Annotated in this window: 110 protein-coding genes and 2 pseudogenes (2 of these 112 running past the window's edge); 51 read left to right on the forward strand and 61 right to left on the reverse strand. The window is 67.5% G+C overall.

The window, feature by feature from the left end:
* Positions 1–302, forward strand: the 3' portion of a protein-coding gene (locus tag WS45_RS17350; RefSeq protein WP_059452515.1) for a CBS domain-containing protein. It extends 148 nt beyond the left edge of the window; only the last 302 of its 450 coding nucleotides appear in the window; its start codon lies beyond the left edge, outside the window; it ends in the stop codon at positions 300–302.
* A 61-nt stretch (positions 303–363) separates the two neighbouring features.
* Here the strand turns inward: WS45_RS17350 and WS45_RS17355 are convergent, their stop codons facing one another.
* The gene (locus WS45_RS17355) at positions 364–1,968 is read right to left on the reverse strand and encodes a bifunctional aminoglycoside phosphotransferase/ATP-binding protein (RefSeq protein WP_059700865.1); all 1,605 of its coding nucleotides are present in this window, start codon (positions 1,966–1,968) and stop codon (positions 364–366) included.
* Positions 1,969–2,308: 340 nt separating this feature from the next.
* Here WS45_RS17355 and WS45_RS17360 point away from each other — a divergent pair, with 340 nt between their 5' ends.
* The 4 genes from WS45_RS17360 to WS45_RS17375 all read left to right on the forward strand — a co-directional run bounded on the left by WS45_RS17360 (position 2,309) and on the right by WS45_RS17375 (position 4,334).
* On the forward strand, positions 2,309–2,728 hold the full coding sequence (locus tag WS45_RS17360) for a hypothetical protein (RefSeq protein ID WP_257140531.1): 420 nt from the start codon (positions 2,309–2,311) through the stop codon (positions 2,726–2,728).
* 203 nt (positions 2,729–2,931) lie between these two features.
* Positions 2,932–3,405: a universal stress protein gene (locus WS45_RS17365; protein ID WP_059700866.1), complete on the forward strand. Its 474-nt coding sequence runs from the start codon at positions 2,932–2,934 to the stop codon at positions 3,403–3,405.
* Between the two features lie 41 nt (positions 3,406–3,446).
* Positions 3,447–3,722, forward strand: a complete 276-nt coding sequence (locus tag WS45_RS17370) for a DUF1488 domain-containing protein (RefSeq protein WP_059452516.1) — start codon at positions 3,447–3,449, stop codon at positions 3,720–3,722.
* A 177-nt stretch (positions 3,723–3,899) separates the two neighbouring features.
* Positions 3,900–4,334 carry an Hsp20/alpha crystallin family protein gene (locus tag WS45_RS17375; protein WP_059452431.1) on the forward strand — a complete coding sequence of 145 codons (435 nt, stop codon included), beginning with the start codon at positions 3,900–3,902 and terminating at the stop codon, positions 4,332–4,334.
* Between the two features lie 105 nt (positions 4,335–4,439).
* On the opposite strand, the gene WS45_RS17380 is transcribed toward WS45_RS17375, so the two are convergent.
* A complete protein-coding gene (locus tag WS45_RS17380; protein WP_059700867.1) occupies positions 4,440–5,105 on the reverse strand; it encodes a nitroreductase family protein in 666 nt (221 codons plus the stop codon).
* Positions 5,106–5,335: 230 nt separating this feature from the next.
* On the opposite strand from WS45_RS17380, the gene WS45_RS17385 reads away from it, so the two are divergent.
* Together WS45_RS17385 and WS45_RS17390 are read left to right on the forward strand one after the other, a co-directional pair.
* Positions 5,336–5,986, forward strand: coding sequence for a BON domain-containing protein (locus WS45_RS17385; RefSeq protein ID WP_059452433.1), 651 nt, complete (start codon positions 5,336–5,338; stop codon positions 5,984–5,986).
* Between the two features lie 48 nt (positions 5,987–6,034).
* Complete coding sequence (locus WS45_RS17390) at positions 6,035–6,274, forward strand: hypothetical protein (protein ID WP_059536661.1); 240 nt, start codon at positions 6,035–6,037, stop codon at positions 6,272–6,274.
* Between the two features lie 90 nt (positions 6,275–6,364).
* On the opposite strand, the gene WS45_RS17395 is transcribed toward WS45_RS17390, so the two are convergent.
* The 5 genes from WS45_RS17395 to WS45_RS17415 all read right to left on the reverse strand — a co-directional run bounded on the left by WS45_RS17395 (position 6,365) and on the right by WS45_RS17415 (position 11,074).
* A complete protein-coding gene (locus tag WS45_RS17395) occupies positions 6,365–8,122 on the reverse strand; it encodes a SulP family inorganic anion transporter (RefSeq protein ID WP_059700868.1) in 1,758 nt (585 codons plus the stop codon).
* Positions 8,123–8,286: 164 nt separating this feature from the next.
* Positions 8,287–8,520 carry a hypothetical protein gene (locus WS45_RS17400; protein WP_059536654.1) on the reverse strand — a complete coding sequence of 78 codons (234 nt, stop codon included), beginning with the start codon at positions 8,518–8,520 and terminating at the stop codon, positions 8,287–8,289.
* A gap of 140 nt (positions 8,521–8,660) precedes the next feature.
* Positions 8,661–9,689, reverse strand: a complete 1,029-nt coding sequence (locus WS45_RS17405; protein ID WP_059700869.1) for an LOG family protein — start codon at positions 9,687–9,689, stop codon at positions 8,661–8,663.
* Between the two features lie 22 nt (positions 9,690–9,711).
* Positions 9,712–10,047 (reverse strand): c-type cytochrome, encoded by a 336-nt coding sequence (locus tag WS45_RS17410; RefSeq protein WP_059700870.1) that lies wholly within the window; start codon positions 10,045–10,047, stop codon positions 9,712–9,714.
* Between the two features lie 19 nt (positions 10,048–10,066).
* On the reverse strand, positions 10,067–11,074 hold the full coding sequence (locus tag WS45_RS17415; protein WP_059700871.1) for an Acg family FMN-binding oxidoreductase: 1,008 nt from the start codon (positions 11,072–11,074) through the stop codon (positions 10,067–10,069).
* A 172-nt stretch (positions 11,075–11,246) separates the two neighbouring features.
* Between WS45_RS17415 and WS45_RS17420 the strand changes: the two genes are divergently transcribed.
* Complete coding sequence (locus WS45_RS17420; RefSeq protein WP_059693075.1) at positions 11,247–12,236, forward strand: zinc-dependent alcohol dehydrogenase family protein; 990 nt, start codon at positions 11,247–11,249, stop codon at positions 12,234–12,236.
* A 25-nt stretch (positions 12,237–12,261) separates the two neighbouring features.
* Here WS45_RS17420 and fnr read toward each other — a convergent pair whose 3' ends face one another.
* The 3 genes from fnr to WS45_RS17435 form a co-directional block, all read right to left on the reverse strand.
* On the reverse strand, positions 12,262–13,035 hold the full coding sequence (fnr, locus tag WS45_RS17425) for a fumarate/nitrate reduction transcriptional regulator Fnr (RefSeq protein WP_059693077.1): 774 nt from the start codon (positions 13,033–13,035) through the stop codon (positions 12,262–12,264).
* Between the two features lie 424 nt (positions 13,036–13,459).
* On the reverse strand, positions 13,460–14,107 hold the full coding sequence (locus tag WS45_RS17430; RefSeq protein ID WP_059700872.1) for a response regulator: 648 nt from the start codon (positions 14,105–14,107) through the stop codon (positions 13,460–13,462).
* A complete protein-coding gene (locus tag WS45_RS17435) occupies positions 14,104–16,098 on the reverse strand; it encodes a PAS domain S-box protein (RefSeq protein ID WP_059700873.1) in 1,995 nt (664 codons plus the stop codon). Before WS45_RS17435 ends, WS45_RS17430 begins: the two co-directional genes overlap by 4 nt.
* 247 nt (positions 16,099–16,345) lie before the next feature.
* Here WS45_RS17435 and WS45_RS17440 point away from each other — a divergent pair, with 247 nt between their 5' ends.
* Positions 16,346–16,816: a universal stress protein gene (locus WS45_RS17440; RefSeq protein WP_059452444.1), complete on the forward strand. Its 471-nt coding sequence runs from the start codon at positions 16,346–16,348 to the stop codon at positions 16,814–16,816.
* Between the two features lie 49 nt (positions 16,817–16,865).
* Here WS45_RS17440 and WS45_RS17445 read toward each other — a convergent pair whose 3' ends face one another.
* The 4 genes from WS45_RS17445 to WS45_RS17460 all read right to left on the reverse strand — a co-directional run bounded on the left by WS45_RS17445 (position 16,866) and on the right by WS45_RS17460 (position 20,319).
* Positions 16,866–17,699, reverse strand: coding sequence for a universal stress protein (locus tag WS45_RS17445; RefSeq protein WP_059452445.1), 834 nt, complete (start codon positions 17,697–17,699; stop codon positions 16,866–16,868).
* A complete protein-coding gene (locus tag WS45_RS17450; protein ID WP_059452517.1) occupies positions 17,696–18,199 on the reverse strand; it encodes a universal stress protein in 504 nt (167 codons plus the stop codon). The genes WS45_RS17445 and WS45_RS17450 overlap by 4 nt, the downstream gene beginning before the upstream one ends.
* A 69-nt stretch (positions 18,200–18,268) precedes the next feature.
* Entirely contained in the window at positions 18,269–19,471 is a 1,203-nt protein-coding gene (locus WS45_RS17455) for an acetate/propionate family kinase (RefSeq protein WP_059700874.1), read from the reverse strand.
* Between the two features lie 8 nt (positions 19,472–19,479).
* The gene (locus WS45_RS17460) at positions 19,480–20,319 is read right to left on the reverse strand and encodes a universal stress protein (RefSeq protein ID WP_059536613.1); all 840 of its coding nucleotides are present in this window, start codon (positions 20,317–20,319) and stop codon (positions 19,480–19,482) included.
* A gap of 190 nt (positions 20,320–20,509) precedes the next feature.
* Here WS45_RS17460 and WS45_RS17465 point away from each other — a divergent pair, with 190 nt between their 5' ends.
* Genes WS45_RS17465 through WS45_RS17485 form a run of 5 tightly spaced genes read left to right on the forward strand, consistent with a single transcriptional unit; the run spans position 20,510 to position 25,664 of the window.
* The gene (locus tag WS45_RS17465; RefSeq protein ID WP_059700875.1) at positions 20,510–21,040 is read left to right on the forward strand and encodes a hypothetical protein; all 531 of its coding nucleotides are present in this window, start codon (positions 20,510–20,512) and stop codon (positions 21,038–21,040) included.
* Positions 21,030–21,776 (forward strand): beta-ketoacyl-ACP reductase, encoded by a 747-nt coding sequence (locus tag WS45_RS17470; protein ID WP_059693087.1) that lies wholly within the window; start codon positions 21,030–21,032, stop codon positions 21,774–21,776. Before WS45_RS17465 ends, WS45_RS17470 begins: the two co-directional genes overlap by 11 nt.
* Entirely contained in the window at positions 21,773–23,599 is a 1,827-nt protein-coding gene (locus WS45_RS17475) for a PHA/PHB synthase family protein (RefSeq protein WP_059700876.1), read from the forward strand. The genes WS45_RS17470 and WS45_RS17475 overlap by 4 nt, the downstream gene beginning before the upstream one ends.
* Complete coding sequence (locus WS45_RS17480; protein ID WP_059700877.1) at positions 23,596–24,627, forward strand: bifunctional enoyl-CoA hydratase/phosphate acetyltransferase; 1,032 nt, start codon at positions 23,596–23,598, stop codon at positions 24,625–24,627. The genes WS45_RS17475 and WS45_RS17480 overlap by 4 nt, the downstream gene beginning before the upstream one ends.
* Positions 24,624–25,664, forward strand: a complete 1,041-nt coding sequence (locus WS45_RS17485) for a zinc-dependent alcohol dehydrogenase family protein (protein WP_059700878.1) — start codon at positions 24,624–24,626, stop codon at positions 25,662–25,664. Before WS45_RS17480 ends, WS45_RS17485 begins: the two co-directional genes overlap by 4 nt.
* Before the next feature lie 83 nt (positions 25,665–25,747).
* Here WS45_RS17485 and WS45_RS17490 read toward each other — a convergent pair whose 3' ends face one another.
* Entirely contained in the window at positions 25,748–27,151 is a 1,404-nt protein-coding gene (locus WS45_RS17490; protein ID WP_059700879.1) for an MBL fold metallo-hydrolase RNA specificity domain-containing protein, read from the reverse strand.
* 269 nt (positions 27,152–27,420) lie between these two features.
* On the opposite strand from WS45_RS17490, the gene WS45_RS17495 reads away from it, so the two are divergent.
* A complete protein-coding gene (locus WS45_RS17495; protein WP_059536589.1) occupies positions 27,421–27,870 on the forward strand; it encodes a hypothetical protein in 450 nt (149 codons plus the stop codon).
* A 40-nt stretch (positions 27,871–27,910) separates the two neighbouring features.
* Here the strand turns inward: WS45_RS17495 and WS45_RS17500 are convergent, their stop codons facing one another.
* From WS45_RS17500 to WS45_RS17545, 10 genes are all read right to left on the reverse strand, one after another.
* Complete coding sequence (locus WS45_RS17500; RefSeq protein WP_059700880.1) at positions 27,911–29,401, reverse strand: efflux transporter outer membrane subunit; 1,491 nt, start codon at positions 29,399–29,401, stop codon at positions 27,911–27,913.
* The gene (locus tag WS45_RS17505) at positions 29,379–30,464 is read right to left on the reverse strand and encodes an HlyD family secretion protein (RefSeq protein WP_059700881.1); all 1,086 of its coding nucleotides are present in this window, start codon (positions 30,462–30,464) and stop codon (positions 29,379–29,381) included. Before WS45_RS17505 ends, WS45_RS17500 begins: the two co-directional genes overlap by 23 nt.
* Entirely contained in the window at positions 30,461–31,165 is a 705-nt protein-coding gene (locus tag WS45_RS17510) for an ABC transporter ATP-binding protein (protein ID WP_179949240.1), read from the reverse strand. The genes WS45_RS17505 and WS45_RS17510 overlap by 4 nt, the downstream gene beginning before the upstream one ends.
* Positions 31,162–32,298, reverse strand: coding sequence for an ABC transporter permease (locus WS45_RS17515; protein ID WP_059700882.1), 1,137 nt, complete (start codon positions 32,296–32,298; stop codon positions 31,162–31,164). Before WS45_RS17515 ends, WS45_RS17510 begins: the two co-directional genes overlap by 4 nt.
* Positions 32,299–32,330: 32 nt before the next feature.
* Positions 32,331–32,516: a DUF2964 family protein gene (locus tag WS45_RS17520; RefSeq protein WP_059700883.1), complete on the reverse strand. Its 186-nt coding sequence runs from the start codon at positions 32,514–32,516 to the stop codon at positions 32,331–32,333.
* Positions 32,517–32,672: 156 nt separating this feature from the next.
* A complete protein-coding gene (locus WS45_RS17525; RefSeq protein WP_059536576.1) occupies positions 32,673–33,797 on the reverse strand; it encodes an ABC transporter permease in 1,125 nt (374 codons plus the stop codon).
* Positions 33,798–33,799: 2 nt separating this feature from the next.
* A complete protein-coding gene (gene rbbA, locus WS45_RS17530; protein ID WP_059700884.1) occupies positions 33,800–36,622 on the reverse strand; it encodes a ribosome-associated ATPase/putative transporter RbbA in 2,823 nt (940 codons plus the stop codon).
* Positions 36,619–37,692, reverse strand: coding sequence for an HlyD family secretion protein (locus tag WS45_RS17535; protein ID WP_059693100.1), 1,074 nt, complete (start codon positions 37,690–37,692; stop codon positions 36,619–36,621). The genes rbbA and WS45_RS17535 overlap by 4 nt, the downstream gene beginning before the upstream one ends.
* The gene (locus WS45_RS17540; protein ID WP_059536566.1) at positions 37,689–39,182 is read right to left on the reverse strand and encodes an efflux transporter outer membrane subunit; all 1,494 of its coding nucleotides are present in this window, start codon (positions 39,180–39,182) and stop codon (positions 37,689–37,691) included. Before WS45_RS17540 ends, WS45_RS17535 begins: the two co-directional genes overlap by 4 nt.
* A gap of 222 nt (positions 39,183–39,404) precedes the next feature.
* Entirely contained in the window at positions 39,405–39,593 is a 189-nt protein-coding gene (locus tag WS45_RS17545) for a DUF2964 family protein (protein WP_012464867.1), read from the reverse strand.
* Positions 39,594–39,882: 289 nt separating this feature from the next.
* On the opposite strand from WS45_RS17545, the gene WS45_RS17550 reads away from it, so the two are divergent.
* Genes WS45_RS17550 through ftsH form a run of 3 tightly spaced genes read left to right on the forward strand, consistent with a single transcriptional unit; the run spans position 39,883 to position 43,019 of the window.
* Positions 39,883–40,530, forward strand: coding sequence for a BON domain-containing protein (locus tag WS45_RS17550; protein ID WP_059537371.1), 648 nt, complete (start codon positions 39,883–39,885; stop codon positions 40,528–40,530).
* A gap of 39 nt (positions 40,531–40,569) precedes the next feature.
* Positions 40,570–41,079 (forward strand): BCAM0308 family protein, encoded by a 510-nt coding sequence (locus tag WS45_RS17555; RefSeq protein WP_059700885.1) that lies wholly within the window; start codon positions 40,570–40,572, stop codon positions 41,077–41,079.
* A 32-nt stretch (positions 41,080–41,111) separates the two neighbouring features.
* Positions 41,112–43,019: an ATP-dependent zinc metalloprotease FtsH gene (gene ftsH / locus WS45_RS17560; RefSeq protein ID WP_059700886.1), complete on the forward strand. Its 1,908-nt coding sequence runs from the start codon at positions 41,112–41,114 to the stop codon at positions 43,017–43,019.
* A 52-nt stretch (positions 43,020–43,071) separates the two neighbouring features.
* Here ftsH and WS45_RS17565 read toward each other — a convergent pair whose 3' ends face one another.
* Positions 43,072–44,868, reverse strand: a complete 1,797-nt coding sequence (locus WS45_RS17565; protein ID WP_059700887.1) for an adenosylcobalamin-dependent ribonucleoside-diphosphate reductase — start codon at positions 44,866–44,868, stop codon at positions 43,072–43,074.
* 214 nt (positions 44,869–45,082) lie between these two features.
* Here WS45_RS17565 and WS45_RS17570 point away from each other — a divergent pair, with 214 nt between their 5' ends.
* The 4 genes from WS45_RS17570 to WS45_RS17585 all read left to right on the forward strand — a co-directional run bounded on the left by WS45_RS17570 (position 45,083) and on the right by WS45_RS17585 (position 48,424).
* The gene (locus WS45_RS17570; protein WP_059542047.1) at positions 45,083–46,018 is read left to right on the forward strand and encodes a 1-phosphofructokinase family hexose kinase; all 936 of its coding nucleotides are present in this window, start codon (positions 45,083–45,085) and stop codon (positions 46,016–46,018) included.
* Between the two features lie 118 nt (positions 46,019–46,136).
* Complete coding sequence (locus tag WS45_RS17575; RefSeq protein WP_059700888.1) at positions 46,137–46,928, forward strand: polysaccharide deacetylase family protein; 792 nt, start codon at positions 46,137–46,139, stop codon at positions 46,926–46,928.
* Entirely contained in the window at positions 46,925–48,190 is a 1,266-nt protein-coding gene (locus tag WS45_RS17580; RefSeq protein WP_059700889.1) for a putative glycoside hydrolase, read from the forward strand. The genes WS45_RS17575 and WS45_RS17580 overlap by 4 nt, the downstream gene beginning before the upstream one ends.
* Positions 48,191–48,235: 45 nt before the next feature.
* A complete protein-coding gene (locus WS45_RS17585) occupies positions 48,236–48,424 on the forward strand; it encodes a hypothetical protein (RefSeq protein ID WP_059700890.1) in 189 nt (62 codons plus the stop codon).
* Between the two features lie 44 nt (positions 48,425–48,468).
* Here WS45_RS17585 and WS45_RS17590 read toward each other — a convergent pair whose 3' ends face one another.
* On the reverse strand, positions 48,469–48,966 hold the full coding sequence (locus WS45_RS17590; RefSeq protein WP_059700891.1) for a lecithin retinol acyltransferase family protein: 498 nt from the start codon (positions 48,964–48,966) through the stop codon (positions 48,469–48,471).
* Between the two features lie 469 nt (positions 48,967–49,435).
* Here WS45_RS17590 and WS45_RS17595 point away from each other — a divergent pair, with 469 nt between their 5' ends.
* A complete protein-coding gene (locus WS45_RS17595; protein WP_059700892.1) occupies positions 49,436–49,897 on the forward strand; it encodes a hypothetical protein in 462 nt (153 codons plus the stop codon).
* Between the two features lie 119 nt (positions 49,898–50,016).
* Positions 50,017–52,395, forward strand: a complete 2,379-nt coding sequence (locus WS45_RS17600; RefSeq protein ID WP_156437205.1) for an exo-beta-N-acetylmuramidase NamZ domain-containing protein — start codon at positions 50,017–50,019, stop codon at positions 52,393–52,395.
* Between the two features lie 197 nt (positions 52,396–52,592).
* Here the strand turns inward: WS45_RS17600 and WS45_RS17605 are convergent, their stop codons facing one another.
* The 3 genes from WS45_RS17605 to groL form a co-directional block, all read right to left on the reverse strand.
* Complete coding sequence (locus WS45_RS17605; RefSeq protein WP_059536522.1) at positions 52,593–52,964, reverse strand: HPF/RaiA family ribosome-associated protein; 372 nt, start codon at positions 52,962–52,964, stop codon at positions 52,593–52,595.
* Between the two features lie 69 nt (positions 52,965–53,033).
* Positions 53,034–53,384 (reverse strand): hypothetical protein, encoded by a 351-nt coding sequence (locus tag WS45_RS17610; protein WP_059536517.1) that lies wholly within the window; start codon positions 53,382–53,384, stop codon positions 53,034–53,036.
* 401 nt (positions 53,385–53,785) lie between these two features.
* A complete protein-coding gene (gene groL, locus WS45_RS17615) occupies positions 53,786–55,420 on the reverse strand; it encodes a chaperonin GroEL (RefSeq protein ID WP_059542033.1) in 1,635 nt (544 codons plus the stop codon).
* Between the two features lie 242 nt (positions 55,421–55,662).
* Here groL and WS45_RS17620 point away from each other — a divergent pair, with 242 nt between their 5' ends.
* Positions 55,663–56,208 (forward strand): Hsp20/alpha crystallin family protein, encoded by a 546-nt coding sequence (locus WS45_RS17620; protein ID WP_059693118.1) that lies wholly within the window; start codon positions 55,663–55,665, stop codon positions 56,206–56,208.
* Positions 56,209–56,520: 312 nt separating this feature from the next.
* Positions 56,521–57,036, forward strand: coding sequence for a flavodoxin family protein (locus WS45_RS17625; protein ID WP_059701029.1), 516 nt, complete (start codon positions 56,521–56,523; stop codon positions 57,034–57,036).
* Positions 57,037–57,144: 108 nt separating this feature from the next.
* Here WS45_RS17625 and WS45_RS17630 read toward each other — a convergent pair whose 3' ends face one another.
* From WS45_RS17630 to acsA, 5 genes are read right to left on the reverse strand one after another with little or no spacing between them, the layout of a single operon-like run.
* On the reverse strand, positions 57,145–57,405 hold the full coding sequence (locus WS45_RS17630; protein ID WP_059542030.1) for an acyl carrier protein: 261 nt from the start codon (positions 57,403–57,405) through the stop codon (positions 57,145–57,147).
* The gene (locus tag WS45_RS17635) at positions 57,402–58,538 is read right to left on the reverse strand and encodes a dihydrolipoamide acetyltransferase family protein (RefSeq protein WP_059700893.1); all 1,137 of its coding nucleotides are present in this window, start codon (positions 58,536–58,538) and stop codon (positions 57,402–57,404) included. Before WS45_RS17635 ends, WS45_RS17630 begins: the two co-directional genes overlap by 4 nt.
* 27 nt (positions 58,539–58,565) lie before the next feature.
* Entirely contained in the window at positions 58,566–59,540 is a 975-nt protein-coding gene (locus WS45_RS17640; RefSeq protein ID WP_059700894.1) for an alpha-ketoacid dehydrogenase subunit beta, read from the reverse strand.
* Entirely contained in the window at positions 59,537–60,559 is a 1,023-nt protein-coding gene (gene pdhA, locus WS45_RS17645) for a pyruvate dehydrogenase (acetyl-transferring) E1 component subunit alpha (RefSeq protein WP_059700895.1), read from the reverse strand. The genes WS45_RS17640 and pdhA overlap by 4 nt, the downstream gene beginning before the upstream one ends.
* The gene (gene acsA / locus WS45_RS17650; protein WP_059700896.1) at positions 60,556–62,325 is read right to left on the reverse strand and encodes an acetate--CoA ligase; all 1,770 of its coding nucleotides are present in this window, start codon (positions 62,323–62,325) and stop codon (positions 60,556–60,558) included. The genes pdhA and acsA overlap by 4 nt, the downstream gene beginning before the upstream one ends.
* Positions 62,326–62,678: 353 nt before the next feature.
* Between acsA and WS45_RS17655 the strand changes: the two genes are divergently transcribed.
* Positions 62,679–63,371, forward strand: coding sequence for a CBS domain-containing protein (locus WS45_RS17655; protein ID WP_059700897.1), 693 nt, complete (start codon positions 62,679–62,681; stop codon positions 63,369–63,371).
* A gap of 89 nt (positions 63,372–63,460) precedes the next feature.
* A pseudogene (locus tag WS45_RS36175) lies at positions 63,461–63,670 on the forward strand (ATP-binding protein); the annotation flags it as partial.
* Positions 63,671–63,787: 117 nt separating this feature from the next.
* Here WS45_RS36175 and WS45_RS17660 read toward each other — a convergent pair.
* Positions 63,788–64,180, reverse strand: a complete 393-nt coding sequence (locus WS45_RS17660; protein WP_059700898.1) for a hypothetical protein — start codon at positions 64,178–64,180, stop codon at positions 63,788–63,790.
* 258 nt (positions 64,181–64,438) lie between these two features.
* Between WS45_RS17660 and WS45_RS17665 the strand changes: the two genes are divergently transcribed.
* A complete protein-coding gene (locus WS45_RS17665; RefSeq protein ID WP_373558373.1) occupies positions 64,439–65,395 on the forward strand; it encodes a cation diffusion facilitator family transporter in 957 nt (318 codons plus the stop codon).
* A gap of 50 nt (positions 65,396–65,445) precedes the next feature.
* Here WS45_RS17665 and WS45_RS17670 read toward each other — a convergent pair whose 3' ends face one another.
* Positions 65,446–66,063, reverse strand: a complete 618-nt coding sequence (locus WS45_RS17670) for a VTT domain-containing protein (RefSeq protein ID WP_059536446.1) — start codon at positions 66,061–66,063, stop codon at positions 65,446–65,448.
* A gap of 228 nt (positions 66,064–66,291) precedes the next feature.
* Between WS45_RS17670 and WS45_RS17680 the strand changes: the two genes are divergently transcribed.
* Positions 66,292–68,583 carry a heavy metal translocating P-type ATPase gene (locus WS45_RS17680; protein ID WP_059700900.1) on the forward strand — a complete coding sequence of 764 codons (2,292 nt, stop codon included), beginning with the start codon at positions 66,292–66,294 and terminating at the stop codon, positions 68,581–68,583.
* A gap of 12 nt (positions 68,584–68,595) precedes the next feature.
* On the opposite strand, the gene WS45_RS17685 is transcribed toward WS45_RS17680, so the two are convergent.
* Positions 68,596–69,549, reverse strand: a complete 954-nt coding sequence (locus WS45_RS17685; RefSeq protein ID WP_059700901.1) for a universal stress protein — start codon at positions 69,547–69,549, stop codon at positions 68,596–68,598.
* 325 nt (positions 69,550–69,874) lie between these two features.
* Here WS45_RS17685 and WS45_RS17690 point away from each other — a divergent pair, with 325 nt between their 5' ends.
* Positions 69,875–70,195, forward strand: coding sequence for a DUF4148 domain-containing protein (locus WS45_RS17690; protein ID WP_059693144.1), 321 nt, complete (start codon positions 69,875–69,877; stop codon positions 70,193–70,195).
* Between the two features lie 32 nt (positions 70,196–70,227).
* Here the strand turns inward: WS45_RS17690 and WS45_RS17695 are convergent, their stop codons facing one another.
* The 3 genes from WS45_RS17695 to WS45_RS17705 form a co-directional block, all read right to left on the reverse strand.
* Complete coding sequence (locus tag WS45_RS17695; RefSeq protein WP_257140507.1) at positions 70,228–70,983, reverse strand: hypothetical protein; 756 nt, start codon at positions 70,981–70,983, stop codon at positions 70,228–70,230.
* Positions 70,984–71,135: 152 nt separating this feature from the next.
* Complete coding sequence (locus WS45_RS17700; RefSeq protein WP_059693146.1) at positions 71,136–71,963, reverse strand: hypothetical protein; 828 nt, start codon at positions 71,961–71,963, stop codon at positions 71,136–71,138.
* A 120-nt stretch (positions 71,964–72,083) separates the two neighbouring features.
* The gene (locus tag WS45_RS17705; protein WP_059693148.1) at positions 72,084–72,668 is read right to left on the reverse strand and encodes a tetratricopeptide repeat protein; all 585 of its coding nucleotides are present in this window, start codon (positions 72,666–72,668) and stop codon (positions 72,084–72,086) included.
* Between the two features lie 499 nt (positions 72,669–73,167).
* On the opposite strand from WS45_RS17705, the gene WS45_RS17710 reads away from it, so the two are divergent.
* Positions 73,168–73,779: a TetR/AcrR family transcriptional regulator gene (locus WS45_RS17710; RefSeq protein ID WP_059700902.1), complete on the forward strand. Its 612-nt coding sequence runs from the start codon at positions 73,168–73,170 to the stop codon at positions 73,777–73,779.
* Between the two features lie 92 nt (positions 73,780–73,871).
* On the opposite strand, the gene ansP is transcribed toward WS45_RS17710, so the two are convergent.
* Complete coding sequence (gene ansP / locus WS45_RS17715) at positions 73,872–75,362, reverse strand: L-asparagine permease (RefSeq protein WP_059693150.1); 1,491 nt, start codon at positions 75,360–75,362, stop codon at positions 73,872–73,874.
* Positions 75,363–75,860: 498 nt separating this feature from the next.
* On the opposite strand from ansP, the gene WS45_RS17720 reads away from it, so the two are divergent.
* The 5 genes from WS45_RS17720 (at position 75,861) to WS45_RS17740 (ending at position 79,457) form a co-directional block, all read left to right on the forward strand.
* Positions 75,861–76,667, forward strand: a complete 807-nt coding sequence (locus WS45_RS17720; RefSeq protein WP_059536415.1) for a transporter substrate-binding domain-containing protein — start codon at positions 75,861–75,863, stop codon at positions 76,665–76,667.
* Positions 76,668–76,756: 89 nt separating this feature from the next.
* Positions 76,757–77,443: an amino acid ABC transporter permease gene (locus WS45_RS17725; protein ID WP_059700903.1), complete on the forward strand. Its 687-nt coding sequence runs from the start codon at positions 76,757–76,759 to the stop codon at positions 77,441–77,443.
* On the forward strand, positions 77,440–78,090 hold the full coding sequence (locus tag WS45_RS17730; protein ID WP_059700904.1) for an amino acid ABC transporter permease: 651 nt from the start codon (positions 77,440–77,442) through the stop codon (positions 78,088–78,090). The genes WS45_RS17725 and WS45_RS17730 overlap by 4 nt, the downstream gene beginning before the upstream one ends.
* Positions 78,077–78,826: an amino acid ABC transporter ATP-binding protein gene (locus tag WS45_RS17735; RefSeq protein WP_059700905.1), complete on the forward strand. Its 750-nt coding sequence runs from the start codon at positions 78,077–78,079 to the stop codon at positions 78,824–78,826. Before WS45_RS17730 ends, WS45_RS17735 begins: the two co-directional genes overlap by 14 nt.
* Before the next feature lie 100 nt (positions 78,827–78,926).
* Positions 78,927–79,457 carry a GNAT family N-acetyltransferase gene (locus tag WS45_RS17740; protein ID WP_059700906.1) on the forward strand — a complete coding sequence of 177 codons (531 nt, stop codon included), beginning with the start codon at positions 78,927–78,929 and terminating at the stop codon, positions 79,455–79,457.
* Positions 79,458–79,470: 13 nt separating this feature from the next.
* Here WS45_RS17740 and WS45_RS17745 read toward each other — a convergent pair whose 3' ends face one another.
* Positions 79,471–80,349, reverse strand: coding sequence for a LysR substrate-binding domain-containing protein (locus tag WS45_RS17745; protein ID WP_059693158.1), 879 nt, complete (start codon positions 80,347–80,349; stop codon positions 79,471–79,473).
* Positions 80,350–80,475: 126 nt separating this feature from the next.
* Here WS45_RS17745 and argH point away from each other — a divergent pair, with 126 nt between their 5' ends.
* The 9 genes from argH (at position 80,476) to WS45_RS17790 (ending at position 90,512) form a co-directional block, all read left to right on the forward strand.
* A complete protein-coding gene (gene argH, locus WS45_RS17750; protein WP_059693160.1) occupies positions 80,476–81,909 on the forward strand; it encodes an argininosuccinate lyase in 1,434 nt (477 codons plus the stop codon).
* Complete coding sequence (locus WS45_RS17755; RefSeq protein ID WP_059693208.1) at positions 81,903–82,793, forward strand: amino acid ABC transporter permease; 891 nt, start codon at positions 81,903–81,905, stop codon at positions 82,791–82,793. Before argH ends, WS45_RS17755 begins: the two co-directional genes overlap by 7 nt.
* Before the next feature lie 32 nt (positions 82,794–82,825).
* The gene (locus WS45_RS17760; RefSeq protein WP_059536387.1) at positions 82,826–83,593 is read left to right on the forward strand and encodes an amino acid ABC transporter ATP-binding protein; all 768 of its coding nucleotides are present in this window, start codon (positions 82,826–82,828) and stop codon (positions 83,591–83,593) included.
* A gap of 77 nt (positions 83,594–83,670) precedes the next feature.
* The gene (locus WS45_RS17765; protein WP_059700907.1) at positions 83,671–84,504 is read left to right on the forward strand and encodes an ABC transporter substrate-binding protein; all 834 of its coding nucleotides are present in this window, start codon (positions 83,671–83,673) and stop codon (positions 84,502–84,504) included.
* A gap of 7 nt (positions 84,505–84,511) precedes the next feature.
* Positions 84,512–85,384, forward strand: a complete 873-nt coding sequence (locus tag WS45_RS17770; RefSeq protein WP_059700908.1) for a polysaccharide deacetylase family protein — start codon at positions 84,512–84,514, stop codon at positions 85,382–85,384.
* The gene (locus WS45_RS17775; RefSeq protein WP_059700909.1) at positions 85,381–86,289 is read left to right on the forward strand and encodes a polysaccharide deacetylase family protein; all 909 of its coding nucleotides are present in this window, start codon (positions 85,381–85,383) and stop codon (positions 86,287–86,289) included. Before WS45_RS17770 ends, WS45_RS17775 begins: the two co-directional genes overlap by 4 nt.
* Positions 86,286–87,692 carry an MmgE/PrpD family protein gene (locus WS45_RS17780; protein ID WP_059700910.1) on the forward strand — a complete coding sequence of 469 codons (1,407 nt, stop codon included), beginning with the start codon at positions 86,286–86,288 and terminating at the stop codon, positions 87,690–87,692. Before WS45_RS17775 ends, WS45_RS17780 begins: the two co-directional genes overlap by 4 nt.
* 154 nt (positions 87,693–87,846) lie before the next feature.
* A complete protein-coding gene (locus WS45_RS17785) occupies positions 87,847–89,412 on the forward strand; it encodes a methyl-accepting chemotaxis protein (protein ID WP_059700911.1) in 1,566 nt (521 codons plus the stop codon).
* Between the two features lie 86 nt (positions 89,413–89,498).
* Positions 89,499–90,512: a hypothetical protein gene (locus WS45_RS17790; protein ID WP_059700912.1), complete on the forward strand. Its 1,014-nt coding sequence runs from the start codon at positions 89,499–89,501 to the stop codon at positions 90,510–90,512.
* 215 nt (positions 90,513–90,727) lie between these two features.
* On the opposite strand, the gene WS45_RS17795 is transcribed toward WS45_RS17790, so the two are convergent.
* The 3 genes from WS45_RS17795 to WS45_RS35075 all read right to left on the reverse strand — a co-directional run bounded on the left by WS45_RS17795 (position 90,728) and on the right by WS45_RS35075 (position 92,622).
* A complete protein-coding gene (locus WS45_RS17795) occupies positions 90,728–91,726 on the reverse strand; it encodes an ABC transporter substrate-binding protein (protein ID WP_059700913.1) in 999 nt (332 codons plus the stop codon).
* 66 nt (positions 91,727–91,792) lie between these two features.
* Positions 91,793–92,137 carry a DUF3088 domain-containing protein gene (locus WS45_RS17800; protein ID WP_059700914.1) on the reverse strand — a complete coding sequence of 115 codons (345 nt, stop codon included), beginning with the start codon at positions 92,135–92,137 and terminating at the stop codon, positions 91,793–91,795.
* A gap of 95 nt (positions 92,138–92,232) precedes the next feature.
* Positions 92,233–92,622, reverse strand: a complete 390-nt coding sequence (locus WS45_RS35075; RefSeq protein ID WP_156437207.1) for a hypothetical protein — start codon at positions 92,620–92,622, stop codon at positions 92,233–92,235.
* On the opposite strand from WS45_RS35075, the gene WS45_RS17810 reads away from it, so the two are divergent.
* The 4 genes from WS45_RS17810 (at position 92,621) to WS45_RS17825 (ending at position 97,047) form a co-directional block, all read left to right on the forward strand.
* Positions 92,621–93,805: a porin gene (locus tag WS45_RS17810; protein ID WP_059700915.1), complete on the forward strand. Its 1,185-nt coding sequence runs from the start codon at positions 92,621–92,623 to the stop codon at positions 93,803–93,805. The two genes, WS45_RS35075 and WS45_RS17810, sit on opposite strands and share 2 nt — an antisense overlap.
* A gap of 132 nt (positions 93,806–93,937) precedes the next feature.
* Positions 93,938–95,197, forward strand: coding sequence for a sulfite dehydrogenase (gene soxC / locus WS45_RS17815; protein WP_059701032.1), 1,260 nt, complete (start codon positions 93,938–93,940; stop codon positions 95,195–95,197).
* A complete protein-coding gene (locus tag WS45_RS17820; RefSeq protein WP_059701031.1) occupies positions 95,190–95,738 on the forward strand; it encodes a c-type cytochrome in 549 nt (182 codons plus the stop codon). Before soxC ends, WS45_RS17820 begins: the two co-directional genes overlap by 8 nt.
* Before the next feature lie 97 nt (positions 95,739–95,835).
* Positions 95,836–97,047 carry an LLM class flavin-dependent oxidoreductase gene (locus tag WS45_RS17825; protein ID WP_059690560.1) on the forward strand — a complete coding sequence of 404 codons (1,212 nt, stop codon included), beginning with the start codon at positions 95,836–95,838 and terminating at the stop codon, positions 97,045–97,047.
* A gap of 2 nt (positions 97,048–97,049) precedes the next feature.
* On the opposite strand, the gene WS45_RS17830 is transcribed toward WS45_RS17825, so the two are convergent.
* From WS45_RS17830 to WS45_RS17875, 10 genes are all read right to left on the reverse strand, one after another.
* Positions 97,050–98,438, reverse strand: a complete 1,389-nt coding sequence (locus WS45_RS17830; protein WP_059700916.1) for an LLM class flavin-dependent oxidoreductase — start codon at positions 98,436–98,438, stop codon at positions 97,050–97,052.
* A 39-nt stretch (positions 98,439–98,477) separates the two neighbouring features.
* Positions 98,478–99,695 carry an acyl-CoA dehydrogenase family protein gene (locus WS45_RS17835; protein WP_059700917.1) on the reverse strand — a complete coding sequence of 406 codons (1,218 nt, stop codon included), beginning with the start codon at positions 99,693–99,695 and terminating at the stop codon, positions 98,478–98,480.
* Positions 99,696–99,870: 175 nt separating this feature from the next.
* The gene (locus WS45_RS17840; RefSeq protein ID WP_059700918.1) at positions 99,871–100,758 is read right to left on the reverse strand and encodes an ABC transporter permease; all 888 of its coding nucleotides are present in this window, start codon (positions 100,756–100,758) and stop codon (positions 99,871–99,873) included.
* The gene (locus tag WS45_RS17845) at positions 100,755–101,744 is read right to left on the reverse strand and encodes an ABC transporter ATP-binding protein (RefSeq protein ID WP_059700919.1); all 990 of its coding nucleotides are present in this window, start codon (positions 101,742–101,744) and stop codon (positions 100,755–100,757) included. Before WS45_RS17845 ends, WS45_RS17840 begins: the two co-directional genes overlap by 4 nt.
* Positions 101,745–101,811: 67 nt before the next feature.
* Positions 101,812–102,843, reverse strand: coding sequence for an ABC transporter substrate-binding protein (locus WS45_RS17850; RefSeq protein WP_059700920.1), 1,032 nt, complete (start codon positions 102,841–102,843; stop codon positions 101,812–101,814).
* Between the two features lie 47 nt (positions 102,844–102,890).
* Positions 102,891–103,817 (reverse strand): TauD/TfdA dioxygenase family protein, encoded by a 927-nt coding sequence (locus tag WS45_RS17855; protein WP_059536331.1) that lies wholly within the window; start codon positions 103,815–103,817, stop codon positions 102,891–102,893.
* A gap of 150 nt (positions 103,818–103,967) precedes the next feature.
* Positions 103,968–105,350, reverse strand: coding sequence for an LLM class flavin-dependent oxidoreductase (locus WS45_RS17860; RefSeq protein ID WP_059700921.1), 1,383 nt, complete (start codon positions 105,348–105,350; stop codon positions 103,968–103,970).
* A 26-nt stretch (positions 105,351–105,376) separates the two neighbouring features.
* Positions 105,377–106,144 carry an ABC transporter permease subunit gene (locus WS45_RS17865; protein ID WP_059690539.1) on the reverse strand — a complete coding sequence of 256 codons (768 nt, stop codon included), beginning with the start codon at positions 106,142–106,144 and terminating at the stop codon, positions 105,377–105,379.
* Positions 106,141–106,875, reverse strand: coding sequence for an ABC transporter permease (locus tag WS45_RS17870; RefSeq protein WP_059690538.1), 735 nt, complete (start codon positions 106,873–106,875; stop codon positions 106,141–106,143). Before WS45_RS17870 ends, WS45_RS17865 begins: the two co-directional genes overlap by 4 nt.
* A gap of 4 nt (positions 106,876–106,879) precedes the next feature.
* Positions 106,880–107,683, reverse strand: coding sequence for a transporter substrate-binding domain-containing protein (locus WS45_RS17875; protein WP_059700922.1), 804 nt, complete (start codon positions 107,681–107,683; stop codon positions 106,880–106,882).
* Between the two features lie 249 nt (positions 107,684–107,932).
* Here WS45_RS17875 and WS45_RS36180 point away from each other — a divergent pair.
* Positions 107,933–108,088, forward strand: a pseudogene (locus tag WS45_RS36180) (ISNCY family transposase); the annotation flags it as partial.
* A gap of 229 nt (positions 108,089–108,317) precedes the next feature.
* Here the strand turns inward: WS45_RS36180 and WS45_RS17880 are convergent.
* The 5 genes from WS45_RS17880 to WS45_RS17895 all read right to left on the reverse strand — a co-directional run.
* A complete protein-coding gene (locus tag WS45_RS17880) occupies positions 108,318–111,260 on the reverse strand; it encodes a sensor histidine kinase (RefSeq protein ID WP_082721952.1) in 2,943 nt (980 codons plus the stop codon).
* An 83-nt stretch (positions 111,261–111,343) separates the two neighbouring features.
* On the reverse strand, positions 111,344–112,006 hold the full coding sequence (locus WS45_RS17885; protein ID WP_059536302.1) for a response regulator: 663 nt from the start codon (positions 112,004–112,006) through the stop codon (positions 111,344–111,346).
* A 143-nt stretch (positions 112,007–112,149) separates the two neighbouring features.
* Positions 112,150–112,440, reverse strand: a complete 291-nt coding sequence (locus tag WS45_RS17890; protein ID WP_059700924.1) for a FimD/PapC N-terminal domain-containing protein — start codon at positions 112,438–112,440, stop codon at positions 112,150–112,152.
* Between the two features lie 161 nt (positions 112,441–112,601).
* Positions 112,602–112,706 (reverse strand): FimD/PapC N-terminal domain-containing protein, encoded by a 105-nt coding sequence (locus WS45_RS33685; RefSeq protein ID WP_082721954.1) that lies wholly within the window; start codon positions 112,704–112,706, stop codon positions 112,602–112,604.
* Between the two features lie 116 nt (positions 112,707–112,822).
* Positions 112,823–113,258: the 3' portion of a response regulator transcription factor gene (locus tag WS45_RS17895; RefSeq protein ID WP_059536295.1), read on the reverse strand. Its footprint extends 242 nt past the window's final position; 436 of the gene's 678 nt are visible here — the last part of the coding sequence; its start codon lies beyond the right edge, outside the window; it ends in the stop codon at positions 112,823–112,825.

Raw genomic sequence — 113,258 nt, forward strand, 5'->3', positions numbered from 1 at the left:
TGGTGACCGACCGCGACCTGGTGATCGAGGTGATGGCCCGCGGCGACGATCCGGGCGACGTGACGGCCGGCCAGATCATGTCGAGGGGCCTCGTCGTCGTGTCAGACACGGACGAGATCGGCGTCGCGCTCGAGGAAATGCGCCGCTCGGGCATCCGGAGACTGCCGGTCGTCGACGATGCAGGCCGCCTCGCCGGCATCGTGACGCTCGACGATATCGTCGAGCATCTCGCGGGGTTGCTCGGCGGCGTCGTGGAAGTCGGCAAGCTGCAGCAGGTCGAGGAGCAGCGTTTCCGCGCGTGACGTCGCGGGGCCGGCGCCCGGCGCGGCCGGCCCGCTTGCCCGAGGCATGCGCCCCGCGCGCTTACGTGCGCAGCGTGGCGAGCAACGGCGCCCAGAACGCGCGGCTTTCGTATGCCGAGGCATCGCAATCGGTGTCGAAACGAATCGCGATCGCCATTTCGGCTTCGGTCAGCGGGTCGGCATGCTCGATCTGTCGGGCCAGTACGGCGGTGTCGGCATCGGAGGCATCGCGTCCGTGTGCCGCGCGGGCCGCGACACGTGCGGCGAGCGTCGCCGGACTCGCGGTGAAATCGAGCATCGCGACACGCACGCCGAGCCGCGCGGCGAGGGCGATGAACGCCGTCCGGTTGTGCTGGCGCAGGAACGTCGCGTCGACGATCGCCGTGTAGCCGCTGCCGAGAACCACGCGAGCCTCCGAAAGCAGCGTTGCGTAGATCTCGTCGATCGCGGTGTCCGAATAGGCGCCGGGGGACAGGCGGGTGTCGGTCGATGCGCCGGCCAGGCGCTTGCGCTCGACGTCGCTGGACAACCGGATCGCGCCGAGTTGCGCGGCCAGCGCACGGCTGGCCACCGATTTGCCCGACCCGGACACCCCGTGACACAGGAGCAACGCCGGCGGCGCATCGCGTCGTGCATCGGCCATCGCCGACGCAACGCGCAGATAGCCGGCGCGCGCCGCTTCGTCGCCGCGCAGCCGGGCGGTCAGCGCGCGCACCAGCGCACGGTAGACGAAGTAGCACGGCAGCACGCCCAGTGCCGCATGGTCGCCCGTGCGTGCCAGCCAGCCGGAAAGGAGGCGGTGGGCGCAATCCGCGCGTCCGTGAGCGGAGAAATCCATCAGCGCGAACGCGAGATCGCTCGCCACGTCGATCCAGCGCAGCGCGTCGTCGAATTCGATGCAGTCGAACATCAGGATCCGGTTCCGCCAGCGCACGATGTTCTCGAGATGCAGGTCGCCGTGACACGCGCGCACGAAACCGCGCGCATGCCGATCGGCGAACAGCGGTGCGACGCGGGTCAGTTCGGCGTCGTACCACGCGCGCAGCGCGGCTTCGTCCGGCACCGTGACGTCGAGCGTGTCGAGCAACGGCCCGCACTGGGCCGCGACGCTCGCCGCGCTGCCGGGATGGCCGCGCGGCGCCCGGCGCGGCGCGTGCAGATGATGGCGGGCCAGCGTATCGGCGAGGGCATCGGCATCCGCCAGACCGTCGTCGCGCGATGCGCTGCGCACCGACAACATCGCCCGCGCGTCGAACCGGCGCATGCGCACCACGTACTCGCCCGGCGCGGTCTGCTGCCGGCGCCGGCGCCCGCCGGTCGGCACCGGTGCGGCGAACGCGCATCGCCGGCCGTGCGCGACGAGCGGCCAGACACCCAGGTACAGCGGGCCGGCGAACGGCCGATTGAGCGTGCATTCCGCGAGCGCGCAGCGCCGCCGCTCTTCAGGCCGCATCAGATCGACGAAGGCGAAGTGCACCGGCTTGATGCGCTTGTACGCATAGCGCCCGGCCAGATAAACGACGGACAGATGGGTTTCGATCCGCTCGATCCGGCCCGCGGGGTGGGGATAGGTGGCGGGTCGGCGCATTGCGCGATCGAATTGCGTCGACTTTCGTCGTGCATTTCCGCGATGCAGCGCGAACGGGACATGCGGCGCTCGGGACATGATGAACGGATCGGTTATACGGGGCGCGCATACGAAAGCGTTGCCGCACCCGGCGGGTTGGATTCGAGACGAGCGTGCACGTTCTCGTCTGCCCGATGTTGCCTGATCCGGCTGGCAGGCCGGGAATGGCCGACTCGACGGATCTTATTCCAACCGACCACGGCGCTTTCCGAGTTGATGCCAGTCAAGCGCGCCGCGCGAGAGGGCGCTTGACGCAGGTCAACCGCATTCGCCGGGGCGGCCATACAGTCGATTGCAGCGTCGGCGCGAAGCGGCGCGTAACCATGTGCGGCATTCACGGCCTGGCGAGGCATTGACGATGAAACAACGGGCGTTGGCGATGAGCGTGCTCCTCGCGCTGGGCGCATGTGCCGGGGCAGAGCGAACCGAGACCTTCAGGGCGATGGAAACACGCCTGCTTGCGATGCGTCAGGCCGCAACGTTGCAGTGTTCGACGCCGTCCGACTGCGACCGGGCGTGGAGCCGCACGCGGCGCTACGTCCAGGATCATTCGTCGACCCGAATCACGCGACTCGGTACGGACCGGATCGAAACGGCGCAGCCGTATCTGGCCGGAGAAGTCTATCTCTGGGCGTCACGCGCGGAATCGGGCGGCGGCGGCTCGGTGATCCGGCTCAAGGCGATGTGCAAGGGCATGTATGACAGCAACGGCGGCCCGGGATGGCAATACGACGTGTGCGCCCGGAAGATCCTCGATATCGAGCAAGGTTTCCGGTCGGACGAGAACCCGCCGAGCTAGCGGCGAATGCCGTCAGTTCTTGGCAATGCGGCGTCTCGTTTCCCGGTCGGCCGGATGCCGGCCAACGGCCGCCGGTTTCTTCTCGCGCCGGTTTCGTAGCGGCCCCGAACCGTTGACCTCCGTCAACGCCTGCTCGCGGCAAGCACCGATGATGGAAGCGAATCCGAACGCCGCCGGCGCGTCGGTTCATCAGCGAGGTTCGCATGTACACGAATATCATGGTTGCCACGGACGGCAGTCCTTCGGCCAATCGGGCGCTCGACGAAGGTCTCAGGATGGCCCGGTTATGCGGCGCCCGCCTGTTTGCCGTGTACGTCGTCGACAAATCCACGTTGTTCGTCTACGGCGGCCGCATGGAGCCGGAAGCCTTGCTCGACGAGATCCGGCGCCATGGCGCCGCGATCCTGCGAGACGCCGACCGGACGATCTCGCGCGCGGCCGTCAACGGCGAGACGGAAGTCATCGAGACCGAATTCGGCCAGGACGTCGCGGAGCGCCTGCAGCGCTACGTCGTCGATCATGCGATCGATCTGGCCGTGATCGGCACGCACGGTCGGCGCGGTGTCCGGCGGCTGGTGCTCGGCAGCGTCGCCGAACGCTTCCTTCGCGCATCGAGTTGCCCGGTCCTGCTCGTGCGCGGCGAGGATACCTCACCCGCCACGGTCGCGGTGGCCTAGTGTCGCTGCCGGCCAGTGCGCCATCCGCCCAGGTGATCATCATGCAGATATCGTTTCCTTCCGAACATCCGACGTATTGCGACCTCGATTCCGCGCTGAGCTTTCCGGCGCTCGTCGAAGGGCGCCGCGTGCGCTGCGCGATCACCTCGGCGGCGCTGGAAGATCACTTCCGCGCGGCGTCGCCTCGCGAGCAGGATCTCGTCGACGCCTTCGCGCGCCATCGTCCCGCCATCGAGCGCGCGGCCCGCTCCCTGCTCGAGGAAATCGGCGGACGGCCGATCCTGCTGCACAGCGGCCATTTCCGGTTCTGTACGTGATCGGCCGCCGCCCTTGACGCGCATCAAGCGCGTGCAGGGGCGTGCGGGTACGCTGGATTCCTAAAGATCATTCGTCCCATGCGCGGCATGTGGTGCCGCGCCATCCGATCTTCATTGCGGCCGATGCTGTCGGGACGAAAGCGCCGGTCGTCTGTCACCGTATGAGGAGTACGAACCATGAGCAACATGACGCGTTACGATCCGTTTTCGATCGAACCCGTATCCGACCTGTTCCAGGGGCTGTTCAGGCCGCTGCGCGGCATGGCGCTGGCAGACGAGCCAGATCTTGCGTCGATGAAGATCGACGTCACCGAAAACGACAAGGCGTACACCGTCAACGCGGAACTGCCGGGCGTCGCAAAGGACGACATCGACGTCCAGGTGACGGGGAACACCGTATCGATCAACGCGAAGATCGAGCGCAAAAGCGAACAGAAGGACGGCGAGCGCGTGATCCGGCGCGAGCGCTACAGCGGTGCGATCAGCCGCTCGTTCTCGCTGTCCGGCGACATCGACGATGCCAACGCGACGGCGACGTATCAGGATGGCGTGCTGTCGCTGACGCTGCCCAAGAAGGCGCCGGTCGGCCAGAAGAAACTCACGATCAGCTGATCGGACGGCGGGCAACGGGCGATGCAGGCACGCATCGCCCATCGGGAGGATCCGGCGCGCGGAGCGATCCGCGCGCCATGTCGTTGGCGCGATCGAATCTGCGCGTCACGCATGCGATGGCGTACTGCCGGGCCGATAGCCGACCGTCTGCGCGAGGATCGGCAGCTCGTCCTCGTTCAGTCGCAACGCGTCGGCGAGCGTGCGGTGATTGATCCAGCCGCGCACGACCGTTCCGAGGCCGGCCGCCGCGCAATACAGCGAGACGTTCTGCGCGATGGCGCCCGCCGCGATCGCCGAGAACACGTCGCGCTGCTGCGGCGGCATGTCGAGTGTCGCGGCCGTCCGGACGACGTAGACGAGATCCAGCGGCGCGCGGCCGACGAAATCCTGATAGCCCGTGAGGTTGCGCGCATCGACCGCGTGTTTCAGCACGAGCCGGTGCGCGGGCGCATCGTAGCGATAGACGCCGTAGGGCAGCGCGACGTAGATGTCGATTTCGTTGAATGCGTGCGCGGACGGCGCCGTCCGGCCGCCGCTCGCCGGGCGGTTGATGCCGTCGGCCGCCCACAGCATCGTGCCGAGCGTCATCGGCGGGAGCGGTGTGGCGGCGAATTCGCGGGAGCTCATTCGGGTCGCGAGCGCCGCCATCAGCGGCACGTCGTTGTCGAGCATCGGGCGCGGCAGGTCGACGATCGCCGGCGACTCGCCCTCGGGCGACGCCGGCTGCGTCACGGGCGCCGGCGAATAGGTCAACAGCTGCTGTTCGGTCATTCGAGTCTCCTTGAAGCGTGATTGCGCGTGCCGGGAGCGTCGCGCATTGGCGATTTCACGATAAGACGGCCGGTCCGTCGCGGCTTGACTTCCGTCAAGCGGCGCACCGGCCGGCCACGACGTGCGGCGCGCGGCATCCGTTGACCTGCATCAGCGCCTGGGCGCCGCGCGTGTGCAAATCTGGCTATGTGCGGCGGACAGGCACGCCGCGGCTCACAGGAGAGCAGACGATGAAAACCGACAAGCAGTTGAAGCAGGATGTCCAGGACGAACTGGAGTCCGACCCGTCGATCGATTCGACGCGCATCGGCGTCGAGGTGACCGACCGGATCGTGACGCTTTCGGGGCACCCGCCGAGCTACGCGGAGAAACTGGCGATCGAGCGCGCGGCGAACCGCGTGGCCGGTGTCAAGGCGCTCGTCGTGGACATGACCGTGCATCTGCCGGACGACGACGTGCGCACCGACGAGGACATCGCCAAAGCGGTGCGCTCGGTGCTGCACTGGACGGTCGGGCTGCATGACGACGCGGTCAAGGTGCAGGTCGAACGCGGCTGGATCACGTTGTCCGGCAAGGTCGACTGGGCGTACCAGAGTCACCTGGCCGTGCGCGCGATCTCGCAGATGCGCAGCGTGACGGGCGTGACCGACCACATCGCGGTGCAGGGGACGGTCGGTGCGGACGACATCGGCGGGAACATCAAGCGCGCGATCATGCGTCACGCGGAGCGCGAGGCGAAGCACATCGCGATCGACGTGCACGACGGCACCGTGCGGCTGTCCGGCAAGGTCGGCTCGTTCTCCGAGCGCAAGGCCGTGCGCGGTGCCGCGTGGTCCGCGCGCGGTGTGCGTGCCGTCGTCGACGACCTGGTGGTCGAGTAAGTCCGGCAGCCGGATGGGCAGTCCACGGCGATTCAGGAGGGCAGTCGGATGACACTTTCGGGCGAACTTCACGAAGCGGACTGGTCGGTCGCGATCGAGACGATCGCGGCCGAATCCGGCGGCTTCCACTGCCGGATCCACGTCACGCTCAAATCGCCGGACGGCATTTGCGAGCGGACGTTTTCGCACTGCAGGACACATGCAACCGAGCGCGAAGCCGCGATCGACGCGCTGCGCGCCGGGATGACGTGGATCGAGATGAAGAAGTCGAATACCTTCACGGTCTGAACCGGTTGACGGGGGAGACCGGCGAAGGCACCGGTCCCGTCGCGCGATGCGCGGTACGGCGATCCCCGCGCCGATGCGTGCCGCGGTCGTCTACCGCGTCTTGTGCGAGACGCGCCAACGCCGCGCACGCTTTTTCTTGCACGCACGCGCATGTTGTTCCGGCCGCCGAACGTGACGGGCAACCGCGTCGGTCACGGTCGGAAAAAAGCTGGCCGCGCCGAACACGTCGAACAAACCGTAGGCGCGCAGGCGATCCTTCACCGGCCCCTTCATCTCCGCGAAATTCATCGCAATGCCGCGCTCCCCGAGTTCCTCGTGCAGCGCCACGAGCCGATCCGCGGCGCTGACGTCGATGTCGGTGACGGGCTCGGCGGCGACCACGACGCGTGTGACCGGACCCGCCGCCCGTGCGATCGCGGCGTCCAGATGCTCGCAGAAGATCTCGACGTTCGCATAGAAGAGCGGCGCATCCCAGCGAAACAGCACGAGCCCCGGTGTTTGCTCGGCTTCAGGATGCCGCGCGACGTCGTGATAGCCGCGCACGCCCGTCAGCCGGCCCAGCACCGCGTCGTACGGATGCCAGGCCCGCCAGACGAACGACAGCAGCGACAGCGCGCTGGCCAGCAGGATGCCGGGCACGACGCCCATGGCGATCACGCCGGCGAAACACAGCATCGAAATCAGGCATTCGCCGCGGCGCATCCGATACAGCCGCACGACGCCGCGCACGTCGGCGATGCCGAACGCCGCATAGATCACGACAGCGGCCAGTGCCGTGCGCGGGACGAACGTGAGCAGCATCGGCGCGGCAACGAGCAGAATCGCGATGCACGCGGCCGCGACGACATTCGTGACCTGGCTTTGCGCGCCCGCGGAGATCGCGACCGGCGTGCGGGACGCGCTGCTGCTGACCGCGCAGCCCTGCGTCACGCCGGCGAGCAGATTGGCCGCGCCCAGTGCGATCAGTTCCTGGTTGCGGTCCGGCGCGTCGCCCGCCCGTGCGGAAAGCGCGCGCGACAGCATGCTGATGTCGGCGAACGACACCAGCGCCACTGCGATCGCGCCGGATGCGAGTGCGCCCACGTCGGCCAGCGAGACGGCCGGCAGGCGCGGGACAGGCAAGCCGGCCGGCAACGCGCCGACCGTCGCGACGCCGTGCAACGGCGACAGGCGAGCGACGAGCGTGGCCGCCAGCACGGCGATCAATATCGCGGGCCAGCGCGGCGTCACGCGTTTGATCAGGAATATGGACGCCAGCACCGCGACGCCGAGCAGACCGGCCGCGAGGGAAAAACGGCCGTCGACGAAGGCATGCGCGATGCGCGTCACGCTGGAAAACACGTCGTTGCCCGACACCGGCATGCCGAACAGTTCGGGCAGCCGACCGACCACGAGCGCGATGGCGATGCCGTTCAGGTAACCGTACTGGATCGGGCGCGACAGCAAATCGGTGACGAAGCCGAGGCCAAGCGCGCCGAGCAGGATGCAGATCGCGCCGGCGGACAGCGCCAGCGCGCCGGAAAGCGCGATCGCGCGTTGCGGATCATGGGCGGCGAGCGGGGCGATGGCGCCCGCGATCAGGGCCGCCAGCGCGGAATCCGGGCCGAGAACGAGGATCCGGCTCGGGCCGAGCAGCGCATAGGCGAGCAATGCTGCGATCGACGCATAGAGGCCCGTGATGGCGGGCAGTCCGGCTGCCTGGGCATAACTCATGCCGACCGGCACCAGGACGGCGGAAAGCGCGAGCCCCGCGTAGAGGTCGCGAGAAAGCCACGCGTGCCGATAGTGCGTGAGCAGCGCGACGCCCGGGAGCATGCGGACGATCCGTCCGGATAGCGGGCGGTTCATCGCGGCTTCATCGCTGAAAGGTCGGGACGAAAGGGTTGCCGTGCCCCGACAGGCAGGCGCTCATCGGAATGTGGCCACCCCCGCATGGATGCGCGAAACCGCGCAGCGACAGGGGCCGTCGCGCCGGCGACGGCTACCGAGGCTCGACGCCACGACGCCAGGCATCACGCGACCTTGACCGTGGAAAGCTGCAACGCCTGCGCGAAGCGGGCCAGCGTGGCGATCGATCCGGTCACGCTTTCGTACCGCTCGCGCCCGATCTGCCCGTCGAGTATCACCAGCATGCCGGCGTCTCGGGCGAGCGCGACGAGTGCCACCGTGTCGAGCGCGGCGGGGTCGGACGTGTCGGATGTGGCGGCCCGCATCCCCGAATCGGAACGATAGTCGGCGTGTGACATGACGTCTCTCCTGGTTGTTGTGCGATCGGTGTGCCGGTGGGCCGGTATCCGTGATTCCAGTATCGTTGCCGCGCGCCCCCGATTCAATCAGCCGGCCCCGAAGTCGCGGTAGGAATCGCGCCCGCTTCGTCGGCGGATTCCTACACCGTGCGTGGCTTTGCCGGCGCCTTGCAGCGCGCCGGCGCGCGTTCCCGGCGCCGCGCGTACCAGCTTCCGATCGCGTGCCAGATCGCCGCGGCCGATTCGCAATACGTGAACAGTTCCAGATCGCGGCGGTCGATCATCCCTTCGTCCGCGAGAAACGCCAGGTCGACCGCGCGGCGCCAGTACGCCTCGCCGACGAGGATGACCGGCAGCGGCGCGATCTTGCGCGTTTGCAGCAGGGTCAGCACCTCGAACAACTCGTCGAACGTGCCGTAGCCGCCGGGGAAGAAGACGGCCGCTTTCGCGCGTTCGAGCAGATGCAGCTTGCGGATCGCGAAATAGTGGAACCGGAAGTGGAGATCCGGCGTGATGTACGGATTCGGCGCCTGTTCGCGCGGCAGTTCGATATTGAAGCCGATGCTCGGGGCGCCGCGCTCGTAGGCGCCGCGGTTGGCGGCTTCCATGATGCCGGGGCCGCCGCCGGTGACGATGGCGAGCCGCGCGGTGCGCGTGCACCGGTCGGCATGGGCGACGATGCGGCCGAACTCGCGCGCGACGCGGTAATACACGCTGTATTCGACGAGCCGGCTGGCGATCGTGACGGCGCGCCGCCGGCTCGGGTCGTACGGACGCTCCGCGAGCAGGCGATTGGCCTCATCCAGCCGCGCGTTGGCAACCGATGGCGCGACGATACGCGTGCTGCCGTAGATCACGACCGCATGGCCGATCCGCTCGTTCTGCAGGCGCTCCTCGGCTTTCCAGTAATCGAATTGCAGCCGGATGCCGCGCATGCCGGAACCCCGCAGAAGGGCCGCATCGTCGTCGGCCGGGGGGCGGTTCGGGCTTTGGGTGACGCGCCGCGCGCGGCGCGGGACGGCCTTGACGCCGTCCTGGCGGACGATGGCATCGGGCCGCGCGCGCAGCCGTTTGCCGCGCGCCTTCGCGATCGTCGCGACGGGGGCGGGACGGCGGCGTGCGGTGCCTTTTGCCGTGCCGGCGGAAGCGCGTTTGACGGGTGTCGACATCAATGAAAGCGCCGCGCGACGGTCACTGGCTCAACACCCATTGCACGAGCAGATGCGCGTCGTCGCGAGACAGCGGCCCGCCGCGATCGATGGCCGACGGCATCGGCGTGTTGCCCCAGTGCACGCGGCCGCCGACGCGCAGCTTGCGCTCCAGCTCCGCGGCGGCATGCGGATCGCCGCGATAGCGCTCGGCGATCTCGTGAAACGACGGCCCGAGGAACGTCATGTCCGGCGTATGACAGAACATGCAGTGCTGCGCGTTGACGAGTTCGGTCGGCTCGGGCACTGTCGTCTGCGCGGCGGCCGTGCCGGCTGTCAGCGCAATCGCGCAGAGGGCGGCGCAACGCATGATGCTCATGTTCGTTTCCTTATCGAGATCAGGAGAAGGACACCACTTCGTCGAGCGGGCGACGCGGCGAATGCGGCGTATGCGGACCGCGCCCGACGCGCAGCAGCAACTGCGGCTCGCCGCGCAGCCCGATCATGTGGCGCAAATGCGCACGCAACCCGGCCGTCTCGATCGGCTGGTTCAGGTACGACGCGGTATAGCCCGCGCGCGTCGCGACGAGCAGGATGCGCTCCAGCGCCTGGCCGGCGGCGAGCCACGCTTCGCGATCGTCGCGCACGGTCGCGATGCACACGATCAACGGCGATGCGCCGACGAGCTGGTGATGCAGCGCGGCCAGCCCGTTGCCCAGATCGAAGGTCCGTACCGCCATCGTCACGACGGGCGCGGCGAAGTCCAGCAAGGTCGGCACGCCGGCCGCGAAGGCGGGCATGCCATCGACATGCCGGCGCGGATCGATCCAGCTCGCCAGCTCGCGCCGGAAGCGCGGGTCCGAGAACTGCTGGCGGTCGGCTTCGGCGACCAGCTCCGCGACACGTGCGCGATGCGCGATCGAGTCGACGCACGCGACGTCGGCGCCTTCCGCGACGCCGGCCGCGATCAGTTCATGCTGGATTTCCTCGGGCACGGCCGTCGATTCGAACGGGGCGCGCGTCGTGACGCGGTCCGGAATCGCATCGAACAGCGCGCCGAGCGACGCATCGGAATAGCCGTCGTCGCAGACCCGGACCGTCGCAAGGAGATCGGGGTCGACTTCGGAAGGAAACGTGCTGATCGTGTGCGCGAGCCCGGCGTGATCGAGCGCGACGCGCAGGTTGAGCAACGCCGCGCCGCAGCTGATGATCAGCTCGCGATCGAACGGATCGACGACGGGCAACGCGCGAACGCGGTCCGCGCACACGGAAATCGTGGCGCCGTTGACCAGGAAGCGCCACGGCTGGGAATTGTGGCTGGACGGAGCCAGCACCGCGTAGCCCAGCAACTCCCTCAACTGCTGGTCGGGATGGGCGCTTGCGGCAAGCGGGGGAACGGATATCATCGATCATCTCCAGGTTGCCGCGCGGGCGGCGTCTCGCCACTTCATCGTGTCAGCAACCGTCCGGCGGCCGTTGACGCACGTCAAGCGCCCGTCATCGGACCAACCGCGGGCGGGGCCGGGCGACTAGCCTTGGAAGCGAAGCGCGCGACCCCCGTCGCGCAGGGAGACGAGCATGCTTGCGATGATGTTTGACGGCACGACACCGCAATTGCGCGAAGCGCGCGTGCCGGATCCGTCGCCCGCGGCGGGCCAGCTGCTGATCGACGTACACGCATGCGGCGTATGCCGGACCGATCTGCACGTCGTCGACGGCGAACTCGCACACCCGAAGCTGCCGCTGATTCCAGGGCACGAAATCGTCGGAACGGTGCGCCGGCTGGGTGAAGGCGTGACGGGTTTCGCCGTGGGCGATCGGGTGGGCGTGCCCTGGCTGGGCTCGACGTGCGGGCATTGCGCGTACTGCGCGTCCGGCCGCGAGAATCTGTGCGACAGCCCCGGATTCACCGGCTATACGATCGACGGCGGCTACGCCGAGTGCGCGGTCGCCGATCACCGCTATTGCGTGCATCTGCCGCAACGCTATTCCGATCTGGAGGCAGCGCCGCTCCTGTGCGCCGGCCTGATCGGTTATCGAACCTTGCGCATGGCGGGCGACGCGCGTCGCATCGGCATCTACGGTTTCGGAGCGGCGGCCCATCTCGTCGCGCAGGTCGCGCATGTCGAAGGACGCAAGGTGTTCGCGCTGACGAAGCCCGGCGACACGGCGGCGCAGCAGCTCGCGCTGTCGCTGGGCGCCGCGTGGGCCGGCGGCAGCGACGAAGCACCGCCGGAGCCGCTCGATGCCGCGCTGATTTTCGCGCCGGTGGGCGCACTGGTGCCGGCCGCGCTGCGCGCGGTCGACAAAGGCGGGATCGTCGTGTGCGGCGGCATTCACATGAGCGACATCCCGGGCTTTCCGTACGCGTGGCTGTGGGGCGAGCGCCGCATCGCGTCGGTGGCCAACCTGACGCGTGCGGACGCGGTCGAATTCATGCGGATCGCCGCCGCGACGCCGCTGCGGGTCGAGGCGGTGCGCTACGCGCTGACCGATGCGAACCGCGCACTCGACGACCTGCGCGGCGGGCGCATATCGGGCGCCGCCGTGCTGGGCATGCGCGGTTGATCCGCTCGACGGCTTCGCGGCGCGCTCAGATCTGCCGCAGGCCGTCCGAATCGACGATCCGGATCTGCTTGCCTTGCGCCGCGACGAGCCCCTTGTGCTGGAACTTCGACAGCATGCGGCTGACCGTTTCGAGCTTCATGCCGAGATATTCGCCGATCTCGTCGCGCGTCATCCGCAGCACGAATTCTGCGGCCGAGTAGCCGCGCGCCTTGAAGCGCGCGGAAAGATTCAGCAGGAACGCGGCCACGCGCTGCTCGGCGCTCATCGTGCCGAGCAGCAGCATCTGGGACGATTCGCGCACGATCTCGCCGCTCATCATCTGATACACGTGATGCTGCATCGGCCGCACTTCGCGGCACATCTGCTCGAGCTGGCCGAACGGGATGATGCAGACCGTGCTGTCCTCGAGCGCGATCGCGTCGCCGTTGTGGTGCCCGGTGTGCACGCCATCGAGCCCGAGCGATTCGCCGACGATCTGGAAGCCGGTGATCTGCTCGTCGCCGTCGCGATGCATCACGATGGTCTTGAACGATCCGGTTCTCACTGCATAAATGCTGTTGAACATGTCGCCCGCGCGAAACAGCGTTTCACCGCGCCGGACGTGACGCGTCGTGCAGATCATCGCGTCGACGCGTGCGAAATCGTCGGGCGAAAGATCGGGCGGCAGGCAGACGGTACGCAATGCACACGTCGAACAGCGGGACGCGGCGCGCTTGGGCTGATCCGTCGGTTCGACGGGATGCAGCGGGATGAACGTGCGCAACGGCATGGTCGTCGAGACTTCGGCACTGCTGTGCATGATCGGCTCCAGTTCGGGGGCAGCTGCGGTTCGCCGTCGGGCGCGGGCGCGCTGACCGTTGTACCGGCGGCCTTGGTGTCTGCCGCCTTCCTGTCGGGAAAGCCCCATCGGACGCGCCGGGAGACCGATACACCGGTCTCGTCGATGATGCTGCCTTGGCTCCGGGAGGCGCGTTTGTTCGTTTTTCTTGATGTGCAGTATGGATGTTGCGCAACGTCAAGAAAATCAGCCGGAATTGAAGTTGGAGTAGGTGTGAGGGAAGTCTTGTAGGAGGTTTCCTACAGAGGCGCGGCACCTTGTCGCGAGCGTCGCCGGCTTACGCCTGCCGCCGAGGGCGGGCGCCGCGTCGCCGCGCCCGCCTGGCCGTCGTCAGCGATACTGTCGGGACATCAAGTCCGGGACGCGACGCTGCCCGATGCCGCCGTCAAAGCTCGTCCGGGTCCTCGAACAGCTTGTGGCGCATCGCGTAGCGCACGAGTGCCGTGTCGTTCGGCAACTGCATCTTCTCGAGGATCCGCGTCTTGTACGTGCTGACGGTCTTGACGCTGACGCAGAGCGCCTGCGCGATTTCGGAGATCGACTCGCCGGTGGTGACGCGCCGGAAGACTTCGAATTCGCGGTCGGACAGGCGCTGGTGCGGGAGAAGATCGGTCGGCTCGTTCAGACTCTGCGCGAACTGCTCGGCCATGGTCAGGCTGACGTAGACGCCGCCGGCCGCGATCTTGGTCAATGCGGCGACCAGTTCGGCGCTGGCACTTTCCTTGGTCATGTAGCCCGACGCGCCCGCGCGGAATGCGCGCACCGCGTACTGCTGCTCGGCATGCATCGTCAGCACGAGGATATGCAATCCCGGCTTCTCGTCCTTGATCTGCTTGATGAGTTCGACACCGTTGCGGCCGGGCATCGACAGATCGAGCACCAGCAGGTTGGCGTCGGTGTCGCGTATGAGCGCGATCGTCGAGGCGCTGTCCTGCGCTTCCCCGACGACCTCGAAACCGCTCGCGCTCTTCAGGATGTGTCGAAGACCGTCCCTGACGAGTGCGTGATCGTCGGCGATGAGTACCTTGATCATGAAAGCACATCTCCTTGCTGGATGGCGTGAAGCGGCAGCGCCACGGTGATCGTGAATCCCGTGCCCGGCCGGTTGTCGATCGTCACCGTACCTTCGAGCATGTGCGCGCGCTCGCGGATGCCGATCAGGCCGAACGACGGGCGGTCCTGCACATTGTCGGCGTGCTCGGGCGCGCCGTGACCGTTGTCCGCGATGCGCAGCATGCAATATCCGTCTTCCACTTTCAATGCCAGCGTCACGTTCGTCGCGTCCGAGTGTCGCGCGACGTTGGTCAGCGCCTCTTGCACGATGCGGAACAGCGTGGTCGCGCCGGTGCCGGTGAACGCGGTGTCAACGGGGGCGATGTCCCGGTCGACCGTGATCCGGTAGCGGCGCGTGAAATCGTTTGCAAGCCATTCGATCGCCGGGACGAGGCCCAGGTCGTCGAGCATCACCGGCCGCAGATCGGCCGCGATGCGCCGGACGGACGCGACGATCGAATCGATCAGGCGATGCATGCCGCCCAGCTGCTCGCGCACGCCGGTGTTGGGGACGACGACACCACGGAGCCCCAGCTCGACGGCGGAGAGATCCATCTTGAGCGCGGTGAGTTGCTGGCCGAGGTCGTCGTGCAACTCGCGGGCGATGCGCGTCTTCTCTTCCTCGCGCACGTTCTGCAGGTTGGCGGACAGGTCGCGCAGTTCCTCGCGCGACTGCTTGAGGGCGTTTTCCGCGCGCATCCGCTCGGTCACGTCGCGCAGCATGACGGTGTACAGCTTGCCGGTGCCGTCGCGAATCTGCGAGATCGACGCCTCGATCGGAAATTCGGTGCCGTCGCCGCGCAAGCCGAACAGCACGCGTTGCCGCCCCATCTGGCGCTCCGACACGCCCGTCACGCCGAACTGCTCGACGTGTCGCGCATGCGCGGCGCGGAAGCGCTCGGGGATGAAGCGGGACAGCGGCGCGCCGACCGCCTCCATCGCGGAGACGCCGAACACGTGCTCGGCGGCCGGGTTGAAGATCACGATCGTCTGGCTTTCGTCGACGGTGATGATGGCCTCCATCGACGACCGGATGATGCCCATCATCCGCGCCTCGGTGGGCTGGCTGTCGCCGGCGGGCGTATCGGCGAGCCCGCGTTTCGCGACGGCCTGCCGCACGAGTGCGGCCAGCATCAGCGAAAGCACGGTGCCGGCCAGCAGGACGGCCAGCATGACGCCGGAGGTGTCGGCGCGCGGCGCGCTGTAGCGCAGCGAGAGCGGCGTGCCGCCGAACGTCAGCGAATCGGTGCGCTGGAGCATGTCGCCGGCTGCGCTCGAGTCGCTGGCGCGCAAGCCGCCGGAATACACCGGCGCGGCCGGATTGTCGGCCGTGATTTCCAGGTGCAACCGATCGAGAACGGACGCATCGACGAGGCGGTCCGGATTCAGCGCGGCATATACGTACCCGGTGGCCGTCGCGTGCCGCGACCCGGACGAAGCAATGTCTTCAGCGTTCGCATAAATCGGCAGGTACAGCGTCAGCTCGGTCCGGGCAATTGCCGCATCGGTGCTGTCCTGGAACGCGTTCGCGGCGAGCGTGACCTTGCCGGTTTCCGCCGCGCGCTGAAGTGCCTGCCGGGTCGCTTGATTGTCCTCCGCCGCGCTCGGCTCGATTCTCCCGAGACTGCGGACCGGTGACTGCAATCCGTCCAGATTGAGACTGGCGAGATAGCGGCGCCACGCAGCCCCGGATTGCGGCGCGGGCAGCGTCGACGCGAAGCCGTGCGCGCCGCGCAATACGGCAGCCGCGCCGAGGAGCGTGCGCCGAAGGTCGGCCGTCGCGAGTGTCGCGGTTTGCTCGAACCTCGCCTGCGCGGCGCGCTGTGCCCCGTTCTGCAGTGCCCGGGACGCCGCAAACGTTGCAGTCAGGCCAAGCGCCAGCGTCAGCAGCGCGGCCATGGCTGCATATCGCGCGGGCCGGATCCGGTGCGACGCCGGCCCGGCCCTGGAGGGGGGCGAATTCGTTGTCATTGCCGTTCATCCTGACGGACTTCGTCGGTGGCTGGCTGGCGGCGGGCCGGACGCGAGGCACGAACAGCGGGGCGGGCCGCAACTGCAATATCGCCCTGATTGTGCGCGGTTTACCGACGTTCGCCAATCGGGACCGACGCGCACGGGCGGCGCCGTGCGTGTTTGACCCGTATCAACGGAAAGGCGCCCGCCGGGATCAGACTGGTTTCACGAACCGATCGAACCGGGACGACGGCAGGGAGGCGCCATGTACCAAAGGATCTTTGCGGCACTCGACGGCAGCCGCGGTGCGCGGCTCGCGCTCGACGAGGCGATTTCGCTCGCCCGCGAGTCGGGCAGCCTGGTCATCGCCATGTGCGTGGTATCGGATGCGCCGCGGCTGGCCGACGTCGACAGCGGCTATATCGACCAGCGCGACCCGGCAGGCCTGGACGCGGACAAGGCCGCGATCGCGGTCTCGGACGCGGAAACCGCGTTCCAGCTGTCCGGCGTACGCGGCGTCGCGCAAACGATCGACGCATGCGGAGAGGACATCTCGGACGTGCTCGCGCGAGCCGCCGCCGAATGCGATGCGGACCTGATCGTGATGGGCACGCATGGCCGGCGCGGCGTGCGCCGTGCGTTGCTCGGCAGCGTCGCCGAATCGCTGGTGCGTATCGCGGACCGGCCGGTGCTGGTCGTACGCGAAGGGCCGGGCGCGTGTGCCGGCGTGCTGTGAGGGGGTGACGAAAACGGGCAGCCGCAAGCGGCTGCCCGTTTTCGCTCGCTCAGTGAGACAGCAGGACCGGCACCGTCATCGTTTCGAGGATCGTGCGCGTGGCACCGCCGAGCACGCGTTCGTGCATGCGCGCATGGCTGTACAGGCCCATCACAAGCAGATCCGCGTGCAGGTCGGTCACCCGGTTCAGCAGCGTCGCGCCCACGCTCACCGACCGTTGGCGCGGCGTGGTCGAGAACGACGCGCGAATGCCGTGCCGTTCGAGATACGCGGCGACGTCGACGCCCGCCGGCGTCTTGTCCGGATCGGGTTGCCCGCGGCTGACCGTCTCGACGTTGACGAAGCGTGCGCGGGCGAGCAGCGGCAGGGCGTCGGCCATCACGCGGGCGGCTTCGCGACCGCCGTCCCAGCCGATCAGCACGTTCTCGCCGAGCGTTCGCACGTCGCCCGCGTAGGGTACGACGAGCGCCGGGCGCCCGCTGCCCATCACGACGTCCTCGACGAAATGACGTGCGACGTAGGTCAGGCGGTCGTCGGGATTTTCCTGGCCGAGCACCAGCAGATCGGCGTGGCGCGCGTGCAGTACCGCGGCCTCGGTCGCGTTGCCGGTCGGCGCCTGCCATTCGACGCTGCGCCCGGCGCGCTCGGCGGCGATCAGGAATCTTTCTTCCGCTTCCTTGCGCCGCTGGTCGCACAGGCGTTCGTAGACGGCCAGCTTCAGCGGTTCGTCGGGCCGACGCAACGGCTCGAAGAGGTCCTGGCACACCACGTAGAGGCCGATCAGATGGGCGTTCCAGCGTCCCGCGAGTTCGAGCGCGAGGTCGACGCGCGTCGCACAGCGCTCGCTGTCGTCGAGATGGACGAGCAGGGTCTTGTAGCTCATGACGGCTCCTTTTCGGTTGATGCCGCGGTGGTCTCGGCGGCCGCCTTCGCGGCGCAGCTCGCCGGAATCATCAGGACCGGGCACGTGGCCTGACGCAGCACGCGCTCGGCCACGCTGCCGAGGAAGAGGCGCTGGAAGCCGCGCCGGCCGTGCGTGCCCATTACGATCAGGTCGGCGTTGATCTCGCCAGCGAGACCGACGATGCGCTGGGGGACGTCTTCGCGCGACGGCGCGACATTGGAGATCTGCGGCGTGCCGGACACGCCCCGCGCCTTCATGCGTTTCGCCGCGTCCTCCGTGACGCGCAACCCTTCCTCGCGGAATGCATCGATCAGGATCGACGGGTCGTATCCGTACGTGTCGTAGGCCGGCACCAGGAAATCGACGACATAGACGGGCGTCAGCCGTGCACCCGTCTCCGACGCGAGATTCAGCGCGGCGTCGAGTGCGCGGGACGACGTATCGCTGCCGTCGAGCGCAACCAGAATGTTCGAGTACATGACGATTCCCTTGAACGGATGTTGATGCAATCATCATCGGCGCGCGCACGCCGAGTGCGCTGATCTGGATCAACCGTCGCGGTTGCCGCGCAGCACGCGCACCGCGGCGCGCGCCGCGACCCACGCTTCGTTGGTCGGCTCGACGACCACCGTGACCGCGCTCGACGCGCACGACACCACATGCGCATGGGCCGCATTCGCGCGCGCGTCGAGCGCGACGCCGAGCCAGCCGAGCGACGCGCAGATCCGCTCGCGCAATTCCGCCGAGTGTTCGCCGATGCCGGCGGTGAAGACGAGCATGTCGAGGCCGCCGAGCAGCGCGGTCAGCGCGCCGGTCTCGCGCACGATGCGATGGACGTACAGCGCCAGCGCGTCGCGGGCCGGCGCGTCGCCGGCCGCTTCGCGCGCGAGCAGCACGCGCGGATCGCCGGATGCCCCCGACACGCCCTTGAGACCGGACTCGTGATACAGCATGTGTCCCAGTGCGTCGCCGGACAGCTTGTCGACGTCGAGCAGGTGCAGGACGACGCCGGGGTCGAGCGTTCCGCAGCGGGTGCTCATCATCAATCCGTCGAGCGCGGAGAAGCCCATGGTCGTCGCGACGCTGCGGCAGTCGCGCAGCGCGCACAGGCTCGCGCCGCTGCCGAGATGGGCGGCGATCACGCGGCCATGCGCACGCTCGCCGAACGATTCGGCGAGGGCGACGGACAGGTATTCGTACGACAGGCCATGGAACCCGTAGCGGCGCACGCCCTGGTCGAACCACGCGTGCGGCAACGGCAGCAGCTGCTCGACGCGCGGCAGCGTGCGATGAAACGCCGTGTCGAACACGGCGATCTGCGGGACGTCCGGAAACGCGTCGCGCAGCGCGTCGATCGCATCCAGGCTGTGCGGCTGATGCAACGGCGCGAGCGGCGTCAGCGTGCGCAGCGCGTCCAGCACGTCGTCGTCGACGACCACCGGCTCCACGTATCGCGCGCCGCCGTGCACGACGCGGTGCGCGATCGCGCCCAGCGCGACATGCGGCAACTTCACGCGGATCCATGTCGCGATCCGCGCGAGCACGGCGCGGTAGGGATCGTCGTCCGTGCCGAGCGGCAGCGAAGCGTCCGGCTCGGCGTCGAAGCGGATCGACACGCTGTTGCCGGCCGCGACCGCTTCGCCGTCGTGCAACGGCCGCCGCACGGGATCGCCGTGCGGCGGATACGCGAAGATCGAGAACTTGACGCTCGATGAACCGGCATTGACGACGAGCAGTGCGAGCGTACGCATCGGCCGGCTCAGTGCGACATCAGCACGGGCAGCGTCATCGACGCCAGCACCGTGCGCGTGGCGCCGCCCATCACCAGCTCGCGCCAGCGCGGATGGCCGTAGGCGCCCATCACGAGCAGATCGGAACCCGTTTCATACGCGCGCGACAGCAACGTGTCGCCGATCGCCGAGCCGGCGCCGGCGTCGATGTCGAGCACGTTCACGTCGCGTGCATGGCGCGCCAGCATCAGCGCGGCATCGGCGGCCGGAATGCGCGTGGTTGCCGCTTCCGAATCGCCGTCGATCACGGCGGCGACCGTCGTGCGCTTCGCGTGTTCGAGGAAGGGGATCGCGTCGTGCGCGGCGCGCGCCGCTTCCCGGCTGCCGTCCCACGCGACGAACACCCGTTCGCCGATCGACGGGAATTCGCCGGTGTACGGCATGAACAGCACCGGGCGACCGGCGGACAGCACGAGGTTTTCCGGAAACTGGTCGTCGATGAAGGTCTCGGGATCGTTCGGGTCGCTCTGGCCCGCGATCACGAGGTCCGCCAGGCGGGCGGCGCGCGGCACGGCCAGGTTCGCGCGGTCGTCGGCACACACCCATGCGGCCTGCACTTTCGCGCGGGCCGTCTCCGCATGGAACAGGCGCTCCAGGGCCGCGAGCCGTTCGTCGCGCTGTTCGCGGTGCTCACGGAAGTAATCGGCGGATCCGGCCATCACGTAGAACGAATGCGGTTCCGGCGTGTAGACCGCGTACAGGCCGGTCAGATGCGCACCGAAGCGCCGGGCGAGACGCAACGCGAATTCGAGCCGCGAATGCGCGCGGGCGCTCGAATCGAGGTGCACGACTATGCTCTTGTAGCTCATCGGAATCGCTCCATCGACGGGGGAACCGCCAGTGCAATCCAGTCTACGGAGCAGGGTTTCCGCGTACTTGACTCAGATCAACGGCTCCCTTGCGCGATGCCCGCACAGTGAAGCGGTCGCGATGCCGATCCCGGGCAGGCGGCATGAGGCGGAATGCCAACCCATTGACCGGATCGAAAGAGGAAAGCCGATGAGTACGTACGCTTTGACGACACCGAACGACGTCTGCCGCGCGGGCTGCGATCTCGCGTTGCGCATGGCCGCGCTGAACCGCGACTGGCAGCACGAATGGCATGCGCTGGCGGGGCGGCGCATCGAGCGCGACCGCGACGCGGTCCGTCACCTGCAGCAGGCGCTCGCGGATACGAAGGAGTGGACGGCCTTCGGCGAGGCGACCCGGCAGGTGATGCGCGACTACGCGATGGCGAGCGTCGCGATCTGGCAGGATGCGACCGAGCTGTGCATGCGTGCGCAATACGAGAGCGCCGGCGCATGGCGCACCTGGGCGCGCGAATACGGCGCAGGCGCGCTGTCGCGTTATCAGACCGACTGGCTGCCCGATCTGGAGCGACTGGCCGTGGTCAACGAAGCCAGCATGCCGTGGGCGGAATGGATGACGGCACTGGAGCACGGGATCGAGGACGCGGGCGAAGGGGCGCCGGTTTCCCCCCGCCGCCTGAATGGCACGACCGGCGCACGGGAGAACGACCATGTGCGCTGATCGCGTCGCGTTCGTCACGGGCGGAATGGGTGGCCTTGGCGCCGCGATCAGCCGGCGCCTGCACGATGCCGGCATGACGGTGGCGGTGTCGCACACGGAAGGCAACGACCACGTCGCGACGTGGCTCACCCACGAGCGCGAGGCGGGCAGGACGTTCCACGCGTTCGAGGTCGACGTCGCCGATTACGATTCGTGCCAGCACTGCGCGGCGCGCGTGCTGGCCGAATTCGGGCATGTCGACGTGCTCGTCAACAACGCCGGGATCACGCACGACGCCACCTTCGTGAAGATGACCAAGAGCATGTGGGATGCGGTGCTGCGCACCAACCTCGACGGCATGTTCAACATGACGAAGCCGTTCGTGCCCGGCATGATCGCGGCCGGCTTCGGGCGGATCGTGAACGTCGGCTCGGTGAACGGTACGCGCGGCGCCTACGGGCAGGCGAATTACGCGGCCGCGAAGGCCGGCATCCATGGCTTCACGAAGACGCTGGCGCTCGAACTCGCGCGCCACGGCATCACGGTCAACACCGTTGCGCCCGGCTACCTGGCGACCGCGATGCTCGAGACGGTGCCGAAGGAAGTGCTCGACACGAAGATCCTGCCGCAGATTCCGGTCGGCCGCCTCGGCAATCCCGGCGAAATCGCCGAGCTCGTCGCCTTCCTGTGTTCCGACGCGGGGGCGTTTGCGACCGGCGCGGAATTCGACGTCAACGGCGGCATGCACATGCGATGAAAGCATCCGTCATGCGCTTGCCGATCGGGCACGAAACGATGCGGCCAACGAGTACGAGCGAACCGGCGTCGCGCGCGGCCGAATGCACGCCGGCCCGTACGTCGCCCGCCGAACAATGGAACCGCGCCGCGCATGCGAACGTGGCCGCGATGACCTTCGGGCTGTCGCCCGTGTCGATGGCGCTGGCCGTGCTCGACTGGGGCGCGCACCTGGCCGTGTCGCCGGGAAAATGCTTCGAGCTCGCGACGCAGGCGTGGCTGGCTGCCGTCGCACCGGCCGCCAGCCAGGGCGAGAGCGAGGGTGGGGCCAACGCGGCCGACACGAGCGGCCTGGCCGTACACGCGGGGCAGGCCGATCCGCGCTTCGCCGCGCCCGCGTGGTCCGGCTGGCCGTTTCGCGCGTATCGCGACGGCTTCCTGTCGATCCAGCGCTGGTGGCACGACGCGACGCGCGACGTGCCGGGCGTCGAACGGCACCACGAGGAGCTGGTCGGATTCATCGCGCGACAGTGGCTCGACGCGTGCTCGCCGGGCAATTTCCTGGCGACCAACCCGGTCGTGCTCGACGCGACGATGCGCAGCGGCGGCGCGAATCTCGCGGCAGGCTTCCGGAACTGGCTGGACGACGCGAGCGCATTGCTCGATCGCACGAGCGGCACGCGCGCCCGCGACACGCACGGCTATCTGCCGGGGCGCGACGTGGCGATCACGCCGGGCCGCGTCGTATGGCGCAACGCGTTGTGCGAGCTGCTGCAATACGACCCGACGACGCCCGCCGTGGCACGCGAGCCGATCCTGATCGTGCCGTCGTGGATCATGAAGTACTACATCCTCGACCTGCAGCCGCACGATTCGCTGATCCGCTTCCTGGTCGATGCCGGCTACACGGTGTTTGCCGTGTCGTGGCGAAATCCGGGCGCGGAGGCGCGCGAGCTCGGGCTCGACGATTACCTGCGCGACGGGTGCATGGCGGCGCTCGACGCCGTCCGGTCGATCTGCGGCGAAGCCGTCCACGCGGTCGGCTACTGCCTCGGCGGCACGCTGCTGGCGATCGGCGCGGCGGCGCTCGCGCGCGACGGGCGGCAGCACGACGCATTGCGGTCCGTCACGTTGCTGGCGGCCCAGACCGATTTCAGCGAACCCGGCGAACTCGGCCTCTTCATCGACGCGAGCGAACTGTCCGCGCTCGACGCGCTGATGTGGCGGCAGGGCTACCTGGACGGCGCGCAGATGTCCGCCGCGTTCCAGCTGCTGAACGCGCGCGACCTGATCTGGTCGCGCATGATGAGCGAATACCTGCTCGGCACGCGCACCAAGCCGAACGACCTGATGTCGTGGAACGAGGACACCACGCGCATGCCGTACCGGATGCATACGGAATACCTGACGCGGCTTTTCCTCGACAACGATCTCGCGGCCGGCCGCTACTGCGTCGACGGGCGACCGGTCGCGCTGTCGGATATCGACGTGCCGACGTTCGTGGTCGGAACCGAACGCGATCACGTGTCGCCCTGGCGTTCCGTCTACAAGCTGCATCTGCTCACGCACCATGCGCTGACGTTCGTGCTGACCTCCGGCGGCCACAATGCCGGCATCGTGTCCGAGCCCGGGCATCCGGGGCGCCACTATCGCTGCGCGACGCGCGAGCATGGCGCGCCTTACCGGAGCCGGCACGACTTCGTGAGCGAAACGCCCGCGGTCGACGGATCGTGGTGGACGTGCTGGCTCGACTGGTTGCGCGCGCATTCGTCGGGCGAGGTGCCGGCACGCGTGCCGGCCGCCGGTTTCGGCGCGGCACCCGGCACCTACGTGCTCGAGACATGAACATGAACCTGCATCCGGATGTGTCCGTCGGCGCGCGCCTGCCCGGCCTGTTGCCGCGCGCGGACGGCGAACTGCCCGAGCTGATCGCGCGTGCGCGCCATGCGTCGCCGCTGACGATGGCCGTCGTGCATCCGTGCGACGCGGCCAGTCTCGTCGCGCTTGCCGCGCTCGATGCGTCGCCGCTGGGCGCGTCGATCGAGCCGCTGATCGTCGCGCCGCGCGCGACGGTGTCGCGAGTGGCGGACGAGGCGGGCGTCGATCTGGCGAAATGGACGATCGAGGACGTGCCGCACAGCCACGCGGCGGCGGCCCGGGCGGTGGAGCTCGCGGCGTCGGGCCGCGCCGGCGCGCTGATGAAGGGCAGCCTGCATACCGACGAGCTGATGGGGGCGGTCGTCGCCGCGGAATCGGGCCTGCGCACGGACAAGCGCATGTCTCACTGTTTCCTGATCGAGGCGCCCGCCTATCCGCGCCCGTTTCTGCTGACCGACGCGGCCGTCAATATCGCGCCGGATCTCGCGCAGAAGGCGGCCATCACGCAGAACGCGATCGACGTCGCGCATGCGCTGGGCGTTGCGTGCCCGCGCGTGGCCGTGCTGTGCGCGGTCGAGACCGTCAATCCGGCGATGCGTTCGACGCTCGACGCGGCGGCCCTGGCGAAGATGGCCGAGCGCGGGCAGATCACGGGGGCGGTCGTCGACGGCCCGCTCGCGTTCGACAACGCGATATCGCAGCGGGCCGCGCGCGAGAAGGGGATCGATTCGCCGGTCGCCGGCCGTGCCGACATCCTGGTCGTGCCCGATATCGAAGTGGGCAACATGCTCGCAAAGCAGCTCGAATACCTGGGCGGTGCCGCGAACGCGGGCGTCGTCGTGGGCGCGCGCGTGCCGATCGTGCTGACGAGCCGCGCCGACGGCGTCGCCGTCCGCGTCGCCTCCTGTGCGCTCGCGGTGCTGCTGGCGCAGGTCCGGCACGACACCGCCCCGATGCCTGAACAGGCCCCCCTTTCGATGGAGGAATCGCGATGAAAGCACTCGTTTACCACGGCCCCGGGCGCAAGGCGCTCGAACGGCGACCCAAACCGGAATTGCAGTCGCCCACCGACGCGATCGTCCGCGTGACGCGCACGACGATCTGCGGCACCGATCTGCACATCCTCAAGGGCGACGTGCCGACGTGCGAACCGGGCCGCATTCTCGGCCATGAAGGCGTGGGGATCGTCGAGCAGGTCGGCGCCGCGGTCGATTCGCTGAAGCCGGGCGATCACGTGCTGATTTCGTGCATCTCGTCGTGCGGCCGCTGCGAATACTGCCGCCGCGGAATCTATTCGCATTGCACGACGGGCGGCTGGATCCTCGGCAACCGGATCGACGGCACGCAGGCCGAGTTCGTGCGCATCCCGCATGCGCCGACCAGCCTGTACCGGATTCCGGCCGGCGCGGACGAGGACGCGCTCGTGATGCTGTCCGACATCCTGCCGACCGGATTCGAATGCGGCGTGCTGAACGGCAAGGTGCAGCCGGGCTGCTCGGTCGCGATCGTCGGCGCCGGCCCGATCGGGCTGGCCGCGTTGCTGACCGCGCAGTTCTATTCGCCCGCGCGGATCATCATGATCGATCCGGACAGCAACCGGCTTGAGGTCGCTCGGCGCTTCGGCGCGACCGACTGCTTCGACGGTCGCGATGGCGACCCGGTGGCGGAAGTCATGAAGCTGACCGACGGCGTGGGCGTGGATTGCGCGATCGAAGCGGTCGGCATTCCGGCGACGTTCGAAATGTGCACGTCGCTCGTGGCGCCCGGCGGGGTCGTCGCGAACGTCGGCGTGCACGGCGTCAAGGCCGACCTGCACCTCGAGAAGCTGTGGGATCGCAACATCTCGATCACGACGCGGCTCGTCGACACGGTCAGCACGCCGATGCTGCTGAAAACCGTGGGCGCCGGGCGCCTCGATCCGGCGCGCCTGATCACGCACCGGTTCTCGCTCGACGACGTGGAACGCGCGTACGACACGTTCGGGCGCGCCGCGCAAACCAACGCGTTGAAGGTCATCATCGAAGTCGGCTGATCGCCGGGCCGCGCGTGACGGGAATCGGGCGCCGCCGCCTCCCGTCACGCGCGGCGGGCGTTTCGCCCGCGATTCGCCTGCAGTCAGGATGACAGCGCGGCGGGTTCCGGCGTGTCGTTCGATTCAACCTCGTCCAGATCGACGCACTGCTCGTAGGTCGGCACCTCGCACCGCCAGTGCAGGCGCTCGGCGATGCGCCGGCGCATCGCATCCGCGGCAGCGGGTTCGCCATGCGTGACGAACGTCCGCACGGGCGGGCACTGCATCGTGCCGAGCCACTTCAGAATCTCTTCGTAGTCGCCATGGGCCGACAGCGTCGTGATCATCTCGACCTGAGCGCGCACGCGGACGTACTCGCCGTGAATCTTCACCGTCGGTTCGTGCGCGGCCAGTGCCGCCCCGCGCGTGCCGGCGGCCTGGTAGCCGACCAGCGCGATCGTGTTGCGCGCATCGGGCGCGTAGCGGGTCAGGTGATGCAGCACGCGCCCGCCCGTCGCCATGCCGCTGCCGGCGATGATGACCATCGGGCCGTGGTGGTCGGCGATCGCCTTCGACTGGTCCACCGACCGGATCATCGTCGCCGCGTGGCCGAGCGCGTTCGCCTCCGAGACGGTCAGGCGGTGCTCGAGGATATGGTGACGATAGATCTCGGTCACGTCGGTCGCCATCGGGCTGTCGAGGAACACCGGGACGCGCGCCATGCGGCCGGACGCCTTCAGCCGCGCGATGTAATGCAGGATTTCCTGCGCGCGGCCGACGGTGAAGCACGGCATCACGACGACGCCGCCGCGCGCGAAGGTCTTGTCGAACATTGCGGCCAGTTCGGCTTCGGGATCCGACGTCGGATGCAGCCGGTCGCCGTATGTCGATTCCACGACCAGATAGTCCGCATGCGCGGGCGGGCGCGGCGGCTGCATGATCGGGTCATGATACCGGCCGAGGTCGCCCGAGAACGCGAGCACCTTGTGATCCCAGTGCATCACGACGCTCGCCGCGCCGAGGATGTGCCCGGCCGGCAGCAGGCGGAACGACAGGTTGCCGCCCAGCGCCGTGCATTCGTCGAAGGCGACCGGCTTCAGCAGGCGCAGCGCGCGCTGGGCGTCGTCCAGCGTGTAGAGCGGTTGCGCCGGATGATGCTTCGAGTAACCGTGCCGGTTCGCGAAATCGGCTTCCTCCTCCTGCAGCCGCGCGCTGTCGCGCAGCATGATGTCGCAGAGTTCGGCCGTGGCCGCCGTGCAGTACACCGGCCCGCGATAGCCTTCGCGCACCAGCACCGGAAGATAGCCGGTGTGATCGACATGCGCGTGCGTGAGCACGACCGCGTCCAGCGTGTCGGGCGCGAACGGCAGCGCTCGCCAGTTGCGCAGCCGCAGGTTCTTGGTCCCCTGGAACAGACCGCAATCGACCAGGACGCGCCGGCTGCCGTGCTCGATCAGATACTTCGAGCCGGTCACCGTTTCGGTCGCGCCGAGAAATGTCAGTTTCATGAATTGCCTCATCGGGAGTCGACGGAACAGTAGGTCGATTACATCCCGAACGCGCAAGCGGCGGTTGACCGAAATCAGGGATTGCAGGATCGCCATGCCGGCCGGGCGAGATTCCCGGACGGCGTGCGGTTTGACGACGATCAACCTCGGGCCACGGCGGCGGCGGGATAGTGATTTCGTGCGCGCTTGCGGCGTCGTGATCCCGTCATCCGCGCATGCCGTGCGCGCCACGCGTAGCGGCATCACGAGTCTTTCGGGATGAACCCATCATGACGTTGATCGCCAATCTGGATGGTGCCGGGCACCTTTACCGGCTGTGCTTCGTCCGCTCGCCCTGGGCGTGGTTTACCTGCTTGCCGCTCGACGAGCAATGCGGCGAGCGCTGGGCGGACGTGCCGTACCAGAATGCCGCGAAACCGCCGTACAGCGATTCGCGCGCGCAATTGCTGCGGGTCGCGTTCGACGCGCCGGGTCTGTTGCCGCCCGAGGCCGGGCGGCACGGGCACGCATGGAGCGTCCAGCAGATCAACCACGGCGCGGCGCCATGGCTGCGCAGCGAGGATTTCGTCGACGCGCTGACGCTGACCGTGCCCGCCGGGGCCACGCTCGCCACGTTCGTCGAACGGATCGAGGCCGCTGGCGGCACCGTCTACGGGCCGCTCGGCTGGGCGGAATTGCCGCCGTGGCAGCGGCCCGACGTTGCGGCACAGACGGGCTGAATGGGGCTCAACGGCGCTGAATGCCCGTGCCGCGCGCGTGTCAGCCCGCGTCGCCCCAGCCGCCGCCGAGCGCGACGTAGAACGCGACCGTGTCCTGCAGCCGCTGCGCGACCGTCTGCAGCCATGCAATCCGCGCCTGATGGTATTGCACGTCGGCGACCAGCAACTGGACGTAGCCGGCGATACCCGCGTCGTAGCCGGCCTGCGTGAGCGTCAGCGCGTCACGCGCCGCGGCCATCGCGCGCGCCTGCGCATCGAGCGCCGCCGCGTCGTTGGCGAGCGCGCGCAACGTGTCGGCCACCTGCGAGAACGCCGACAGGACGACCTGGCGATAGGTCGCATCGGCTTCGTCGTACGCATCCTGCGCGGCGCGCCGCTGGTTCAGCAGCGTGCCGCCGTGAAAGATCGGCGCGGCGAGCCCCGCGCCGACACTCCATGCGCGGCCGGCCGGCGCGAACAGCTTGCCGGCGACGACGCTTTCGAACCCGCCCGACGCGGACAGCGTGAGGTTCGGATAGAGCGCGGCCGTCGCGACGCCGACCCGCGCGCTGGCCACGTGCAGTTGAGCCTCGGCCTGCAGAATGTCGGGGCGGCGGCGCACCAGCGACGACGGCGCCGTGTCGGGCAGGCTGGCGGGCAATTCGATCCCGTCGAGCGACAGGTCCGGCGTGCGCCAGTCGACCGGGTAGCGGCCGGCCAGCAGCGCGAGCAGATCGTCGGCCTGCGCGCGTTTCTGGTCGAGCGCGGGCAGCGTCGCCTCGAACGACGCCCGCTGTGCTTCCAGCGTCAGCACCGCGACGTAGGCCGCCGCGCCGGCCGTCACCTGCGCGCGCGTCAGGCGAATCTGCTCGTCGAGCAGGCCGATCGTTTCGCGGGTCGCCGCGGCTTCGTCGCGATAGGCCGCGCGCGCGACCATCGTATTGACGACGTTCGCGGTCAGCATCAGATAGGCGCCCGCCAGCGCCTGCCGCTGCGCATCGACGTCGGCCGCGAGCGCTTCGACCTGGCGCCGTTCGCCACCCCACAGGTCGAGCGTGTAGCTGACCGTCGCCGACAGCGTGAACAGGTTGAAGATCGACGCCGGCAACGCCTGGCCGGTGCGCAGCGGCGTGGCGCGCTGGCGCGACGCGCCGGCCTGCGCATCCACCTGCGGAAAGAAGATCCCCTGGCCGGCCCGCAGCGCGTGCTCGCTGCGCCGCAGCGTCGCTTCGGCGAGATCGAGCGTCGGGCTGCCGGTCAGCGCTTCGGCGACGGTCGAGTCGATCGCGCGGCTGCCGAAGCGCGTCCACCAGTCGCGCGTGAGTGCCGCATCCGCCGACAACGCCTGTGTCCTGCCACCGCCGCGCCAGGAGCCGGACGCCGCGCCCGGATCGTCGGGCGGCACGAAGTGCGCGACGCGCGGCGTGGGCGGCGGGACGAAATTCGGCCCGACCGTGCATCCGGCGAGCAGTCCGGCGACGGCCAGCGCGCCGGTTCCGCGGCGCAGCGCGTGCACGCAACGGGCGCCGTTATTTGCCTGCGACGTAGACATCGACGATCTGCCCGGGAAACAGCCGCACATTCCTGTTCGGCACGATACGGAAAATGACCGGCAGCACGCGCACGTCGACGCGCTCGGTGCGCTGGTCGGACAGCTCGATCTTCGGCGTGACGTACGGCTGCACGCGCACGAACTGAAGATCGGCCTCGACCGACGTGCCGCGCACGAACATGTGCGCCTTCAACGCATGCAGATCGGGGAGCTGATGGATCAGGATTTCGTCGATGTAGCAGCGCACCTGCAGCCGGTCGACCGGTGTGCCGAGCACCACGACCGGCGTGCTGCCGCGCGTATAGGTGTCGTACAGCCCCTGCGAGGTCAGGTAGGCCCCGACGGCCGCGTTCATCGCCAGAACGGTGCCGTCGGCCGGCGCGCGCAGCGTGTAGCGGGCGAGCAGGGCGGCCGCCGCATCGGCCGCGCGCCGCAGCGCGATGGCCTGTGCTTCCTGGTTGCGTATGTCGTAGCTCCATGCGCCGGCCTTGGTCAGACGATACTGCCGCGTCACGACGTCCAGGTTGGCCGCCGCGACGCGCACCGCGTTCGCGGCCGTGTCGAGCGCGTCGCGGCTGACGGCTTTCGGATCGATGTCGTATGCGTGCCGCTGTTTGTCGTACTGATCCTGCGCGAGCTTCAGGCTCGCCTGTGCGGCCGTGGTCTGCGCGCTGGCCACGTCGAGCACCTCGCGGCGCGGCTGCGCCTTCAGCTCGTCGAGCAGCGCGGCTGCCGCGTCGGCCTGCGCCGCGAGCTGGGCGGCGGTCGCGCGTTGCACCGAGTCGTCGATCGCCAGCAGCGCGTCGCCGGCCTTCACCGGATCGCCGTCGTGCACGAGGATGCGCGTCACGGCGCCGGAGACGTCCGGATAGACGTTCACGTTCGCGCCGGCCGGCTGCTCGCTCTCGACGATGCCGTTCGCGTAGACGCCGCGTGCGTATGGATTGGCGGCCGGCTTGAATACCGGCGGCTGCGGCGGCTCCTGGCGACTGTAGACCCACGCGGCGACGACGCTTGCCAGGAAGCCGAGCAGGGCCGCCACGAACACGAGCCGGTGTTTCATCGCGCACCTCCGCGCTCGATGCCGTTGAGCTTGCCGTCTTCCATTCGCAGGACGCGATCCGCGTACTCGAAGATGCGCGCGTCGTGCGTGACGATCACGATGCAGCGCGTGTCGTTGAGCACCTCGTGCTTGACGAAGTCGATGATCATGCGGCCCGTGTCGCCGTCGAGCGACGCGGTCGGTTCGTCGAGGATCAGCAGATCGGGCTGGCTGACGATCGCGCGCGCGATCGCGACGCGCTGCTGTTCGCCGCCGGACAGCTTCACGGGCGGCAATTGCGCGCGGTTCGCGAGGCCGACCACGTCCAGATACGCGTGCGCTTCCTTGATCGCGTCGTCCCACGGGCGGCGCCTCAGGATCAGCGGGATCGCGACGTTCTCGGCGGTCGTGAGCCGCGGGAACAGGTGGTAATCCTGGAACACGAAGCCGATCCGGTTCAGCCGGAAATCGGCGATCGCGTCGTTCGGCTGCGCCCACAGGTCGACACCGTCGATCGACACCGAACCGCCGTCCGGCCGGAGGATGCCGGAGATCACGCTGAGCAGCGTCGTCTTGCCGCTGCCGGACGGCCCGACGATCAGCAGCATCTCGCCGAAGTTCGCCTGCATCGACACGTCGCGCAATGCCTGCGTGCGCGCGTCGCCTTCGCCGAACCACTTGCTGACGCCGCGCGCGTCGATCGCGATGCCGGCCATCGTCAGCCCCGGAAGATGTCGAACGGCTCGATGCGCAGTACGCGCCGCACGCCGAGATAGCTCGAGATCGTCGCGATCACGACCACCATCCCGAACGCGAGCAACAGGTTGCCGTACGTAACGAGCGCCGCATAGTCTGGAATCCGTACTTTCGCGAGGCTGATCAACAGCACGCACAGCCCGACGCCGATGCCGTAGCCGGTCAGCGCGGTGAACGTGGCCTGGAACAAAATCATCGCGACCAGCTCACGGCTTTTCGCGCCGATCGCCTTCAGCGCGCCGAATTTGTCGAGGTTCTCGAGGATGAACGCATAGAACGTCTGCCCTGAAATCGACAGGCCGATGATGAAGCTGATGATCGTCATCAGCATGATGTTGGTGCCGAGCCCCGTCTCGTACTTGTAAAAACGCGAGATCTGCGCGATGAATTCGTCGCGCGTGTACGCGCGATAGCCGAGCGATTGCACGACGGCCTTGATGTGGGCGATGTCCGCATCCGACTTCGGCTCGACGAGGATGTACGAGGTCGTGAAGCGCGGCGACGGAATGTAGCGGATCGCGCGGGCGTACGTGGTGTAAAGCGTCGGCGTGCCGAACAGGCCGCTCGCGGCGACCTTCGCGATGCCGACGATCACGCCGCGATGATCGTTCAACTCGAAATCGGTGCCGACGGACGGATTCTCGAGCTTCCGAAACTCGGGATCCTGAATCGCGATGAAGCCGTTTTCCGCGTAAATGTCCTCGATGCGGCCCTGCAGCATCGTCGGGCGGCCGAGCAGGCTGGCGTCGTCGAGGCCGACGACCGTCACGGCCTGGTAGGTGCCGGAGCGCAGCTTGACGAGCGCGCCGCCGGAATAGAGCGGCACCGCATACTTGACGCCGTCGATGCTGCGCACGGCGTCGAGCACATAGTCGGGCATGCCGATGCTGTTCGCGATCGTCTTCACGGCCGGGTCCATCACCCAGACCTTCGCGCCGATATTGATGACCGACGCCGACGACTTGTTCAGGATGCCGGCGAACAGCGACGTCATCTCGATCATCAGCAGCACCGAGAACGTGATGCCGACGGTCAGCGCGGTGAATTTCGCGCTGTCGTTGACGAGCAGCTTGAACGCGAGACGCAGAATGCCGTTCATGATCGCGAAGCCAGCGCGTCCGGTTCGTGCCGCTATTGCCGGGACGCCGCCGGATCCAGTTGCGCGACGAACGCGACGATGCCCGACACCAGCGCGATGATCGCGTACGGAACGACCGGCGTGTCGATCAGCATCGCGTGCACGACGCCCAGCAGCGAGGCGAGCGCGATGAACACGCAGAGCGTCGCGAGCGCGCTTCGGTATGGCAGACCCATCATGACGTTCTCCCGGGAAGCGGCCGCCGTGGACGGCGTTGCCGTCAACGTCGCTGCCGCTGGTTGCGCAAGACATGGCGTCATGATCGCGTGCCGCGCTCCGGCACGATTGATCTGTATCAACGGACAAATCCCGGCGTCACGGGCGCGACGCGCCGGTCAAGTCATCTGACCAATCGTCTTGCGGAATCGCGTCAGCGACAGCAGGAACAGCACGCAGCCGATCGCGAACAGCGCGGCGAACTGGGCCCACACCGCGTCGAGCCCGGCGCCGCGATACAGGATGCGCTGCGCGAGTTCGACGAAATGGGTGGTCGGCGCGGCCAGCATGATGTCCTGCACGACGGGCGGCATGCTTTCGCGCGGCGTCAGTCCGCCCGACAGCAGTTGCAGCGGCAGCAGCACGAGGACGAGCAGCATGCCGAACTGCGGCATGCTGCGCACGAGCGTCGCGAGAAAGATCCCCATCGACGTCGTCGCGAACAGGTGCAACGCCATGCCGGCCACGAACAGCGGCACGGACCCCGGAATCGGCACGTGCAGCGCGCCGCCCACGACGAACGTCAGCGACGCGACGGCCGCCGCCGCGACGACGAGCCCCATCGACCAGACCTTCGCGAGCATGATTTCCGCCGCGGTCACCGGCATGACGAGCAGATGCTCGATCGTGCCGTGCTCGCGCTCGCGAATCAGCGCGGCCCCGGTGAGGATCATCGACAGCATCGTCACGTTGTTGATCAGCTCCATCAGCGCGCCGAACCAGACTTCGTCGAGATTCGGGTTGAAGCGCATCCGCATCGCGAGATCGACGGGCGGCAAGGACGTGCCGCGATGGCGCCGCACGAAGGCGTCGATCTCGCCCGCCACGATCTGCTGGATGTAACCGCCGCCGGTGAACGCCTGCGTCATGCGGGTCGCGTCGACGTTGAGCTGGACCGTCGCGTGGCGGCCGGCGAGCACGTCGCGCTGGAAGTCGGGCGGAATGTCGAGCGAGAACGTGTAGTCGCCGTCGTCCAGCCCGCGATCGGCGGCGCCGGCGTCGACGATCGGCGGCGGCGCGAACTGCGGCGGGAAGAACGCCGCCGCGATGCGCGCCGACAGCGGCGACGCATCCTCGTCGACGATCGCGATCGGCACCTTGTGCAGCGTTTCCGGGCGGGCGGTGGCGGCGACGTAGATCGACGCGCTGAACGTATAGACGATGAGCGCGAGCAGGATCGGGTCGCGAGCGAGGCTCCACAGTTCCTTGACCCCGAGCCGGAAAATGACGAGCAGGCGCGACATGGTCAGCGCTCCTGCTTGCGCAGCAGCACGCCGGTCATGACCAGGATGACCGGCACGGCCGCGAGCATCGGCCAGAACTGCGACGACAGGTCGGCCAGCCCGAGCGCCTTGTTGTAGACGCCGCGGCTGATCGCGAGCATGTAGGTGGCCGGATAGACGGTGCCGACCCATTTCCCGCTGCCCTCGAGCGACGACAGCGGCGTGAGCAGGCCCGAGAACTGCACGACGGGAATCAGCGTGCCGACGATCGTCATGAAGATCGCGGCGATCTGGCTGCGGGTAAACGTCGACGCAAACAGCCCGATGCCGGTGGCCACGACGTTGAATATCAGCACCGCGGCCGCCAGCGTCGCGAAACTGCCCTTGATCCGCACGCCGAACACGACGTCGGCCAGCACGACCATCAGCAGGAAGTTCAGCATCGCCAGCATGACGTATGGCGCCTGCTTGCCGAGCAGGAATTCGGCCCGCGTGACGGGCGTCACGTACAGGTTGACGATCGACCCGAGCTCGCGTTCCCGCACGACGGCGAGCGCCGTCAGCATCGCGGGCAGCATCAGCAGCAGCATCGGCATGATCGCCGGAATCATCGCCGGCAGGCTCTTGACGTCGGGGTTGTAGCGATAGCGGATCGCGATGTCCACGGCCGGGACGAGCGACACGCCGAGCCGGCGCTTCGCCTGGTCGCGCAGCCAGTTTTCGTGCATGCCGGCCACGTAGCCGCGGATCGTCTCCGCGCGCATCGGCATCGCGCCGTCGACCCATGCGCCGATCTCCACGCGCCGGCCGCGCGCCACGTCGCGCGCGAAATCGGGCGGGATCTCGAGCGCGAGCGACAGCTGGCCGTTGCGCATGCGGCGCTCGATGTCGCGGTCATCCGCGAGCGGCGCGCGCGGCACGAAATAGCGGGAACCGGCGAGATTCTGCGCATAGTCCTGGCTCAGGATCGACTGATCGCGATCGAGCACCGCGAACGTCAGGTTGTCGACGTCGAGACTGATGCCGATGCTGATCACGCACATCAGCACGAGCGAGCCGAACAGCGCCAGCGTCGCGCGCAACGGGTCGCGTCGCAGTTCCAGCACCTCGCGCCACAGATAGCTGCCGGCGCGCGCCGGGCTGAACCATGCGGCCGCATGGCCGGCGCCGGCCGCGGCGGGCGGCGCGGCGAGCCAGCCGGCGTCGGACGGCGCATCGGCCGTCGCGCCGTCCGTGCCACCCGCGTCGTCCGCTTTCTGCGCGTCGGTCAGGTAGCCGATGAACGCGTCCTCGAGCGCGGCCGCGCCGCGCAGGCGCACCAGTTCCTCGGGCGCGGCGCTCGCGAGCACGCGGCCCGCATGCATCAGCGAGATGCGGTCGCACCGCGCGGCCTCGTTCATGAAGTGCGTCGAAATGAAGATGGTGACGCGATCGTTGCGCGCGAGCTCGATCATCAACCGCCAGAAGTCGTCGCGCGCGACCGGATCCACGCCCGAGGTCGGCTCGTCCAGGATCAGCAGCTCGGGCTTGTGCACCATCGCGACCGCGAGGGACAGCCGCTGCCGCATCCCGAGCGGCAGGCGCTCGGGCAGCGCGTCGAGGGCGTCCGCGAGCCCGAAGCGCGCGACCATTTCGGTCACGCGGGAGGGCACGTCCGGTTCCGGTACGCCGAACAGGCGCGCATGCAGCACGAGGTTCTGCCGGACGGTCAGTTCGCCGTAGAGCGAAAACCCTTGCGACATGTAGCCGACGCGTCTGCGCGTGTCGATGTCGTTCGCGGCGATCGGCCGGCCGAACAGCGTCGCCGTGCCTTCCGACGCGGGCAGCAGGCCGGTGAGCATCTTCATGGTCGTCGACTTGCCGCAGCCGTTCGAGCCGAGAAAGCCGAAGATTTCGCCGCGGCGGATCTGCAGGCTCACGTGGTCGACCGCGACGAAATCGCCGAACCGCATCGTCAGCGCGTCGGCCTCGATCGCGTAGCCGGCCGCCTGGTCGGGCTGGAACGGCGCGATCGCGACCGGCTGGTGCCCGCGCCGGCGAGCCTCCGGCAGCAACGCGATGAACGCGGCTTCCAGCGTGTCGCAGCCGGTGCGTTCGAGCAGCTCGTCGGGGCTGCCGGTTGCCAGCACGCGGCCCGCGTCCATCGCGATCAGCCGGTCGAATCGGCGGGCCTCGTCCATGTACGCGGTGGCGACCAGCACGCTCATCGCCGGGCGGGCGGCGCGAATGCGTCCGATCAGCTCCCAGAACTGCGCACGCGACAGCGGATCGACGCCGGTCGTCGGTTCGTCCAGGATCAGCAGGTCGGGGTCGTGGATCAGCGCGCAGCACAGGCCGAGCTTCTGCTTCATGCCGCCGGACAGCTTGCCGGCCGGGCGATCCAGGAACGGCTGCAGGCCGGTGCTGCGCGTCAGCGCGTCGATCCGGCGGCGGCGCTCCGCGGCATCGTGGCCGAACAGTCTCGCGAAGAACTGCAGGTTTTCCTCGACCGACAGCGTCGCGTACAGGTTCCGGCCGAGGCCTTGCGGCATGTAGGCGATGCGCCGGCATACGCGCGCGCGATGGCGGCGCGACGACAGGTCGCCGTCGAGCGTCCATACGCGGCCCTGCTGGATCGCGCGCGCGCCGGACACGAGCGCGAGCAGGCTCGACTTGCCGACGCCGTCCGGCCCGATCAGCCCGATCATGCGGCCGGCGGGGATGTCGAGGGTCACGTCGTCGAGCGCGTACTTGTCGCCGTAGCGCAGCGAGACGCCCGACAGCCGGGCGACCATGCGCGGATCGCCCGACACCGGCGAACCGTCGATCGATCCGGCGTCGGTCTCGACGGGCGTCGTCGCATTCATTGCGGCACCCTGATCGCGAGGCGATCCGGCCAGCCCGCGTGCGGGTCGGTCTTCAGCCACGCGACGCCCGGCAACCCGGTCTTCACGAGTTTCAGGTGGCGCTGCAGCAGATCGCGATCGATGCGCGCCTTGACCCGGAACATCAGCTTCTGCCGCTCGGTGGCCGTCTCGACCGTCTTCGGCGTGAACTGCGCGGTGCTGGACACATAGGACACGCGTGCCGGAATCACGTATTCCGGTGCCGCATCGAGCACGATCCGCACGTCGGCGCCGAGCGGGACCCGGCCGACGACCGCTTCGGGCAGGAAGAACGTCATGTAGACGTCGGACAGGTCGACGACGTTGAGCACCTTGCCGCCCGCCGGCAGGACTTCGCCCGACTCGGCAATCCGGTACTGGACGCGCCCGTCGCGCGGCGACGTCAGTTCGCTGTCCGAGATGTCGGCCCGCACGCGCGCCACGGTCGCCTGCGCGGCCGTCACGGCCGAGCGCGCCGCGACGAGCTGGGCCCGCGTTGCGTCGACGGCGGCCTGGGCCGCTTCCACCTGCGCGCGCGCGGCGTTCACGGTCGCGCGCAGGCTGCCGGCGCGCGCGCGATCGTCGTCCAGCTCCTGCATCGACGACGCACCGTCGCGCGACAGCGTTTCGGACCGCGCGAGTCGCCGCGTAGCCGCGTCCAGCTCGCTTTCCCGTTGCACGACGACGGCCGCGGCCGCGGCCTTGTCGCTGCGGCGCTGCGCGACCTGCGCGTCGATGCTCGCCGCTGTGTTCACGGCCTGTTGCTCCCGCGCCTGTGCCTCGTCGAGCTGCGCCTGCAGGACGACGACGTCCATGCGTGCGAGCGGCTGGCCGGCCGTCACGAAGTCGCCTTCGTCGACGAGCATGGCGGTCACGCGCCCCGGCAGCTTGGTCGCGACGTCGATTTCGGTCGCCTCGATGCGGCCGTTGCCGCTGACGAGCCCCGCATCCGTCTGGCCGTCGCGCCAGCGCGTCCACCCGTAGTACGCGAGGCCGATCGCGAGCACGGCCGCACCGGCACCGATCAGAAGAGGGCGCGGGATGGTTTTCATGGTGTGTTGTCCGAGTCTGTCGAAAGGGGAGCCGTTGCCGCGGCAGTCTTGCCGGTGTCGATCACGCCGCCGCCGAGCGCGCCGTACAGCGCGACGCGGCTCGACAGCAGCGCACGACGCGTCATGACCCATTGCTGCTCGGCGTTCATCAGGTCCCGTTGCGCATCGAGCACTTCGAGGAAGCGGGTGGCCCCGCTGTCGTAGCGCAGCTTCGCGAGGCGTGCCCGCTCGGCCTGCGACGCCAGCGTGGCGCGCTCGATGGCGACCTGGTCGGCGAGCCAGTGGCGCGCCGCGAGCGCATCGGACACGTCGCGGAACGCGCGCTGCAGCGTCTTCTCGTACTGCGCGAGCGCCTCGTCGCGTTGCGCGTGCGAGAGCGCGAGATTCGACCGGTTGCGGCCGCCGTCGACGAGCGGCAGCGTGACGTTGGGAATCACCGACCACACGCCCGTGCCGGACGACAGCAGGTCATGCAGCGCGGTGCTGCCCGAGCCGATCGCGCTCGTCAATGCGATGCGCGGAAAGAATGCCGCGCGCGCCGCACCGATGTTCGCGCGGGTCGCCTGCAGTTCATGTTCCGCCGCGATCACGTCCGGACGCCGGGTCAGCAGCGACGACGGCAGGCCGGGGGCGAGCGACGGCAGCACCGCGCCGTCGTCGAGCGCGAGCGGCGTGGCGGCCAGCGCCGGCGGCGCACCGACGAGCAACGCCAGCGCATCGGCCGCCGTCGCGCGGGCCTGCTGCAACTGGACGCCGAGCGATTCCGCCTGCTGCAGCAGGATCTCCGATTGCGTCAGGTCGAGGCGCGAGATCGCGCCGGCCGCGTGACGAAGCCGGAAAATCCGCAGCGATTCGCGGCGTGTGTCGATCGTCGCGCGGGTCAGCGCGATGCGTTCGTCGATCTCGCACAGGGTCAGATAGGCATCGGCTACGCCGGTGACGACACTCAACGTCACCGCCTGCCGCGCCGCGTCGCTCGCGAGGTAGCGCTGGAGCGCCGCCGCTTTCAGGTTGCGCACGCGGCCCCAGAAATCGATCTCCCATTGCGTCTCGGCCAGCTGGACTTCGTAAATCTGGCCGATGACGGGCGTCGGAGTGAGGAAGCCGCCCGGCGTGCGAAACCGTGCATAGGCCGCGCCCGCACCGATCGTCGGCCATTGATCCGCGCTGCGGATGCCGTAGACCGCGCGCGCCTGCTCGACGCGTGCCACCGCCGCGCGCAGATCCCGGTTGTTGGCGAGCGCCTGCCCGATCAACGCGCGCAGGCGTGCGTCGACGAAGTAGGCCTGCCACTCGGGCACGGGCGCCGCCGGTGTCGCGTCGGCGGAAGGATCCGGAAAGGATGCGGGAATCGGTGCGGCGGGACGCTCGTCCGGCGGCGCAAGCGACAGGCAGCCCGACAGCAGCACCATGCCCGCCGCGAGCGCGACGGCACGCATGCGCCGCACGACGGCAGGATGAAAGCGAACGGGAGGCGCGGCAGCGCGCATGGGATGCCTCGTCGAATACGGGAATGCGGGAATACGGGATGGCGCCGCCCGCCAGGCGACGCCGCTTCGGATTCACTTATATCCGACGATTACAGGGTTTCCCCTTGATCTGTGTCACTCGGGCGGGAATGCGTTTCGAGCGGCCCCTCGCTTGACGCGCGTGTTGCAGCGTGCCTCGGCCGGCCTCGTGACGGCGTGCCGGACCGAACCACGCAAGGCCCGTCACGGCCGGTCGCCCGGCCCGGGATTGAGCAGCACGACGAACGCGAGGATGCTGGAGATCAGCGTGACGATCGAGTACCTGAACACCTCCTCGTCGAACAGCATCCCGTGAACGATGCCGACCAGCGACGCAATCGCGATGAACACGCTGAGCGTCGCGAGCACGATGCGGTACTGCTTGTGGATCATGACGGTCTCCCGGAAAGCGGTGGACGTCGACGGTCGTACGAATGCGAAACGTCCCGGTTGCCGCGGCTTTCACGACGTCTGCCGATTCATGATCGCGTCGCGCCTGGTCGCGCGGTTGATCTGCGTCAACGGACAAAATCGGCCATCGCCGGCCGGTCGGCCTCCGCCGTCGGCCCGCCTTTGATTGATCCTCGTCAAGCCGCCGGCGCGGCCGTGCGCGATGCTGAACAGGGTGCCGCACGCATCGCTCGCCAGCTTTGCGGCCGGCACGGGCCGACGGGAGACCGACATGAAGTCCGATGCAGTACTCAAGCAGGATGTCGAGCAGGCGTTGTTCTGGAATCCGGCGATCGATGCGCGCCGGATCGACGTCGAGGTGCGCGACCGGATCGTGACGTTGCGCGGCACGGTCGACAGCTGGGCCCAGAAGCTCGAGGCGCAGAAAACGGCACTGCACGTCGCCGATGCGCGCGCGCTGGTGCTCGAACTGAATGTCGCGCCGCCGGAGAACGCGTGCGCGGACCAGGAACTGGCGATCGCGATCACGTTCGCGCTCGGATGGCAGGAGGCGTTGCGCGATCACAAGATCGGCGTCGAAGTCGATCACGGCTGCGTGACGCTCGACGGCGAAGTCGATCATGCATATCAGAGCCGCGCGGCGGAAGCGATGGTGAGCCGGATGATCGGCGTCGTCGGCGTGGCGAACCGCATCCGGGTGCGCGCCGACCATACGGTGCCGGACGTCGGCGCCCGGATCGCCGAGGCGCTTGCGCGCCGCGCGCAGCGCGAAACCGCGGGAATCTCGATCGACGCCACCGACGGCATCGTCACGCTGACGGGCACGGTCGCGTCGCTGGCCGAACGGCGCGCCGCATGCGGCGCGGCGGGGTCGGTGAGGGGCGTCAGGCAGGTCGTCGACCGGCTGACCGTTGCCTGACCGGCTTGCACGTGCTGTCTACTATCAGGAGAAACAGCGATGAACCGTCCGCATACCGGCCCCGGCCGAAACTATCTGCGCCGCGACAAGCGCATGCAGCCGCATACGAAAGACAGTTACCGTGATCCGAAGCGGCCGACGGGCGACCGTATCTGCGAAGGCTGCGGCGCGGTCTGCGAAGCGGGCCGCTGGACCTGGTCCGCGACCGCGCTCGACCGGCGCCAGCTCGAATGCCCGGCCTGCAAGCGCATGCGGGAAAACGTGCCGGCGGGCGAACTGGTGTTGCGCGGCGAGTATCTGCGCGCGCACCGCTCGACGATTCTCGAGCTGCTCGAGCGTCAGGCCGATCTCGAGACGAGCGAGCACGCGCTCGAACGCATCATGGACATCGAGAAATCCGCCGATTCGCTGATCGTTCGAACGACGGGCGTGCATATGGTCCGTCGCCTCGGCGAAGCGTTGCTGCATGCACACCACGGCGATCTCGCGATCAACTATCGCGACGGCGAGGACGTGCTGCGAGCGCACTGGAAGCGCGACGACGCGTGAGCGGCGGCGGTCCGCCGGGCAGGTTCGATCCCATGAAAAAATCATTCGACTACTCCGGGTTGCTGATCCCGATCGCGTTCGCCGTGCTGGTCGCGGTTCAACTGCTGGCGCGCCAGCCGGCGGCGACGTCGATTTCCTACAGCGATTTCCACCATCTGGTGGACGCACGGCTCGTCGACGATCTCGAGATCGGCCAAACGTCGATCTCGGGCACGCTGCGCATGCCGCAGGCCGGCGTCGCGCTGCCCGCGTCCGACGCGGCCGAGGTGAAGGAGATCGGCCCGCCATGGCGCTTCACGACGAACCGGGTGAGCGACGAAGGCCTGGTCGCCGCGCTGACGGCCGCCGGAATTCGCTACCGCGGCGCGACGGATACGGGCTGGATCGGGACGCTCGCGTCATGGATCTTCCCGTTGATCGGCTTCGTCGTGATCTGGAGTTTCATGATGCGACGGCCGGGCGGGATGCGGGACCTGAGCGGCATGGGCAAAAGCCGCGCCCGCGTGTACATGCAGAAGGAAACCGGCATCACGTTCGACGATATCGCGGGCATCGACGAGGCAAAGGCCGAGTTGCAGCAGATCGTCGCGTTCCTGCGCAACCCCGAACGCTACCAGCGGCTCGGCGGCAAGATCCCGAAGGGCGTGCTGATCGTCGGTGCGCCCGGCACCGGCAAGACGCTGCTGGCCCGCGCGGTCGCCGGCGAGGCCGCGGTGCCGTTCTTCACGATCAGCGGCTCGGCCTTCGTCGAGATGTTCGTCGGCGTCGGCGCGGCGCGCGTGCGCGATCTCTTCGAGCAGGCGCAGCAGAGCGCGCCGTGCATCGTGTTCATCGACGAGCTCGATGCGCTCGGCAAGGCGCGCGGCGTCGGCCTGATGTCGGGCAACGACGAGCGCGAGCAGACGCTCAACCAGTTGCTCGTCGAGATGGACGGCTTTCAGGCCAATTCGGGCGTCATCATCATGGCCGCGACCAACCGGCCGGAGATCCTGGATCCCGCGCTGCTGCGCCCCGGGCGTTTCGACCGTCACATCGCGATCGACCGCCCGGACCTGACCGGACGCAAGCAGATCCTGGCCGTGCATACGAAGCGCGTGAAGCTCGCGCCGGAAGTCGATCTGGCCGAGCTGGCGCAGCGCACGCCGGGCTTCGTCGGCGCCGATCTCGCGAACGTCGTCAACGAAGCCGCGTTGCATGCGGCCGAACTGGGCAAACCCGCGATCGGGATGGCCGATTTCGACGAAGCCATCGATCGCGCGATGACCGGCATGGAGCGCAAGAGCCGCGTGATGAACGAACAGGAAAAGCGGACCATCGCGTATCACGAGTCGGGGCATGCGCTCGTCGCGCAAAGCCGCGCGCACTGCGACCCCGTGAAGAAGGTGTCGATCATCCCGCGCGGGATCGCGGCGCTCGGTTACACGCAGCAGGTGCCGACCGAGGATCGCTACGTGCTGCGCAGGAGCGAATTGCTCGACCGGCTCGACGTGTTGCTCGGCGGGCGGGTGGCCGAGGAAATCGCGTTCGGCGACGTGTCGACCGGCGCGCAGAACGATCTCGAACGCGCGACCGCGCTGGCGCGCCACATGGTGATGCAGTACGGGATGAGCGAGAAGATCGGCCTCGCGACGCTCGACGACGGCGCACGCCAGGGCGGGGCGCCGGGCGTATGGACGCCGGGCGACGGTCACTGCAGCGAGCACACGGCGCAACTGATCGACGAAGAGGTGCGCGCGCTGCTCGAGGATGCGCATGCGCGGGTCGCGGCGACGCTCGGCGCGCACCGCGATGCGCTCGAACGGATCGCGTGCAGCTTGCTGCAACACGAATCGATCGATCACGACATGCTGGTGGCGCTCATCGCGCCGCCGGACGATGCCGGCGACACACCCCGGCCGGCGGAAGCCGACTCGGAAACGACCACGGGCGTCTCCGCCTGAAGCAACGACCGCCGCGATCGCGCCGGACGCCTGCCGCCGGCCATCGCATCGTTCAACAGCCGATGCAGACCGGGCCGTCGCGCCGCGCGCGCGCCGCGTCGTCGGTCACGACCGACGCGAGCCGCGGATCGGGCCGGAAAACCGTGATGCCCTTGAGCCCGTCGCGCCACGCCTGGAAGAACAACGCGTCAACCTCCGCGAGCGAACACTGGCCGGGCATCGTCACGGTCTTCGAGATGCCGGCGTCGACGCACGGCTGCAGCGCCGCGAGCATCGCGACATGATCCGCCGGCGCGATTTCCGCGGCCGTGACGAAATAGCCCGGCAGCTTGACGGTCTCGCCATGCAGCGCGCGGAACAGCCGGTAAGCGTGATTCTCCGCACGGAACGGCCGGACCTGCCCGTCGGCGGTGCGGACCATGCGACGCTGCGTCCAGCCGACGGCCGGCTCGATCCCGTTCGAACAGTTGTCGCAGAACGCGAGGCTCACGCTGCCGGCCGGCGCGAACGACAGCAGATGGCTGTTGCGCAGCCCGTGCCGCGCGATCGCGTGATGCACCTTCAGCGGCAACAACGTGCGAGACGCGGGGCCGGTCAGATAGGCGTCCGGGTCGTAGGCCGGAAACACGCCGCGCTCGGCGGCAAGCGCGGCCGATGCGGCAAACGCATGCTCGCGCATCGTCAGCACGATCCCGCGTGCGAGCGTGCGTGCTTCCGCGCTGTCGTAGCGCAGCCGCAGCATCGTCAGCGCGTCGGCCAGCCCGGTCACGCCGACCCCGATGCGCCGTGTCCGCCGCGCCTCATATTCGTGCGCGGCGAGCGGCCACGCGGTCAGGTCGAGCACGTTGTCGAGCATGCGGACCTGGATGCGCACCGCGTCGGCGAGCGTCGCGACATCGAAGCGCGGCTTCCCGTCGACGCCGAACGGGTAAAGAACGAATCGCGACAGGTCGATCGGCCCGAGCACGCAGCTGCCGTACGGCGGCAGCGGTTGTTCGCCGCACGGGTTCGTCGCGTCGATTCGCTCGTGCTCGCGCAGCGGATTCGCGTCGCGGATCGTGTCGAGGAACAGCAGGCCGGGTTCGGCGTTGTCGCGCGCGGCGTTGACGATCTCATGCCAGAGCGTGCGGGCCGGCACCGTCGCGTAAAGGTAACGTCCGTCCGGCCGCCGGGGCGTTGCGGCGGAAGCGGAGGCGGGCGGCGCATGATGAACGAGCGCCCACGGCAGGTCGTGCCGGACCGCCTCCATGAACGCGTCCGTGACGCCGACCGACAGGTTGAACGTCGGCCAGCGCGAGCGTCCGCGCTTGGCCGTGACGAATGCGATGAGGTCCGGATGATCGCAGCGCAGCACGCCCATTTGCGCGCCCCGGCGCGGGCCGGTGAACGGCAGCGCCCGGCACATCGCATCGAAGCGGTCGATCGCCGCGCAGGCGCCGCGCCCGGATGACAGGCGCCGTTCGTAAGCGTCGGCGGGTGGCACCGGCGAGAAGTCGTAGCCGATTCCGCCGCCCATCAGCAGCGTGACCCGTGCATCGTCGAGCGCCTGCGCGAGCGCCGTGTCGACGGCCTGCACGGGGGTGTCGACCGGAATCGCGAGCGGATGGACGAAGCAGTTGACCATCGTTCCGCCGTTGTCCGCGCCGGCATTCGCGAGGATGCGGCCCGCGCCGATCGCGCCACGCTGCAGGTTCACGAAGAACGCGCGCTCCACCTGTGCACGGCGCTCGGCCGGCTCGGCGAGCGACAGCGCACGGGCGACGCGATGGAAGACCGCCGCGCGAGACGTTTCGCCGGGTTGCGCATAGCGCTCGGCGAACACGGTGGTGCAAAGCGGCTGCTCATCCATGGCGGGGCTCGGCAACGATGAATGATTCACTGTAAGAGCCTGCCCGAACGTGTCGTTGATCGAGCGCAACCGGGCACCTTCGCGACATCGCTTGACGGCGGTCAACGCCGCGACCGGCGTCGAACGTAAGGTGGAGCCACGGCCGGCGCGGCGGTTGCCGCGAATCGCCGCGCCGGCGTCCGTCGCGCCAGCCATCGACTGCGAACCACGCGCCATGACCGATATCGTTACCGTTACCTTGAATCCGGCCGTCGATGTCGCGACGTCCGTCGAGCACATCGTCGATACGCACAAGCTGCGCTGCGCGCGGCCGCGGCGCGACCCCGGCGGCGGCGGGATCAACGTCGCCCGAACCATTCACCGCCTCGGCGGCGACTGCGTCGCGCTGTACCTGGCCGGCGGGCCGACCGGCGACGTGCTGACGCTGCTGCTCGAGGCCGAGCGCCTGCCGGCGGTGCGCATCCGGATCGCCGGCGAGACGCGCGAGAACGTGTGCGTGACCGAGACCGCGACCGGGCGCGAATACCGCTTCCTGATGCCGGGGCCGATGGTCACCGAGGCCGAGTGGCGCGACTGCGCAGCGCGCATCGACGCGATGCAACCGGCGCCGCGCTACCTCGTGCTGAGCGGCAGCCTGCCGCCCGGCGCGCCCGACGACCTGTATGCGACGCTCGCGCGGACCGCCCGTGCAAGGGGCAGCCGGGTGGTCGTCGATGCGGCGGGCAGGGCGCTGCAAGCTGCCCTCGAGGCCGGCGTGCATCTCGTGAAGCCCAGTCTCGGCGAACTGAGCGCGCTGGCCGGCGAACCGCTCGACGACACGTCGGCATGCCGGAAGGCCAGCGAACTCGTCGCGCGAGGGCAAGCCGACATCGTCGCGTTGACGCTCGGCGCGCGCGGCGCATGGGTCGTCACGCGCGACGGCGCGCTGCGCCTGCCCGGCAGGCCGGCAGCGGTATGCAGCACGGTCGGCGCCGGCGACAGTTTCGTCGGCGGCATGGTCTGGGCGCTGGCGCGCGGCGTGCCGTTCGACGAAGCGTGCCGCTATGCGCTGGCGGCATCGGCCGCGTCGGTCGAGCACCCGGGGACGGCGCTATGCACACGCGAGGACGTCGAGCGGATTCATGCGGAACTGGTTGCGCAGGCAAGCTGACGACCACGCGGCGTGACGTGTGCACGATCGCATCGACGCACGATCGATCGTTGATCTGGCTCAGCGGTTTTCGCGCCGCGATCGAGAAAAATGGGGCAGCCATTCCACGAGACCCGCCATGGCCTTTCGCCTGATCGCCTGCCTGCTCCTGTTGTCGTGTATGCCGCCGGCTTCGTCCGCCGACGTCGCGACCGTCGATTCGCCATCGCAGCGTGTGCTGATCCTGGCCTACCACCGGTTCGCCAGCGCGCAACTGGATTCGATGACGGTCCGTACCGAGACGTTCCGCCACCAGTTGCAGGCGATCGAGGCAAACGGCTACCGCATCGTGCCGCTCGCCGACGTCGTGCGCTGGCATGACGGCCAGGCCGATGCCGTGCCGGCGCGCGCGGTCGCGATCACCGTCGACGACGGTCATCGCTCCGTCTACGACGTGCTGCGCCCGTTGCTGGCCGACCATCCGATGCCGGTCACGCTGTTCATCTATCCGTCGGCCATCTCCAACGCCAGCTATGCGATGACATGGGACCAGTTGCGCACGCTCGGGCAGTCCGGCGGCGTCGACATCGAGTCCCACACGTACTGGCATCCGAATTTCCGCACCGAACGCGCCCGACTCACGCCGGACGACTACTTGCGCTTCGCGTCGTTCCAGTTGCGCCGGTCCCGCGAACGGCTCGCGTCCGAAACCGGCCAGCCGGTCCGGATGCTGGCCTGGCCGTTCGGCGTCCATGATGCGCAGACCGATCAGCTGGCCGCTCGCGAGGGCTACGTGGCGGCCTTCACGCTCGATGCGCGCCCCGTTCGTGTCACCGACCCGGCCATGGCGCTGCCGCGCTATCTGATGACGGACGCCTGCGACACACGATGCATGAATGGATTGTTGAGAACCGCCGGGGGGAAGCCGTGATTGCACGTCTGATCGTCTGTCTGCTCGTGTCGCTCGGCGGATTCGCCGGATTCGCCGCCCGGGCGGCGCCCGTCACGATCACCGTCGTCGATGCGACGAACGGGCACCCGCTTGCCGGCGCGATCGGCCACGCGTCGGGCGTGAACCGGACCGCAGATCGCGACGGCGCGTTTTCACTCGAGATCGACGCGGCGGGGGCACGCCTGAGCGTGCGTGCGCCGGGCTACGCGCGAACCGAAGTCACGCTGGCACCCGCCGGCGGCGCACAGACGATCCGCATGACGCCGGTGCGGCCGAAAGCCGTCTATCTGTCCGCTTACGGCGTCGCGGACCGCACGCTGCGCGAGGCGGCGCTGTCCCTCCAGGACAAGACGGCGATCAACGCGCTCGTCATCGACGTGAAGGGCGACAGCGGCGTGACGCCGTATCGCAGCCTGGCGCGTGAGATCTCCGGCGCCGCGAACAATGTCGCCGGCGCCATCGTTCGTCCGCCCGATCTGCCGGAGCTGTTGCGGACGTTCCACGCGCGCGGTCTTTACCTGATCGCCCGCATCGTCGTGTTCAAGGACGACCCGCTGGCGCGCGCTCATCCCGAGTGGGCCGTGCGCGATGCAGCCGGCGAGATCTGGCAGGACCGCGAGCATCAGCGCTGGATCGACCCGACCTCGCGCGCGGCCTGGCAACACAATTACGACGTCGCCGAAGAGGCGGCCCGCATGGGTTTCGACGAAATCCAGTTCGACTACCTGCGTTTTCCCGACGCCAACGGCCTCCGGTTCGCCGAGGCCAATACCGAGGCGAACCGGGTCGCGGCGATCTCGGGATTCCTGACCGGCGCGCGGGAACGACTGCGGCCGTACAACCTCTACATGTCGGCCGACATCTTCGGGTACGTCTGCTGGAACACCGACGACACCGCTATCGGACAACGGCTCGACGCGCTCGGGCCGGTCGTCGACTACGTGTCGCCGATGCTGTATCCGTCCGGCTTCACGTGGGGCCTGCCCGGTTGCCGGAAGCCGACCGAGCATCCGGGCGAGATCGTTTCGCGGTCGCTGGCCGAGGCGAAGCGCCGGACCGGAATGGACGGGGTCCGGTTTCGGCCGTGGCTCCAGGCGTTTCGCGACTATGCGTTCGACCACCGGCCGTTCGATGCCGACGAGATCCGCGCACAGGTCGACGCGGCCGATGCGGCGGGCACGGACGGCTGGATGCTGTGGAACCCGCGCAATCGCTACGATCCTGCCGATTTGCCGCGCTGAGCGGCAGGTGCGGACCGGCGAGAACATGTAGGCATCCGATCGATCATGCCGTGGAATGACGAGCGTTATCCGCCTTCGATGCGGAATCTGCCGCCGCCGGTTCGCGGCAAGGCGATCGAGATTGCCAACGCGCTGCTGCGTCAGGGGCGCACCGAGGGCAGCGCGATCCGCATCGCGATTGCGCAGGCGAAACGGTGGGGGCGTGCGCATGCCGTTTTTCGTGGCCGCGGGTGACGGTTAGGTTGACGAATGACCGAACGAAGGCGCCGCCGCAGAAACTAGGCCACCCACCGTGCCGGACATTCGTGCACGGTCATCGCCGGATGCAGTCGCGCGGCCAGAACGCACGCCATCAGCATGACGGCGACCGCGATGCCGTGCACCGGGTTGCGCAGACACGACGCGACCTGCTCGCTCCTCGCCACACCGAACAGGCACCACAGGCAGAAATGCTCGCAGTTGTTCGTGAGCAGCCGGTATTGGCATTCGCCAAGGCGCGATGCCGCGCGGCGCGCTGCTTCCGTTCCATCGTACAGCGTGCGCGCGTGACGAATGACCGCGAGCCCGAACCCGGCACGGAAGCCGTCCAGCGTGACGACCTCGACCGGACCGCCGCTCGCATGGCGCGACCATCCCGCGTAGTGAATCACGTTGCCGTCGCCGATGTAGATCCCGTGATGCAGATAGCCGCGGCGGCGGGTCACGAGGTGGGCACCGACCGGCGGTTCGCCATCCAGCATGGCGTCGTCGGTGTGCGCTGCGGTCGGATCAATCATCGCCAGCTCCTCGATCCTGCGGCGGCGGGGCGGAAGGGCCGTGCGCCGGCCGCGAAACACGTTGCGTCCTGTCACGTCTCCAGTATTGGCAGTGGAGTCGCGCGGAACAATCAGCGTGGCCTGAGCTTGCTGTCCGATGTCGGGCCGCCGTGTCGGAATTTTCCGACGGGCCGTGCAATATCGGCTGACAGCCGTCACGGACGATTGCGCCGCCCGTATCCCGCTTTCCTTGTGTTTTCAGGCGTGCCGTGGCATTCGGGCAGATGGGGCGCGATGACTGTCTCGCGGGGGCCGTCGGGCGTCGCTCGGCTTCGACAGGCGCGCACTTGACCTGAGTCAACGGGAAATCGACGTTCCGCGCGACGCTGACGTCGTCGTCGACGCGAATGCGCGACGTCGCCGCACGCAGCCCGTTCCGCGACCGGACGAGCGGCATCGCAGCCGTGCGGGCTCAATCAGGAGAGTGAAGATGTGGACCGGAACCGTGAAGATGCTGCTGGCAGCCTGCCTGCTGAACATCGGTGCGAACGCACTGGCTGACCCGTCGACCGAGCCGGTCGTGCACAACGGTGTCACTTACATCACCGGCGGAATCGGTCAGGATGAGATCACGGCATTTCGCGATGTCGCGCCTCGCTACAACCTGCGGATCACGTTCGCATCGAAGCGGGGCCAGTATCTGTCCGATGTCGATGTCACGCTGTCGTCCGGCAAGTCGACGATTCTCGACGTACACACGAACGGCCCGTTCCTGTTCGCCCGCGTGCCGCCGGGGCGATATACCGTGTCCGCGCACGACAGGGCCATTCAGGAAGTCAGGCGCGTCGTCGTACCGGCGCGCGGCGCGGTCGATGTGCGCTTCTACTGGCACGACCCGGACCGGCACGGCGCGATACGTCTGTGCGCCGATTGTTCCGCATCGCCGCAGTAACCGGGCCGCTGGCCGCGCGTTCGTTCAGGGCCGGCGTGGCGGGAGAAGCGACGCTGCGTCGGCCGGTCCCGGATCCTCCGCACGCAGCTCGACTCCGCCGATGTGACCGGCACGAAGAAATGAACGCAGTGAAACAGGCTCGTTCGCGACGATACCGCTGCGCTGCTGCGCTGACCGGCGCGCTGCTGTTCACGCTTGCGTCAGCCGGTGCGCGCGCGGAACCCGATACGGCCGCAGCGCAGCAGCAGACCACCGCGATCGACGAAGCGATCGCCGCCGAGATCGCCGACGGCCATCTTGCCGGCGCCGTGGTCGTGACGGGCGACGCGGACGGCGTGCGCGTGCGCGTCGCGCGCGGCCTGCGCGTGACGGGCGAGCACGCCGAGGCGATGACGGCCGATACCGTCTTCGATCTTGCGTCGCTGACCAAGCCGGTCGCGACGGCGGTCGCGATCATGCAGCTCGCGGAGCGCGGCATGCTGCGCCTCGACGCGCCGGCCGCGCGCTACTGGCCCGCGTTCGGCGCGCACGGCAAGGCCGGCATCACGATCCGCCAGTTGCTCGCGCATGTGTCGGGGCTGCCGGCCGGCGTGTCGTCGTCCCGCGCGCTGCGCAGCCGCGCCGCCGTGCTGGCCGACATCGTCGCGATGCCCCCCGGCACACCGGCCGGCACGCAGGTGCGCTACAGCGACGTCAACTACGTGGTGCTTGGCGAGATCGTCGAGCGCGTGTCGCACCGGCCGCTCGACGCGTGGTGCGCCGCACATGTGTTCGCGCCGCTCGGGATGGCGAGCACCGCGTTCCGGCCAGCGGCGTCGCTGTTCGCGCGCGTGGCGCCTACCACCGTTCGCGATGGCCGTTTGCTGCGCGGGCGCGTCCACGATCCCGTCGCGGCCGCGATGGGCGGCGTCGCCGGCAATGCGGGCCTGTTCGCGAGTGCGGACGATCTGGCGCGCTTCGCGCGCATGCTGCTGAACGGCGGCGCGCTCGGCCCGGTGCGCGTGCTGGCGCGCCGCAGCGTCGCCGCGCTCGAAACGCCTGCCACGCTCGACGCGGCAGGCGACCTGCACACGCCCGGCTGGGCGGTCGGGCCGCCGCTCGTCGCGAACCGCTACCGGCTGCCGCCGCTCGGCGCGCTGCAACACCTCGGCTACACGGGCACGGCGCTGTGGATCGATCCGGTGACGCGCCGCTTCGCGATCGTGCTCACCAGCCGGCTGTATCCCGACGAAACCGGCACGGCGATGCCACTGCGCTCGCTCGTGCTCGGCATCGTGTCGAGCGAGGCCGCGGCCGTGACGTCGTCGCGGATTGCGACGCGCGTGCCCGCGATGGCGGCGGCCGTCGCGCAAGCCGCCCGGTTGCCGGTATCGCGCGGGCCGGTGCTGGCCGGCATCGACGTGCTCGCGGCGAGCGGCTTCGCGGCCGTCGCGGGCAAGCGCATTGCGCTCGTCACGAACCGCAGCGGCTTCGACCGGTTCGGCCGGCGCACGGTCGACCTGCTCGCGCAGGCGCCGGGCGCGCGGCTCGTCGCGCTGTTCGCGCCCGAGCACGGGCTCGGCACCGACGTCGACGAGACATTCGGCGACACGCTCGACACCGCGACCGGTGTGGTCGTTCACAGCCTCTACGGCGACCGCCGCAGGATCGCGCCCGCGCTGCTCGCCGATGTCGACGTGCTGGTGTTCGACCTGCAGGACGCAGGCGTACGCTTCTTCACGTATCTGGCCACCCTCGGCTACGCGCTCGAGGCCGGCGCCGCCGCACATCGCCCGGTGCTCGTGCTCGACCGCCCGGACCCGCTGGGCGGCGATGTGTCCGGCGGCCCCGTGGCCGATGCCGGGCCGGCCACGTTCACCGGTTATTACCCGTTGCCGCTCCAGCCCGGCATGACGCTCGGCGAACTGGCGCGACTGTTCAACGACCGCCTGCATATCGGCGCGGCGCTGACCGTGGTACCGATGGCGAATTACGTGCGCGCGATGCGCTTCGACGATACCGGGCTCGGCCGGGTGCCGCCATCGCCGAACTTGCGCGACGGCGCCGCGTTGTCGCTGTACCCGGAGACGGGGCTCATCGAGGGCGCGGCGATCAGTGTCGGGCGCGGTACCGCGACGCCGTTCGGCGTGGTCGGCGCGCCGTGGATCGACGCGCGCGTCCTTACGGACGATCTTCGCGCGATGCGGCTGGACGCGACATTCTCGCCGGTTCGCTTCGTGCCCACGGAGGGGCCGTATCGCGGCAGGGTGTGCGAAGGGGTGCGCATCGACCGGCCGCCCGGCGCGGCACGGCCGGGCGAGATCGGGCTGGCACTCGCACTGGCGCTGCACCGGCGTTATCCGGCGAAGTTCCGGATCGATGCGATCCGAGCATCGGTCGGTTCGCGCGAGGTGGCGGACATGCTGGAGGCGGGGCGGTCGCTCGACGAGATCGAGCGCGTGGTCGTTGCGCAGGAGGCGGCGTTCGCGCCCGAGAGAGCAGCATTTCTGCTGTACTGAGCGGATGCAAAGCCGTCGGCAAGCGTGACGCCGATACGAGATTAGCCGCGACTTCGCCGACACGGCTCGGTCGATCCGTCTCGACGATTCGATGGGCGATCGCATATCGGATCGACGCGGCATCGCTTCGCAACTCGCGCTGGTCGAGCGCGCGCGTTGCCCGACTGCCGACGGGCGCACGCACGCGCAAAAGCGCGCTATTCGTGCGCCTCCGATCGCGTGGCAGGAGCGGCCGAACGTTCATCGTGCCGTTTGCCGCGGCCTCGCTGCTTCCGTCCCGTGTCTTCGAGCATTCTCGTGACGTTGCTGAAGGCATTGCGCAGCGCGACGTAGACATCCTCGTCGCGCTCCTTGCTGGATACCAGTTGATGTCCGGGAATCGTGACTTCGATCCGGATATTGAACGGTTTCCCCTGATGATCGTGCTTCTCGTCCAGCACGACGTTGATCCGGCAATGCGAGATGTCCTGCCGGAATCGATCGAGTCTGGATGCATGCCGGGCGGCTGCCGCCTCGAGCGCGTCCGAGCGCGGCATGCCTTGAAATACCAGTTCGTAAGGTGGCTTCATTGCTTGATCCGTTGATGGCTGATGAATGCCGGTCGTGCCCCGTCGTGCCGGCGCCCCTGAGACTCCGGTTCAGAACGTGGCGATCTGAAGGACGACATCGAACGCGATGACCAGTGCCGAGCACAGAACGCCGAGCGCCAGGTTCGCGAGCCGATGCTCGACGTCCGGATGCTTGCCTACCCATGCCGTCATGAAGAACAACCCGTCGAGAATCACCTGCAGTGCAAATACGAACAACATCAGCGTGAACTCGTAGCCAGCCTGCGGCAGTTGCGCGAAATTCCAGCCATGCCGGCTTACCCAATAGCCGATCCGGTAGACCTCGTAGCCGGCCAGCAGCAGAGGAAACACGTAGGAAACGAAATACGTCGGCACGGTCGCATGCCGAAACTCAGGTAGGAAATGATGTCCGGTCTGCATGGTTGCCTCCCAGCCTGGACGCGTGCGTCAGGACGACTGTCGTTCACGTTTCCAGCCTAGGCTGTCGGGGCAGCCGCCACTTGACACGCATCAACGGCGGCTTTTATGGAACGCGCCGGCCCGTGGAAACGAGACGATTCCATCGAGAGCGTGTCCGGCCACGCGGACGACAAGGTGTGACCAGCATCAACGGCTGATCGGCTGGAAGGGTGAAATTCCGATCGTGCCATCGACGCGAATCGCAAACACGATATCGAACGGGAACCGCCCCGGGATCCGGCATCCGGGGCGAGAATGGCTGCCCTGGGGCAACTGTGGCACCGGCCGCTCCGTGGCCGACATGAATTCCGCGTATCCCCGCTGGCAAGTCGTACAAGAGCGACCGGCGGCACACTGATGGCTCAGCCGAGTTCGCCGCCCCAGTTTCCCGATTCCGCGACGCCCGGTGATGCGGCCGTGCGTGGGCGATGCGCGATCATGCAATCGGTCGTGAGCAGCAGCGACGCGACCGAGATCGCGTTCTGTAGCGCCGAACGCGCGACCTTGACCGGGTCGACGATTCCGGCAGCAATCATGTCCCCATATGTCGCCGTCGCCGCGTCATAGCCGAACGGCCCAGTCGCGGCATCGACTGCGTGTACGACGGCCTGCGCGTCCGCTCCGGCGTTTTCGGCGATCTGACGCAGCGGGGATGCCAGCGCGTCGTGCACGATTCGCGCGCCGGTGCGCTGCGCGTCCGTCAAGTCCGTGCGATTGCCTTCGAGCGCGCGCCGTGCACGCAGCAGTGCGACGCCACCGCCTGGCACAATGCCTTCCTCCATCGCGGCGCGCGTCGCATGCAAGGCGTCCTCGAAGCGATTCTTGCGCTCGCGCAATGCGGTTTCCGTCGCGGCGCCGACGCGAATCACCGCGACGCCGCCCGCGAGTTTCGTCAACCGGCGCGTCAGTGCGTCGCGCTCGTATCCGGCCGGTGTCGCCGCGATACGCGTACGCAGCGCCTGGACGCGGTCGTCGATGTGCTGGCGTTCACCTCGCCCGGCGATGACGGTCGTCGTCTCGCGCGTGATCTCCACGCGCCGCGCGGCACCGAGATCGTCGAGCGTCGTGCGCTCGAGTGTCCGTCCGGCCTGAACGGAAATGACCGTCGCGCCAGTCAGCGCGGCGAGGTCGGCGAGCTGCTCGGTGCGTGCCTCACCGAATCCGGGCGAGCGGATCGCGCATGATTTCAGCGTGCCGCGCAGGTGGTTGACGACAAGGGTCGCCAGCGCCTCGCCTTCCACTTCGTTCGCGACGACGAGAAGCGGTTTGCCGGTGCTGCTGAGCGCCTCGAGTACCGGTAGCAATTGTGCGATCGCGCTGATGTTCATGTCGCAGAGCAGGATGCGAGGCTCGTCAAGGACGATGCGATGATTGTCCGAATCGACGAACAGCGGCGACAGATAGCCGCGATCGATCAGCGAGCCGTCCACCGTCTCGAGTTCGTCGTCGAGCTTCGTGCCGTCCTCGATGCTGATCGCGCCGTCCCTGCCCACACGCTCGACGGCCTGTGCGACGAGCGCGCCGATCGTGCTGTCGCCGCTGGCGGAAATCGTCGCGATCTGGCGCATTTCGTCCGCGCTTGCGCACGGTTTCGACACGCGGTGCAGTTCGGCGACCACGTCGCGGCCGGCCGCTTCGATCGCACGCTTCAGCGCCATCGGATCGTGCCCGGCAGTGACGCACTTGATGCCTTCCGCAACGATGGCCTGTGCCAGAGTGGTGGCAGTGGTCGTGCCGTCGCCGGCGACTTCGCTGGTGCGAGTCGCCACTTCGCGCAACAACCGTGCGCCCATTTCCTCGAACGGGTCGGGCAAGTCCACAGCGCTGGCGACGACGACGCCAGAGTTCGCGACCAGCGGCGCCGTGCCGGCCCGCTCGACGATCACGTTGCGCCCGCCCGGGCCGAGCGTGAGCTTGACTGCCTCGGCCATCGCGTTGACGCCTTTGAGCAGTCGTTGGCGAGCATCCTGATGAAAGACAAGCGATTTTGCGGGCACGATGCACCTCCTGTGCGACGAAGCCGGGCACGACGCGCCTCGGGGCCGGCGACCGATACGCATATTCCACCTGCCGGCGCGTCGTGCCGATTGACCTGGGTCAACGAGTGCCACGCGTTTCGCACCGCCATGTGCTCGCCCAAGAGCCTTCGGTGTCCCCATCCTGAGCGTTGATCTCCGTCAATTGCCGCGGTCATCGCCAATCGAGAATAAATGCATTACTGACGAGAAGGAGGCACGACATGAAAGAATCATCCACGAAACTGCCGGTCAATAAGCCGCAGGAGAGTGCGGAGCATGCGCCGATGGGGGCGCCGTACTGGCATCCGATCGAAACGCTGCGCCATGAGATGGACCGTCTCTTCGACGATTTCAATCGCAGCGCGGGCATGCCGTCGGTGCGGCGACCGATTTTCAACCTCCAGCCATTCTGGCACCGCGATCACGAATGGAGCGCCGAGCCCGCGGTCGACTTCGCGGAAACCGACAAGTCATACGAAATCACCGCGGAATTGCCCGGGCTGGACGAGAAGGACATCGAGGTCAAGCTCGCGAACGGCGGCTTGTCGATCCGCGGCGAAAAGCAGGAAGAGAAGGAGGAGCAGCACAAGGACTACTACGTCCACGAGCGCCGCTTCGGCTCGTTCGAGCGCTACTTTCGCATGCCCGACGGGGTCGACAGAAACAAGATCGAGGCGTCGTTCCAGAAAGGCGTTCTGACGGTCACGCTGCCGAAGACGCCGGAGGCTCGCAAGGCCGAGAAGAAGATCGAGGTCAAGGCAGGCTGAAACTGGTGCGGGCATCCGCCGACGCATGCCGGCGGATGCCTGTGCATACGCTTTCCGTTTGCTTCTCGATCGTTGGGTCATGTCGTGACACACCGACATTCGGGCGGTCGATGAAAGGCGGTCCTGCATTCGCCATGCACTGAGAGCCGATAACCGGGATATCGGCCACGGCGCCCTTGAGCCAGTGGTTGCACCGTCGCGTGCAATCGGCACACACACGGGACCGATTTTCTTTGGATCACCCGCGCGTCATGGCGAATGAATTCAACGGACGCACGCGCCGCCCGACAAGCGTGCATGAAGGAGGTCGTCATGTTAGCCGGCAAGGTTCTCGTCGTGTTCTATTCGCGCACCGGCACGACCCGCCGGGCCGCATCCGCGCTGGCCGAGATGCTCGACGCCGACGTCGAGGAAATCGTCGTGACGCGCGATCGTGCCGGCCCGTTCGGCTATCTGCGTTCGCTCGTCGAGGCAATCAACCAGAAGCCGGCGGAGATCGTCGCGGCGAAGCGCGACCCGTCCGCGTACGATCTCGTGGTGATCGGCTCCCCGGTCTGGGCAGGCTGCGTATCGTCGCCGGTGCGGGCGTATCTCGTCGCGAATCAGCGACGCCTGCCGCGTGTCGCATTCTTTTGCAGCTTCGCGCAACGTGGTGCGGACTCCGCACTCACGCAAATGCGGACGCTGGCACGCAAGTCGCCGCTCGCCGAATGTCGCGTGACGCCGCGCGAATCCTTGCATGGAGATGCCAGCCCGATTCTCGCGGCATTTGCTGAACAGGCAGCACGCAGGCTGGCGGAAGCGGTCGCGACGACTGCGGCGCGTTGAAGCATACTCGGCGCGCGAGCCCGTCAATGGGCGGTAGTGCTCTCGGGCACCGCTGCACGAGACCGCGCGCCGTCGTGCAACGGTGTGGCGGACGTTACGACGCCGGCGTCAGGGCACCGGTCGGTGTGCGTCTGCGGCCGCGAGATAGCCGACGATATCGTCGAGCGTAACCAGACGACCGTAGTCGCGCTCCGGGATCTCCACCTTCAGCCGCGCATGAAGGCCAGTCAGAACATTGAGCCAGTCCATCGAATCGAGATCGACTTGACTGCGCAACGGACGATCCGCGCGCAGCGTCGACGGATCGAGTTCCGGCGCGACGGATGCAAGCGTTTCCAGTACGACCGACAGGATGTCTGCATTGTTCATTGATTCAACTCCTCGGGGTGCTGCAGCAATTCACCCAGTTCAACCAGGAACAGCGCACCGCGATGGCCGTCGGATACGCGGTGGTCGGCCGAGAGGCTGGCGGTCGTCACCGGCATGATCTTCAGCCCGCCGTCTTCGGCCCACGGCCGTTCAATGATTCGCCCGAACCCGACGAGCGCGACCTGGGGAGGATAGATAATGCCGAACACCTCGGCGGCACCTCGATCGCCGACATTCGTCACGGTAATCGTCGATTCCGACAACTCCGAACTCCGCAGCGAGCCCGCGCGACATCGCTGCGTGAGGTCGAGCAGTTCGCGCATCAGTTGGTTCAGGGGCTTGGCATCCGCATCGAGCAACGCGGGCGCCACCAGCCCGCCCTGGCGCAGCGAGATCGCCACGCCGAGATGCACGGCGACGGCCGGCTGGAAGACGCCCTCCCGATGGAACCCGTTCAGCTCCGGAAATCGACGCAGCGTGAGCGCGACCGCCTTGAGCAGGAGCGCTGCCGGAAGCAGCCTGTCGGTCACGGAACGCATCGCGTTCTCGGCCGCGAGCCATGCCAGCGCCTTTCCCAGCGGAATCGTCTCGGACACGTAATAGTGCGGAATCTCGCGCTTCGAACGCTCCATCGCGGCCGCGATCACCCGTCTCATTTCCGGAAAGCGCTCGCCGGGCGTGCCGGGCGCGGGCGAACCCGCCGCCGCGATCGTCCGTTCGACGTCGGCCAGCGTCACCGAGCCCGCCGGGCCGGTGCCCGTGACACTGTCGGGATCGACCCGGTGCTGCTGCGCCAGCTTGCGCGCAGCCGGCGAGATCTTGCGGCGAGGTGCCGCGCCGGTGGCCGCGGCGGGTGCCGCCGGTTGGCGCGTATGCCGCGCCGCCGGCGGTGCTTCTCCGGGCTCGAGCAGCGTGGCCATCGGCGTGCCGACGGGGATCCGTTCGCCCGGGTTCACGAACAATTCGTCGACCGTTCCCTCGTGCCAGCTCTCGACATCCACTGCCGCCTTGCTCGTGTCGACGATCGCGACAACCTGGCCTTTCTTGACCACGTCGCCAGGCTTGACCTTCCATTCGAGGAGCGTCCCCTCGTCCATGTCCGCTCCCATGGAAGGCAACGTGAATTCGATCATGCGTCCCCCTTCGGAGTTTGTCAGCAATCACGAAAACAATTGTTTCACCGCGGTGACGATCTTGTCGACTTGGGGTAATGCCGCGTCTTCCATGTGCCGGGCGTAAGGAATCGGCACATCTTCGGCGCACACGCGTGCCGGCGGTGCATCGAGCTCATAGAACGCCTGCTCGACGATGCGCGCGATGATCTCCGCGGCGACGCTGGCGCTGCGCCAGCATTCGTCGACGACGACCACGCGCCGGCACTTCGCTACCGACGCGATGATCGTCGCGTCGTCGAGCGGCCGCAACACGCGCAGGTCGATCACTTCGGCGGAGATCCCGCCGCCGGCGAGCGTCTCGGCAGCATCGAGCGCCTTCGGCAGCGAGCCGCCGTACGCGAGGATGGCGACGTCCTTGCCCGCGCGGCGCACTTTCGCGGTGCGAATGTCGACACCGTCGAGGTCCGGCAGGTCTCCTTCCGTGTTGTAGAGGCCCGCGTGTTCGAAGATCAGCACCGGGTCCGGATCGGCCAATGCCGGCGCCAGCATGTGGCGCGCATCCTCGATGGTCGCCGGTGCGAGCACCTTGATGCCCGGGATGCCCGCGTACCAGCCTTCGAAACTGTGCGAGTGCTGCGCGGCGACCTGCCGGCCGGCGCCCGTCGCCATTCGGACGACCAGCGGCACCGAGAATTGCCCGCCGGACATGTGGTGGTAGAGCGCTGCGGTATTGACGATCTGGTCGAGCGCAAGCAGGCTGAAGTTCACCGTCATGATCTCGACGATCGGCCGCATGCCGCCCAGCGCAGCGCCGATGCCGGCCCCCGTGAACGCGAGTTCCGACAGTGGCGTGTCGCGGATGCGCTCGGGCCCGAACGCGTCGAGCAACCCGGCCGACACTGCATAGGTGCCGCCGTAGCATCCGACGTCCTCGCCCATCAGGAACACGCGTGAATCGTTCGACAGCGCCTCGCGCAGTGCCTCGCGCAGCGCCTCGCGATACGTGAGACGGCGGCTCATCGCGGGCCTCCCGCCGTCGTGTAGACGTCCTCTGCGAGCGCTTCGAGGGGCTCCCATGCGGCGGCATCGGCAAACGCGACCGCGCGGGCGACTTCGGCTTCGACATCGGCATCGAGCGCGACGAACGCGTCCTCCGTGAGTTTGCCTTCGGCCTTGAGGCGCGCGGTGAACGTGTGGATCGGACCGCGGGTTTTCCATGCGTCGACCTCTGCCTTCTGCCGGTAGAGTTCGGCGTCGTACATCGAATGCGCGCGGAAACGATACGTCCGCAGTTCCAGGAACATCGGGCCGGCGCCGCTTCGCACATAGGCGACCGCATCCTTCGCCGCGTCGTGTACGGCCACGATATCCATACCGTCGGTCGAACTCGCCCGCATGTCATAGGCGGCAGCTTTCGTGCACAGGTCCGTCTGGGATTCGTGGCGCTCGACGGCAGTGCCCATCGCATACAGGTTGTTTTCGCAGTAGAACAGCACCGGAAGCCGCCAGAGCGCCGCGAGATTCATCGACTCGTGAAATGCCCCTTCGGCAACCGCGCCGTCACCGAAGAAACATGCGGTGACGCGCGTGCTCGACTGCATCTTTTCGGCGAGCGCGAGACCGACCGCCAGCGGCAGACCGCCACCAACGATCGCGTTTCCGCCGAACAGCCGGCTGCTTCGGTCGAACAGGTGCATCGAGCCGCCGCGCCCGCGAGCGCAGCCTTCGCGCTTGCCATACATTTCGGCCATCAGCACGCCCATGTCCATGCCGCGAACCAGCGCATGCGCATGCTCGCGGTAGGTCGCGACGACGTTGTCGTCGGGTGTCAGCGCATGCAGGGCGCCGATGCCGGAGGCTTCCTCGCCGATATACAGATGAAGAAAGCCGCGTATCTTTCCCGCGCCGTAGAGTTCGGCACATTTCTCTTCGAGGCGGCGCACGCGCAACATGTCGCGCAACAGCGCGAGCGCCAGATCCGCTGGATACGGCACGGGCCCTGACGGCGGAGGCGGAGGCGGGTGGTCGACGGGAGTCATGCGCCGCTCTCGAGTGTCGATGTGTCGCCTTCCGCCATCCCCAACTCGCGGGCCTTGAGCAGGCGCCGCATGATCTTGCCGCTGCGAGTGTGCGGAAGCTGGCCGACGAATACGATTTCCTTGGGCGCGACCGCCGCACCCAGGCGCTTTCGCGCGTGGGCGAGCAGCGCCATCCTGAGTGCATCGTCGGGGCATTGGCCCTGGTTCAGCGCCACAAATGCCTTGATCGATTCGCCGACGACGGGATCAGGCTTGCCGATCACCGCCGCCTCCGCGACCGCCGGATGCGCCATCAACACGCTTTCGACCTCGAACGGCCCGATCAGGTGGCCGGCCGACTTGATGACGTCGTCGGCGCGCCCGACGAACCAGTAGTAGCCATCGGCGTCCCGCCTCGCGAGATCACCGGTCAGATACCAGTCGCCGGCGAAGCATTTGCGATAGCGTGCATCTTCGTTCAGATAGCCGCGAAACATGGACGGCCAGCCGCGCCGGAGCGCGAGTTCGCCCTCGATGCCCGGCTCGTCGACGAGTTGCACGCCGCCACCGGCGTCGCGCTGCACGATCGCCGCATCCACGCCCGGTAGTGGCCTTCCCATCGAGCCGGGCTTGATGTCGAACGCGGGTGTATTCGCGATCATGATCCCGCCGGTTTCGGTTTGCCACCAGTTGTCGTGAATCGGCAGCCCGAGCACTGCCTTTCCCCACCAGACGGCTTCCGGGTTCAACGGCTCACCCACGCTGGCGACGAAGCGCAAGTGCGGGAACGCGTGCTGCGAAGCGATCCCGGAGCCGGCTCGCATCAGCATGCGCACGGCGGTCGGCGCCGTGTACCACACGGATACGTGCTCGTCCTCGAGGAGGCCGTACCAGCGCTCGGCATCGAATTCCTCGCGGTCGACGATGGAGGTCACGCCATGGAGCAGCGGCGCGATGATCCCGTACGAGGTACCCGTGACCCAGCCGGGGTCGGCGGTGCACCAGTAGATGTCGTCCTCGTGCAGGTCCAGCGCATACCGTCCGGTGATCCAGTGCGTGAGCGCCGCCGCATGCACGTGGACGGCGCCTTTCGGCGTGCCGGTGGTGCCGCTCGTGAAGTGCAGCAGCGCCATGTCTTCCGGGGACGTCGGTTCGTAGCGGCATGTGTCCGCCGCACCGGCCATCAGCGATGCGAGGTCGTGGGTGCCGGAAACGTTCGTCGCCGCGCCGGGTGTATCCGCCACGAGCAGAACGTGCTTCAGCCCCGGCATGCGTTCGCGCCACGGGGCGATCTTGCGTTCGAAGATCGTATCGGTCGTGAGCAGCACCGTTCCCGCGCCGAGATTCACGCGTGTGGCGATCGGCTCCGGCCCGAACGCGGAGAAGAGGGGGGAGACGACCGTGCCGTTCTTGAGTGCGCCGAGCGCACCGACATACATTTCGGGGATGCGTCCGGCGACGATGAACAGGCGGTCGCCCTTGCCGATACCCAGGCCACGCAGCACGTTGCAGAAGCGGTCAGTCAGTGTCGCGAGTTCGGCGTAGCTGATTGCGCGGGATGGCGCATTCCGTGCGAGGAAGCGCAGGGCGATCCTGTCGCGTCCGGGGCCGGCACAATGACGGTCGACTGCCTGCCACCCGATGTTGATGCCGCCGCCCGGTTCGATCGCGAGTTCGCGCGCCGCAGCCGCCCACGAGAAACGGTGCCGTTCGCCGTCGTAGTCGACGAGATTCGGCACGACGCGCAGGTCGGCAGGTGTTTTGGCGATGATCGCGGGGACATTCATTCGGACACCATCCGGTCGGGTCGGACGTGATTCATTCTGGTCGCCGCACCCGCTTTTCCGTTGACGTGCGTCAACGCGCCGCGGTTGCCGAATCGGGCCCGACCGCGCCGCGGTGATGATGGACCACAGGATTCGGATCCACGTTGCCACGGAAGATGCCGACCGAACACGATACTGTTCGAATGGCCATATGGCGACATCCGTGTACGATCTCCCGTCTTTGATATCGGTCAAATTCGCCCGGTGTTTCTGGGTGAAGCATTCATCTTGCAGGCTGGTCGAGCTGGCTGAGCGCGTGCAGCGTCCGCCGCAGACTAGCCGGTGAAGCGCCAGTGCGTCGAAGGAGAAACCTCATGTGGGCACGTGACGTGATGACAACCTCGGTCATTTCCGCGACGCCGGAGATGAGCGTGCAGGAGGTCGCCAAGCTGCTCGCCGAGCACGCGATCAGCGCGGTTCCGGTAACGGATGCAGATGGCAGGCTGATCGGTATCGTCAGCGAAGGCGATCTTGTGCGCCGCGTCGAGCTCGGCACCGGTGTCAGGCGTCGCTCCTGGTGGCTGGAGCTTCTTGCATCCAGCACTGAGCTGGCCAGCGAGTACGTAAGGGAGCATGCGCAGAAGGTGAAGGACCTGATGAGTGTCGACGTCGTCACTGTCCACGAGGACACTCCGCTGTCTGAAGTTGCAGATCTGCTCGAGCGGTACCGTATCAAGCGCGTGCCGGTCGTCAAGGACGACAAGGTGACGGGCCTGGTGAGCCGCGCCGATCTCGTGCGTGCGCTGGCCAGCGATACGCACAACCAACAGTCGCCGGTTCCACCTGCCGACGTGGAGATACGCGAGGCGATACTGAAGGCGATGTCTGGCCAACGCTGGGCGCTATCTCGGGGTCAGGTCATCGTCAAGAACGGACAGGTGCATCTCTGGGGCGTGATCTTTAGCGAGGAGGAGCGCAAAGCAGTGTGCGTCGCCGCCCAGACCGTCCCGGGGGTGAAACAGGTAATCAGTCACCTTGTCTATCCGCTGACGCTTCCGTCGATGTAAATCGACACGCGTCGGCGGCGCGTCATCGGAACACCGGAAGAAGGTCGGTGACGGCACTGTGTCGCCCGAAAATTTTTCCGCACTCGTACGGAAGGCGCGATCTGCGCAGACTGGGCGAACGCTTCTTTCGTCCGGCCGGCACCCGGCCGGGCGGGAGCGGCCTCGGCTGGTCGATCGTGCGGCGAATCGCAGCGGCGCACGAGGCCGACATCCAGGTGGATCGATCGCCCGCGTTTGGCGGACTGCGCGTGGCCATTTCGTGGCCGGCTGCCGATGAAGCCGGTGCGGCCGGGCGTTAGTCGATCATGTACGTCACCGATCAGACTGCACGAGCCCGATGCGTGGCCGGAGGTCACGGGAGCGATCGATCGCGGCCGGAAGGGCGCGTTCGTCACCGAACACGCCGAACCGCGTGATTACTGGCCGGCAGCGCCGCTTGCAAGGCCGCCAGGCTGACCGTGCATGTAGCCCGGCCCCATGCCCATTCCCATGCCTTGTCCCCGATGCATGCCCCTCATGGGGGGAGCATCAGGCAGCGTGATGCCGCGCGCCTTCGCACGCTTCTGCATCTCGGCGTGGTGCTGCGCGCGAATTTTCTCGCGCTCGGCATCCGATTTCGCGGCGAGCATGCGGGTGTGGTATTCGTTCCGCTCGGCAGGCGTCATCAGCTGGCTGCCGTACATCATGCCGCGCCACTCGACCGCGGGATCGCTAGCCGGTTGGCGCGGCTGGGCATCGGCCAGACCGGACGCGATCGCGAGCGCGGCGCCGATCAGACACGAAACGGTGAACCTGTTTGCTCTGGACATGACGGTCTCCAGGTCGTTTGCATGGGTTCAACCGTACGCAAAACGGGGGGGCGATCCTTTGCCTCAGATCAAGTGCCGCGGAGTGACCGCCAATACCATCGAATACATGCCGCAGACACGCAGCTGTCAGACGTGCAACGCATCATTCCACGTCGCAGTGTCGACGCGTCGGGCGCGCGCGTGCCACGCGGGTCGGCCTGGTTGCCTGCGACTTCCCGAACCTGATCGATCCTTCAACCCTGAAACGTGACCTGAATCGTGACGCCAACCAACCCCGACACCGTTTCGGAAACCGTCGCCGCAGCGACGCCCGCGATGGCCGCGGCGGCCACCCGAAGCACCTGGGTGAGCGTCGCGGTCAACCTCGCACTGAGCATCGGCCAGGTGGTGATCGGCATCCTGTCCCGATCGCAGGGCCTCGTGGCGGACGGCATTCATTCGTTGTCCGACCTGATCGCGGATTTCGTCGTGCTGCTGGCCGGTCACCATAGCCGAAAACCTGTCGACGAAACGCATCCATACGGACACCAGCGCTTCGAAACCGGTGCATCGCTGGCACTTGCGGCAATCCTGCTGCTGGTCGGCGGCGGCATGCTCTGGTCCGCCGTCCAGAAACTCGAGCATCCGGAAACGATCGCGCGCGTCCACGTCGCGGCACTATGGGTCGCGCTCGTCGCGCTCGCCGCGAAGGAAAGCCTGTTCCGTTACATGCTTGCCGTGGCAACACGCGTGAAGTCGAGCATGCTGGTGGCCAACGCATGGCATGCACGTTCGGACGCCGCATCGTCTCTCGTGGTCGCCTGCGGCATCGTCGGCAACCTGTTCGGCTATCCGCTGCTCGATCCTGTCGCCGCGCTGATCGTCGGCGGGATGATCGTGAAAATGGGCGCCACGTTCGGCTGGAACGCATTGCATGATTTGATGGACCGCGCCGCGGACGCCGAAGACGTGCAGGCGATCCGCGCGACGCTGCACGCGACGCCCGGTGTGCTGGACGTGCACGACCTGCGCACGCGAAAGACCGGCGACCTGATCCTCGTGGACGTGCATCTCGACATCGACGCCGATCTCACGGTTGCGCAAGGTCACGACATCGCCGTGGACGCGCGCGCTCGCGTGATGAAGCACCACCGTGTCCTGAACGTGATGACGCACGTCGATCCGCGTAAGCGGGAATGCGTCGTTGAAGTCACGTCCGGGATGCGTGGCCGATAGGACGCAACGGTCGGCCAACGCGGCCGTTCAACACGTCGCGCACGCCTGTGTCATTCGGAACCGCGCGGATGATGGCCGCGCCGGAACGTCAACCGACGTTCGTTGAAGAGCGCGCGCCAGTCGAGCTTCGTCAACATGAACACGACGCCGAGCAACACCAGTTGGGTGACGATGAAGTATCCGCCGAGGTAAGTGCCTTCGAGCCCGGATTCCAGGTCCAGCCGGGTCGATGCAAAGCGGCCGAGGTGCGCCCAGATCGCATAGGTGGTTGCGCGGCCGACGAAGAAGGCCGCCGCGATGATCCTCAGCGGCAACCCGGACAGTCCGTACGCGATGAACAGATAGTTCGACGGCAGCGGGCTCAATGCGTAGAAGAAGAACGCACCGGCGGTGAGCGTCCGGTGCTTGCGCAGCCAGCGTGTGGCGACGTCGATATTCTCGCGATCCGATTCCCGCATCCAGCGGGAACGGACGAGCGATCTTGCGAAGGTCGCCAGAATGACGCGGCCAATCGTTGCGGCGCCTGCCGCCACGACGGCAAAGATCAACGGATTGCCGTCGGGCATGTTGAACCCGACCCACGACATCGCCATCCAGGTGGGCGGGGCGAACGCCGGCATGAGATTCAGCAGAAGAATCAGCAGAAAGAGTAAAGCCAGCGTCAGCACGATATCGACTCCAGGGCGTCCGGTGTCACCTTTCAATTTTGCTGAGGAAAGGGGCCGGCGGCTTGACTCACGTCAAGCAAGGCGCCGTGCCGGCATGTCGCGCGAGGCGCGTCGCGCTGACCCATGTCAACGGCCGAGCCGCGGCGTTTCCTAGACTGATGCCACGCCGTCTGCAACTGGAACCGGATGCAGTGAATGCCTCCCTGCACGGCGATCGGAACAATCGTCATGTCGCGAATCCCCTGGTCGATCGATCTCGCGTTGCTGGTTCTGGCGGCCGTCACGCTCGCCGGAGGGGGCGTGTGCGCGGCGTTCGGCCTGCCTTCACTCGCGCGGCTCGTCTGGTTGCTCGGCACGCTGCCGGTCCTGCTGGCGTTGACGGTATCGCTCGCCAAGGCCGTGGCGAAACGGCGGGCAGGCATCGATGTGCTCGCGTGGCTGGCCATCGCGCTGGCGATCGCGCTCGACGAGACGCTCACGGCAGCTGTCATCGCATTGATGCTGGCGAGCGGGCGGACGCTGGAGCGGTATGCGCAAGACCGCGCGCAACGCGAGATGACCGCGCTGCTCGCCCGCGCCCCTCGGCAGGCCACCCGGTTCGAGAACGGTGAATGGCGTTCCGTTGCCGTGGAAACGCTCGCTCCCGGCGACAGGCTGCTCGTGCGAAGCGGCGAGTTCGTGCCGGTCGACGGCACGTTGACCGATGACGCGGAACTCGACGAATCCATGCTGACGGGCGAGTCGTCCACCCAGCGGCGGCGTGCCGGCGAGAGCGCATGCAGCGGCGTGGTCAACGCCGGCGCGCCGTTCGAAATGGTTGCCCGCACGACGGCAGGCGACAGCACGTTTGCCGGCATCGTCCGCATGGTCGAGCGCGCGCAGCGCGAGCGAAGTCCGTCCGTGCGTCTCGCGGATCGCTACGCGGCATGCTTCGTGCTCGCTTCGCTGCTCGTCGCGGGCATCGCCTGGCTGCTGACCGGCGACGTCGCGCGTGCGCTCGCCGTGCTCGTCGTGGCCACGCCTTGTCCGTTGATCCTCGCCGTGCCGGTCGCCATCGTGTCCGGCATGTCGCGTTGTTCGAAACGCGGCATCCTCGTCAAGGGCGGGGGCGCGCTGGAACGTCTTGCACAAGCGACGATCCTGTTCTTCGACAAGACCGGAACACTGACCGGAGGGCGGGCACGCATCGTCGCGATCGAATGCGTCACGGACGTCGGTACGGACGACGTGCTGCGTTTCGCCGCGTCATTGGCCCAGGCTTCGGGCCACGTCATCTCGGATGCGCTGACGGTCGCCGCGCGGGAACGCGGGATCGACCTGTCGCCGCCGTCATTCGTGATGGAAACGGCGGGTGAGGGCGTGACGGGCCGGGTCGACAACCGCACCGTCGCGATCGGCCAGTTCGAATACGTCTCCGCCTGTTCGACGGTCGCGCCCTGGAGCGACGCGTTCCTGAAGCGGATCGGCAACGAGGGCGGGGCTGCCGTGTTCGTCGGCGTCGATGGCGTCATGATCGGCGCGATTCAGATGGCCGACCAGGTGCGGCTTGAAACGCCGCGGGCATTGCGGCTGTTGAAACGAGAAGGCGTCGAGCGCCTCGTCATGCTCACCGGCGACCGGCGAGACATCGCCCAGGCCGTCGGTGAGTTGCTGGGTGTGACCGACGTCCGCGCCGAGCAGACGCCGACGGACAAGCTCGCCGCGATTCAGGCCGCGCGCAAGGAAGGCGTGACGATCATGGTCGGCGACGGTGTGAACGACGCACCCGCGCTGGCGGCGGCCGACGTCGGTATCGCGATGGGCGCGCGCGGGGCGGCCGCGTCATCCGAAGCGGCCGACGTGGTACTGCTGGTGGACCGGCTCGATCGGCTCGTGGATGCGATACGTATCGCACGACGGTCGCGCCGGATCGCACTCGAGAGCGTGGTGGCCGGCATGTCGCTGTCGGTCGTCGCCATGGCGGTTGCAGCGGCCGGATTCCTGCAGCCGATCGCCGGTGCGGTGATTCAGGAAGTCATCGACGTCGTCGTCATCGTCAATGCGTTACGCGTGTTGCTGGTTCGCCCGCGGCCGACGGACGCCCGGCTGGCCGATGTCGACGTCGAGCAACTCAGACGCGAGCACACGGCATTGTCACCGTTGCTGGACCAGATCAGGGACCTCGCGGATCGCATGCCGCAACTATCGGGGGTAGCCATCGCCGGCGAGCTTGGTCACATGATCGATTCGCTGGATGAACGGCTGCTGCCCCACGAACGCGCCGACGATCGGGACGTCTATGCGCGTCTCGCCCCGCTTCTCGGCGGCGAGGACCCGCTCGCGGCGATGAGCGGCGCGCACCGGGAGATCTTCAAGATGGTCCGGTCGCTCAGGCAGATGGTCGCGGACCTGCCGCGCGACGGAACGAACGCCATGCAGGTGCAGGCGATACAGCGTTTGCTGTACGGGCTGGAGGCCATCGTACGCCTGCATTGCGCTCAGGAAGAGGAACTGTTTCACGCCGTCGGGGCGGATGCGTGACGACGACACGCATCACGCATGCGGCGCACTGACCAGAAGAACCGGCGTTTTCGCGATGCGCGCAACGCGTCCGGCCACGCTGCCGACGAGCCAGCCCGTGACGCCGCGCCGCCCATGGGTGCCCATGACGATCATGTCCGCGTTCCATTCGATGGCGTCTCGCACGATCACGTGAGGCACGTCTTCGCCAGTGCGGTCCGTTTGAATCAGTTGCGACTGCGAGCGTCCGGCGGGGATGCCGTCGAGCAGGGCCATGGCCTTTTGCAGTACGTGATTGCCTTCGCTGGTCAACGCCTGCTCCAGCGTGTCGACGGGGACGAAATCACCCAGCGATGTGGGGCGATCGAGCACGTGAATCGCCCGAAATTCGGTGTCGGGCCGCGAGAATTTCAACCCCATGCGCAATGCGTGGAGCGCAATCGGGCTGCCGTCGACCGCGAACAGCATCCGCCGCGGCAGATGCTCGGCGACCGACGCGAAGCCTTCCGGAACGATGAGCAGCGGGCAACCGACCAGCTTGCCGAGCGGGCCGGAAACCGTTCCTTCGATCCATCCGAGCACGCCATGATGCTGACGTGCGCCGACGATCAGGAGTTCGGCCTGCCAGGCATGCGCGCTGTCGGCCAGCGCATGCACGACATCCCCGCCGTGCGTGGACAGGTCGATGACTTCCGTGTCGATGGTGATGTCGTCGCGCGGAATCGCGCTTTGGGCGCGCGACAGCGCGTCGGATGCGTCTCGCAGCAATTCGTCGCGTGCCGATTCGAGAAATGCCGCGGATCTCGATCCGCGCGGGACGAGCGTCCGCGGATTGTCTGCAACGCTGACGATATGCACCGCTGCGTTCGATGGAAGGAAAGCTTTGGCATACGCGAGTGCATGCGCGGATGCGGTGGAACCGTCGATGGCGATCAGCACCCGTTGGAGAGTGGATGCCGCTTGGAAAGATGAAGTGCTGGCGCTCATGAATGTCTCCCGGTGTCATCCCGCGATCGTGCATACGCAATTTTTCGCACGTGCGGTCTTCACAGGGTTGACCTTCGTCAAGCGTCTTTCTCCGTGGCGCCGGGGCCGGACGCCATCACATCGATCTACCCGGTCAATCGCGTTGGCGATGCGATATGTCTGGCTTATGGCGTCGCCCGGACGCAGGCCGGGTTGTCCGCGAATTCCGCATCCGGTGCGTTCGAGAATGCGAAGTTAACATTGCCTTCAGCTTCAGCGAGCATGCTGTCCTCAAGGCAGAAGAGATCTTCTCGGATGCCGACCCTGTTCACTGGAGGTCGAGATCATGAAATTCGCTATCCGTACCATCATGCTGGCGGCGGCCATCATCCCCGCATTCGCATCGGCAGCGCAATCAGGCAGCGCCCTGACCCGGGCGGAAGTCCGCGCCCAGATCACGCAGGTCGAGCAGGCCGGTTACAACCCGGCCCGAAAGGACATTCATTATCCGCAATCGATCCAGCAGGCCGAGGCACGCATTCAGTCGTCCGAATCGACGCCGCAGGCCGATGCGTCGGGCTATGGGCCCGCATACGGGGCAGGGGCTGACTCGGGAGCAGCGGTCCAGAGTCACGCCGCGACGCCTCGGTTGTACACGCATCATTGACGGCACGCACGCACGCGTCGGGGCTCCGGCGTTCAGTACGACTTGCCGGCAACGGTCGCCGACTCGAGCTCGCGCGTGATGATCTGAGTGCCGCCGACATTGGCGACCGACTTGACCAGACCGACGCCTGGCGCGAGCCAGTCGTCGGCGACCGTGGTGCTGGTCAGCGCCGGATTGGAGAACGTCTCGGTGATGTGATAGTGACACGCGTTTTCGAACACCTTGCCGTTCTTCAGGCTGACCGTTTCGCGCGCGACGTACGCGCGCTGGATCGATACCGCCGTCTGGGCGCCGCCTGACGGAATGACGGGCGTATCGACGTAGTTCGCCGTCTCGCTTCCCGACAGTCCGATCGTCTCGACATACGGCGGCGTGTTGACGTCCCGCAACACGAGGGCGCCCGAACTGTAAACCTCGCCGCCGTAATTCGCGCGCGCACCGTTGCCGACGAGATAATAATGATTCGTCTGGATCGGCGAGCCGGTCGATGTTTCGGCTTGCTGAGTAAGCGCGACACCTTCGAACGTTGCCGGCCCGTAGGTGCGTGTATACAGGCCATTGTCGACGGCCGGACTTTGCGACGTCGCCTGCGTGTACATGTGCAGCTTCACGGTATCGCCTTGCTGATAGACCGGATCGCACTCGAGGTTCGAGGTCGTGGTCGTGCCGGTCGTGTCGCTCGACGTACCCTGGGCGGCCGGGGCCGGAGAATCGTTGCCGCCACAACCGGCCAACGTCAGACCGATCAATACGGCGATCGGAAACCACACGCATTGCCTGTTCTTCATCTTTGTTCTCTCAGGTCGGTTGAACACCATGCTCATCGTAGGTTTCTATCGTTTCGCCGATCGGTGACGCGTGCGGCTGCGGAAAGGGCGCAATCGCGCCCTCCGGTCGATGCGAACACCGGAGTGACGCAGCGCCGGTGTCGCGTCATCGCTCAGTTGACCTGCAACTGACCACCGCGGCCGAGGCCGCCCTTGACGTCCTGCGCCTTGTAGCTGCGCAGCGCGACGACCATCTTGTTCCACGCGTCGATGAACGCGACGACCGTCGCCTTGCCTTCCGGCGTCGTCGAGAAGCCGGCGAGACCGCCGCCCACGCCACCGCCCAGGCCGCCCAGCGCCGCGCCGTAGTTGGTCGCCGTCGAGCTGCCTTCCGATGCCGCGATCTGCACGGCCGAGCGCACGTCGAACAGCGTCAGCGTCACGACCGACGCCTTCGTCTGCAGGTGGCCTGCCACCGCCGCCACCGCGCTGTTGCCGATCAGCCCGCCGATCATGCTGCCGATGCCGGCGATCGGCGAATCGTTGATCACGATCTGCGGTTCCATGTAGTAATCGGCCGCGACACGCTGACCCTTCTGCTGCTTCGAACCCGCACGGTATTCGCCCGAGCTGCGTTGCAGCTGCGTGATGCGCGACAGGCGCGCGTCGCTCTTCTGGTTGCCGATCGACGTGATCACGAAGCAGTTCGACTGCTGGACAGCCAGGCGCAACAGCGGGTCGATGCTCGTCACCTTGGTCGCGCTGCCGAACGGGCCCCACCAGTCGGCGTTGCGGCCGTCGTCGACGGCGATCGTGCCGAGCGGCGATGCGCAGCGCTGCAACTGCGAATCCGCGCCGGCGCTCGCGCCGCCCGCGGCAGCGCCCGTGACGCCGGCGTTCTGGCCGCCGGGGGTCACCATGCCGCCGCAGCCGGCGACGGACGCGCAAAGCGCTGCAACCAGCGCACCTTGAGTGAGACGTTGGGAAAGGATGGTCTTCATGTCGTTGTCGCTCGATAGAGTCGTTGTTCGGCTTATGTGTTCGTGCGAACTTCGATAAGCCCCCCGGCGTGGCGCGCGATGGTGGTCTCCCCGCAGCCGCCCCCGTTGCTTTCGGTCCGGTCAGTAGTACCAGTACGTCTGATGCCAGACGCCGTAGTACGGATAGCCCGAGTACCAGTAGCCGTAATAGACGTCACGCCATTGCGTACGCCATTTCCAGTCTTCCTCGTCTTCCTTCTTCGCCTTGCGGGCGAGCTCGAGCAGCTTTTTAGATTCCTTGTCGCCGCGGCCCGCGGCGATCGACAGCCACTTGTCCGCTTCGCGCGGATCGGAGCCCATCTCCTCGAGGCCGAACAGGTAGAAACTGCCGAGCGCCTTCTGCGCGTTCAGGTCGCCGCGTTCGGCGGCATCGCGCATCCACTTGAGAGCCTGGTAGCTGTCCTGCCGCACGCCATCGCCGCGGAAATAGCGCAGGCCGAGGTCGTAGGCGGCCTTCGGCTGGGTCTTCGCGGCCTGCTTCAGCGAAACGATGCGCGGATCTTCGCGATCGTCGGAATCGTCCCTTTTTTGATAGGAGACCTGATCTTTAGGGCGATCAAAACACCCGGTGTCGTCGCAGATCCGTACCGTGTTGCCGGTGACGGACGGGTCATGCGCGCACGCGGCCAACAGCAGCAGCCCCGGTGCCAGTAAACGGCGAACCATTTTTACTTTCCCCACGTTTTATTTGCGCCGCACTGCTTCGCGCGATCTCACCCCCGCGAGCGCGCCCCCGGCTTGCGCGCGGCCCGGTGAACACATCTTCACCCACACCAGCGCACCGCCAAGGCTCTCTCAGGTTCTCTTTTCGGCTTGCCACATCACTGCAACATCTGACGCCGACAAAGGCAGGGCAGGCAGATGCCACCGCCCACGGCCTTTGCTCGATTCCGCCGCCGTGCCGATACCGCGCTATCCGGCGGAAAAGGCTCGGCCCATGTTTCGGCTTTCGGCAGCGGAAAATATCGATCGTTATTTTCTCGGATCAAATGATACATATCGGTCTATCTAATAGTCAAGGCGACTTTCACGTCCGGATTTCGGCCCAACGGTGGGGGAGCCGGCCCTTCACACGTCAGGCGCCGAGCGCCCAGAGGCAACTGATTCGGCGATGCTAGAATAATCCGTCTACATGGAATGAAACCTCGAGGAGGAGGGCACGGTCGTGAGAGCCAACAAACGCCAGGTGGTGGTAGACAAAGCTACCGAACTGTTCTCCCGGCACGGTTTTCATCCGGTCGGCGTCGACTGGATCATCGACGATTCCGGCGTTGCGCGAATGACGCTCTACCGGCATTTTCCGAGCAAGGACGAACTCATTCGCGAAGTGCTGGTTCAGCGCTACGACCTGATCATCGGCAGCATCGAAGCGCAACTGCGGGAGGTTCGCGATCCGGTCGAGCGAGTCAAGACGATCTTCGACTGGTACGAAGCTTGGTTCAATACGCCGGAGTTTGCCGGCTGCCTGTTCGAGCGCGCGTTGGCCGAATTCGGAACCGCGTACGCGCCGATCTCCGACGTCGCGATCCGCTACCGCCGCAAAATGGTCGAATGGATCGCCGAATTGCTCGCGCCGCTCGTGTTGCCAGAAACGGCACAACGGCTGGCCGGCGTCTACATGATGCTGCTGGATGGCGCGACGGTCGACGCGCGGGCGTTCAACGATTCCGCATCCGCCGGGCGCGCATGGCAGGCCGCGAAGGCCCTGCTTGAACAGGCGATGAGCGCCGCGAATCGGCCGGCAACAGACACCGATCGCGCGACGCAGCGTGCATAGCGAGCCAGCCTGATACGTCGCCGCCAGATCGCCTGGTGCTCGGGGCGGCGGCTTTCGTCGAGCCGGGTACCGCCCTCGGGTTGCGCGCGGTTTCAGTCGTTCCCCTGCTCGAGCACGTTCTGCGTGAGCGTGACCGACGGAATCGTCGGCTTGAGCAACGCGCGGCGCGCGCGGCTGCTCAGCCACTTCCAGCCGGCCACGAGCAGCAGTGCGACCAGCGGGATCGACGCGATCGTCCACGTCCCGTTCGGGTAGTCGAATGCCATCAGGACCAGCACTCCGAGCAGGAACAGCAGCGTGAGCCACGATGTGACGGGCGCGCCCGGCATCCTGAACGACACGTCTTCCACCTCGCCGCGCCTTACCGCGGCACGAAACTTCATCTGGCACACGACGATGAAGCCCCACGTGCTGATGATGCCGAGCGACGCGATGTTCAGCACGATCTCGAACACGCTCGACGGCACGAGATAGTTGAGCAGCACGCCGACCACGTAGATCGCGACCGTCACGAGAATGCCCGCGTACGGCACGGATTGCGCGCTCATTCGCGACAGGAAGGCGGGGGCCGAGCCGCCCATCGACAGCGAACGCAACACGCGCCCGGTCGAATAGAGGCCCGAGTTGAGGCTCGACAGCGCCGCCGTCAGCACCACCAGGTTCATCACCGAACCGATGCCCGGCACGCCGAGCGCGCCGAAGAACGTGACGAACGGGCTCTGGCCCGCCTTGTACGCGCTCCACGGCAGCAGGCAGACCAGCAGAACGACCGACGCGACGTAGAAGATCGCGATTCGCCAGATTACGTTGTTGATCGCGCGCGGCAGCACCTTGCGCGCGTCCTTGCACTCGCCGGCGGCCGTGCCGACCAGTTCGACGCCCGCGAACGCGAACACCACGCCCTGCACCAGCACCAGCGCGGGCATCAGTCCGTGCGGAAAGAACCCGCCGTTGTCGGTGATCAGATGCATGCCCGTGTCATGGCCGGCGACCGGCACGCCCGTGCCGAGGATCAGCGAACCGATCGCGAGAAACAACACGATCGCGGCGACCTTGATCAGCGCGAACCAGAACTCCATCTCGGCGAACCACTTCACGCCGATCAGGTTCATCGTCGCGACGATGCAGAGCGCGACGAGCGCGAAAATCCACTGCGGCACGCCCGCGAACGGCGCCCAGTAATGCATGTAGAGCGCGACGGCTGTGATGTCGACGATGCCGGTCATCGCCCAGTTCAGGAAGTACATCCAGCCTGCGACGAACGATGCCTTCTCGCCCAGGAATTCGCGTGCGTACGACACGAAGCTGCCGCTGCTGGGACGATGCATCACGAGTTCGCCGAGCGCGCGCAGGATCAGGAACGAGAACGCGCCGCACACCAGATAGACGATCGCGAGCGACGGCCCGGCGGCCTGCAGCCGGGCGCCGGCCCCGAGAAACAGCCCCGTGCCGATTGCCCCGCCGATCGCGATCATCTGCACCTGTCGATTGCCGAGGGTCTTGTGATAGCCGGCTTCGTGCGATTCGAGCCAGCTGCGTTTGTCGGTTTCGCCGGTTGTCGACGGTTCGGGAATCGATGCCATGACTGTATCCTCGCGCGCGGATGTGATTGGAATCATCCCGATCGCGAGACGATCGGGAGCCACCGATACCGGAGGACCCGGGCGCGAATTCAAGCGCACCCGTCCTGATTGCGGTTCGCCGATCGTGGCGAAGGGCACGGTACCTCGCGAACGTATTCAGCCGTAATTCCGGTCACAAACAGAATGCAAATTTCGACTGAACCTGTTCGAATCCGCGCATATGGGCCTCGGTGACGACGCCGCAAGGCGAACACGCCGGCGTCCGAATCCCCCGGGTGTACCAGTCAGGTAATTTGGTGCGCCGGCGCGCACTGCGGGGGCAGGCGCCGCCGCGTGCGCCGATTCGTGCACCGAAATGAGGAATCCGGTTCACCGGAATTTCCGTATCGTGGCGGTGCGGCAAGCTTTTCACGGCGATGGCCCGGTTTTTGCTGGAGGTGTCCGGCCGCGCAACGGTTGCGCGCTGCCCGACGACATACCAGACAAGGAAGATTCACCGTGAGCCCGACGACTCGACCGTTCCCCCGACGCACCTGGCTGGCTGCGTTGATCGCAGCCCCCGTGATGGCGCTGTTCGCTGCCGCGCCGGCGCATGCCGATGCGCTCGACACCATCGCGAAAAGCGGCGCGCTACGCGTCGCGGTGCCTGAAGACTATCCGCCGTTCGGCTCGGTCGGCACGGACATGCAGCCGCAGGGCTACGACATCGACATGGCCGAACTGCTCGCCAAATCGCTCGGCGTGAAGCTGAAACTGGTGCCCGTGAACAGCGCGAACCGGATTCCGTATCTGACGACCAACAAGGTCGACATGGTGATCTCGTCGCTCGGCAAGACGCCGGAACGCGAGAAGGTCATCGACTTCTCGACCGCGTACGCGCCGTATTTCCAGGGCGTGTTCGGGCCGGCGGACGTGAAGGTGGGCGCGCCCGCCGATCTGACCGGCAAGACGGTCGGCGCCACGCGCGGCGCGCTCGAGGAGATCGCGCTGTCGCAGCTCGCACCGAATGCGACGATCAAGCGCTTCGAGGACAACAACGCGACGATCCAGGCGTTCCTGTCGGGGCAAGTGCAGCTGATCGCCGCCGGCAACATCGTCGCGGCGGCGATTCTCGCGAAGAATCCGCCGCGTCGGCCCGAGGTCAAGTTCGTGATCAAGAATTCGCCGTGCTTCGTCGGCGTCAACAAGAACGAACCGCGCCTGCTCGCGAAGATCGACGACGCAATCGCGCATGCGAAGCAGGACGGCACGCTGGGCGCGATGTCGAAGAAGTGGCTCGGCCAGCCGTTGCCGGCCGGCCTGTGACGGATCGCCGTGTCGCCTGATACATCGCCGCGGCCGGCTCCGCCGACGCGGTGCGTGTCATTGTCCGAACCCGAATTCATTCAATCGTCATGAGCTATCAGCTTCAATTCGGCGAGCTCGCCGAATACGCCGGCGTGTTCGCGAGCGGCGCGGCGATCACGCTTGCGCTGACCGCGGTCGCGACCGTGCTCGGCGTGGCGATCGGCGTGCTCGGCGCGGCCGCGTACAGCGCCGACGCGCCCGCGGCCGTGCGGCTGCGCCCGCTGATCGGCGCGTACGTCGAGGCGATCCGCAATACGCCGTTCGTCGTCCAGCTGTTCTTCATCTTCTTCGGATTGCCCGCGCTCGGCGTGCACATCGACGAATACACGGCCGCGATTCTCGCGATGACGCTCAATCTCGGCGCGTATTCGGTCGAGATCGTGCGCGCGGGCGTCGCCGCCGTCCCGAACGGGCATCTGGAGGCGGCATCCGCGCTCGCGATGTCGCGCGCGCAGATGTTGCGCCACGTCGTGCTGCCGCAGGCGCTCGCCAAGGTGTTTCCCGCGCTCTCGAGCCAGATCGTGATCACGATGCTCGGTTCGGCGGTCGTGTCGCAGATCTCGGTGTCCGATCTGACCTATGCGGCGGGCTACATCCAGTCGCGCAACTTCCGCGCATTCGAGACGTATTTCGTCATCACGCTCGCGTATCTGGCGATGGCGCTGCTGCTGCGTGGCGCGCTCGGCACGATGGGGCGCCGCCTGTTCTCCCGCCGCGTGCGAGGTGCGCGATGACCGATTTCACCTTCGGGCAGATTCTCGCGAACCTGCTGCTGGCCGCGCGCTGGACGATCGTGCTGTCGATCGTGTCGTTCGTGTCCGGCGGCCTCGTCGGCCTCGGGCTGCTCGTGATGCGCGTGTCGAGTTCGACGGTGCTGCGCGGCATCGCGAAGCTGTACATCGAAGTGTTTCAGGGCACGCCGTTGCTGATGCAACTATTCATCGTGTTCTTCGGCCTGCCGCTCGTCGGGCTCGACGTGCCGCCCTGGGTCGCGGCCACGGCAGGGCTCACGTTCTTCACCAGCGCGTATCTCGCGGAAATCTGGCGCGGGTGCGTCGAGGCCGTGCCGAAAGGGCAGTGGGAGGCGTCGTCGAGCCTGGCCATGAGCTACGTCGAGCAGTTGCGTCACGTGATCCTCCCGCAGGCCGCCCGCATCGCGATCGCGCCGACGGTCGGCTTCGGCGTGCAGGCCGTGAAGGACACGGCATTGGTATCGATCATCGGCTTCACCGAGCTGACGAAGGTCGGCATCGCGATCTCGAACGCGACGTTCCGCCCGTTCGTCGTGTACGGCCTCGTCGCGTTGATCTATTTCGCGCTGTGTTATCCGCTTACCCGTTATGCGCGCACGTTGCAAAGGAGATGGCATGCCGCTCGTTGAAACCCGTGGTCTCGAAAAGAACTTCGGCACCCATCATGTGCTCAAGGGCATCGATTTTTCCGTCGAGCGCGGGCAGGTCGTATCGATCATCGGCCGCAGCGGTTCGGGCAAGAGCACGCTGCTGCGCACGCTCAACGGGCTCGAGAGCATCGACGCGGGCACGATCTCGATCGACGGCGAACGCGTCGATGCCCGGCACGCCGACCTGCGTGCGCTGCGGCTCAAGGTCGGGATGGTGTTCCAGCAGTACAACCTGTTTCCGCATCTGAGCGCCGGGCAAAACGTGATGCTCGCGCAGTCGGTCGTGAAGAACACGCATCGCCAGCAGGCGCGCGCGATCGCGGAGCTGATGCTCGAACGCGTCGGCCTCGGCGACAAGTTCGACGCGTTCCCGGAGCAGTTGTCGGGTGGCCAGCAGCAGCGCGTCGCGATCGCGCGTGCGCTCGCGATGAAGCCGAGCGTGCTGCTGTGCGACGAAATCACGTCCGCGCTCGATCCCGAGCTCGTCGGCGAGGTGCTGGGCGTCGTCGAGCAGCTCGCGCGCGAGGACATGACGCTGATCATGGTCACGCACGAGATGAACTTCGCTCGTGCGGTGAGCGACAGGATCGTCTTCATGCACCAGGGCAGGGTGTGGGAGAGCGGGACGGCCGAAGACATCTTCGAGCGGCCGCAGACGGTGGAGTTGACGCGGTTTCTGGGCAGCGTCCGGAACACGGAAGCCGTGGCGCGCTGATCGGCCATGCCTGCGCGGTGCTGACATCGTCGCCCGGATCGCCGACAATCCGGCGTGTGCGCCGCGCCCGCGCGCGCCGAGCCGCCCGAGAGAGTCCTCCATGTCCGGAATATCCATCAGGTCCGCCAGCCTCGACGATGCGCAGGCGATCGCCGATTTTCACGTCAAGGTCTGGCGGCATACCTATCGCGATCTCGCGCCGGCGCACGCGCATGCCGTCCTCGACGAGCAGTATCGCGGCGGAAAATGGCGGGAGAAGCTGGCGACGAACGCACGCGATCAGCTGGTGCTCGTGGCGCAATCCGATGACACGATCGTCGGCATCGGAGCGGCCGGCGCGCCGTCGGAGCCGATTTTCGGCGGCCGTGGCGAAATCAAGTTCCTGTATGTCGATCCCGACTTCAAGCGTCGCGGCATCGGCCGCATGCTGCTTGCGCAACTCGCGGCGCATCTGCAAGCGTTGCGGTATCCGGGCGCCGCGTTGAGCGTCGTCAAGGGAAACGCGGCCGCGATCGCGTTTTACGAGGCGTTGAACGGCCGGTTCGCGGGCGAGTACGTCGATGCGGGGCCGATCTGGCGATCGCGGAACATCGTCATGGTGTGGGACGACTTCGCGAGTCTCGTTGCCTGATGTCCAGTGCGCGTCACGCGAGGCGCGCGCGCAGCCACGACGTGAACGCGGTCACGAGCGGCGTTTCGGTCAGCTCGTGACGCGTGACGAGATAGTACGCGTGACGTGACGGCACCGTTTCGCTGAACGGTCGCACGAGCGTGCCGTCGATCAGGTCGTCGCGCACCGACAGGCTGTCGCCGAGCGCGACGCCCTGGCCGTGCACCGCGGCTTCGACGCCGATGTGCGCGTTGCCGATCTCGAGGATGCGGATGCCCGGCAGCCGGTCGGCCTTCGCTTCGGCCAGCCAGCGCATCCACGAGCCCGCGTGCTCGCAGAACAGCGTGCGCCCCGCGAGATCCTGCACCTTGCGGATCGCATCGCGCCCGTTCATCAGCGCGGGGCTCACGACCGGAAACAGCGCCGGATGCTCGAGCAGCTCGACATGCCGGTTGCGCCAGTTGCCTTCCCCGTAGCGGATGCAGACATCGACATCCGGCGAATGGATTTCGCGCTCGTCGTTCGACGGAATCACCTTCAGGTGGATGCCCGGATAGCGCTCGAGAAAATCGCCGATGTGCCGGGCGAGCCAGCGCGACGTCAGCGACAACGGCGTCGACACGACGAGATCGCCGACGGCGGCCGGCGAATCGAGCCTGACGGTGGCGTTCGCGATGATGTCGAACGCGGTGCCGACCGGTTCCAGCAGCGCTTCGCCCTCGGGCGTCAGCTTCACGCGCGCCTTTGATCTGACGAATAGCGCGACGCCGAGCGTGCTTTCGAGAATCCGGATCTGGTGGCTCACCGCGCTCGCGGTCACGTGCAGTTCGTCGGCGGCGGCCGACACGCTGCCGCGCCGGGCGGCGGCCTCGAACGCGCGAAGCGGGTTCAACGGGGGGAGGCGGTTGCGCATCGGCGGGGGTGTCGGCAGCGACGGTGCTGAGAAAAATTTCATTTAAGCGGATTCAATTTCTCGCTACAACAAAAAAAATTGAATGCCTACAGTGGGGGCACTCCAACCGAGACAAGGTCGACCGCAATGAGCCTTACCGAACCGATCGAGCGCCTGTGGGGCGGTCGCTTCCAGTCCGAACCGTCCGATGCGCTGCAGAACCTGTCGCGCTCCGATCCGAGTTTCTACCGACTCGTCCCGTACGACCTGGCAGGCTCCCGCGCGCATGCACGCGAGTTGAACCGCGCCGGCATCGTGAACGACGACGAGCTCGCGCAGCTGCTGGCCGCGATGGACGGCATCGCACGCGACTACGCGGCCGGCGCGATCGCGCCGTCGCTCGCCGACGAGGATGTGCACACGTTCCTCGAACGCGTGCTCACGCAGCGGCTGCCGGCGCTCGGCGGCAAGCTGCGCGCCGGGCGCTCGCGCAACGACCAAGCGGCGAACGACCTGCGCCTGTATCTGCGCGACAAGGCGCGCCAGCTCGTGCGCGGCGTGCTCGACCTGCAGGATGCGCTGATCAGCCAGGCCAGCCGGCACATCGACACGGTCACCGCCGGCTTCACCCACCTGCAGCCCGCGCAGCCGATCGTGTTCGGCCATCAGTTGCTCGCGCATGCGCAGTCGCTGTATCGCGACGCCGACCGCCTGGTCGACTGGGACCGCCGCACCGCACGCTCGCCGCTCGGCGCGGCCGCGCTGGCCGGCTCGGCGATCTGCGTGCGGCCCGATCTTTCCGCGCGGGAGCTCGGTTACGACGCGCCGTGCGAGAACTCGATCGACGCGGTGGCCGCGCGCGATCACGTCGCCGAATTCGCGTTCGTCACGAGCATGCTGGCGGTGGATCTGTCTCGCCTGTCGGAAGAAGTGATCCTGTGGACGTCGCGGCAATTCCGCTGGGTGGAACTCGACGACGGCTACGCGACGGGCAGCTCGATCATGCCGCAGAAGAAGAACCCGGACATCGCGGAACTCACGCGCGGCAAGGCGGGGCGCCTGATCGGCAACCTGACGGGCCTGCTCGCGACGCTCAAGTCGCTGCCGCTCGCGTACAACCGCGATCTCGCGGAAGACAAGATCGCCGCGTTCGATTCGATCGACACGCTCGAACTCGTGCTGCCGGCGATGGCGGGGATGATCCGCACGATGCGCGTGAACGTCGACGAGATGCGCCGCCAGGCGCCGCTCGGCTTCACGCTCGCGACCGAGGTCGCCGACTGGCTGGCGCTGTCGGGCGTGCCGTTCAGCGAGGCGCACGAGATCACCGGCGCGCTCGTGCGCGCGTGCGAACGCGACGGCATCGAGCTCGCGGATGCCAGCGCGGAGCAACTGCAGGCCGTCGACCCGCGCCTCGCGCCGGCGGTGCGCGCGCATCTGACGCTCGACGCGGCCGTCGCCGCGCGCGGCGGCGCCGGCGGCACGTCGCCCGCGCGCGTGCACGAGCAGATCGGCCGCCTGAGCATCGCGATCGAACGCCAGGCCGCGTGGGCGGCCGACTACCGGGGGCCGTCATGCTGAGCGCATCCGATTCGCACCGTCTCGACGGCGCACCGGCCGCGGCCGTCGCCGCGGACGACACGGCCGCACTCGTGCGCGTGCGCCGGCGCTACTGGGGCCGCTATGTCGCGTCGATCGCGATCATCGCCGCGCTCGCCTACGTGGCGCTCGCGTTCGCGCGTGGGCAGATCGAATGGCGCGTCGTCGGCCAGTTCCTGACCGCGCGGTCGATTCTCACCGGCCTCGGCAACACGATCGTGATGACCGTCCTCGCGATGACGCTCGGCATCGTGCTCGGGGTCGTCACCGCGGTGATGCGGCTGTCGTCGAACCCGGTGCTCGGCGCGATCGCGCAGGGCTACATCTGGCTGTTCCGCGGCACGCCGGTGATTCTCCAGCTGCTGCTGTGGTTCAACCTCGCGCTGGTGTTTCCGACGCTCGGCATTCCCGGAATCGCCGAGTTCCGGACCGTCGACGTGATGACGCCGTTCCTCGCGGCGGTGCTCGGGCTCGGCATCAACCAGGGCGCGTATACGTCGGAAGTCGTGCGCGCGGGGCTGCTGTCGGTCGACACCGGCCAGTACGAGGCCGCGAAATCGATCGGCATGGCGCGCCTGCAGGCACTGCGCCGGATCATCCTGCCGCAGGCGATGCGCGTGATCGTGCCGCCGATCGGCAACGAGCTGATCGGCATGGTCAAGCTGACGTCGCTCGCGAGCGTCGTGCAGTACGCGGAGATGCTGCACAACGCGCAGAACATTTATTACGCGAATGCGCGCGTGATCGAGCTGCTGATCGTCGCGGGCATCTGGTATCTCGCGGTCGTCACCGTGCTGTCGTTCGCGCAGGCTCGCGTCGAACGGCGCTTCGCACGCGGCGCAGGCCGCGCGGCGGGCCGTAAATGAGCGGCGCGACTCACAATCGTAAGGAGAACGTCATGACGAACGCAGTCGTTCGCGCGGTCGACGTGCGCAAGGCGTACGGCGATTTCCAGGCGCTGCACGGCATCACGCTCGACGTCGCGCAGGGCGAAGTGCTGTGCATCATCGGGCCGTCCGGCTCGGGCAAGAGCACGTTCCTGCGCTGCATCAACCAGCTCGAGACGATCAGCGCGGGCGCGCTGTGGGTCAACGGCGAGCTGGCCGGTTACCGGCGCACGGGCAACCGGCTCCACGAGCTGTCGGAGCGTCAGGTCGCGCGCCAGCGGCTCGCGACGAGCATGGTGTTCCAGCGCTTCAACCTGTTCCCGCACAAGACCGCGCTCGAAAACGTGATCGAGGGGCCCGTGCAGGTGCTCAAGCGCCGCCGCGCGCAAGCGGAAGAGGAGGCCCGCGCGCTGCTCGCGCGCGTCGGCCTTGCGCACAAGTGCGACGCGTTTCCGGTCGAGCTGTCGGGCGGTCAGCAGCAGCGCGTCGCGATCGCGCGGGCGCTCGCGATGCATCCGCAACTGATCCTGTTCGACGAACCGACGTCGGCGCTGGACCCCGAACTCGTCGGCGAAGTGCTGGCCGTGATGCGCGATCTCGCGAAGAGCGGAATGACGATGATCGTCGTCACGCACGAGCTCGGCTTCGCGCGCGAGGTCGCCGATCGCGTCGTGTTCATGGACGGCGGCCGGATCGTCGAGAGCGGGCCGCCCGACCAGGTGCTCTCCGCACCGACGCATGCGCGCACCCGCGACTTCATCTCGGCCGTGATTGCCTGAGCGGATCGCGCCGCCAACGAGACGTGCAACGCAGCACCGCGGTACCCCTTACACCACCACGACAAGGCGACACCCCCATGAAAGCATCCGTCCTGACCCGCACGCTGGCCGCTGTCGCATTCGGCGCGCTCGCACTCCACGCCTCCTTCGCGCTCGCGCAGGCCGCGAACGTCAAGCGCACGCTGAACGTCGCGATCGTGCCGAACTATCCGCCGTTCGAATACAAGGACCCGGCGACCGACAAGCTCGCGGGCTTCGACGTCGACCTCGGCGAGGCGCTCGCCGCGAAGATGGGCGTGAAGCTGAACTGGGTCGAGACGAGCTTCGACCAGATGATGAGCGCGGTCGCGACGCAGCGCGTCGACATGATCCTGTCCGGCATGACCGACCTGCCGACGCGCCGCGACGCCGTGACGTTCGTCGACTACATCGAGACGGGGCCGCAGTTCTACGTGCTGAAGACGCGGGCGGGCGAATTCGCGCAGATGGGCGCACTGTGCGGCAAGCGCGTGGGGTCGAGCCGGCGCACGTCGTTCCCGGACAACACGACCGCGTGGAGCGCGGAGAACTGCGTGAAGGCCGGCAAGCCGGCGATCGTGGTGGTCGGCACCGACGGCTCGTCGGATGCGCGCATGCAGCTGCGCCAGAACCGCATCGACGCGGCCGTGCAGGGCGGCGAGACGCTGCCGTACCAGAACAGCCTCGAGCAGAACGCCTACGCGCCGGTCGGCAAGCCGTTCCTGTCGCAATACACGGGCATCGGCGTCGCGAAGAGCAACACCGCGCTCAGCAGCGCGCTGACGACGGCGCTCAACCAGTTGATCGCGGACGGGTCGTATCACAAGCTGCTCGCGAAATGGGGGCTGCAGGAGCATGCGGTGTCGAAGGCGATGGTCAACGGCACGCACTGAGCGCGCGATGACGGCCTTGGCTCCCCGCTGGCCGGACGCGAAGCGCGCGTGCGTCGCGCTCGCGTTCGATCTCGACGGCCCGACCGGCGACGCGATGCTGAACGGGTCGATCTGGCGCAACCCCGCGTATTTCACGCTCGGCAGCTACGGGCCATGGCGCGCGCTCGGCCGGCTGCTCGACGTGCTCGCGTCGTTCGACCTGCCCGCGACGTTCTTCGTGCCCGCGTGGGTTGCGCGGACCTGGCCCGCGCAATGCGCGGCGATCGTCGAGCGCGGACACGAGATCGGTTATCACGGCTACCGGCACGAAGCGTTCTGGACGCTCGAACCCGAACGGCAGCGCGAGATCATGGCGCAGTCGGCCGAGGTGCTCTACCGCACGCTCGGTGTGCGGCCAGTCGGCTTCCGCACGCCGTCCGGCGATTGGAGCGCGGCGACCGTGAGCGTGCTGCGCGAAGCCGGCGTGCGCTATTCGAGTTCGATGCGCGGCGACGATCGTCCCTATCTGCTGCCCGGCGCCGACGGCGAGCCGTCACTTGTCGAGATTCCCGGCCGCTGGGAGACCGACGATTACGCGTCGCTCGCGTATCACCGCAATCCCGACTATCCGCCCGGGCTCGACCGGATCGCCGGCTACGATGCGACGCTCGACAACTGGACGCGCGAATTCGACGGCATATACCGCGAAGGGCTGTGCCTGACGACGCTGCTGCATCCGAAAGTCTGCGGCAAGCCCGGTCGCCTCGCACTGCTCGAAGCGTGGTTCGAACACATGTGCGCGCGGGACGGCGTCTGGTTCGCGCGCTGTCGCGAAGTGGCCGACTGGTGGCTCGCGCAGCACGCGCACAACACGCAACCGACGCAACGGAGCAGCCCGTGACGACACTTCCAGCCTGGCCGGACGGCGCGCGCTGCGCGGTCGCGATCACGGTCGACTTCAACGACATACACGGTATCCAGACACGCGAGCCGCGCATCGTCGGCCGCGAGAAATCGCTGTCTGTGTGGCGTTACGGCGCGATGCGCGGCGTCGACCGGCTGCTCGATGCGTTCGATGCGTCCGGTGTGCCCGCAAGCTGGTTCGTCCCGGGCATCGTCGCCGAAACGCATGCGCACGCCGTACGCGAGATCGCCGCTGCCGGCCATGAACTCGGCGTGAGCGGCTATCGCTGCGAAGACTTCGACGCGCTGCCGCTCGCCGCGCAGATCGACGCGTGCCGCACCGGGCGCGCGGCGCTTGCGGACACGATCGGCCGCGACGTGGAAGGTTTTCGCTCGTTCACCGGCAACTGGGCCGAGGGCTTCGCAGACTGGCTCGTCGCGGCAGGCTTCACGTGGTCGTCGTCGTGGCGCGGAGACGATCTGCCGTACGTGCATCCGCGCGGCGACGACCGCGCGGACGGCGCGCGGCTCGTCGAGCTGCCGCTGCACTACGAGCTCGAGGACGAGCCGTACTTCGAGTTCAACCTGTCGCCGCCGGTGCCGGCCGGCCAGCCGCGCATCGCGGCGTACCGTGACGTACTCGACAACTGGCGGCGAGACGTCGACGCGTTTCGCCGCTTCGGGCTGTGCTGCGTGCTGCGCCTGCATCCCGAGATCATCGGCACCGCGGGGCGCATCGACTTGCTGCGCGCGTTGCTCGCTCATCTGCGCGACGCGGGCGACGTATGGTTCGCGACCGGGCGCGACATCGCGCGCTGGTGGCGTGCCCGGATGCCCGTCAATCCGCCGGGCCATCCGGTCGACGTGTTCGCGCATTGTCTGGCGGACGAATCGGCGCGATGAAGACGGGGACGCAAACGCGCGCCACGCGGCTCGCGGCGTTCGTCGCGCAGACGGCCGCCGATGCGTTGCCGGACGACGTCGTCGCGAAGGCCAAGCGTCATGTGCTCGACACGTTCGGCGCGGCGCTGGCGGGTACGTTCGCGGCCGAGACGCGCAGTGCGCGGGCGCTGACCGGCACGGTCGAGCGCGGCGGCACACCGCTGTGGGGTACTCGACGAGCCGCGGGCGCGCGCGATGCGGCGTTCGTGAACGGAATCGCCGCGCACGCGCTCGAACTCGACGATTCCGGCGGCTGCGATCATTCGGGCGCGGTCGTGATGCCGGCCGTGCTCGCCGCGCTGTCGTGTGCGCAACGCCCGGTGACCGGCCGGGAATGCGTGGCCGCGATCGTGCTCGGCTACGACGTCGGCCGGCGCGTGCTCGAGGCGGCTGGCGGCTACGCGGCGCACAACGGGGCCGGCTGGCACTCGACGCTCAGTTGCGGCGTGTTCGGCGCGGCGGCGGCAAGCGCACGCGTGCTCGGGCTCGACGCCGCGCGCACGCGCGACGTGCTCGGTCATGCGGCGAGTTTCTCCGGTGGCTTGTGGGGCTTCATCCATGACGGATCGCAGACGAAGCGGCTGCATGCCGGCCGCGCGGCGGAAGGGGGCGTGCTCGCGGCGCTGCTGGCACGCGAAGGCGTGAGCGGCCCGGCCAGTGTGTTCGACGACGTCTGGGGCGGCTTCTTCAACACGTTCGCCGCGCAATCGCATGCGCCCGACGCATTGACCGACGGCCTCGGCGTGCACTGGAAGCTGATGCGCTGCTCGATCAAGCCGCACGCGTCGTGCCGCAGCGCGCATGCGGCGGTCGACGCGGCGCTGCAGCTTGCCGAAGGTCGCACGTTCGAGGCCGGCGACATCGAGCGGGTGGTCGTGCGGACGAGCGCATTCGTCGCCCGGATGTGCGGCGGCCGCGACCTGTCGACACTGTCGTCGTCGCAGATGAGCCTGCCGTATGCGGTTGCGGCCGCGCTCGCGTTCGGCGACACGGGGATCGGTGCCTATCGCGACGACAGGCGCACGGATTCGCGCGTCACGGCGCTGCTCGCGCGCATCGCGATCGAGGTCGATCCGGCGCTCGGCGATCTCGACGAGCCGACCGTGATCCTGCATCGCGAGGACGGGCGGCGGGAATCGCGTCACGTGCCGATCGCGCTCGGCGATCCGCGCAATCCGCTGTCCGATGCGGCGCTGCTGGCGAAGTTTCGTGCGCTGGCGGGCATCGCGCTCGCCCCGGCGCAGGCCGATGCGTTGAGCGACGCATGCCTGTCGCTGGAGCGGTTGTCGGACGCGCGGGTGTTGAACGCGTTGCTCGCGGCCGATGAAGGCGATTCACCTAACACGCCGAAATTCCGCCCATAACTCGTCGTTTCCGGAAACGTTCCTTGTCGGTTCCGCACTAATTCACGCGCCGCTCCGGTCGTTATCGAGGCATCGGTCTCGCACGTGCCGCCTTCGATCGGCTGGACACGCATGCGTCGCATGCAACGGTTTCGTGCTCAACGCTTCCCTCATCATGATCAGGAATTTCAGCATTCGCGTCCGGCTGGCGCTGGCGATGGGTTTTCTCGGCGTGCTGCTCGTCATCGGCGGCATCATCGGCGTGATTGGCGTGGCGATAAGCAACGACGATGTGAAGACGCTGTATTCCGACCGGCTCGCATCGTCGGAGGCGCTTGGGCAGGCGAATGTCGCGCTGTCGAGAACCCGTCTATGGCTGTATCGCATCGCGCTCGATCCGGACAGCCCCGACGTGCCGCAGGAAACCGCGACATCCCGTGAACTGCTCGCCGCGTCGAAGAAGGCGTGGGACGCGTATCGCGCGTTGCGGCTCTCCGGCCCCGAAGAAGCGCGCCGCGCGGCCGACGCGAACACGAAGTTCAACGCGCTCGTCGAGAAGGGCCTCGAACCGATGTTCGGCGCCATTGCCGCGCACGATCCCGCGAAAATCCCCGACGTCTGGCGGCACATACCGCCGTCGCTGTTCATCGACGTCTCCGACGCGATGGACGCGCTCGGCCGCATCCAGATCACGGCCTCGCGGGTGACGTTCGATGCCGCGCAGGCTCGTTTCCACTGGTTCGTCGGCATCGCGATCGCCGGCATCCTGGTCGCGCTCGGCGCAGCCGTACTCACGTGGTGGTCGCTTCAGCGCGCGATCGGTGCGCCGCTTGCGCACGCACTCAATCATTTCAGCGCGATTGCCGGTGGCGACCTGACGACGCGGATCGACGTCGATTCGACCGACGAGATGGGGCAACTGATGACCGGCTTGCGGGCGATGCAAGGCAAGCTGCTGCAGACGATTCGCGTGGTGCGGGAAGGTTCGCACTCCATCGAGACGGCCGCGCACGAGATCACGGCCGGCAACATGGACCTGTCGCAACGGACCGAAGAGCAGGCCGCGTCGCTTGAGGAAACCGCCGCCTCGATGGAGCAACTGACTTCGACGGTGCGCCAGAATGCCGAGAACGCGAAGCAGGCGAATCAGGTGGTGCACGACGCGGCGTTACTGACCGAAGAGGGCAATCAGGCGGCGCAGGAAGTCGTCAGCACGATGCGCGGTTTGTCGGAGGCGTCGGGCAAGATCGCCGAAATCATCTCCGTCATCGAAGGTATCGCATTCCAGACCAACATCCTGTCGCTGAATGCGGCCGTCGAAGCGGCGCGGGCAGGCGAGCAGGGACGCGGATTCGCGGTCGTCGCAGGCGAAGTGCGATCGCTCGCGCAACGCAGCGCCACGGCGTCCCGGGAGATCAAGGAACTCATCACGGATTCGCTGAGACGCGTCGAGACCGGTGCGCGACAGGTCGATCGCGCGACCGGGACGATGTCGGAGATCCTGACGTCGGTGCAACGCGTGCACGTGCTGATGGGCGAGATTGCCGCCGCGTCCGACGAGCAGTCCAGAGGCATCGAACAGGTGAATCAGGCGGTGACGCAAATGGATCAGGTGACGCAGCAGAACGCGGCGCTGGTTCAGCAGGCGTCGGCGGCCGCGCTGTCGCTGAGGGAGCAGGCGGGGCAGCTGGAGGCGACCGTCTCGGTCTTTCGGATCGGGGCCTCGCAGATCGTTGCGTAAACCCGGGCGACCGGTCACCGGAGGCAGCCTATAATCGTTACCAGCTTGTCCAGGAAATCGCGGTTACCAGGGTGAGGGGTGTCCAAATGGGACAGTGCCGTCGCATCTATTCGCGCTTCGTGCTCACAAGCTGGATCGCCGGTCTGGCGATTCTGGCCGGCCCAGGCCACGTGCACGCCGAGGACAGTCCGTCGAGCTTGCCGACCGATGTCAAGCAATCTGAAAGAAAGCTCAACGTCTATGCCGTGTATGGCGACGGACGCGCGACCGAGGGTGGCGACATGCATTGGCGCGCCTACGAAGTCGGCTTCGGCGACGTCCTGAATGACTACCTCTCGGTCTACCTCGCGTATGTGAACGAGGGACATCCCCTGGATCACCACCGTGACGGCTTCGCCGCCCTGGGTTCGTTTCGTTGGCCGCTCGGCAGTCGCGTGGCGCTCGAATTCTCGGCGGGACCGTATTTCAGCATGGACACAACGCATGTCGACAACGAGGTGCGTAACGAAAAGCGATGGGGCGTACGTGCGTCGGCAGCGGTGCGGTATTACGTCGTTCCCAACCGCTTCTTCCTCAAGGTCCAGTACAACCACGTCCAGATGATTGGCGGATTCAATTCCGACGCGGTGCTCTTCGGCATCGGCTCGGATTTCGGCGGCGATCCCGGCCCCGCGTTTTCGGACGGCAAGACGCAGGTTAGCGTTTGGGCCGGCACGTCGCAGACGAATCGTCCTCAAGTGCCGATCGAGAAAGGGTATATGGTCGAAGTCAAGCGGCCGCTCGGCAATGCGTGGGCCTATTCGGCGAGCTTCGTCTACGAGGGCAATAATGGCGTCGCCGGTCGAAGAGGTGTGGCGGCGCAACTCTGGTACGTCGCGCCGATCAGGAGCAAATGGACGCTTTCGGCAGGCGTAGGTCCGTATCTCTCGCGTGATCGGGACGAAGCCTCGAGCAAGACGAGACTCAATGCCTTGCTCAGCGCGCAGGTGACGTATCAGGTCACGAATGACTGGGCTGCGAGCTTGCGCTTCAATCGTGTCGCAACCGGCAACGACAAGGATCAGGACATGTTCATGGTCGGGGTGGCGCGGAATTTCTAGGCGCGGTGAATGCAGGTTCGCTGTGTTGCGATTTGAGTTGACATAATGCTGATGATCATCGGCTTGGATGTAGTAGCTTTTTAGAAATGTCGCATTTGGACCTCGGTAAGCCTATTCAGGCCGTGGCGGATTTGGGCCTGAAGCCTGACCGCACGGCAGAACGGCTGGCCGTCGTGTCATGCATCGCGTATGACGCCCATCCACCTTCCACCGCTTCACGCCGACGCCACCAACGCATTGAACGACGTATCCCAGAACGGCGCGACATTCGCCGGACCATCCAGCACGCCGATCCGCGCGAACACGTCCGCGACCTGCTGATGCTGCGCGACCACGTCGGACGTCACGGGCAGCAGCGCGTAGTCGTCGCTGCGCTGGGCGAACATCGCGGAGAGATCGGCGACCGGCACACGCGTCTCGCCGTTCTGCACGCGCGCATACGCATCGAAGTGCCCGTTCGCCCATGCATAAGCACGCTGGAGCCGCAGCAACAGATCGCCAGTCGCCGCGCGCCGGCGCGGATCGTCGAGCGTGCGCGGATTCGCATAGACCGGGAAATTGCCGGACAGATAGCCCTTGCCCGTCTTCAGCACGCGGGCGCCATACCGATTGCGCGCGAGCTGGCCGTTGTAGCCGTAGATGGCCCACGCATCGAGATCGCCGCGATCGTACGCGGACAGCCCGTCGGTCGGCGACAGGTTGATCGGATGGATGTCGTCGAACCCGAGACCGGCCTCCGCGAGCTGCCGGTACAGGAAATAGTGCGACGTCGTCGCGCGCACGTACCCGACGCGCTTGCCCTTCAAGTCCGCGATGCTGCGGATCGGCGTTTCCTTGCGCGCGAGCGTGACCTGGTTGTTCAGGTCTTCGCGCGTGCGCGAGATGAACCGGACGCTGGCCTTCTGCCGCGCGGCGAATACCGCAGGAATCTCGCTGCCCGAGCCGATGTCGAGTGCATCCGCGTTCAGCGCCTCGATGTGCAGCACGCCGTTGTTGAGCTCGCGCCACTCGATCCGGTACGGCGTGTCGCTTAGCCCGGCCGCTTGCAGCAACGCACGCCAGCCGCCCTTGTAGGTCGCGACACGCAACGTGGTGCCGGCCAGATCGGTGCTGGCGGCCGGCGCGGCAAGCGCGACCCGCGCGATTACAGATGACGTCGCGAGCGCGGCGCCGGCGAACAGCAGGCGGCGGCGCGCCGCCGAAGTTGGCGCCATCGAATGCTCCTTTCGATTCAAGGAAAATGGAAAAAGGAAGCCGCCGCGCGCGACGGCCGACGTGCGTCAATGCACCGCCGGGAAGCCGTGGCGCTCGGCCAGCAGGTCGAGAATCCGGCGCGGATCGGTGACGAAGCGCACCGCGCCGAGCGTTTGCGCATCGTCCGGGGCCGGTTGCGCGCTGCCGAGCACGAGCACCGGCAGGCCCTGATGCGCGTCGTCGAGCGCGTCGATCACCGCGTGCCGCGGCCGTTCGAAACCGACGCGGCGCACGTCGACACGGTCGACCCGATCGGGCGCGCTCGCGAGCAGCCCTTCGATCGCCAGTCCATGCGGACAGACGAAGTGTCGCCCCGGATACTTCGGATCGGCAAAGCCCGGTTCCAGCAGAAACAGCACATCCCGACTCATTTCACACGGCTCCCTTGTTCACGGTTCGGCCGGCATGCACGCACACTGCATGCATGGCGCCCGGCGCAGGCCGGATCACGGCCGGATGCCCGACTCTACCGCCTCGCATCGTGCGGCCCTACGAACATTTTGCGGAATCGATATGCCGGCGCGCATACCGCATCTGCCGTGCGCCTCACAGTGCCGCGTTGCGTAAACACATCGTCAGCGAGACGAACTTCGGCGCGGCATCGAACGATTTCATCGATCGATATGGGCGCGAGCGCACGTTGCGGTCGCCCGGCGTTTGCCATCGATACCAATGCGTTCGCCGCAGCAAGCGAGCCGGACGCGATCGTGGCGCGTGCGCCGGGCGGGCATCGACGCGCATTGCAATCCGTTCGCGCAGCGAATTGCAAAGTACGGAACGAGTGTTCGCCGACCACGCCGAAGTCAATAGCATCGTGATCCTCGCAGACGTACCCATAAAAACAGAGGATATTCATGATCAAGAAATCGGTAGTCCTGGGTTTGGTTTCGATCGGTTCCATCGGCGCGCATGCGCAGAGTTCCGTCACGTTGTACGGCGTCGTCGACGCCGGGCTCGCCTATACGAACAACCAGGGCGGCGCGAGCAACATCCAGCAGACGAGCGGCAAGCTGAGCGGCAGCCGCTGGGGCCTCAAAGGCAGCGAGGATCTCGGCGGCGGCCTGCAGGCGGTGTTCACGCTTGAAGGCGGATTCCGGCCGAGCGACGGCGGGCTCGGTCAGGGCGGCCGCCTGTTCGGCCGCTCCGCGTACGTCGGCCTGAACCAGGCCGGCCTCGGCACGCTGACGTTCGGCCGCCAGTACGAGCCGATCACCGACCTCGTCGCGCCGTACTCGGGTTCCGGCTTCTGGTCGCCGGCAACCCACGTCGGCGACAACGACAACCTGAACCAGAGCTTCCGCATCAACAACGCGGTGAAGTTCCGCAGCGCTACGATCGCCGGCTTCACGGCCGATGTGCTCTACGCCTTCAGCAACCAGGCGAACGGTGGCGCAGGCACCGGCTTCCCGAACAACAACGCATGGGGCGTGTCGGCGAACTACGTGAACGGCCCGTTCTCGGTCGGCGCGGGCTACGTGCGGCTGAATCACCCGAACGCGACGTCGAACACGAGTGGCGCGGTGGGCGGCGCGACCACGACGACCGGCAACGACTACAGCGGCGCATTCTTCTACGGGCTGAACGGCGGCGTGCGCAAGCAACAGATCGGCGTCGCGGGCGCGAACTACGCGCTGGGCCGCGCGACGCTCGGCTTCGCGTGGAGCCATACGCAACTCGACTATGTCGACGGCTCGTCGCGCAAGTTCAACAACTACGATGTAAACGGGCGCTACCAGATCACGCCGGCGGCAACGCTCATCGGCGTCTACACGTTCACCGACGGACGCGCGAGCGGCTTGCCAGGCACCGGCGGCCAGACGCTGAAGCCGCGCTGGCACCAATTCACGCTCGGGTTCGACTATGCGCTGTCGAAGCGCACCGACATCTATCTGTCCGGCATCTACCAGCTCGCGGCTGGCGATGCGAGCACCGCGACGTCGGGCGGCTATCGCAAGATCGCGGCGATCTCGAACATCGGCAGCGCGTCGTCGACGAACCGTCAGGTCGCGGTCGTCAGCGGGTTGCGCGTGAAGTTCTGAACGTGCGTGCAACGTGACACGCGCGCGGCGCGATAAGCAAAGCGGGAATCGTTGTTTGTCGCGCCGCGCCCGGTTGCCGACAATGTCCGTTTTTCCGGATGCTGCCGCGCCACGCGCGGCATGGCTTCGCCGATGACCGATAACGCTTCCCGCCCACACCGCACCGGGCGCCGCACGGCACTGCGCCAGCTCGCCGGCGGCTGGGCCGCCGCGCTGCTGCCGGCAGGCGGCGCGCTCGCGAGCCAGACGCTCGCGCCGCTCGACATCCCGCCGTGGACGCGCACGCCGGGCGCACCATTGCTGTCGCCGCCGTACGGCGTGCCGGGCGAGCACGAACGCGACGTGATTCGCCGCAGCGCGCGCTCGCCTGCCCTGCCCGGCTCCGGCTCCTCGATGACGCCGCTCGCCGACCTGTTCGGCGACATCACGCCGAACGGCCTCGTGTACGAACGCCATCATGCGGGCGTGCCCGATATCGACGCGCAGCGCCATCGCGTGGTCGTGCACGGGCTCGTGCGCGAGCCGCGCGTCTTTACGATCGACGACCTGCTGCGCTTTCCGTCCGAATCGCGCATCCACTTCCTCGAATGCTCGGGCAACACCGGCAGCGAATGGAACGGCCCGAGCGGGCTGCCGGTCCAGTTCACGCACGGGCTGCTGTCATGCTGCGAATGGACCGGCGTGCGGCTGTCGACGTTGCTCGACGAAACCGGCATCGACCCGGCCGCGCAATGGCTGCTCGCGGAAGGCGCGGACGGCGCGGCGATGACGCGCAGCCTGCCGCTCGACCGCATTCTCGAGCGCGCGCTCGTCGTCTATGCGCAGAACGGCGAGCGGCTGCGCCCCGAGAACGGTTATCCGGTGCGGCTGATCGTGCCGGGCTTCGAAGGCAACACGAACATCAAGTGGCTGCGGCGGTTGAAGCTGGTACGCGCGCCGGAGATGACCCGCGAGGAAACGTCGAAGTACACGAGCCTGCTGCCAAACGGATGCGCGCGCCAGTTCGTGTTCGAGATGGACGCGAAATCGGTGATCACGCGGCCGTCCGCCGGCCACCGGCTCGCGTCGCATGGCTACTACCCGATCAGCGGCTATGCATGGTCGGGGCGCGGCCGGATTCGCGCGGTCGACGTGTCGATCGACGGCGGCCGCACGTGGCGCGCCGCGCGGCTCGCCGGCGACGTGCGCGATCGCGCGCTGACGCGCTTCGAGGCCGACTGGGTCTGGAACGGCGAGCCGGCCGACCTGCAAAGCCGCGCAACCGACGAAACGGGCTACATGCAGCCGACCCGCGACGCGCTCGTCGCCGCACGCGGCGTCAATTCGCAATACCACTACAACGGCATCCAGAACTGGCATGTCGGCGCGGACGGCGAGGTGCGCAATGCGTAGGCCGCTTGCACGTCTGCTCGCGTCGTACGCCGTCGTGTCGGCCGCGATCGCCACGATCGCGTTGCCGGCCCTCGGCGCCGGCTTCGGTCTCGGTCAGCCGATCGACCGCGCGGCGATCGCGGCCTGGGACATCGACGTCGCGCCCGACGGCAACGGCCTGCCGCGCGGCGCGGGCACCGTCGCGCGCGGCGCGCACGTGTTCGCGGACAAATGCGCGATGTGTCACGGCGCCGGCGGCCAGGGCGGCGTCGGTGATCCGCTCGTCGGCGGCAGCGGTTCGCTCGCCGGTGCCAAGCCGAAGAAAACGGTCGGCAGCTATTGGCCTTATGCGACGACGCTGTTCGATTACGTCCGCCGCGCGATGCCGTACAACGCGCCGCAATCGCTGAGCGCAGACGACGTCTATGCGGTCACCGCATACGTGCTGCACCTGAACGGCATCGTGCCCGACGACGCGACGCTCGACGCGCGCACGCTGCCGCGCATCCAGATGCCGAACCGCGACGGCTTCGTGCCCGACCCGCGGCCGGGGCGGATGTGACGCGACACGACGTATGTGCCGGCATGCCGGAAACCAGTGCGTGCCGACTGCCGACACGGTACGCGCAATGCTTTCGCTCGACGCCGGCGCGCGTCGCATGGAGCCCATCTTGACCGACACTTCCGACCTCGCCCGGGCCGACGCCGGGTTCACGCCGACGCCGTTCGTCGACGTCCGCTCACCGGCCGATTTCCCCGATAGCCCCGCGTCGCGCGTGCTCGCGCAGCCGCTGATGCTCGGCCTGTTCCTGCCGATCCAGGCCGGCGGCTGGAGCGCATCGACGCTGCCGCGCACGACCGACTGGACGTTCGATTACAACGCCGCGCTCGTCGCACGCGCCGAGGCGCTGGGCTTCGATCTCGTGTTCGCGCTGTCGCAGTGGCTGCCGAAAGGCGGCTACGGCGGCGTATTCGACGGCCACGCACTCGACTCGTTCATGACGCTGGCGGCGCTCACCGCGCGCACCGAGCGGATCATCCTCGTCGCGACGAGCCACGTGCTGTACGGTCCGTGGCATCCGCTGCATTTCGCGAAGTTCACGGCGACGCTCGACCACATCTCGCGCGGACGCTGGGGCATCAACGTCGTGACCGGCCACCGGGCGATCGAACACGAGATGTTCGGCTGGAACCGGATCGAGCACGACCGACGCTACGAAATGGCCGCCGAATTCGTCGATGCGGTCAGTCAGTTGTGGGCGCAACCGGACAATTTCAGCTACGCGCCCGCGCTGTCGAGCTGGCGGCTCTCGGGCGCGTTCGTCACGCCGAAGCCGCAATACGGCCGCCCGCTGCTGATCAACGCGACGGGCTCCGATGCGGGCATCGATTTCGCGGCCCGCTATTCGGACATCGTGTTCGTCACGAGCCCCGCCGGCCCGGACGTCGATCTCGCGCTCGACGCACTGCCCGCGCATACGGCCCGCGTGAAGGCGGCCGCGGCCGCGCGCGGCCGGACGATCCGCACGCTGCTCAACCCGCTCGTGATCTGCCGCGAAACGGCGGCGGAAGCGCGCGCGTATCGCGATGCGATCGTCGCGCATGCGGACGAAGGGAGTTTTCACCGCTTCGACAGCGATGCCCATGCGTGGCGCGGCGGCTTCAAGCACCGCTCGCAGGCGGCCGCGCGCGCGATCGGCGGCAACATCTCGATCACGGGCTCGCCCGACGAAGTCGCCGATTACATCGTGCGGCTGCATCGGGCCGGCATCGACGGCATTCAGCTGAGCTTCTACGACTTCAAGCCGGATCTCGATTTCTTCGGCGCGCGCGTGCTGCCGCTGCTGCGCGAAGCGGGCCTGAGGCGCTGAGTTCAGGCAACCGGGGCCCTCGAATCCGCAGACGCCGCCACCGCCGGGGAAGTGGCAAATGCGCGCCGCGCAGGCCGCCGCAGCCCGAGATGATCGCGCAGCGTGCGGCCCGCGTAGTCGCTGCGAAACAGCCCGCGCCGACGCAGCTCCGGCAGCACGAGTTCGATGAAATCGTCGAGGCCGCCGGGCAACGTCGGCGCCATCACGTTGTAGCCGTCCGCGCCGTACTGCACGAAGCGCTCCTCGAGCGCATCGACGATCTGCTCCGGTGTGCCGACGAGTTGCCAATGACCGCGCGCACCCGCGACCCGCAGATAGAGTTCGCGTATCGTCAGGTTCTCGCGGCGCGCGAGGTCCAGCGTCAGCGTCTGCCGGCTCTTGCTCGCATTGGTTTCCGGCAACGGCGGGATCGGGCCGTCGAGCGGATAGCCGGACAGATCGACGCCGCCCGTCAGCCCCGACACGAGCGCGAGCCCGACCTTCGGGTCGATCAGTGCCTGCAGCGCGTCGAATTTTTCCTTCGCTTCGCTTTCGGTGCGGCCAACCACCGGAAAGACGCCGGGCATGATCTTCAGCGAGTCGGGGTCGCGCCCGAACGCGGCAAGCTGCCCTTTCACGTCCGCGTAGAACGCGATCGCGTCGTCGAGCGTCTGCTGCGCGGTGAAGATCACCTCGGCCGTGCGCGCGGCCAGTCGCGTGCCGGCCGACGACGACCCGGCCTGCACGACGACCGGATGGCCCTGCGGCGCGCGCGCAACGTTCAGCGGCCCGCGCACCTGGAAGAACCGGCCGCGATGATCGAGCACGTGGCGTTTGTCGGGATCGAAGAAGCGGCCACTCGCGCGATCGCGCACGAATGCGTCGTCGTCCCAGCTGTCCCACAGCCCGCGCACGACGTCGGCGAATTCCTCCGCGCGCGCATAGCGTTCGCCATGCTCGAAATGCGCATCGCGGTTGAAGTTGCGCGCCTCGTGCACGCTCGACGACGTGACGAGGTTCCAGCCCGCACGGCCGCCGCTGATGTGGTCGAGTGACGCGAACTTGCGCGCGATATGGAACGGCTCGTTGAAGCTCGTCGACGCGGTGCCGACGAGGCCGATCCGTTCGGTGACGGCCGCGAGCGCCGACAGCAGCGTCAGCGGCTCAAACTGCGCGACGTAGCTGTGCGCGGTGCGGCTCAGGAACTCGACGTCGTCGCCGCGCGTGCCGACGCCGTCCGCGAGGAACACGAGATCGAACTTCGCGGCCTCCGCCGCCTGCGCAAGCCTGACGTAGTGACGAAAATCGACGCCGGCGTCCGCGTGCGAATCCGGATGGCGCCATGCGGCGATGTGATGGCCTGTCGGATACAGGAACGCGCCGAGGTGCAGATGGCCGGTGCGGGTCGTCATCGTGAGGTTTCCCGAAAGTGGGCCGCGGATGCGGCGGAATCAGAACACGCGTCCTTCGGTCAGATGCGTGGTCACGCCGTTCAGGTCGTAGTCGCCGATCACGCGCGCCTTGTGCAGCAGCGGGTTGTGGCTGAAGATCGTGCGCAGGTTGCGCCAGTGGCGATCGAGGTTGTGCACGCGTGCGGTCGCCGATGCGCCGCCGACCTCGAACAGCCGCTCTGCCGCATGCAGCGCGAGCTTGCCGACGATCAGCTGCGTGCGCGCCGTCGCCAGCGCGCTGTCGAGCACGCGTTCGTGCGCATCGGCGTCGCCGGCCTCGATCGCATCGGCGGAGCGGTCGAGCGCCGCCGCGTTGTCGCGCACGAGCGCATCGATCGCGTGGCTGTGCGCGGACAGTTCGCCGACGATCTGCTGAATGAAGTGATCGTCGCGCGCGCTCGGCGCCGGGCTGTGCAGCACCGGCCGGCCGTGCGTCAGCACGTAGCTGCGTGCATCGGCCACCACGTTGCGCACGATGCCCGCGGCCGTCGCGACGAGATGCAGCTGCCGCAGCGCGCCGCAATGGCGGCCGACGAGCGTCGAGCCGTCTCGCGCCGCGACTTCGTCCGCGAGCACTTGCACGTCGTGCAGCAGCAGGCTGCCGCTCGCGGTCATGCGCTGGCCCATGCCGTCCCAGTCGTCGAGCACCTGCACGCCGTCGCGCGCGACCGGGATGATCACGGCGAGCGCGTCGCCCTGCTCGTTCTCGACGTTGATGCGCGCGAAATCGGCAAACGCGGTGCCCGTCGAATAGTATTTGCGGCCCGTTACGCGGTAGTGATCTCCGTCACGCCGCAGCACGGTCGTGTTCTCGCCCGGGCGCGACGTGCCGCGCTCGGTCGACGCACCGCCGAAGATCGCGCCACCGAGCACGCGCTCGAGCTGCACGTCGTTGAACGCCGTGCGCGGCGACAACCGCAGCGTCTCGGTCTGGTCGTAGTGGATGCGCAGCGCGTGCGCGAGATTCGAATCGGCGGCCGCCAGCGTCGCGATCGTATCGAACAGGTCGACCAGCGTGCCGCCCAGCCCGCCGCGCTCGACCGGAATCCGCAGCGCGCCCAGCGCCGAGCGCCGGAAGATCGCGAAGCCTTCGAACGGCAGTTCGCGGCGCGCCTCGCGCTGTGCGGCATCCTGCCCAATCGCGGTCGCAAGATCGGGCAGCGCGGCGAGCGCGTCGCGCAATGCGTCGCGCGGATCGACGGCGTCACGGGCAGTCATTCGGCAGGTCCTTGTTCGGGTCGTTCGGGGAACGTCGCGGCAGCGCGCGACGCGGCATCCGTTACACGGCGTACGTTACGCGCCGTCCGCAAGTATAGGGACCCACCCGCTGCGCGTGAAAAGCCGATTTCAGCTTACGTTATGCACGCGCCGGGATTGATCGCGTCCGGACGCCTCAGTGCTGAATGCCCCAGCGCCGCACGGTCGCGCGTTCGAGCGTATCGAACACCAGGTTCTCGACCAGCAGCCCGATCACGATGACGGCCGCGAGGCCCGCGAACACGCGATCCGTATACAGCTCGTTGCGGTTCTGGAAGATGTACCAGCCGAGCCCGCCCTGCCCCGCGCTCGCGCCGAACACGAGCTCGGCGGCGATCAGCGTGCGCCACGCGAAAGCCCAGCCGACACGCAGCCCCGCCAGGATCGACGGCAGGGCGGCCGGCACGAGGATCAGCGCGATCTGGCGCAGACCCGTGAGCCCGTAGTTGCGCCCGGCCATTTTCAGCGTGGCGGGCACGCCGGCGAAGCCGGTGTACATGCTAAGCGCGAGCGGCCACAACACCGCATGCACGAGCACGAACAGCAGGCTGCCGGTGCCGAGCCCGAACCACAGCAGCGCGATCGGCAGCAATGCAATGGACGGCAGCGGATTGAACATCGACGTGAGCATCGTCAGCAGATCGCGACCGATGCGCGTTGACACCGCGAGCGACGTCAGCGCGAACGCCAGCAGCACGCCCAGCGCATAGCCGCGCAGCAGCACCGACATCGAGATGCCGGTCTTGACCAGCAGTTCGCCCGACTCGATGCCTTGCACGAATGCGGCCAGCGTCGCGCCGAAGGTCGGCACGAGCAGGTCGTTCGCGACGATGCGCGCGACGATCTCCCATACGGCGATCAGCACGAGCGCGATGACGCCGCGGCGAAACCACGCGGCACCGGCGATGCGGTGCAGCAGCGGCGCCGGCGCCGCGCGCTCGGCGTCGGGCAGCGTGTCGAGCGTGCGCGTGTATTCGTCGCGCACGGGCGGCAGCGGCGGCAGGGCCGGATCGATCGTGCTCATGATGCGGCGTCCTCCATCGTCGGTACGTGCGGTGCGGCGGTGTCGAACAGCAGGCGATGAATTCGCGCGACGTTGTCGCGGAAGTCGCCGGTGTCGACGTTCTCGAGCGAATGTTCGTGACTGTTGAGCTCCGCGCGCACGCGGCCCGGATGCGGCGACAGCAGCAGAATCCGGTTGCCGACCACGAGCGCCTCCTCGATCGAGTGCGTGACGAACAGCAGCGTGAAGCGGAATTCGTCCCACAGCCGCAGCAGTTCCTCCTGCATCTTGCGGCGCGTGAGCGCGTCGAGCGCGGCGAACGGTTCATCCATCAGCAGGACGCGCGGCTGCATCGCCAGCGCCCGCGCAATCGCGACGCGCTGTTTCATGCCGCCCGACAGCGTATGCGGATACGCATCGGCAAAGGTGCTCAGCCCGACCTTGTCGAGATAGTGCAGCGCGCGCTCGCGTGCTTCGGCACGCGACAGCTTCGCGGCAACGCGCAACGGAAACGCGACGTTCTCGACCACCGTCTTCCACGGCGGCAACTGGTCGAATTCCTGGAACACGACGACGCGGTCGGGGCCCGGCCCGCGCACGGGCCGGCCGTCGAGCGCGATCGACCCCGCGACGGGCTCGATGAAGCCGGCGATCGCCTTCAGCAGCGTCGACTTCCCGCACCCCGACGGGCCGAGCAGCACGAAGCGGTCGCTGCCGTACACGTCGAAGCTCACTTGATGCGTCGCGCGAACGATCCGCGCGCCGCTGCGGTATTCGAGGCTGACCTGGTCGATGGCCAGCAGGCGTTCGCTGTGCGCGCCGGCCGGCGCGGAGTGCGTGGCCGAGCAGTCCTCCGCACGTGTATCGGGCACGACGGACGCGGCCGGCGACGCGCCGCCACGTGCCGCATACGGCGGCAACCAGGTTCGGGGAGAAGTGGCGTTCACGATCGAATCTCTTGCGGGAAAAGCATCAACATACGGCCGGGTATCGTGCGGACCAACCATCGATTGCGCATATCGAAACCGCGCCGACGCATAAGCGTCGATCGCGACGTCGCAACATCGGCGCCGCTCAACTGCCGCCGGCCGTCGCGGGATCGTCGAAGAAATAGTCGCGCCACGACTTCGGTTCGTTGCGGATCGCGCCGGTGCGATGCATGAACTGCGCGAGCGGCAACGTGTTCTGCGGCGCGGTCTTGAACTGCACCTGCGGATTACGCAGGATCTTCAGCAGCAGCGCGCGATCGATCTTCGATCCGTTCACGCGAATATAGGTATCGGCCGCGCGCTCCGGATCGGCCGCGATCTGCCGTGCGGCGTCGGCCAGCGCGGCGACGAACGCGCGATAGGTCTTCGGATTGTCGTTGCGGAATTTCTCGGTCGCGTACAGCACGGTCGCGGAGCTCGGGCCGCCCAGCACGTCATACGAATTCAGCACGATATGCGCGTTCGGATTGCCGGCGAGTTCCTGCTCCTGGAACGGCGGATTGCCGAAGTGGCCGGTGATCACGTTGCTGTTCGCGAGAATCGCGGCCGTCGCGTCGGGATGCGGAATCGCCTGCGTGAGCGCGTCGAGCTTGTCGAACTGCTTGTCGCCCCACTGCTTCGCAGCGGCATACTGCAGCACGCGCGACTGCACCGACACGCCGACCGCCGGCACCGCGATGCGGTCCTTCGCGCTCAGGTCGGCGATCGTCTTCACGTTCGGGTTGCTGCTCACGAGGTAGTACGGAAAATTGCCGAGCGACGCAACGCCCTTCACGTTCTGCCGGCCGCGCGTGCGGTCCCACACGGTCAAGAGCGGCCCGACGCCCGCGCCCGCGATGTCGACCGCGCCGGACAGCAGCGCGTCGTTCACGGCCGCGCCGCCGGACAGCCGCACCCAGTCAACCTTGATGTCGAGGCCGGCCTTGCGCCCTTCCTTCTCGATCAGTTGCTGGTCGCGCGCGACGTTCAGCATCAGGTAGACGACGCCGAATTGCTCGGCGATGCGGATGCGGCCCTCCGCGTGCGCGGCGTGCGGGATCACCGCACCCGCGAAGGCGAGCGCGGCGGTGAGCGTGGCCGCCAGCGCGCGGCGCGCCGGCAAAAACGAAAACGACATCGGGACTCCAGTCGGGAAGGGGCTGATATGAAGGACGCGCGTGCAACTCAGAAAGGCGCGTCACCTTCGATCGTCGTACGGTACAGCTTGCGGCGCAGGTGGTCGGGCGTGCCAGCGGCCAGATGCATCAGCGAGCGGTTGTCCCAGAACACGAGATCGTGGTCGCGCCATGCGTGTCGATACAGGTGCTCGGCGCGCACGCTGTGCGCGAACAACTCGTCGAGCAGTGCGCGGCTTTCGTCGTCGGGCAGCCCGACGATCCGCGTCGTGAAATGCTCGCTGACGAACAGCGCCTTGCGGCCGGTTTCCGGATGCGTGCGCACGACCGGGTGAACGACCGCCGCGACCTGCGCGATCTGCTCGGGCGACAGGTTCGGCCGCCACGGGCTGCGCGCCTGCAGTTCCGCATAGCGCGCGAGATACGTATGCTCGGCGCGCCGCCCTTCGACCGCACGGCGCAGGTGGGCCGGCAGCGTGTCCCACGCGAGATGCATGTTGGCGAACAACGTGTCGCCGCCTTCCGCCGGCAGTTCCTGCGCGTGCAGCAGCGAGCCGAGGCTCGGTTTTTCCTTGTAGGACAGGTCGGAATGCCAGAAATGGCCGGCATCGCCGAGCCCGACCGGTTTGCCGTTCTCGACGATGTTCGACACGATCAGCACTTCCGGGTGGCCGGCAAGCGCGAACTGGTGCAGCACGTGAATCTGCAGCGGGCCGAAGCGGCGGCTGAACGCGATGTGCTCGTCCGGCGTGATGATCTGGTCGCGAAACACCAGCACGTGGTGATCGAGATGGGCACGATGGATGCGCGCGAAATCGTCGGCGTCGAGCGGTCGCGACAGGTCGAGGCCGATCACTTCGGCGCCGAGCGGCGCGTCGAACGGCACGATGTCGAAGTGCTGGGCCGCGCCGCCCGGCCGCAAGGCGGGATGCCCGGCGGAAAGCGTTGCGGCGTCGCGGATGGCGGTAGTCGTCACGGCACGGGCCCCTGGTAAGGTCAAAACGCGAATCTACGAGGGCGTGCCGGACTGCGTCAACGAAGCGATTCGGATACGTTTATCTGCTGCGGTGATAAGGATCGCTGCTCGTGCATACGGCGCCGGCCGGCGCCGGTATCGCCCGGCTCGTCACCGCCCGTCGGATACGGATTGCCGGAACGACGCGCCATGCGCGGTGTCCGGCAGGCGGTCGCGGCCGCTCAGCCGCGAACGGAAGGTACCGGCCGGTGACGTCGTCCGATACAGGCCGCGTTTTCTCAGTTCCGGCACGATCAGCTCGGCGAAATCGTCGAGCGTGCCCGGGCTGATCAGCGGATTGAGCATGTAGCCGCTCGTCGTCGACTGCCGCGCATGCTCGGCGAGCTGATCGGCGACCTCGTCGGGCGAGCCCACGAGGATCAGATCGGTGCCGCGCGTGACGCTCGCAAACTTGCGCCGCACGTCCCCAGCGGTGAGCGGCTTGCCGCTGCCGTCGGGCCGCACGACGTAGGACGTCAACCCTTCCGTCTGCGTCGTTAACGGTTCGTCGTCCGCATAGCGGTCGATGTCGATGCCGGTGTCGCCCGCATAGCTGACGAGTTGCGCGTGCTGGTGGTAGTGCTGCTGCAGCGTGTGGTATTTCTCCTTCGCGTCGCTCGACGAGCGCGCGGTCACGATCCGCAGCACGGTCAGCGACTTCACGTCGTCCGCCGCGCGGCCGCGCTCCGTCGCGAGCCGGCGAATCTCGTCGAGGCCCGCACGAATCTCGTGCGGATTCGACTTCGCGACGAACACCACCTCCGCGTGCTTCGCCGCGAACTCGCGCCCGCGCCCGGACCAGCCGGCCTGGATCAGCACGGGCGAGCGCTGCGGCGACGGCGCACAGACGTGCGGCCCCTGCACGCGGTAGTGCGTGCCTTCGTGCGCGATCGGCCGCACGCGGTCGCCGCGCGCATAGCGCGGCACGTGCTTGTCGGCGACCACCGCATCGTCCGCCCAGCTCCCTTCCCACAGTTTGTACACGACGTCGAGAAACTCCTCGGCGCGCGCGTAACGCTCGTCATGGCCGATCATCCGGTCGAGCCCGAAGTTGCGCGCCGCGCTCGTCAGGTAGGACGTCACGATGTTCCAGCCGATCCGGCCGTTGCTCAGGTGATCGAGCGTGCTGAAGCGGCGCGCGAGCGCGAACGGATGCTCGTAGGTCGTGCTCGCGGTCACGCCGAACGCGAGCCGCTCGGTCTGCGCGACAAGTGCCGGAATCAGCATCATCGGATCGTTCGCGGGCGCCTCGACCGCCCACTGGACCGCTGCGTCGGCCGATCCGCCATAGACGTCGTACAGGCCGAGCACGTCCGCGAAGAACAGCATGTCGAGATCGGCCTGCTCGGCCGTGCGCGCGAGGTTCGACCAGAATGCGAGCGTATTCGCACGCAGCCGTTCATCTGCGGGATGGGTCCACAGGCTCGGCGCGCCGCCGCAGCCGACGCTGGCTTGTTCATACAGGGAAAACAGCAAGGGGCGAGGATCGGACATCGTCGGGTTCGTTACCAGGGCAGGAATCAGTTGGGGGCCGCCCACGCGCCCGGCGACGCGCGGCGGCGGCGTACAGGCACGCGAGCGTCGGGGGCGCGCGTCAGATGGCGATTGACACGCTGCTCGAAGCGAGCGGCCGGGATGGTGAGCAGCGCGACCAGCACGACATAGACGACAGCCGCGCCGGCCAGCGGTTCGTACACGCGCAACGTCTCGAAGCGCAGCGTATTGGCCGTTCCCATCACGTCGAACACCGTCACGGTCGACGCGAGGACGGTCGATTTCAGCAACAGGATCGCCTCGCCGGTGAGCGCGGGCAGCGCGAGCCGCCACGCGCGCGGGCCGACGATGCGGCGCAGCACCTGAATGCGCGTCATTCCGTATGCGTGCCCGGCTTCGACCTCGCCGGCCGGCACGCCGGCGATCGCGCCGCGCAGGATCGTCGCGACATACGCGCTCTCGTTCACGCTCAACGCGACGGTTGCGTACCAGAACGCGTCGCGCAGCAGCGGCGATGCCCAGCTGTCGCGCATCCATTCGCGCGGCACGATCTGACCGAATCCGTAGTACAGCAAATAAAGCTGAACGAGCAGCGGCGTGCCGCGAATCAACATGATCCAGCCGCGCGCGGACCAGCGCAGCGGCGCATGGCGCGCGCCGGCGGCGAGCGCGAGCGGCACGCCCAGCAGCACGCTGGCCGCACCCGACAAAAACGTCAGCGCGAGCGTCGTCGGCACTGCGGCGAGCAGCTTCGGCATCACCGTATCGAACAGGAACGGCAGCGAGAACATCATGCGGTTGCGCGCCTCGTGCCACGGTTCGCGTGCCGCTCGAGCGCCGCGAAAATACCCGTCGACGCGATGCTCAGCAGCAGGAACAGCGCAGCCGTGACCAGATAGAAGAATACGTAGTGCCGCGTCGCGCCGGCGGCGAGCTGGCTTGCCTTCAGCAGATCCGTGAACGAGCCGAGCACGCTGACGAACGAGGCATCCTTGGTCGCGTTCAGCCACACGTTGCCGACGCCCGGCAATGCAAGCCGCGCGGCGGCCGGAAGCCGGATGCGTGTGAACGTCTGCCACGGCGTCATACCGTATGCGTGCGCGGCTTCGACCTGGCCGGTCGGCACGTTGACGAGCGCCGCGCGAAAGATGTCGGTCAGATAAGCTCCCTGGATGAAACCGAGCGACAGCGCAGCGACCAGGAACGGCGGGAACGCGAAGCCGTCGGGCACCAGACCGCCGCGGTGCAGCGCGACCTCGACGGCAGGTGCAAGGGCATAGAACGCGAGCAGCAGGCACAACAGCTCGGGCAGCGCGCGCACCAGCGTCGTGTAGAGCCGCGCCAGCCACGCGAGCGGCACGTGGCGCGACAGCTTGCCGAGCGCGCCGGCGATGCCCAGCAGCACGCCGGTGCAGAACGACGCTGCCGCGACGCCGAACGTCAGCGCGAATGCGCCCGCGAACACGCGGCCGTACCCGCCGTCGCCGAATGCGAGCAACGCGAGCAGCGAATCGTCAGCGGCCATCGCGTCAGCGGCCCTTCTCGATCGTGCCCTTCAGGTTCGGATAGCGGGCGGTGATCGCATCCCACGTGCCATCCTGCTGCAGTTGCGCGATCGCGGTCGACAGCTTGCCGCGCAGCGCATCGCCTTGGCGCACACCCGCGCCGATGCCGAGGCCCAGCACCGGGTTGTCCGCGCACGTCGCCTTGACCTCGAAGTCCTTGCCGTCGCGCGACGCGAGGAATGCCGTGAACAGCCCCTTGCCTTCCTGCACGTAGTCCACACGGCCGGACACCAGATCCGCGAGCGCGTTGTCGAACTTGTCGAACGCCTTGATCTGCGCATCCGGCTTGAAGCGGGAGTCGAGGAACGCCGAGAAGTTCGTGCCGGCCTCGACGCCGATCACGCGGCCCTTGAAGCTCGCGGGCACCGCGCAATCGACGCGGCGCCGGTCGCTTTTCGCGCCGACGAACACCGTCGGCGATTCGTAATACGCGCGACTGAAATCGATCGCCTTCTGCCGTTCGCCGGTGATCGTCATCGACGACCAGATCACGTCGATCTTGCGGTTCTGCAACGCCGGAATCAGGCCGTCCCATGCAATGTCGGTGAGTTCGCACCGCACGTTCAGCTTGCCGCACGCGGCGTCGAGCACGTCGATTTCCCAGCCCTTCCACTTGCCGGCCGCGTCCTTCGAAAAGAACGGCGGATACGACTCGGCGTCGATGCCGACGCGCAACGTCGGCTGAGCCGCATGGGAAGCCGGCGCGAGGCCGAGCACGAACAGCGCGGCCGCGGCACGGCGGACCCTGGAACGCATCAAACGATTCATGTGGCGAAATTCTGAAATAACGTCGGAACGACCGGCTTCGCAGCCGGCATGAGGCGAAACTGTAAAGCGCGCCGAAGCGTGTACCAAATGGTTATTTTTTCGATGGATATCTGATCGCGCGATATGGCGGAACGGCGCACCGTCGAACGTGAAGCACGGTGCATCGTTCGACCGCTCACGCCTGCGCAGTTGCGCGCCGCACCGACGGCAGCTTCAGATTTCGGGTCGACATTGGCTTGCGATAAGCTCTGGGGCCGGCTGGCCGAGGTCGATCAAGGCGCAATCGTGGACCACAAGCGCCCGAGCCACGCGCTGCGAGTGGCGCAAGCGTTTCAAGCGCAGCGCGACAGCCGGCGGATCGGGATCGCGCCGTCGCGAACGCATCGAGGGCTTCCGGTGCGGGTGAACGAAGCGAGACGGCGATTCTGGAGATCGCATCAGAGCAGGAACTGAGCGGCGGTCCGCGAAGGCCCGCGGGTGAGCGTAAGCGCCCTGCTGCTTCAGGCCTGTTCCTTCAACGCTGAATGACGGGAAACCGATGAAACGTGCGACATCGGAATGTAGCCGGCGCTACGACATCCGAATCCGGGAGAAGTTGAAATCTGCGGTATCGCGTTTCGGAAACGCGATGAAATCAGGGCGCCGGTATGTCGTGGCTCCTCAGCGCATCGAGCGCGTCGGTCAGTTCGCCGCGCAACGCGGGCCACAATTCAACGAACACGCCAAGACCTTCGTCATGCACGACTTGTTGCAGCCCACCGCACAGCTCCGCCAGCACGCCATGCCCGACCGACAGGAAACCACCGCTCAGCGCATGTAGCTCACGTACGACCGTATCGGTATCGCGTCCTGCCAGCGCGCGCTCGATCGATTCGAACGAAGCCAGCGTGACCTGGCGCATCGCGGCCATCACGGTTTTCGGCATTGCCGGGCGGTCCTCCGCCGAGTGCACGAATCCGACGCGACCTTGCGCGCGAAGCGCCCGCGCCAGCGCACGCAACGAGACGGGCTTCGGCAGCAGTACACGAATCGCGACAGCCGCACAGCGCTGCTCTTCCCGCGGACCGACGTGTGCCGTCATCGCAACGACGCGAACTTGCACATCGCGCTCACGAATCGCGGCCGCAAGCGTCCAGCCGTCCATGTCAGGCAGGCCGAGATCGGTCAGCACGACGTCGAAGCGGCCGCGCTCGAGCGCCGCCAGCGCCTGTCCGCCGCTTTCGACGATCGTCGCATCGGCGCCGAGCTCACGGAACTGGTCCGCCAGCAGCAGCCGGCTCGCCGGATGATCCTCGACGGCGAGCACGCGCAGCGGCATGTCCCCGTCTCCCGCGAGCGAGACCGCATCGGGAGAATCGCCGACCGCATCGTCGTAGAGATCGCCGGCCGGCACGTCATCGGCCATCGGCAGCGGGATGCGAACGCTAAACGCACTGCCCTCGCCCGGCGCGCTGCGCACCACGATCTCGCCCCCCATCGCATTGACGAGCCGCCGGCATAGCGCAAGACCCAAGCCCGTGCCGCCGTACTGGCGATGGATCGAATCGTCGGCCTGCTGGTAGAGCTCGAAGATCGTCGATTGCGCCGGCAGCGCAATGCCTATCCCCGTATCGACGACACGTATCTCGACGTCGTCGTGCCCGCCCGCGAACAGCATGACGCTGCCCGCCTCCGTAAACTTGATCGCATTGCCGAGCAGATTCGCGACGACCTGGCGGATCCGGATTGGATCGCCGACCCGGTATCGCGCCATGTCTGCCGCGATGTCGAAACCGAGGTGCAACCCCTTCGCCGTCGCAAGTGGCCGGAACGATTCCACGACGTCGCGCAGCAACGCCGCGCAGTCGAACGGCACGGCATCGACCCGCAGTTGCCCGGCCTCGACCTTCGACAGGTCGAGCACGTCGTTGAGGATGTGCATCAGCGCGGACGATGACGAATCGACGATCTCGAGCCGGCGGCGCTGCGTATCGGCGAGCGGCCCGCGCTTCATTAGCTCGAGATTGCCCATCACCGCGTTGAGCGGCGTGCGGATTTCGTGGCTCATCGTCGCAAGAAACACCGACTTCGCGCGATTCGCCTGGTCGGCTGCGTGCCGGGCCTCGACGAGCGACTGCTCGGCCAGCTTGCGCGCGGTGATGTCGTTGACGGTCGCGAGCAGCGCTTGCGCGCCGCGATACCGGACGCGTGCGATGTTGACGAGCAGATGCGTGTCTTCCGTGCCGTCGCCCGCCCCCGCGAGCGCGATCTCTCGGCCGACGATGGCGCGTCGCCGCCCCGACGCGCGCGGATCAGGCGATTGAGCGAACGTCCGCCATATCCGCCGCGACAGCGGTTCGCCTGCCGCGGCGGTCTCGTAGCGCGCCATCGCTGCGTTTCTCAGCAGCACCGTGCCGTTCGCTTCGCCGATCAGCGCGAGACCGATCGGCGCCGTGCGGATCAGCGTGCGGTTGAGTTGCTCGCTTTCCTTCAGACGCGAAGCACTGCGGTAGGACGGCGCGAGAATGCGCCGGTTGATCAGCATGATCCCGCACCACAGGAACGCCAAACCGAATAGCGCGACGCCGGCAATCTCCAACATACGAGCCGCGACGCCGCGCATCACGGTTCGTATCGAATAGACGTAGACCAATGTCCAATCGGTACCCGGAATCGCATCGCGAATCTCGAAGCGCCCGTCGCGAAACAGTTGTTCGATGTCGTTCACACGGTCGCCGGCCAGTGCGTGCGCAACGTTCGCCGCATCGGCGTGCCGTGCCGCCGACAGCAGGATGTTCCCGGCATGATCGACCACCGCGAACGCGCCACCGCGCGATTCGTCGTCGAGTTCGTTCAAAAGGCGCTCGGGACGTATCGTCTGAACGATCAGCACAATCGGTCGGTCACGGCCATCGAACGCCCAGGATGCAACGCGCACCCGCTGCTCCCCCGTAATGACACCCGCGCGCGGCGGCAGCCAGATCACGCCATCGGGCACATGCTCCGGGTCGGACGCCGCGGCATGCACCATCGCCGCGACATCCGGCCACGCCTGTGGCAGCAGCAACGGCAGTTGTGCGGCCTGCGCCTGCGGCAGCGCCGAGGGGGACGTAACGTAGAGTGACAGCGTGACGAAACGGCCGTCGGCGCCGATCATGTAGACCGCGTTCGACAGCGGCTGCGCCCTCTTCACCCACCGGCCGCTCTCGAAGACCCGTTCGCTCAAAGCGAGCAGCGGCCCATAAACGCTCGCCGGATGAGCGGAATCGATGATGGCCTTCAGCGCGTATGCCCGGTCCAATTCGTAGGCGTCGTGCATCATCAACCCATCCTGATCGACAAACGCCTGCTCGGTCAGCCGGGTCGGACGCGCTCGCTCATTCCATCCGCCTTGTACCGTCGCCACTTGTTGCTTCAGCAGCGCGCTGTTTTCCGACATGCGAACCAGCAGTTGCGACTTCACGGTGAGGAAGTGCGTACGCAACGCAGCCTGGTAGTCGCTGAACTCGCCTCGCGCGACAGCGGCTGCGCACACCAGCATGAAGATGCCGAGCGCCGCGCCACCGCCGTACAGCAACCGGCGCTGATACGCGCGCATCCAGTCCGGATCGAATTGCCTGCGGCTCGCAGGACGACTCAGGCGGGACAGCCATCCACGGAACCTGTACATGCCGGCACGGATCAGTCGTTCGACCGAAGGTCGATGTTTTCAGACGGCTCGAGCTCGCCCTCATACTTGATCAGATCGGCGTCGCGTGTGATGCCGAGCTTGCGCATTGCGGCCAGCTTTTGCGCGCTGATGGTTTTCTTGCTTCGATTCAGTCGATCGGCGATTTCGGTCACCTTGTAGCCTTCACGGAACAGCCGGACGATTTCCGACTCCCGTTTCGACAGTGCGGTGCTGACGCCGGTATCCGCCTGTGCGAGGAGCGACGCAATCGTGGGCGACAGATAGGTGCCGTTCGAGTAAGCCGCGTGCACGGCGGCGACCATGTGCGAGATTGCGTCGGATTTGCTTGCGATGCAGTGCACGCCAAGTTGCTGCAGCGCGCGAAAAACCGCCGGGGAATTGAGCATGGTCACCGTCACGATGCGCAATTGCGGATAGCGCCGAGTCAGGAATGAAACCAGCGTCTGGCCGTCGCCGTATTGCCCGGCCGGCATCACGTAGTCGAGCACGAGGACGTCGCACGAGGTCGTGTCCAGCCGGTCGATCAGTGCGGCCGTGTCCGACACGACCGCGACGACCTCGATCGTAGGCATGCTGCCCAAACCCTGCGCGATGCCGTACCCCGACACCGGATGGTCGTCCGCGACAATCACTCGCACCGAAAATTCGTCCATCATGCACCCGCGCTCTGGAGTGAGGCGCGCACTAGCGCCATGTTGTACTTATTCGAAACCCATTTCGTGCGGATTATATCTCGATAAGTTGGCTTGGCCTGGAATTGTCGGTCGTCGAATAGCGGTACGCGGCAAGCGTCACGTCAGTCTGCGTCTTGGCGATCGATTTCGCGCAGCTGATCCGCGCGCCGGTGCCGCTGAAGCGCTTCACACCGCCACTTCCGCACGTTCACACCCGCGCTCAGGCCGACGTACCGCTGCGTGATCGGCGGTCCGCCGCTGGTACGGTTCGTATAGAGGTTCGTGTTGTAGTTCAGCATACCGACCGTCACGCCGGAATCGCAACGCTCCTGGCCCACATACCCGCGAGGACTGCGTCGCAATGCGGTTTGCGGGATGCTCAGTCGCAGACGCTGTTCGTCGAACGCGAACATGAAGTGGCATCGGCAATCGCGTCGGGTAGCTCGATGCATGCGTGCGGGTCGCAGAGTTGGGCGTTCACGTCCGCGGTTAGGCGTTTCACGTCGACGCCAACGTCCTGCAGCAGTTTGTCGTCAAAACTCGGCTGCGCGTCGGTGGATCGGGCCGACGCGTGTTACCGGATCTGCACGCTCGTGGCAAGGTTCTCGTTGACGTACACATCGACGCTGTACAGTCCCGGCAGAACGACGTTGCCATTCTCGAACCGGGACAAGTCCATCTGGCGGCCTCCGCTGCTTATTCGACCTGCATGCCGCTGGCGCTCGCGTGCCAGCCCGCAACGGCCGACAGTCCCCTCGCATTAAGCCGCCAAGCGCCTCGTGCTTGACGACGGCATCACTGAACTTCGAACCGACTCGCACTCTCCTCGTCGATCAAATCGAGACACGTCGCGCAACGGACCAGTTCAATGTCATTCTTTACCCCCAACTTCTTCATCGCGTTGGTCTTCTGGGCGCTGATTGTCTGTTTGCCTTTCTTCATGTATTCCGCGATCTGGGTAATCGTCATTCCTGACAGGTAACACCGGATCACCTCGATTTCACGCGGAGACAGCTTCGATACACGCTGATTACTACTGCACTCGACCAGCTCGAGCGAACGCTTGATCAGCGGCGACAGATAACTGCCGCTCCCAAAGCATGAATGGATCGCGGTGACGATATGGCCGACGTCGTCGAACTTGCTGACGACGCTCGCGACATCCCGATCGAGAATCGATCGGAGGATCACGGGATTCTCATGCGTGACCAGTGCGACGATCCCGACCTTC

This window comes from Burkholderia sp. RF2-non_BP3, from assembly GCF_001522185.1.
Lineage (GTDB): Bacteria > Pseudomonadota > Gammaproteobacteria > Burkholderiales > Burkholderiaceae > Burkholderia > Burkholderia diffusa.

Coding starts and splice junctions, on each gene's coding strand:
- WS45_RS17355 (WP_059700865.1), bottom strand. CDS start 1,968: ATGTCCCGAGCGCCGCATGTCCCGTTCGCGCTGCATCGCGGAAATGCA.
- WS45_RS17360 (WP_257140531.1), top strand. CDS start 2,309: ATGAGCGTGCTCCTCGCGCTGGGCGCATGTGCCGGGGCAGAGCGAACC.
- WS45_RS17365 (WP_059700866.1), top strand. CDS start 2,932: ATGTACACGAATATCATGGTTGCCACGGACGGCAGTCCTTCGGCCAAT.
- WS45_RS17370 (WP_059452516.1), top strand. CDS start 3,447: ATGCAGATATCGTTTCCTTCCGAACATCCGACGTATTGCGACCTCGAT.
- WS45_RS17375 (WP_059452431.1), top strand. CDS start 3,900: ATGAGCAACATGACGCGTTACGATCCGTTTTCGATCGAACCCGTATCC.
- WS45_RS17380 (WP_059700867.1), bottom strand. CDS start 5,105: ATGACCGAACAGCAGCTGTTGACCTATTCGCCGGCGCCCGTGACGCAG.
- WS45_RS17385 (WP_059452433.1), top strand. CDS start 5,336: ATGAAAACCGACAAGCAGTTGAAGCAGGATGTCCAGGACGAACTGGAG.
- WS45_RS17390 (WP_059536661.1), top strand. CDS start 6,035: ATGACACTTTCGGGCGAACTTCACGAAGCGGACTGGTCGGTCGCGATC.
- WS45_RS17395 (WP_059700868.1), bottom strand. CDS start 8,122: ATGAACCGCCCGCTATCCGGACGGATCGTCCGCATGCTCCCGGGCGTC.
- WS45_RS17400 (WP_059536654.1), bottom strand. CDS start 8,520: ATGTCACACGCCGACTATCGTTCCGATTCGGGGATGCGGGCCGCCACA.
- WS45_RS17405 (WP_059700869.1), bottom strand. CDS start 9,689: ATGTCGACACCCGTCAAACGCGCTTCCGCCGGCACGGCAAAAGGCACC.
- WS45_RS17410 (WP_059700870.1), bottom strand. CDS start 10,047: ATGAGCATCATGCGTTGCGCCGCCCTCTGCGCGATTGCGCTGACAGCC.
- WS45_RS17415 (WP_059700871.1), bottom strand. CDS start 11,074: ATGATATCCGTTCCCCCGCTTGCCGCAAGCGCCCATCCCGACCAGCAG.
- WS45_RS17420 (WP_059693075.1), top strand. CDS start 11,247: ATGCTTGCGATGATGTTTGACGGCACGACACCGCAATTGCGCGAAGCG.
- fnr (WP_059693077.1), bottom strand. CDS start 13,035: ATGCACAGCAGTGCCGAAGTCTCGACGACCATGCCGTTGCGCACGTTC.
- WS45_RS17430 (WP_059700872.1), bottom strand. CDS start 14,107: ATGATCAAGGTACTCATCGCCGACGATCACGCACTCGTCAGGGACGGT.
- WS45_RS17435 (WP_059700873.1), bottom strand. CDS start 16,098: ATGACAACGAATTCGCCCCCCTCCAGGGCCGGGCCGGCGTCGCACCGG.
- WS45_RS17440 (WP_059452444.1), top strand. CDS start 16,346: ATGTACCAAAGGATCTTTGCGGCACTCGACGGCAGCCGCGGTGCGCGG.
- WS45_RS17445 (WP_059452445.1), bottom strand. CDS start 17,699: ATGAGCTACAAGACCCTGCTCGTCCATCTCGACGACAGCGAGCGCTGT.
- WS45_RS17450 (WP_059452517.1), bottom strand. CDS start 18,199: ATGTACTCGAACATTCTGGTTGCGCTCGACGGCAGCGATACGTCGTCC.
- WS45_RS17455 (WP_059700874.1), bottom strand. CDS start 19,471: ATGCGTACGCTCGCACTGCTCGTCGTCAATGCCGGTTCATCGAGCGTC.
- WS45_RS17460 (WP_059536613.1), bottom strand. CDS start 20,319: ATGAGCTACAAGAGCATAGTCGTGCACCTCGATTCGAGCGCCCGCGCG.
- WS45_RS17465 (WP_059700875.1), top strand. CDS start 20,510: ATGAGTACGTACGCTTTGACGACACCGAACGACGTCTGCCGCGCGGGC.
- WS45_RS17470 (WP_059693087.1), top strand. CDS start 21,030: ATGTGCGCTGATCGCGTCGCGTTCGTCACGGGCGGAATGGGTGGCCTT.
- WS45_RS17475 (WP_059700876.1), top strand. CDS start 21,773: ATGAAAGCATCCGTCATGCGCTTGCCGATCGGGCACGAAACGATGCGG.
- WS45_RS17480 (WP_059700877.1), top strand. CDS start 23,596: ATGAACATGAACCTGCATCCGGATGTGTCCGTCGGCGCGCGCCTGCCC.
- WS45_RS17485 (WP_059700878.1), top strand. CDS start 24,624: ATGAAAGCACTCGTTTACCACGGCCCCGGGCGCAAGGCGCTCGAACGG.
- WS45_RS17490 (WP_059700879.1), bottom strand. CDS start 27,151: ATGAAACTGACATTTCTCGGCGCGACCGAAACGGTGACCGGCTCGAAG.
- WS45_RS17495 (WP_059536589.1), top strand. CDS start 27,421: ATGACGTTGATCGCCAATCTGGATGGTGCCGGGCACCTTTACCGGCTG.
- WS45_RS17500 (WP_059700880.1), bottom strand. CDS start 29,401: ATGTCTACGTCGCAGGCAAATAACGGCGCCCGTTGCGTGCACGCGCTG.
- WS45_RS17505 (WP_059700881.1), bottom strand. CDS start 30,464: ATGAAACACCGGCTCGTGTTCGTGGCGGCCCTGCTCGGCTTCCTGGCA.
- WS45_RS17515 (WP_059700882.1), bottom strand. CDS start 32,298: ATGAACGGCATTCTGCGTCTCGCGTTCAAGCTGCTCGTCAACGACAGC.
- WS45_RS17520 (WP_059700883.1), bottom strand. CDS start 32,516: ATGATGGGTCTGCCATACCGAAGCGCGCTCGCGACGCTCTGCGTGTTC.
- WS45_RS17525 (WP_059536576.1), bottom strand. CDS start 33,797: ATGTCGCGCCTGCTCGTCATTTTCCGGCTCGGGGTCAAGGAACTGTGG.
- rbbA (WP_059700884.1), bottom strand. CDS start 36,622: ATGAATGCGACGACGCCCGTCGAGACCGACGCCGGATCGATCGACGGT.
- WS45_RS17535 (WP_059693100.1), bottom strand. CDS start 37,692: ATGAAAACCATCCCGCGCCCTCTTCTGATCGGTGCCGGTGCGGCCGTG.
- WS45_RS17540 (WP_059536566.1), bottom strand. CDS start 39,182: ATGCGCGCTGCCGCGCCTCCCGTTCGCTTTCATCCTGCCGTCGTGCGG.
- WS45_RS17545 (WP_012464867.1), bottom strand. CDS start 39,593: ATGATCCACAAGCAGTACCGCATCGTGCTCGCGACGCTCAGCGTGTTC.
- WS45_RS17550 (WP_059537371.1), top strand. CDS start 39,883: ATGAAGTCCGATGCAGTACTCAAGCAGGATGTCGAGCAGGCGTTGTTC.
- WS45_RS17555 (WP_059700885.1), top strand. CDS start 40,570: ATGAACCGTCCGCATACCGGCCCCGGCCGAAACTATCTGCGCCGCGAC.
- ftsH (WP_059700886.1), top strand. CDS start 41,112: ATGAAAAAATCATTCGACTACTCCGGGTTGCTGATCCCGATCGCGTTC.
- WS45_RS17565 (WP_059700887.1), bottom strand. CDS start 44,868: ATGGATGAGCAGCCGCTTTGCACCACCGTGTTCGCCGAGCGCTATGCG.
- WS45_RS17570 (WP_059542047.1), top strand. CDS start 45,083: ATGACCGATATCGTTACCGTTACCTTGAATCCGGCCGTCGATGTCGCG.
- WS45_RS17575 (WP_059700888.1), top strand. CDS start 46,137: ATGGCCTTTCGCCTGATCGCCTGCCTGCTCCTGTTGTCGTGTATGCCG.
- WS45_RS17585 (WP_059700890.1), top strand. CDS start 48,236: ATGCCGTGGAATGACGAGCGTTATCCGCCTTCGATGCGGAATCTGCCG.
- WS45_RS17590 (WP_059700891.1), bottom strand. CDS start 48,966: ATGATTGATCCGACCGCAGCGCACACCGACGACGCCATGCTGGATGGC.
- WS45_RS17595 (WP_059700892.1), top strand. CDS start 49,436: ATGTGGACCGGAACCGTGAAGATGCTGCTGGCAGCCTGCCTGCTGAAC.
- WS45_RS17600 (WP_156437205.1), top strand. CDS start 50,017: ATGAACGCAGTGAAACAGGCTCGTTCGCGACGATACCGCTGCGCTGCT.
- WS45_RS17605 (WP_059536522.1), bottom strand. CDS start 52,964: ATGAAGCCACCTTACGAACTGGTATTTCAAGGCATGCCGCGCTCGGAC.
- WS45_RS17610 (WP_059536517.1), bottom strand. CDS start 53,384: ATGCAGACCGGACATCATTTCCTACCTGAGTTTCGGCATGCGACCGTG.
- WS45_RS17620 (WP_059693118.1), top strand. CDS start 55,663: ATGAAAGAATCATCCACGAAACTGCCGGTCAATAAGCCGCAGGAGAGT.
- WS45_RS17625 (WP_059701029.1), top strand. CDS start 56,521: ATGTTAGCCGGCAAGGTTCTCGTCGTGTTCTATTCGCGCACCGGCACG.
- WS45_RS17630 (WP_059542030.1), bottom strand. CDS start 57,405: ATGAACAATGCAGACATCCTGTCGGTCGTACTGGAAACGCTTGCATCC.
- WS45_RS17635 (WP_059700893.1), bottom strand. CDS start 58,538: ATGATCGAATTCACGTTGCCTTCCATGGGAGCGGACATGGACGAGGGG.
- WS45_RS17640 (WP_059700894.1), bottom strand. CDS start 59,540: ATGAGCCGCCGTCTCACGTATCGCGAGGCGCTGCGCGAGGCACTGCGC.
- pdhA (WP_059700895.1), bottom strand. CDS start 60,559: ATGACTCCCGTCGACCACCCGCCTCCGCCTCCGCCGTCAGGGCCCGTG.
- acsA (WP_059700896.1), bottom strand. CDS start 62,325: ATGAATGTCCCCGCGATCATCGCCAAAACACCTGCCGACCTGCGCGTC.
- WS45_RS17655 (WP_059700897.1), top strand. CDS start 62,679: ATGTGGGCACGTGACGTGATGACAACCTCGGTCATTTCCGCGACGCCG.
- WS45_RS17660 (WP_059700898.1), bottom strand. CDS start 64,180: ATGTCCAGAGCAAACAGGTTCACCGTTTCGTGTCTGATCGGCGCCGCG.
- WS45_RS17680 (WP_059700900.1), top strand. CDS start 66,292: ATGTCGCGAATCCCCTGGTCGATCGATCTCGCGTTGCTGGTTCTGGCG.
- WS45_RS17685 (WP_059700901.1), bottom strand. CDS start 69,549: ATGAGCGCCAGCACTTCATCTTTCCAAGCGGCATCCACTCTCCAACGG.
- WS45_RS17690 (WP_059693144.1), top strand. CDS start 69,875: ATGAAATTCGCTATCCGTACCATCATGCTGGCGGCGGCCATCATCCCC.
- WS45_RS17695 (WP_257140507.1), bottom strand. CDS start 70,983: ATGAAGAACAGGCAATGCGTGTGGTTTCCGATCGCCGTATTGATCGGT.
- WS45_RS17700 (WP_059693146.1), bottom strand. CDS start 71,963: ATGAAGACCATCCTTTCCCAACGTCTCACTCAAGGTGCGCTGGTTGCA.
- WS45_RS17705 (WP_059693148.1), bottom strand. CDS start 72,668: ATGGTTCGCCGTTTACTGGCACCGGGGCTGCTGCTGTTGGCCGCGTGC.
- ansP (WP_059693150.1), bottom strand. CDS start 75,362: ATGGCATCGATTCCCGAACCGTCGACAACCGGCGAAACCGACAAACGC.
- WS45_RS17725 (WP_059700903.1), top strand. CDS start 76,757: ATGAGCTATCAGCTTCAATTCGGCGAGCTCGCCGAATACGCCGGCGTG.
- WS45_RS17730 (WP_059700904.1), top strand. CDS start 77,440: ATGACCGATTTCACCTTCGGGCAGATTCTCGCGAACCTGCTGCTGGCC.
- WS45_RS17735 (WP_059700905.1), top strand. CDS start 78,077: ATGCCGCTCGTTGAAACCCGTGGTCTCGAAAAGAACTTCGGCACCCAT.
- WS45_RS17740 (WP_059700906.1), top strand. CDS start 78,927: ATGTCCGGAATATCCATCAGGTCCGCCAGCCTCGACGATGCGCAGGCG.
- WS45_RS17745 (WP_059693158.1), bottom strand. CDS start 80,349: ATGCGCAACCGCCTCCCCCCGTTGAACCCGCTTCGCGCGTTCGAGGCC.
- argH (WP_059693160.1), top strand. CDS start 80,476: ATGAGCCTTACCGAACCGATCGAGCGCCTGTGGGGCGGTCGCTTCCAG.
- WS45_RS17755 (WP_059693208.1), top strand. CDS start 81,903: ATGCTGAGCGCATCCGATTCGCACCGTCTCGACGGCGCACCGGCCGCG.
- WS45_RS17760 (WP_059536387.1), top strand. CDS start 82,826: ATGACGAACGCAGTCGTTCGCGCGGTCGACGTGCGCAAGGCGTACGGC.
- WS45_RS17765 (WP_059700907.1), top strand. CDS start 83,671: ATGAAAGCATCCGTCCTGACCCGCACGCTGGCCGCTGTCGCATTCGGC.
- WS45_RS17770 (WP_059700908.1), top strand. CDS start 84,512: ATGACGGCCTTGGCTCCCCGCTGGCCGGACGCGAAGCGCGCGTGCGTC.
- WS45_RS17780 (WP_059700910.1), top strand. CDS start 86,286: ATGAAGACGGGGACGCAAACGCGCGCCACGCGGCTCGCGGCGTTCGTC.
- WS45_RS17785 (WP_059700911.1), top strand. CDS start 87,847: ATGATCAGGAATTTCAGCATTCGCGTCCGGCTGGCGCTGGCGATGGGT.
- WS45_RS17790 (WP_059700912.1), top strand. CDS start 89,499: ATGGGACAGTGCCGTCGCATCTATTCGCGCTTCGTGCTCACAAGCTGG.
- WS45_RS17795 (WP_059700913.1), bottom strand. CDS start 91,726: ATGGCGCCAACTTCGGCGGCGCGCCGCCGCCTGCTGTTCGCCGGCGCC.
- WS45_RS17800 (WP_059700914.1), bottom strand. CDS start 92,137: ATGAGTCGGGATGTGCTGTTTCTGCTGGAACCGGGCTTTGCCGATCCG.
- WS45_RS17810 (WP_059700915.1), top strand. CDS start 92,621: ATGATCAAGAAATCGGTAGTCCTGGGTTTGGTTTCGATCGGTTCCATC.
- WS45_RS35075 (WP_156437207.1), bottom strand. CDS start 92,622: ATGAATATCCTCTGTTTTTATGGGTACGTCTGCGAGGATCACGATGCT.
- soxC (WP_059701032.1), top strand. CDS start 93,938: ATGACCGATAACGCTTCCCGCCCACACCGCACCGGGCGCCGCACGGCA.
- WS45_RS17820 (WP_059701031.1), top strand. CDS start 95,190: ATGCGTAGGCCGCTTGCACGTCTGCTCGCGTCGTACGCCGTCGTGTCG.
- WS45_RS17825 (WP_059690560.1), top strand. CDS start 95,836: ATGGAGCCCATCTTGACCGACACTTCCGACCTCGCCCGGGCCGACGCC.
- WS45_RS17830 (WP_059700916.1), bottom strand. CDS start 98,438: ATGACGACCCGCACCGGCCATCTGCACCTCGGCGCGTTCCTGTATCCG.
- WS45_RS17835 (WP_059700917.1), bottom strand. CDS start 99,695: ATGACTGCCCGTGACGCCGTCGATCCGCGCGACGCATTGCGCGACGCG.
- WS45_RS17840 (WP_059700918.1), bottom strand. CDS start 100,758: ATGAGCACGATCGATCCGGCCCTGCCGCCGCTGCCGCCCGTGCGCGAC.
- WS45_RS17845 (WP_059700919.1), bottom strand. CDS start 101,744: ATGGTTGGTCCGCACGATACCCGGCCGTATGTTGATGCTTTTCCCGCA.
- WS45_RS17850 (WP_059700920.1), bottom strand. CDS start 102,843: ATGTCGTTTTCGTTTTTGCCGGCGCGCCGCGCGCTGGCGGCCACGCTC.
- WS45_RS17860 (WP_059700921.1), bottom strand. CDS start 105,350: ATGTCCGATCCTCGCCCCTTGCTGTTTTCCCTGTATGAACAAGCCAGC.
- WS45_RS17865 (WP_059690539.1), bottom strand. CDS start 106,144: ATGATGTTCTCGCTGCCGTTCCTGTTCGATACGGTGATGCCGAAGCTG.
- WS45_RS17870 (WP_059690538.1), bottom strand. CDS start 106,875: ATGGCCGCTGACGATTCGCTGCTCGCGTTGCTCGCATTCGGCGACGGC.
- WS45_RS17875 (WP_059700922.1), bottom strand. CDS start 107,683: ATGAATCGTTTGATGCGTTCCAGGGTCCGCCGTGCCGCGGCCGCGCTG.
- WS45_RS17880 (WP_082721952.1), bottom strand. CDS start 111,260: ATGCGCGCGTATCAGCGCCGGTTGCTGTACGGCGGTGGCGCGGCGCTC.
- WS45_RS17885 (WP_059536302.1), bottom strand. CDS start 112,006: ATGGACGAATTTTCGGTGCGAGTGATTGTCGCGGACGACCATCCGGTG.
- WS45_RS17890 (WP_059700924.1), bottom strand. CDS start 112,440: ATGTTCGCGTTCGACGAACAGCGTCTGCGACTGAGCATCCCGCAAACC.
- WS45_RS33685 (WP_082721954.1), bottom strand. CDS start 112,706: ATGGACTTGTCCCGGTTCGAGAATGGCAACGTCGTTCTGCCGGGACTG.